The organism is Streptomyces gelaticus, from assembly GCF_014649535.1.
Taxonomy (GTDB): domain Bacteria; phylum Actinomycetota; class Actinomycetes; order Streptomycetales; family Streptomycetaceae; genus Streptomyces; species Streptomyces gelaticus.
Genome location: NZ_BMTF01000008.1, coordinates 1 through 110703 on the forward strand (window position 1 = coordinate 1; position 110703 = coordinate 110703).

122 protein-coding genes, 3 tRNA genes and 1 pseudogene (1 of these 126 only partly in view) are annotated in these 110703 nt (G+C 69.9%); 95 read left to right on the forward strand and 31 right to left on the reverse strand.

Annotated elements, in window-relative coordinates; all coding sequences use genetic code 11:
- Positions 1-737 (reverse strand): sensor histidine kinase (locus IE107_RS13935; protein WP_189544079.1); only part of this gene is annotated, 737 nt, incomplete at its 3' end.
- Positions 738-906: 169 nt separating this feature from the next.
- Between IE107_RS13935 and IE107_RS13940 the strand changes: the two genes are divergently transcribed.
- From IE107_RS13940 to htpX, 12 genes are all read left to right on the forward strand, one after another.
- Entirely contained in the window at positions 907-1308 is a 402-nt protein-coding gene (locus IE107_RS13940) for an NADH-quinone oxidoreductase subunit A (RefSeq protein ID WP_189544080.1), read from the forward strand.
- Positions 1299-1940, forward strand: coding sequence for an NADH-quinone oxidoreductase subunit B (locus tag IE107_RS13945; RefSeq protein ID WP_189544081.1), 642 nt, complete (start codon positions 1299-1301; stop codon positions 1938-1940). The genes IE107_RS13940 and IE107_RS13945 overlap by 10 nt, the downstream gene beginning before the upstream one ends.
- Entirely contained in the window at positions 1937-3064 is a 1128-nt protein-coding gene (locus tag IE107_RS13950) for an NADH-quinone oxidoreductase subunit C (protein ID WP_189544082.1), read from the forward strand. The genes IE107_RS13945 and IE107_RS13950 overlap by 4 nt, the downstream gene beginning before the upstream one ends.
- Positions 3061-4029, forward strand: coding sequence for a complex I subunit 1/NuoH family protein (locus IE107_RS13955; RefSeq protein WP_189544083.1), 969 nt, complete (start codon positions 3061-3063; stop codon positions 4027-4029). Before IE107_RS13950 ends, IE107_RS13955 begins: the two co-directional genes overlap by 4 nt.
- Entirely contained in the window at positions 4029-4625 is a 597-nt protein-coding gene (locus tag IE107_RS13960; RefSeq protein ID WP_189544084.1) for a NuoI/complex I 23 kDa subunit family protein, read from the forward strand. Before IE107_RS13955 ends, IE107_RS13960 begins: the two co-directional genes overlap by 1 nt.
- Entirely contained in the window at positions 4622-5176 is a 555-nt protein-coding gene (locus tag IE107_RS13965; RefSeq protein ID WP_189544085.1) for an NADH-quinone oxidoreductase subunit J family protein, read from the forward strand. Before IE107_RS13960 ends, IE107_RS13965 begins: the two co-directional genes overlap by 4 nt.
- Positions 5176-5577, forward strand: coding sequence for an NADH-quinone oxidoreductase subunit NuoK (nuoK, locus tag IE107_RS13970; protein ID WP_189544086.1), 402 nt, complete (start codon positions 5176-5178; stop codon positions 5575-5577). The genes IE107_RS13965 and nuoK overlap by 1 nt, the downstream gene beginning before the upstream one ends.
- Complete coding sequence (locus IE107_RS13975) at positions 5574-7619, forward strand: NADH-quinone oxidoreductase subunit 5 family protein (RefSeq protein ID WP_189544087.1); 2046 nt, start codon at positions 5574-5576, stop codon at positions 7617-7619. Before nuoK ends, IE107_RS13975 begins: the two co-directional genes overlap by 4 nt.
- A 27-nt stretch (positions 7620-7646) precedes the next feature.
- Positions 7647-9194: a complex I subunit 4 family protein gene (locus IE107_RS13980; protein ID WP_189544088.1), complete on the forward strand. Its 1548-nt coding sequence runs from the start codon at positions 7647-7649 to the stop codon at positions 9192-9194.
- On the forward strand, positions 9191-10816 hold the full coding sequence (locus IE107_RS13985; protein WP_373302446.1) for an NADH-quinone oxidoreductase subunit N: 1626 nt from the start codon (positions 9191-9193) through the stop codon (positions 10814-10816). Before IE107_RS13980 ends, IE107_RS13985 begins: the two co-directional genes overlap by 4 nt.
- Before the next feature lie 94 nt (positions 10817-10910).
- Positions 10911-11366: an MscL family protein gene (locus tag IE107_RS13990; RefSeq protein WP_189544089.1), complete on the forward strand. Its 456-nt coding sequence runs from the start codon at positions 10911-10913 to the stop codon at positions 11364-11366.
- A 215-nt stretch (positions 11367-11581) separates the two neighbouring features.
- Positions 11582-12445 (forward strand): zinc metalloprotease HtpX, encoded by an 864-nt coding sequence (gene htpX, locus IE107_RS13995; protein ID WP_189544090.1) that lies wholly within the window; start codon positions 11582-11584, stop codon positions 12443-12445.
- Positions 12446-12509: 64 nt separating this feature from the next.
- Here htpX and IE107_RS14000 read toward each other — a convergent pair whose 3' ends face one another.
- Positions 12510-12911 carry a YccF domain-containing protein gene (locus IE107_RS14000; RefSeq protein ID WP_072485811.1) on the reverse strand — a complete coding sequence of 134 codons (402 nt, stop codon included), beginning with the start codon at positions 12909-12911 and terminating at the stop codon, positions 12510-12512.
- 320 nt (positions 12912-13231) lie between these two features.
- Between IE107_RS14000 and IE107_RS14005 the strand changes: the two genes are divergently transcribed.
- The gene (locus IE107_RS14005; protein ID WP_189544091.1) at positions 13232-13504 is read left to right on the forward strand and encodes a GlsB/YeaQ/YmgE family stress response membrane protein; all 273 of its coding nucleotides are present in this window, start codon (positions 13232-13234) and stop codon (positions 13502-13504) included.
- Here the strand turns inward: IE107_RS14005 and IE107_RS14010 are convergent.
- From IE107_RS14010 to IE107_RS14020, 3 genes are all read right to left on the reverse strand, one after another.
- Positions 13465-14175, reverse strand: a complete 711-nt coding sequence (locus tag IE107_RS14010; RefSeq protein WP_189544092.1) for an alpha-ketoglutarate-dependent dioxygenase AlkB family protein — start codon at positions 14173-14175, stop codon at positions 13465-13467. The two genes, IE107_RS14005 and IE107_RS14010, sit on opposite strands and share 40 nt — an antisense overlap.
- The gene (locus tag IE107_RS14015) at positions 14156-14677 is read right to left on the reverse strand and encodes a methylated-DNA--[protein]-cysteine S-methyltransferase (protein WP_189544093.1); all 522 of its coding nucleotides are present in this window, start codon (positions 14675-14677) and stop codon (positions 14156-14158) included. The genes IE107_RS14010 and IE107_RS14015 overlap by 20 nt, the downstream gene beginning before the upstream one ends.
- A 158-nt stretch (positions 14678-14835) precedes the next feature.
- A complete protein-coding gene (locus IE107_RS14020; protein ID WP_189544094.1) occupies positions 14836-15324 on the reverse strand; it encodes a YajQ family cyclic di-GMP-binding protein in 489 nt (162 codons plus the stop codon).
- Positions 15325-15832: 508 nt separating this feature from the next.
- Here IE107_RS14020 and IE107_RS14025 point away from each other — a divergent pair.
- A complete protein-coding gene (locus IE107_RS14025; protein WP_189544095.1) occupies positions 15833-16282 on the forward strand; it encodes a 2-thiouracil desulfurase family protein in 450 nt (149 codons plus the stop codon).
- Between the two features lie 17 nt (positions 16283-16299).
- Here IE107_RS14025 and IE107_RS14030 read toward each other — a convergent pair whose 3' ends face one another.
- Both IE107_RS14030 and IE107_RS14035 read right to left on the reverse strand, forming a co-directional pair.
- Positions 16300-16956 (reverse strand): SDR family oxidoreductase, encoded by a 657-nt coding sequence (locus tag IE107_RS14030; RefSeq protein ID WP_189544096.1) that lies wholly within the window; start codon positions 16954-16956, stop codon positions 16300-16302.
- Between the two features lie 34 nt (positions 16957-16990).
- A complete protein-coding gene (locus IE107_RS14035; RefSeq protein WP_189544097.1) occupies positions 16991-18292 on the reverse strand; it encodes an amidohydrolase family protein in 1302 nt (433 codons plus the stop codon).
- 300 nt (positions 18293-18592) lie between these two features.
- Between IE107_RS14035 and IE107_RS14040 the strand changes: the two genes are divergently transcribed.
- The 8 genes from IE107_RS14040 (at position 18593) to IE107_RS14075 (ending at position 23311) form a co-directional block, all read left to right on the forward strand.
- Positions 18593-18665: transfer RNA gene (locus IE107_RS14040), tRNA-Thr, on the forward strand.
- A 46-nt stretch (positions 18666-18711) separates the two neighbouring features.
- Positions 18712-18784, forward strand: a tRNA-Met gene (locus IE107_RS14045).
- An 89-nt stretch (positions 18785-18873) separates the two neighbouring features.
- On the forward strand, positions 18874-19038 hold the full coding sequence (gene rpmG, locus IE107_RS14050) for a 50S ribosomal protein L33 (protein ID WP_003956487.1): 165 nt from the start codon (positions 18874-18876) through the stop codon (positions 19036-19038).
- 103 nt (positions 19039-19141) lie between these two features.
- Complete coding sequence (locus tag IE107_RS14055; RefSeq protein WP_189544098.1) at positions 19142-19594, forward strand: MaoC family dehydratase N-terminal domain-containing protein; 453 nt, start codon at positions 19142-19144, stop codon at positions 19592-19594.
- A complete protein-coding gene (locus tag IE107_RS14060) occupies positions 19594-20022 on the forward strand; it encodes a MaoC family dehydratase (RefSeq protein ID WP_189544099.1) in 429 nt (142 codons plus the stop codon). The genes IE107_RS14055 and IE107_RS14060 overlap by 1 nt, the downstream gene beginning before the upstream one ends.
- A 110-nt stretch (positions 20023-20132) precedes the next feature.
- A complete protein-coding gene (locus tag IE107_RS14065; RefSeq protein ID WP_189544326.1) occupies positions 20133-20681 on the forward strand; it encodes a TetR/AcrR family transcriptional regulator in 549 nt (182 codons plus the stop codon).
- A 75-nt stretch (positions 20682-20756) separates the two neighbouring features.
- The gene (locus IE107_RS14070; protein WP_189544100.1) at positions 20757-22187 is read left to right on the forward strand and encodes a DHA2 family efflux MFS transporter permease subunit; all 1431 of its coding nucleotides are present in this window, start codon (positions 20757-20759) and stop codon (positions 22185-22187) included.
- 68 nt (positions 22188-22255) lie between these two features.
- Positions 22256-23311 carry a UDP-N-acetylmuramate dehydrogenase gene (locus tag IE107_RS14075; RefSeq protein ID WP_189544101.1) on the forward strand — a complete coding sequence of 352 codons (1056 nt, stop codon included), beginning with the start codon at positions 22256-22258 and terminating at the stop codon, positions 23309-23311.
- Positions 23312-23329: 18 nt separating this feature from the next.
- On the opposite strand, the gene IE107_RS14080 is transcribed toward IE107_RS14075, so the two are convergent.
- Positions 23330-23965 carry an NAD(P)-dependent oxidoreductase gene (locus IE107_RS14080; protein WP_189544102.1) on the reverse strand — a complete coding sequence of 212 codons (636 nt, stop codon included), beginning with the start codon at positions 23963-23965 and terminating at the stop codon, positions 23330-23332.
- Positions 23966-24052: 87 nt separating this feature from the next.
- On the opposite strand from IE107_RS14080, the gene IE107_RS14085 reads away from it, so the two are divergent.
- The gene (locus IE107_RS14085) at positions 24053-24658 is read left to right on the forward strand and encodes a TetR/AcrR family transcriptional regulator (protein ID WP_189544103.1); all 606 of its coding nucleotides are present in this window, start codon (positions 24053-24055) and stop codon (positions 24656-24658) included.
- A gap of 12 nt (positions 24659-24670) precedes the next feature.
- On the opposite strand, the gene IE107_RS14090 is transcribed toward IE107_RS14085, so the two are convergent.
- Both IE107_RS14090 and IE107_RS14095 read right to left on the reverse strand, forming a co-directional pair.
- Complete coding sequence (locus IE107_RS14090; protein ID WP_189544104.1) at positions 24671-25690, reverse strand: adenosine deaminase; 1020 nt, start codon at positions 25688-25690, stop codon at positions 24671-24673.
- A gap of 121 nt (positions 25691-25811) precedes the next feature.
- Complete coding sequence (locus IE107_RS14095) at positions 25812-27038, reverse strand: pyridoxal phosphate-dependent aminotransferase (RefSeq protein ID WP_189544105.1); 1227 nt, start codon at positions 27036-27038, stop codon at positions 25812-25814.
- A gap of 225 nt (positions 27039-27263) precedes the next feature.
- Between IE107_RS14095 and IE107_RS14100 the strand changes: the two genes are divergently transcribed.
- From IE107_RS14100 to IE107_RS14145, 10 genes are all read left to right on the forward strand, one after another.
- Positions 27264-27336, forward strand: a tRNA-Trp gene (locus IE107_RS14100).
- Between the two features lie 106 nt (positions 27337-27442).
- On the forward strand, positions 27443-27730 hold the full coding sequence (gene secE, locus IE107_RS14105; protein ID WP_072485564.1) for a preprotein translocase subunit SecE: 288 nt from the start codon (positions 27443-27445) through the stop codon (positions 27728-27730).
- A 74-nt stretch (positions 27731-27804) separates the two neighbouring features.
- Entirely contained in the window at positions 27805-28644 is an 840-nt protein-coding gene (gene nusG, locus IE107_RS14110) for a transcription termination/antitermination protein NusG (protein ID WP_189544106.1), read from the forward strand.
- Between the two features lie 175 nt (positions 28645-28819).
- A complete protein-coding gene (gene rplK, locus IE107_RS14115) occupies positions 28820-29254 on the forward strand; it encodes a 50S ribosomal protein L11 (RefSeq protein WP_006126872.1) in 435 nt (144 codons plus the stop codon).
- 81 nt (positions 29255-29335) lie between these two features.
- Positions 29336-30058, forward strand: coding sequence for a 50S ribosomal protein L1 (gene rplA / locus IE107_RS14120; protein ID WP_189544107.1), 723 nt, complete (start codon positions 29336-29338; stop codon positions 30056-30058).
- A gap of 162 nt (positions 30059-30220) precedes the next feature.
- The gene (locus tag IE107_RS14125) at positions 30221-31120 is read left to right on the forward strand and encodes an SCO4651 family lipoprotein (RefSeq protein WP_189544108.1); all 900 of its coding nucleotides are present in this window, start codon (positions 30221-30223) and stop codon (positions 31118-31120) included.
- A 275-nt stretch (positions 31121-31395) separates the two neighbouring features.
- Positions 31396-31926, forward strand: coding sequence for a 50S ribosomal protein L10 (gene rplJ, locus IE107_RS14130; RefSeq protein ID WP_189544109.1), 531 nt, complete (start codon positions 31396-31398; stop codon positions 31924-31926).
- A 111-nt stretch (positions 31927-32037) separates the two neighbouring features.
- Positions 32038-32424 carry a 50S ribosomal protein L7/L12 gene (gene rplL, locus IE107_RS14135; protein ID WP_189544110.1) on the forward strand — a complete coding sequence of 129 codons (387 nt, stop codon included), beginning with the start codon at positions 32038-32040 and terminating at the stop codon, positions 32422-32424.
- Positions 32425-33043: 619 nt separating this feature from the next.
- Positions 33044-36529, forward strand: a complete 3486-nt coding sequence (rpoB, locus tag IE107_RS14140) for a DNA-directed RNA polymerase subunit beta (RefSeq protein WP_189544111.1) — start codon at positions 33044-33046, stop codon at positions 36527-36529.
- 129 nt (positions 36530-36658) lie between these two features.
- Positions 36659-40558 (forward strand): DNA-directed RNA polymerase subunit beta', encoded by a 3900-nt coding sequence (locus IE107_RS14145; RefSeq protein WP_189544112.1) that lies wholly within the window; start codon positions 36659-36661, stop codon positions 40556-40558.
- Between the two features lie 94 nt (positions 40559-40652).
- Here the strand turns inward: IE107_RS14145 and IE107_RS14150 are convergent, their stop codons facing one another.
- From IE107_RS14150 to IE107_RS14175, 6 genes are all read right to left on the reverse strand, one after another.
- Complete coding sequence (locus IE107_RS14150) at positions 40653-41654, reverse strand: M48 family metalloprotease (RefSeq protein WP_189544113.1); 1002 nt, start codon at positions 41652-41654, stop codon at positions 40653-40655.
- A gap of 27 nt (positions 41655-41681) precedes the next feature.
- Positions 41682-42191 (reverse strand): Pycsar system effector family protein, encoded by a 510-nt coding sequence (locus tag IE107_RS14155; protein WP_189544114.1) that lies wholly within the window; start codon positions 42189-42191, stop codon positions 41682-41684.
- Positions 42188-43504, reverse strand: a complete 1317-nt coding sequence (locus IE107_RS14160; RefSeq protein WP_189544115.1) for a hypothetical protein — start codon at positions 43502-43504, stop codon at positions 42188-42190. Before IE107_RS14160 ends, IE107_RS14155 begins: the two co-directional genes overlap by 4 nt.
- A gap of 35 nt (positions 43505-43539) precedes the next feature.
- The gene (locus IE107_RS14165) at positions 43540-45714 is read right to left on the reverse strand and encodes a hypothetical protein (protein WP_189544116.1); all 2175 of its coding nucleotides are present in this window, start codon (positions 45712-45714) and stop codon (positions 43540-43542) included.
- Positions 45711-46475: a hypothetical protein gene (locus IE107_RS14170; protein WP_189544117.1), complete on the reverse strand. Its 765-nt coding sequence runs from the start codon at positions 46473-46475 to the stop codon at positions 45711-45713. The genes IE107_RS14165 and IE107_RS14170 overlap by 4 nt, the downstream gene beginning before the upstream one ends.
- A 152-nt stretch (positions 46476-46627) precedes the next feature.
- Complete coding sequence (locus IE107_RS14175; protein ID WP_229866918.1) at positions 46628-47398, reverse strand: Crp/Fnr family transcriptional regulator; 771 nt, start codon at positions 47396-47398, stop codon at positions 46628-46630.
- A gap of 360 nt (positions 47399-47758) precedes the next feature.
- Between IE107_RS14175 and rpsL the strand changes: the two genes are divergently transcribed.
- From rpsL to tuf, 4 genes are all read left to right on the forward strand, one after another.
- Positions 47759-48130, forward strand: a complete 372-nt coding sequence (gene rpsL / locus IE107_RS14180; protein ID WP_003948652.1) for a 30S ribosomal protein S12 — start codon at positions 47759-47761, stop codon at positions 48128-48130.
- A 2-nt stretch (positions 48131-48132) separates the two neighbouring features.
- A complete protein-coding gene (gene rpsG / locus IE107_RS14185; RefSeq protein WP_072485550.1) occupies positions 48133-48603 on the forward strand; it encodes a 30S ribosomal protein S7 in 471 nt (156 codons plus the stop codon).
- A 38-nt stretch (positions 48604-48641) separates the two neighbouring features.
- Positions 48642-50768 carry an elongation factor G gene (gene fusA / locus IE107_RS14190; RefSeq protein ID WP_189544118.1) on the forward strand — a complete coding sequence of 709 codons (2127 nt, stop codon included), beginning with the start codon at positions 48642-48644 and terminating at the stop codon, positions 50766-50768.
- A gap of 161 nt (positions 50769-50929) precedes the next feature.
- Positions 50930-52123 (forward strand): elongation factor Tu, encoded by a 1194-nt coding sequence (gene tuf / locus IE107_RS14195; RefSeq protein WP_148838697.1) that lies wholly within the window; start codon positions 50930-50932, stop codon positions 52121-52123.
- A gap of 140 nt (positions 52124-52263) precedes the next feature.
- Here tuf and IE107_RS14200 read toward each other — a convergent pair whose 3' ends face one another.
- Positions 52264-54330, reverse strand: a complete 2067-nt coding sequence (locus IE107_RS14200) for a PIG-L family deacetylase (protein WP_189544328.1) — start codon at positions 54328-54330, stop codon at positions 52264-52266.
- A 226-nt stretch (positions 54331-54556) separates the two neighbouring features.
- Here IE107_RS14200 and IE107_RS14205 point away from each other — a divergent pair, with 226 nt between their 5' ends.
- The 3 genes from IE107_RS14205 to IE107_RS14215 all read left to right on the forward strand — a co-directional run bounded on the left by IE107_RS14205 (position 54557) and on the right by IE107_RS14215 (position 55970).
- Positions 54557-54895 carry a hypothetical protein gene (locus IE107_RS14205; RefSeq protein WP_189544119.1) on the forward strand — a complete coding sequence of 113 codons (339 nt, stop codon included), beginning with the start codon at positions 54557-54559 and terminating at the stop codon, positions 54893-54895.
- Between the two features lie 143 nt (positions 54896-55038).
- A complete protein-coding gene (locus IE107_RS14210; RefSeq protein WP_189544120.1) occupies positions 55039-55500 on the forward strand; it encodes a Panacea domain-containing protein in 462 nt (153 codons plus the stop codon).
- On the forward strand, positions 55500-55970 hold the full coding sequence (locus tag IE107_RS14215) for a hypothetical protein (protein ID WP_189544121.1): 471 nt from the start codon (positions 55500-55502) through the stop codon (positions 55968-55970). Before IE107_RS14210 ends, IE107_RS14215 begins: the two co-directional genes overlap by 1 nt.
- 733 nt (positions 55971-56703) lie before the next feature.
- Here IE107_RS14215 and IE107_RS14220 read toward each other — a convergent pair.
- The 3 genes and pseudogenes from IE107_RS14220 to IE107_RS14230 all read right to left on the reverse strand — a co-directional run bounded on the left by IE107_RS14220 (position 56704) and on the right by IE107_RS14230 (position 59200).
- Positions 56704-57141: a nuclear transport factor 2 family protein gene (locus IE107_RS14220; RefSeq protein WP_189544122.1), complete on the reverse strand. Its 438-nt coding sequence runs from the start codon at positions 57139-57141 to the stop codon at positions 56704-56706.
- Between the two features lie 163 nt (positions 57142-57304).
- Positions 57305-58176: pseudogene (locus tag IE107_RS14225) on the reverse strand (hypothetical protein).
- A gap of 31 nt (positions 58177-58207) precedes the next feature.
- Complete coding sequence (locus IE107_RS14230; RefSeq protein WP_189544123.1) at positions 58208-59200, reverse strand: helix-turn-helix domain-containing protein; 993 nt, start codon at positions 59198-59200, stop codon at positions 58208-58210.
- Between the two features lie 547 nt (positions 59201-59747).
- Between IE107_RS14230 and IE107_RS14235 the strand changes: the two genes are divergently transcribed.
- Entirely contained in the window at positions 59748-60569 is an 822-nt protein-coding gene (locus tag IE107_RS14235) for a helix-turn-helix domain-containing protein (RefSeq protein ID WP_189544124.1), read from the forward strand.
- A 53-nt stretch (positions 60570-60622) separates the two neighbouring features.
- Positions 60623-60832 carry a DUF397 domain-containing protein gene (locus IE107_RS14240; RefSeq protein WP_189544125.1) on the forward strand — a complete coding sequence of 70 codons (210 nt, stop codon included), beginning with the start codon at positions 60623-60625 and terminating at the stop codon, positions 60830-60832.
- A 60-nt stretch (positions 60833-60892) separates the two neighbouring features.
- Here IE107_RS14240 and IE107_RS14245 read toward each other — a convergent pair whose 3' ends face one another.
- From IE107_RS14245 to IE107_RS14255, 3 genes are all read right to left on the reverse strand, one after another.
- Positions 60893-61219: a hypothetical protein gene (locus tag IE107_RS14245; protein WP_189544126.1), complete on the reverse strand. Its 327-nt coding sequence runs from the start codon at positions 61217-61219 to the stop codon at positions 60893-60895.
- 117 nt (positions 61220-61336) lie between these two features.
- On the reverse strand, positions 61337-63628 hold the full coding sequence (locus IE107_RS14250; protein WP_189544127.1) for an RNA repair domain-containing protein: 2292 nt from the start codon (positions 63626-63628) through the stop codon (positions 61337-61339).
- Positions 63629-65299: an RNA ligase family protein gene (locus IE107_RS14255; protein WP_189544128.1), complete on the reverse strand. Its 1671-nt coding sequence runs from the start codon at positions 65297-65299 to the stop codon at positions 63629-63631. It abuts the gene before it with no gap.
- Positions 65300-65806: 507 nt separating this feature from the next.
- Between IE107_RS14255 and rpsJ the strand changes: the two genes are divergently transcribed.
- The 31 genes from rpsJ (at position 65807) to truA (ending at position 83131) form a co-directional block, all read left to right on the forward strand.
- Positions 65807-66115 (forward strand): 30S ribosomal protein S10, encoded by a 309-nt coding sequence (gene rpsJ / locus IE107_RS14260; protein WP_003948644.1) that lies wholly within the window; start codon positions 65807-65809, stop codon positions 66113-66115.
- Positions 66116-66128: 13 nt separating this feature from the next.
- Complete coding sequence (gene rplC, locus IE107_RS14265; protein ID WP_072485542.1) at positions 66129-66773, forward strand: 50S ribosomal protein L3; 645 nt, start codon at positions 66129-66131, stop codon at positions 66771-66773.
- Between the two features lie 7 nt (positions 66774-66780).
- Positions 66781-67431, forward strand: a complete 651-nt coding sequence (rplD, locus tag IE107_RS14270; RefSeq protein WP_189544129.1) for a 50S ribosomal protein L4 — start codon at positions 66781-66783, stop codon at positions 67429-67431.
- Positions 67431-67754: a 50S ribosomal protein L23 gene (rplW, locus tag IE107_RS14275; protein ID WP_189544130.1), complete on the forward strand. Its 324-nt coding sequence runs from the start codon at positions 67431-67433 to the stop codon at positions 67752-67754. The genes rplD and rplW overlap by 1 nt, the downstream gene beginning before the upstream one ends.
- Before the next feature lie 40 nt (positions 67755-67794).
- A complete protein-coding gene (gene rplB / locus IE107_RS14280; RefSeq protein WP_189544131.1) occupies positions 67795-68631 on the forward strand; it encodes a 50S ribosomal protein L2 in 837 nt (278 codons plus the stop codon).
- 12 nt (positions 68632-68643) lie between these two features.
- The gene (rpsS, locus tag IE107_RS14285) at positions 68644-68925 is read left to right on the forward strand and encodes a 30S ribosomal protein S19 (RefSeq protein WP_189544132.1); all 282 of its coding nucleotides are present in this window, start codon (positions 68644-68646) and stop codon (positions 68923-68925) included.
- A 42-nt stretch (positions 68926-68967) separates the two neighbouring features.
- Positions 68968-69315 carry a 50S ribosomal protein L22 gene (gene rplV / locus IE107_RS14290; protein ID WP_009997296.1) on the forward strand — a complete coding sequence of 116 codons (348 nt, stop codon included), beginning with the start codon at positions 68968-68970 and terminating at the stop codon, positions 69313-69315.
- Positions 69315-70154 carry a 30S ribosomal protein S3 gene (gene rpsC / locus IE107_RS14295; RefSeq protein WP_189544133.1) on the forward strand — a complete coding sequence of 280 codons (840 nt, stop codon included), beginning with the start codon at positions 69315-69317 and terminating at the stop codon, positions 70152-70154. The genes rplV and rpsC overlap by 1 nt, the downstream gene beginning before the upstream one ends.
- 5 nt (positions 70155-70159) lie before the next feature.
- The gene (gene rplP, locus IE107_RS14300; protein WP_072485538.1) at positions 70160-70579 is read left to right on the forward strand and encodes a 50S ribosomal protein L16; all 420 of its coding nucleotides are present in this window, start codon (positions 70160-70162) and stop codon (positions 70577-70579) included.
- On the forward strand, positions 70579-70803 hold the full coding sequence (gene rpmC, locus IE107_RS14305; protein ID WP_014047786.1) for a 50S ribosomal protein L29: 225 nt from the start codon (positions 70579-70581) through the stop codon (positions 70801-70803). Before rplP ends, rpmC begins: the two co-directional genes overlap by 1 nt.
- Positions 70803-71087, forward strand: coding sequence for a 30S ribosomal protein S17 (rpsQ, locus tag IE107_RS14310; RefSeq protein ID WP_030977953.1), 285 nt, complete (start codon positions 70803-70805; stop codon positions 71085-71087). Before rpmC ends, rpsQ begins: the two co-directional genes overlap by 1 nt.
- Before the next feature lie 106 nt (positions 71088-71193).
- Complete coding sequence (rplN, locus tag IE107_RS14315) at positions 71194-71562, forward strand: 50S ribosomal protein L14 (protein ID WP_003966950.1); 369 nt, start codon at positions 71194-71196, stop codon at positions 71560-71562.
- Positions 71563-71564: 2 nt separating this feature from the next.
- Complete coding sequence (rplX, locus tag IE107_RS14320) at positions 71565-71888, forward strand: 50S ribosomal protein L24 (protein ID WP_073786786.1); 324 nt, start codon at positions 71565-71567, stop codon at positions 71886-71888.
- Positions 71888-72445, forward strand: coding sequence for a 50S ribosomal protein L5 (gene rplE, locus IE107_RS14325; RefSeq protein WP_189544134.1), 558 nt, complete (start codon positions 71888-71890; stop codon positions 72443-72445). Before rplX ends, rplE begins: the two co-directional genes overlap by 1 nt.
- Before the next feature lie 2 nt (positions 72446-72447).
- Entirely contained in the window at positions 72448-72633 is a 186-nt protein-coding gene (locus tag IE107_RS14330) for a type Z 30S ribosomal protein S14 (protein WP_003956452.1), read from the forward strand.
- Positions 72634-72857: 224 nt separating this feature from the next.
- Positions 72858-73256 carry a 30S ribosomal protein S8 gene (gene rpsH / locus IE107_RS14335; protein WP_037688013.1) on the forward strand — a complete coding sequence of 133 codons (399 nt, stop codon included), beginning with the start codon at positions 72858-72860 and terminating at the stop codon, positions 73254-73256.
- A gap of 21 nt (positions 73257-73277) precedes the next feature.
- Entirely contained in the window at positions 73278-73817 is a 540-nt protein-coding gene (gene rplF / locus IE107_RS14340) for a 50S ribosomal protein L6 (RefSeq protein WP_189544135.1), read from the forward strand.
- Positions 73818-73819: 2 nt separating this feature from the next.
- Positions 73820-74203 (forward strand): 50S ribosomal protein L18, encoded by a 384-nt coding sequence (rplR, locus tag IE107_RS14345; RefSeq protein WP_072485534.1) that lies wholly within the window; start codon positions 73820-73822, stop codon positions 74201-74203.
- A 46-nt stretch (positions 74204-74249) separates the two neighbouring features.
- Positions 74250-74855: a 30S ribosomal protein S5 gene (gene rpsE / locus IE107_RS14350; protein WP_072485533.1), complete on the forward strand. Its 606-nt coding sequence runs from the start codon at positions 74250-74252 to the stop codon at positions 74853-74855.
- Positions 74855-75037, forward strand: a complete 183-nt coding sequence (gene rpmD, locus IE107_RS14355; protein ID WP_030914154.1) for a 50S ribosomal protein L30 — start codon at positions 74855-74857, stop codon at positions 75035-75037. The genes rpsE and rpmD overlap by 1 nt, the downstream gene beginning before the upstream one ends.
- 1 nt (position 75038) lies before the next feature.
- A complete protein-coding gene (rplO, locus tag IE107_RS14360; RefSeq protein ID WP_018550610.1) occupies positions 75039-75494 on the forward strand; it encodes a 50S ribosomal protein L15 in 456 nt (151 codons plus the stop codon).
- 215 nt (positions 75495-75709) lie between these two features.
- The gene (gene secY / locus IE107_RS14365) at positions 75710-77029 is read left to right on the forward strand and encodes a preprotein translocase subunit SecY (protein WP_189544136.1); all 1320 of its coding nucleotides are present in this window, start codon (positions 75710-75712) and stop codon (positions 77027-77029) included.
- Entirely contained in the window at positions 77029-77685 is a 657-nt protein-coding gene (locus IE107_RS14370) for an adenylate kinase (protein ID WP_189544137.1), read from the forward strand. The genes secY and IE107_RS14370 overlap by 1 nt, the downstream gene beginning before the upstream one ends.
- 137 nt (positions 77686-77822) lie before the next feature.
- The gene (map, locus tag IE107_RS14375) at positions 77823-78659 is read left to right on the forward strand and encodes a type I methionyl aminopeptidase (protein WP_072485530.1); all 837 of its coding nucleotides are present in this window, start codon (positions 77823-77825) and stop codon (positions 78657-78659) included.
- 177 nt (positions 78660-78836) lie between these two features.
- On the forward strand, positions 78837-79058 hold the full coding sequence (infA, locus tag IE107_RS14380) for a translation initiation factor IF-1 (protein WP_003956442.1): 222 nt from the start codon (positions 78837-78839) through the stop codon (positions 79056-79058).
- A gap of 60 nt (positions 79059-79118) precedes the next feature.
- Complete coding sequence (rpmJ, locus tag IE107_RS14385) at positions 79119-79232, forward strand: 50S ribosomal protein L36 (RefSeq protein ID WP_003956441.1); 114 nt, start codon at positions 79119-79121, stop codon at positions 79230-79232.
- A 193-nt stretch (positions 79233-79425) separates the two neighbouring features.
- Complete coding sequence (rpsM, locus tag IE107_RS14390) at positions 79426-79806, forward strand: 30S ribosomal protein S13 (protein ID WP_018519286.1); 381 nt, start codon at positions 79426-79428, stop codon at positions 79804-79806.
- A gap of 105 nt (positions 79807-79911) precedes the next feature.
- Positions 79912-80316, forward strand: a complete 405-nt coding sequence (gene rpsK / locus IE107_RS14395) for a 30S ribosomal protein S11 (protein WP_003956432.1) — start codon at positions 79912-79914, stop codon at positions 80314-80316.
- Positions 80317-80450: 134 nt separating this feature from the next.
- Positions 80451-81473 carry a DNA-directed RNA polymerase subunit alpha gene (locus IE107_RS14400; RefSeq protein ID WP_024755423.1) on the forward strand — a complete coding sequence of 341 codons (1023 nt, stop codon included), beginning with the start codon at positions 80451-80453 and terminating at the stop codon, positions 81471-81473.
- A 205-nt stretch (positions 81474-81678) separates the two neighbouring features.
- Positions 81679-82179 (forward strand): 50S ribosomal protein L17, encoded by a 501-nt coding sequence (rplQ, locus tag IE107_RS14405; protein WP_072486706.1) that lies wholly within the window; start codon positions 81679-81681, stop codon positions 82177-82179.
- 97 nt (positions 82180-82276) lie between these two features.
- Entirely contained in the window at positions 82277-83131 is an 855-nt protein-coding gene (gene truA / locus IE107_RS14410; protein WP_189544138.1) for a tRNA pseudouridine(38-40) synthase TruA, read from the forward strand.
- Between the two features lie 4 nt (positions 83132-83135).
- On the opposite strand, the gene IE107_RS14415 is transcribed toward truA, so the two are convergent.
- Both IE107_RS14415 and IE107_RS14420 read right to left on the reverse strand, forming a co-directional pair.
- Entirely contained in the window at positions 83136-85028 is a 1893-nt protein-coding gene (locus tag IE107_RS14415) for a tetratricopeptide repeat protein (protein WP_189544139.1), read from the reverse strand.
- A gap of 16 nt (positions 85029-85044) precedes the next feature.
- Entirely contained in the window at positions 85045-85890 is an 846-nt protein-coding gene (locus IE107_RS14420; RefSeq protein WP_189544140.1) for a hypothetical protein, read from the reverse strand.
- A gap of 58 nt (positions 85891-85948) precedes the next feature.
- Between IE107_RS14420 and IE107_RS14425 the strand changes: the two genes are divergently transcribed.
- From IE107_RS14425 to glmM, 5 genes are all read left to right on the forward strand, one after another.
- On the forward strand, positions 85949-87577 hold the full coding sequence (locus IE107_RS14425; protein WP_189544329.1) for an ABC-F family ATP-binding cassette domain-containing protein: 1629 nt from the start codon (positions 85949-85951) through the stop codon (positions 87575-87577).
- Between the two features lie 112 nt (positions 87578-87689).
- Positions 87690-88592 carry a hypothetical protein gene (locus IE107_RS14430; protein ID WP_189544141.1) on the forward strand — a complete coding sequence of 301 codons (903 nt, stop codon included), beginning with the start codon at positions 87690-87692 and terminating at the stop codon, positions 88590-88592.
- A 255-nt stretch (positions 88593-88847) separates the two neighbouring features.
- Positions 88848-89291 (forward strand): 50S ribosomal protein L13, encoded by a 444-nt coding sequence (rplM, locus tag IE107_RS14435; protein ID WP_189544142.1) that lies wholly within the window; start codon positions 88848-88850, stop codon positions 89289-89291.
- A 44-nt stretch (positions 89292-89335) separates the two neighbouring features.
- Complete coding sequence (rpsI, locus tag IE107_RS14440) at positions 89336-89863, forward strand: 30S ribosomal protein S9 (protein WP_072486701.1); 528 nt, start codon at positions 89336-89338, stop codon at positions 89861-89863.
- Positions 89864-90033: 170 nt separating this feature from the next.
- Complete coding sequence (gene glmM / locus IE107_RS14445) at positions 90034-91392, forward strand: phosphoglucosamine mutase (RefSeq protein WP_189544143.1); 1359 nt, start codon at positions 90034-90036, stop codon at positions 91390-91392.
- 25 nt (positions 91393-91417) lie between these two features.
- Here the strand turns inward: glmM and IE107_RS14450 are convergent, their stop codons facing one another.
- The 4 genes from IE107_RS14450 to IE107_RS14465 all read right to left on the reverse strand — a co-directional run bounded on the left by IE107_RS14450 (position 91418) and on the right by IE107_RS14465 (position 95193).
- Positions 91418-92374, reverse strand: coding sequence for a DUF389 domain-containing protein (locus IE107_RS14450; RefSeq protein WP_189544144.1), 957 nt, complete (start codon positions 92372-92374; stop codon positions 91418-91420).
- A gap of 27 nt (positions 92375-92401) precedes the next feature.
- Positions 92402-93397: a type I pantothenate kinase gene (gene coaA / locus IE107_RS14455; protein ID WP_189544145.1), complete on the reverse strand. Its 996-nt coding sequence runs from the start codon at positions 93395-93397 to the stop codon at positions 92402-92404.
- Positions 93398-93619: 222 nt separating this feature from the next.
- Positions 93620-94606, reverse strand: a complete 987-nt coding sequence (locus tag IE107_RS14460) for a CU044_5270 family protein (protein ID WP_189544146.1) — start codon at positions 94604-94606, stop codon at positions 93620-93622.
- Positions 94594-95193 carry an RNA polymerase sigma factor gene (locus IE107_RS14465; RefSeq protein WP_189544147.1) on the reverse strand — a complete coding sequence of 200 codons (600 nt, stop codon included), beginning with the start codon at positions 95191-95193 and terminating at the stop codon, positions 94594-94596. Before IE107_RS14465 ends, IE107_RS14460 begins: the two co-directional genes overlap by 13 nt.
- Before the next feature lie 208 nt (positions 95194-95401).
- Here IE107_RS14465 and glmS point away from each other — a divergent pair, with 208 nt between their 5' ends.
- The 8 genes from glmS to IE107_RS14505 all read left to right on the forward strand — a co-directional run bounded on the left by glmS (position 95402) and on the right by IE107_RS14505 (position 102923).
- Entirely contained in the window at positions 95402-97249 is a 1848-nt protein-coding gene (gene glmS, locus IE107_RS14470) for a glutamine--fructose-6-phosphate transaminase (isomerizing) (RefSeq protein WP_189544148.1), read from the forward strand.
- A gap of 20 nt (positions 97250-97269) precedes the next feature.
- A complete protein-coding gene (locus tag IE107_RS14475; RefSeq protein ID WP_189544149.1) occupies positions 97270-97638 on the forward strand; it encodes a holo-ACP synthase in 369 nt (122 codons plus the stop codon).
- Between the two features lie 4 nt (positions 97639-97642).
- Complete coding sequence (locus IE107_RS14480; RefSeq protein ID WP_189544150.1) at positions 97643-99094, forward strand: NAD(P)H-hydrate dehydratase; 1452 nt, start codon at positions 97643-97645, stop codon at positions 99092-99094.
- Between the two features lie 47 nt (positions 99095-99141).
- The gene (locus tag IE107_RS14485; protein ID WP_189544330.1) at positions 99142-99528 is read left to right on the forward strand and encodes a DUF488 domain-containing protein; all 387 of its coding nucleotides are present in this window, start codon (positions 99142-99144) and stop codon (positions 99526-99528) included.
- A 75-nt stretch (positions 99529-99603) separates the two neighbouring features.
- Positions 99604-100758 carry an alanine racemase gene (alr, locus tag IE107_RS14490; RefSeq protein ID WP_189544151.1) on the forward strand — a complete coding sequence of 385 codons (1155 nt, stop codon included), beginning with the start codon at positions 99604-99606 and terminating at the stop codon, positions 100756-100758.
- 93 nt (positions 100759-100851) lie between these two features.
- Complete coding sequence (locus IE107_RS14495; protein ID WP_189544152.1) at positions 100852-102105, forward strand: alpha/beta fold hydrolase; 1254 nt, start codon at positions 100852-100854, stop codon at positions 102103-102105.
- Positions 102074-102604 (forward strand): tRNA (adenosine(37)-N6)-threonylcarbamoyltransferase complex ATPase subunit type 1 TsaE, encoded by a 531-nt coding sequence (gene tsaE / locus IE107_RS14500; RefSeq protein WP_189544153.1) that lies wholly within the window; start codon positions 102074-102076, stop codon positions 102602-102604. Before IE107_RS14495 ends, tsaE begins: the two co-directional genes overlap by 32 nt.
- A 130-nt stretch (positions 102605-102734) precedes the next feature.
- Positions 102735-102923 carry a hypothetical protein gene (locus tag IE107_RS14505; protein WP_189544154.1) on the forward strand — a complete coding sequence of 63 codons (189 nt, stop codon included), beginning with the start codon at positions 102735-102737 and terminating at the stop codon, positions 102921-102923.
- A 14-nt stretch (positions 102924-102937) separates the two neighbouring features.
- On the opposite strand, the gene IE107_RS14510 is transcribed toward IE107_RS14505, so the two are convergent.
- The gene (locus IE107_RS14510; protein ID WP_189544155.1) at positions 102938-103498 is read right to left on the reverse strand and encodes a L,D-transpeptidase; all 561 of its coding nucleotides are present in this window, start codon (positions 103496-103498) and stop codon (positions 102938-102940) included.
- A gap of 153 nt (positions 103499-103651) precedes the next feature.
- On the opposite strand from IE107_RS14510, the gene tsaB reads away from it, so the two are divergent.
- Genes tsaB through IE107_RS14530 form a run of 4 tightly spaced genes read left to right on the forward strand, consistent with a single transcriptional unit; the run spans position 103652 to position 106207 of the window.
- Entirely contained in the window at positions 103652-104314 is a 663-nt protein-coding gene (gene tsaB, locus IE107_RS14515) for a tRNA (adenosine(37)-N6)-threonylcarbamoyltransferase complex dimerization subunit type 1 TsaB (RefSeq protein WP_229866920.1), read from the forward strand.
- Positions 104311-104838 (forward strand): ribosomal protein S18-alanine N-acetyltransferase, encoded by a 528-nt coding sequence (rimI, locus tag IE107_RS14520; RefSeq protein ID WP_189544156.1) that lies wholly within the window; start codon positions 104311-104313, stop codon positions 104836-104838. Before tsaB ends, rimI begins: the two co-directional genes overlap by 4 nt.
- Positions 104838-105932 carry a tRNA (adenosine(37)-N6)-threonylcarbamoyltransferase complex transferase subunit TsaD gene (gene tsaD / locus IE107_RS14525; RefSeq protein ID WP_189544157.1) on the forward strand — a complete coding sequence of 365 codons (1095 nt, stop codon included), beginning with the start codon at positions 104838-104840 and terminating at the stop codon, positions 105930-105932. Before rimI ends, tsaD begins: the two co-directional genes overlap by 1 nt.
- On the forward strand, positions 105929-106207 hold the full coding sequence (locus IE107_RS14530) for a hypothetical protein (RefSeq protein ID WP_189544158.1): 279 nt from the start codon (positions 105929-105931) through the stop codon (positions 106205-106207). Before tsaD ends, IE107_RS14530 begins: the two co-directional genes overlap by 4 nt.
- Before the next feature lie 8 nt (positions 106208-106215).
- Here the strand turns inward: IE107_RS14530 and IE107_RS14535 are convergent, their stop codons facing one another.
- Positions 106216-106953, reverse strand: coding sequence for a TetR/AcrR family transcriptional regulator (locus tag IE107_RS14535; protein ID WP_373302447.1), 738 nt, complete (start codon positions 106951-106953; stop codon positions 106216-106218).
- Positions 106954-107044: 91 nt separating this feature from the next.
- Here IE107_RS14535 and IE107_RS14540 point away from each other — a divergent pair, with 91 nt between their 5' ends.
- The 5 genes in view from IE107_RS14540 to IE107_RS14560 are tightly spaced (at most 44 nt apart) and all read left to right on the forward strand, a layout consistent with a single transcriptional unit that may run on beyond the window.
- Positions 107045-108673 (forward strand): MFS transporter, encoded by a 1629-nt coding sequence (locus IE107_RS14540; RefSeq protein ID WP_189544159.1) that lies wholly within the window; start codon positions 107045-107047, stop codon positions 108671-108673.
- 42 nt (positions 108674-108715) lie between these two features.
- Positions 108716-109081, forward strand: coding sequence for a YciI family protein (locus IE107_RS14545; RefSeq protein WP_189544160.1), 366 nt, complete (start codon positions 108716-108718; stop codon positions 109079-109081).
- A gap of 44 nt (positions 109082-109125) precedes the next feature.
- Positions 109126-110391 (forward strand): RNA polymerase sigma factor, encoded by a 1266-nt coding sequence (locus IE107_RS14550; protein ID WP_189544161.1) that lies wholly within the window; start codon positions 109126-109128, stop codon positions 110389-110391.
- On the forward strand, positions 110388-110576 hold the full coding sequence (locus IE107_RS14555; protein WP_189544162.1) for a hypothetical protein: 189 nt from the start codon (positions 110388-110390) through the stop codon (positions 110574-110576). The genes IE107_RS14550 and IE107_RS14555 overlap by 4 nt, the downstream gene beginning before the upstream one ends.
- 30 nt (positions 110577-110606) lie before the next feature.
- A protein-coding gene (locus IE107_RS14560; protein ID WP_189544163.1) for a hypothetical protein crosses the window boundary here: on the forward strand, positions 110607-110703 show its 5' end (the start). Its footprint extends 569 nt past the window's final position; the window shows 97 of its 666 coding nt (coding positions 1-97); the start codon lies at positions 110607-110609; the stop codon falls past the right edge of the window.

A 110703-nucleotide genomic window follows, 5' to 3' on the forward strand; every position in this document is an offset into this window, starting at 1 on the left:
TTGACCTCGCCGTGGGCCTCGTCGACCATGCGGGCGGCGGCGTCGGGGTCGTCGGTCAGCTTCTCCTTCGCCAGGCCGAGGCCCATGGCGAGGGCGACGAGGCGGGCCTGGGCGCCGTCGTGCAGATCGCGTTCGATGCGGCGCAGGTCGGCGGCGGCCGTGTCGACGACCACCCCCCGGTCCGCCTCCAGCTCGGCGATCCGGCGCTCCAGCTCGTCGGAGGGCGAGAGCAGCCCGCGCACCATCGACCGGTCCACGTTGCTGAGGAGCCGCGCGGTGTGGGGGAGCACCGGCCACAGCACGACGAGGCTCACGAGCGTCACCGCGAAGGTGAGCACGCCCCAGGGCAGCCGGATGAAGGAGTACAGCATGGCCCGCCAGCCCACCGGGTCCTTGAGGCTCGACCACAGCCAGGGGAAGAACCCCTTGTTCCGGCGGGACAGATCCATCGGACTCGGCTCGTCGATCCGCACCCCGAGCATCGCCCGCGCCCGTCCCCGCTCGGCCTTGCCGAGCAGCCGCGCCCCGTGCAGCCCGAGGGCGAGCAGGGGCAGACCGATCACCGTGACCGCGAGTGCCACGCCGACGGCGATCATGAGCACCGTGTAAACAAACCCGATGATGACCATGGGGAGGTTGGCCAGGAGATGACCGATCTCCTTCCGGGTCCAACGGTCGGGGATGATGCGGGCGGGCGGTGGCCGGTCGTTGTCCGGCACCTGGGGGCTCATGGTCATGGGCCCAGCCTGCCGGGCCGGACCCGCGCACGCCATGGGGCTCATGGGTGAGGTGAAGTAGGGATAACCCCACCCCCTGTCCGATGCGGCTGTTTAGCCTCTCTTTAACAGGGCCTAGACTCCCGTGCGTACAGATCACCGGACGGATACGAAGGAGCGAGGGGCGGACGTGGCGGACCTGCCGGAATCGACCGTTCTCGCGTCGGACTATTTCCACGGCTATTCAGTGGTCGGGCTGCTCGCCGTGATCGGCGTGCTGTTCGTCGCCGTCGCCTTCGGGGCCGGCCGGCTGCTGCGCCCCGTGGTCCCGACGCCGGAGAAGCTCCTGACGTACGAGTGCGGCGTGGACCCGGTGGGTGAAGGATGGGCACATACACAGGTCCGTTATTACGTCTATGCCTTCCTGTACGTGATCTTCGCCGTCGACTCGATCTTCCTGTTCCCGTGGGCGACCGTATTCGCCGCGCCCGGATACGGGGCGACGACGCTGGTCGAAATGTTCATCTTTCTCGGTTTCCTGGCCGTAGGACTGCTCTACGCATGGAAGAAGGGCGTCCTCGAATGGACGTGACCAGCCCGCGAACCGGCGAGGGATCCGAACCGCAGCCGGTGCCGACCTTCCTGCCGGAACCCAAGCGGCTCGGCGTCCTGTCGCGCCTGGCGCCCGAGCCGATGAAGGTGGTCCTGAACTGGGGCCGCCGCTACAGCCTCTGGGTCTTCAACTTCGGCCTCGCCTGCTGCGCGATCGAGTTCATCGCCGCCTCCATGGCCCGGCACGACTTCATCCGGCTCGGCGTGATCCCGTTCGCGCCCGGACCGCGCCAGGCCGACCTCATGATCGTTTCCGGCACGGTGACCGACAAGATGGCCCCGGCGGTGAAGCGGCTGTACGAGCAGATGCCGGAGCCCAAGTACGTCATCTCCTTCGGCGCCTGCTCCAACTGCGGCGGCCCGTACTGGGACTCGTACTCCGTGACCAAGGGCGTCGACCAGATCATCCCGGTCGACGTCTACGTCCCCGGCTGCCCGCCCCGGCCGGAGGCGCTCCTCCAGGGCATCCTCAAGCTCCAGGAGAAGATCGCCCGGGAGTCGCTGGGCGAGCGGTACGCGACAGGCGGGGGCAGTCGTCCCTCCACCGCCGCACTGCGCAGCGGCCTGGTCGCACCCCCGCAGGCCCCGGACCGGGGGGAGGAGCGCGGATGAGCACCCACCCCGCCGACGCCTACGACCGGCTGCCGGACGCCGCCGCCGAGCTCTTCGGCGAGGACGCGACGGCCCAGTACGCGTACGACCTGCTGACCGTCGATGTACCGGCGGCCTCCTGGATCACGGCCCTCGAAACGGCCCGTGACCGGCTGGGCTGCACGTATTTCGACTGGCTGAGCGCGGTCGACGAACCGGGCACCGGCTTCCAGGTCTGCGCCCATGTCGCGGCCCTGGCCGCGGGCAGGGTGCGCCGGCTCATGATCCGTACGACCGTCCCGCACGAGGCGGCGGTCCTGCCCACCGCCATCGACGTCTACGCGGGCGCCGCCTGGCACGAGCGCGAGACGCACGAGATGTTCGGCATCGGCTTCGAGGGCCACCCGCACTTGGTGCCGCTGCTGCTGCCCGAGGGCTTCGAGGGGCATCCGCTGCGCAAGGACTTCGTGCTCGCGGCGCGCGTCGCGAAGGCATGGCCCGGCGCCAAGGAGCCCGGCGAGTCGGAGCACGGCGGCCCGAAGCGGCGCACGATGCTGCCGCCCGGCGTCCCCGACCCGAACGACTGGGGCCCGCTGAAGGGCCAGCTCCCGCCCGCCCCGTCCCGTCCGGCCCGCACGCCGCGCGCGGCAGGCGACCGCCCGGTGCGCCGCACCCGCAGCGCGAGCGAGGGCTCGGCCGCCCAGCGGGCGGCGGCAGCGGCAGTCCCCGACGCGGGCGCGGAGCCGGCGCCCCGGACCGCGGTCCCGCGCCGTGCCCGCAGTGCCTCCGAGGGTTCGGCGAGCCAGCAGCCGAGGACGTCCCAGCTGGCGCCCCGGACCGCGGTCCCGCGCCGTGCCCGCAGTGCCTCCGAGGGCTCGGTGAGCCAGCAGCCGAGGACGTCCCAGCCGGAGCCGGGCTCGGCCCCCGAAGCGGCGGAGCCGGCTCCCGGAGCGGCGAAGCCGGGCGCCGGGACCAGTGACGCCCCGTGGCACCACGCCCGCCCGGCCTTCGACGCGGACGCCGGTACTCCCCGGACCGGCGAAGAGGCCCCGCGCAGCGCCACCCCCGACGCGGACACCGACGCCACTCCCGACCCCGGGACCACTCCCGGCCCCGACCACCCCGCCGGAGGCGATACCGCGTGAACGACGTACTGGACGTCGCCCTCCGCCTCGTCATCGTCTTCGCCGTGTTCATGGTCCTCCCGCTCGTCGTCGGGCAGACCGAGCACAAGGTGATGGCTCATATGCAGGGCCGCCTCGGCCCCATGTACGCCGGCGGTTTCCACGGCTGGGCCCAGCTCGTCGCGGACGGCGTGAAATTCGCGCAGAAGGAAGACGTCGTCCCGGCCGGGGCCGACCGCCGGATCTTCCAGCTCGCGCCGGCCGTGGCGCTGCTCCCGTACCTCCTCGTACTCGTCGCCGTCCCGATCGGCCCCGGTGAGGGTGCCGTCGGCCAGGTCGTCGACGCGGGCATCTTCTTCGTGCTCGCCGTCATGGGCGTGGGAGTGCTCGGCTCACTGATGGCCGGCTGGGCGTCGGCGAACAAGTTCTCCCTCCTCGGGGGCCTGCGCACCGCCGCCCAGCTGCTCGCGTACGAGCTGCCGATGCTGCTCGCCGCCGCCTCCGTCGCGATGGCGGCCGGCACCGTCTCCCTCCCGGGCATCCTCGATGCCTTCGAGTGGTGGTGGCTGCCCTGGCAGATCGTCGGCGCGCTGGTCTTCTTCGTGGCCGGACTCGCCGAGCTGCAACGCCCGCCGTTCGACATGCCGGTCGCCGACTCGGAGATCATCTTCGGCGCGTACACCGAGTACACCGGCCTGCGCTTCGCCCTGTTCCTGCTCGCCGAGTACGCGGGCATCGTCGTGCTGTGCGGGCTGACCACCGTGCTCTTCCTCGGCGGCTGGCACGGCCCGTTCGGCGCCGACGGACTCGGCTGGGTCTGGACGCTCCTCAAGACCGCGGTCCTCGCCTTCGTCGTCATCTGGCTGCGGGTGACCTACCCCCGGCTCCGCGAGGACCAGCTGCAGAAGCTCGCCTGGACCACGCTCATCCCGCTCGCACTCGCGCAGATCGCGCTCACCGGCATCGTGAAGGTGGCGATCAGTTGATGCCCGCGTCGCCCCCGCCCTCACGCCCTCGCATTCCCGGTTCCGGCCTGGCCAAGGGCCTGGCCGTCACGCTGCGGACGATGACGAGGAAGACGGTCACCGCGCAGTACCCGGACGTCCAGCCCGAGCTCCCGCCCCGCTCCCGGGGCGTCATCGCGCTGTTCGAGGAGAACTGCACGGTCTGCATGCTCTGCGCCCGCGAGTGCCCCGACTGGTGCATCTACATCGACTCCCACAAGGAGACGGTGCCCGCCACCACCCCGGGCGGCCGCGAGCGCAGCCGCAACGTCCTCGACCGCTTCGCCATCGACTTCTCGCTCTGCATGTACTGCGGTATCTGCATCGAGGTGTGTCCTTTCGACGCGCTGTTCTGGTCACCGGAGTTCGAGTACGCGGAGACGGACATCCTCGAACTCACCCATGAGCGCGACAAGCTCCGCGAATGGATGTGGACGGTGCCGGAACCGCCCGCGCTCGACCCGGGAGCCGAGGAGCCGAAGGAGATCGCCGCCGCCCGCAAGACGGCGGAGAAACTCGAAGCCCAGCGCGCCCAGGAAGCCCAGCAGAACCAGAAGGAAGCAGAGGGGGAGGAGTGACACTCGCAGCCACCGCGGCCCACTCCGGCTTCCTCTCCCCGACCGGCGTCGAGATCGCCTTCGTCCTCGTCGGCATCGCCACCCTCGGCGCGGCTCTCGTCACCGTCACGACCAAGCAGCTGGTGCACGCCGCCCTCTGGCTGGTCGTGGCGCTCGGCGGGCTCGCCGTCGAGTACCTCCTGCTCACCGCGGAGTTCATCGCCTGGGTGCAGGTACTGATCTACGTCGGTTCCGTGGTCGTCCTCCTGCTCTTCGGGCTGATGCTCACCAAGGCCCCCATCGGCCGCTCCCCGGACGCCGACTCGGGCAACCGCTGGGCGGCCCTCGCCGTGGCGGCCGCCTCCGCCGGCGCGCTCGTCTGGGTCGTCGTCGACGCCTTCCGCACCACCTGGATCGACCTCGACGGACCCGCCCGGGGCTCGACCGAGGCGACCGGCTCCTTCCTCTTCCGGCACTGGGTGCTGCCGTTCGAAGCACTCTCCGTCCTGCTGCTCGCCGCCCTCGTCGGCGCGATCGTCCTGTCCCGCAAGCGCGGTAAGGAGCAGAGCTGATGCACCTCGCCTATCCCGCCGTGCTCGCCGCCCTCCTCTTCTGCACCGGGCTGTACGGAGTGCTCGCCCGGCGCAACGCGATCCTGGTCCTGATGTCCGTCGAGCTGATGCTCAACGCCGTCAACCTCAACCTGGTCGCCTTCGACGTCTGGCTCCGCGACACCCTGCACGCCGGCCAGGCCCTCGCCCTCTTCACCATCGCCATCGCGGCGGCGGAGATCGGCATCGGCCTGGCGATCGTCCTCGCCGTGTACCGCAACCGCGGCAGCTCGGACGTCGACCGCCTTCGCGACACCGCCGAGACCGACGCGGCCGAGGCCCTCCCGGACGACGAGTACGGCACCGAAGACCAGGCCACTGCTGCGGCAGGGAAGGCAAAGAAGGCAGAGGCCACCGCGTGACCACCACGACCCTCGCCGTCCTCGTCCCCCTCCTTCCGTTCCTGGGCGCCGCGGCCGGTCTCCTGCTCGGCCCGCCCGTCGCCCGCCACCGCCCCGAGACGGGGCTTCGCGCGCTTCTTTTTGCCCCCGGCTTCGTACGTCCCCTCGCCGTACTGCCCACGCTCGGCGCCGCCGTCCTCGCGGCCGTCGTCGCCGCGCGCCAGGGCGGCGGCCGGCCCATCGACGCCGCGACCCAGCTCACCCCCACCGGCTCGGTCCCGATCGACCTCGCCCTGCACCTCGACGGCTTCGCGGTCCTCGTCGCCGTCCTGGTCGGGCTCGTCGCGAGCTGCGTGCAGATCTACTCGACCGCCTATCTGCGCGACGACCCCCGCTACCCCTCGTACGCCGCCCTCGTCTCCCTCTTCACCTCCGCGATGCTGCTCGTCGTCTACTCGGGCGACCTGATGGTGCTGCTGGTCGGCTGGGAGATCATGGGCATCTGCTCGTACTTCCTTGTCGGCCACTACTGGGAGACGCCCGAGGCCCGCGCCGCCTCCCTCAAGGCCTTCCTGGTCACCAAGCTCGGCGACGTCCCCTTCCTGATCGGTCTGTTCGCGCTCGCCGCCGACACCGGCACCTTCCGCATCACCGGCATCCTGGGCGCCGTCGCCAACGGCGGCCTGGACCACCCCACCCTCATCGCCCTGCTGCTCCTCGCGGGCGTCGCCGGGAAGTCCGCGCAGTTCCCCCTGCACACCTGGCTGCCCGACGCGATGGCCGGCCCCACCCCCGTCTCCGCGCTCATCCACGCCGCGACGATGGTCGCCGCCGGCATCTACTTCGTGGCCCGGCTCCTCCCCGTGTTCGCCGAGTCCGGCGCGGCCCTCGTCGTCCTCGCCGTCATGGCGGCGATCACGATGATCGGCTCGGGACTCGCCGCCCTCGCCCAGGACGACATCAAGCGGGTCCTCGCCTACTCGACGATCGGCCAGCTCGGCTACATGGCCGGTGCCCTGGCCGTCGGCGACCGTGGGGCTGCCGTCTTCCACCTCCTCTCCCACGGCGCGTTCAAGGCCGTCCTCTTCCTCGCGGCCGGCGTCGTCATCCACGCCGCCGGGACCAACTCACTGGCCGCCATGTCCCGCATGGGCGGCCTGACGAAGCGCATCCCGGACGCCTACTGGACGATGACCGTCGCCCTGCTCGCGCTCGCCGCCATCCCTCCGTTCGCCGGCTTCTTCTCCAAGGAAGCCGTCCTCGTCGCCGCCGAGCACACCGCGCTCGGAGAGCGGCACATCGCCCCGTCCGCCGCCGGCTGGACCGTACTCGTCGCCGGACTGCTCGCCGCCGTCCTCACCGCCGCGTACGCCACCCGCCTCTGGCTCCTCGCCTTCCGGGGCCGCGGCGCCGAGGCCCCCGACCACGGCAGGCAGCCCGTCGCGATGACCGCCGTCCTCTGGATCCTCGCCGTCCCCACCATCGCCTTCGGCCTGACCGTCGGCGCGATCACCGACTGGTTCGACGGCCACGCCCTCACCCCGACCGTCACCACCGCCGTCCTCTCCACGGGCGTCGGCCTGGTCGGCGGCCTCGTCACCTACGGCGCCTGGCGCCACACCTCGGCACTCGCCGCCCGCACCTCCGTCGGCACCGTCGTCGCCCACCCCGACGCCGAACCCGCTCTCATCGAGGCCCAGGCGATGACGGCACACACCGCCGCCTACGGAGCCGACGGGGACGCCCCCGACCCGGCCGACCCGGGCCGCCTGCTGCTCGGCCCGCTCCACCACCACGCCGCCGCCGGCTTCCACCTCGACGCCCTGTACACGGCGCTGTTCGTCCGCCCCGTCCGGGCCGCGGCGAGCCTCGTCCGCTTCCTCGACCGCGAGGTCGTCGACACCTACGTACGTGGCTCCGGAGCCGTCGCACGCGGGCTCGGCGCCGCCGTCCGCCGCGCGCAGACCGGGAACGTGCAGACCTACCTCAGCGCACTGCTCGCCGGGTCGCTGGTCCTGGCGATCGCCGCCGTCGTCTTCGCCAATGTCAACGCCGGGTCGTGAGCCGTGATCGATATCAGTGAATCCGTGATGCAGTTCCTTCTCGCGTTCATCGTCGTCATCCCGCTCGTCGGCGCCGTGGCCGCCCTGCTGCCGGCCCCGCCGGGACTGAAGGGCACCGGCCCCGACCAGGCCGTGCTCCGCCACGGTGTGACCGTGACCGGTGCCGTCCTCGTCGCCGCGATCGTCCTCGCCGCGGGCTTCGACCACGACCACCCGTCGAAGATGCAGGCCACCACCGACATCAGCTGGATCCCGGCGCTCGACGTCCGCATCCATCTCGGCATCGACGGCATCTCGCTCCCCCTTCTCGTACTGACCGCGCTGCTGACCTTCCTCTGCGCGCTCTACAGCTACTTCAAGCCGCCTGCGGGCCCCTCCCCCAAGGCCTTCGTCGCTCTTCTGCTCGTCCTGGAGTCCGGCACCCTCGCCACCTTCGCCGTCCTCGACCTGCTGCTGTTCTTCCTGGCGTTCGAGATGGTGCTCATCCCGATGTACTTCCTCATCGCCCGCTGGGGCGGTGCGCAGAGGCAGGCCGCCGCCTGGAAATTCATCCTCTACACACTGCTCGGCTCGGTCGTCATGCTGCTGGGCCTGCTCCTCGTCGGGCTGAAGAGCGGCACCTTCGACATGGTGGCACTCGCCACTGACAACGGCCGTGGGCTCACCTCGTCCGTACAGGTCATCGCCGTTCTGGCGATCGGCATCGGGCTCGCCGTGAAGACCCCGATGTGGCCGCTGCACAGCTGGCTGCCGGACGCCCACACCGCGGCCCCGACCGTCGGCTCGGTGCTGCTCGCGGGCGTCCTGCTGAAGATGGGTACGTACGGATTCGTCCGCATCCTGCTCCCCATCACGCCCGACGGAATGCACACCTTCGCGCCCTACCTCGCCGCCTTCGCGGTCGTCGGCATCATCTACGGATCGCTGGCCTGCCTGGCGCTGGTACGCCCCGGCTCCAAGGGCGACCTCAAGCGCCTGATCGCGTACTCCTCCGTCGGGCACATGGGCTTCGTGCTCCTCGGCATCGCGAGCATGACGCCCACCGGGGTCAACGGCGCGCTCTTCGCCAACATCGCCCACGGCCTCATCACCGGCCTGCTGTTCTTCCTGGTCGGAGCCGTCAAGGACCGTTACGGCACCGCCGACCTCGACACCCTCTCCGGGGCCACCGGAGCCGCGCTCTACGGCCGGGCACCCCGCCTCGGCGGCCTCCTCGCCTTCGCCGCCGTCGCCTCCCTGGGCCTGCCGGGCCTCGCCGGATTCTGGGGCGAGATGCTCGCCCTGTTCGGCTCCTTCGACCCCGCCGACGGTCTCAGCCGGCCCGCCTTCCTGACCTTCATGTCGATCGCCGCGTTCGGCACCCTGCTCACCGCCGCGTACATGCTCATGGTCGTACGCCGGGTCTGCATGGGCGAGAAGCGCGAGGCGCCGCAGCTCGCCGACGTCCAGACGTACGAGTTCGCCGCCTGGACCCCGCTCGTCGCGCTCACCGTCCTCGCCGGCCTGTGGCCCGCCGTCCTCCTCGGCCTCACCGACCCGGCCGTGCAGAAGCTCCTCGCAGGAGGCAAGTCGTGACCCCAGCCGTCGTCACCCCGGGCGCCGTCACCCCGGACCTCGTCACCACCGCGGCCGAGAACACCACCAGCCTCATCCAGTCCGTCGACTGGCTCGCGATCGCACCCCCGGTCGTCGTCGCGGCCATGGCCCTGATCGTCCTGGTCACCGACCTCTTCCTGCCCGAGCGGCGCAAGCCGCTCCTCGGCGCGCTGACCGTCGCCGGGCTCGTCGCCGCCCTGGCCCTCCTCGTCCCGCTGCGCGACGGCGACCGCTCCACCTTCTGCCTCAACGAGGCGGCCACCGGACCCGGCTCCGCCGGCGCCTGCAGCTACACCGCCGACCACTTCGCCCTGGTCATCCAGGCCCTCGTACTCGGCGGCGCCCTGCTCACCGCCCTGCTCTCGCTCGGCGACACCCGTAAGCTCCCCGCCGGCGAGTTCTGGTTCCTGCTGCTCTCCTCCGCCTCCGGCGCCGCACTGCTGCCCGCCGCCCGCGACCTCGCCACCCTCGTCGTCGCCCTCGAAGTCGCCTCGCTGCCCGCCTTCGCGCTCGTCGGCATCAAGCGCGGCGACCGGCGGTCCTCCGAAGCCGCCCTGAAGTTCTTCCTCTCCTCCGTCGTCGCGACCGCCGTCATGCTGCTCGGCGTCAGCTTCGTGTACGCGGCCACCGGCACCCTGCACCTCACCGAGATCGCCGCCCGGCTCGACGACGTACCCGGCCGGCTCGACACCCTCGCCCAGGCGGGTGTCGTCCTCACCCTGGTCGGCTTCGCCTTCAAGACGGCCGCCGCGCCCTTCCATTTCTGGGTCCCCGACACCTACGTCGGCGCACCCCTGCCGGTGGCCGCCTACCTCTCGGTCGTCGGCAAGGCGGTCGGCTTCTCCGGCCTCATCCTCGTCACAGTGATCGCGTTTCCGGCGTACGCCGACGTCTGGGGACCGGCCCTCGCCGTTCTCGCCGCGCTCACCATGACGATCGGCAATGTCGCCGCCCTGCGCCAGAACGCCGGCCGGGCCCGCAGCGCGGTGCGCCTGCTCGCCTGGTCGTCCGTCGCCCAGGCCGGCTACCTCCTGGTGCCCGTCGCCTCCGCCGCGTACTCCAGCGACGCGCACATCGGCTCCACCGTCGCGTACGCCCTCATGTACGCCGTCGTGAACCTCGGGGCCTTCGCGGTCGCCGCCCTGGTCGCCCGCACCAGTCCCGGCAACCGGATCACCGACTACCGCGGCCTGTACGCCACCCGCCCGCTCGCCGCCCTGGCGATGGCCTTCTTCCTGCTCTGCCTGGCCGGCCTGCCGCCCGGCATCATCGGTCTCTTCGCCAAGGTCACGGTCTTCTCCGCGGCCGTCGACGCCGGACTCGGCTGGCTCGCCGTCGTCATGGCCGTCAACGTCGTGATCGCGCTCTACTACTACCTCCAGTGGACCGCGACGCTCTTCCGCGCCCCGGAGGCGGCCTCGGAGCAAGCCCCGGCGGCGGCCCGCGAAGAGACCCCGGCGGAGGCTGCCGTATCTGCCCCCACCAGGCACACAGCCCCCGCCTCCCTCACCGCCGCTATCGCGCTCACCGCTGTGACCGGCGTGGTGCTCTCGGGCGCTCCGCAGACGGTCCTCAGGTTCGCCGCCGTCAATCTCTTCTGACATACCGAAGATCGGTTTGCCCGGAACGGCACATACAGGGCATGGTCTTGCCCGCACACCCCCCACACGTACGCATTCCAGAGGAGCAAGAGCGGTGCTGAACGGGTTCAAGGACTTCATCCTGCGCGGAAACATCATCTCCATGGCCATCGGGCTGGCCGTCGGAGCGGCGTTCACCGCAGTCGTCACCGGATTCAGCACGGCCTTCATCACCCCGCTGATCGGCCTCGCCACCGGATCGGTCGGCGACTTCAGCTCGGCGCAGTTCTCGGTCGAGGGCGCCATCTTCCCGTACGGGAAGTTCCTCGCCGCCGCCATCGCGTTCCTGATCACCGCCGCCGTCCTCTACTTCGGCGTAGTGGTTCCCATGGCGAAGGTCCAGAGCCGTTTCGCCAAGGCGGAGAAGGTCGACATCAAGGCCGCCGTGCGCGACTGCCCCCGCTGCTACACCGAGATCCCGGCCATCGCCTCCCGCTGCGCCCACTGCACCAGCGAGATCAAGCCGGACTCCGAGGCCCTCGCGGCGGCCGGCCTCCCCGCCCAGCGCTGAGCCGCCGGGCACCCGACCGGCACGCGCACAGCCACTGACCCGTACGGCCCAGAGCCTGATCCGGCCCCCGAGCGCCGGACGGGCCGGCCCCGCGGCGGCGCGCACAAGGGAACTAGCTCCTCCCGCCTGGCGTTGACCCGTACGGGAGGCTCCACTGGGGAAGTGGAGACCACCGAGCCAAGGGTCCCCCTGCCGCACCATTTGGAGGGCGTACCGTGCACCGCCGGCACAACGGGCTGAGAACCGCCGTACTCCTCGGGGGCCTGTCCGCACTCATCATCGTCATCGGAAGCTTCTTCGGGCGTACGGGCCTGATCGTCGCGCTCCTCGTAGCCGTCGGCACCAACGCCTACGCGTACTGGAACAGCGACAAGCTGGCGCTCAGGGCCATGCGGGCCCGCCCCGTCAGCGAGTTCGAGGCACCACAGCTCTACCGCATGGTCCGCGAGCTCTCCACCGCCGCCCGCCAGCCCATGCCCCGGCTCTACATCTCCCCGACGCAGGCACCCAACGCCTTCGCCACCGGCCGCAACCCACGCAACGCGGCGGTCTGCTGCACCGAAGGGATCCTGCAGATCCTGGACGAACGGGAGCTGCGCGGCGTGCTGGGACACGAGCTGAGCCATGTCTACAACCGCGACATCCTGATCTCGTCGGTCGCCGGAGCGCTCGCCTCCGTCGTCATGTTCCTGGTCAATTTCGCCTGGCTGATCCCGGTGGGCCGGTCCAACGACGACGAGGGCCCCGGGTTCCTCGGGATGCTGCTGATCATGATTCTCGGCCCGGTCGCGGCCTCGGTCATCCAGCTGGCGGTCAGCCGCTCCCGGGAGTACGAGGCGGACGCCTCCGGCGCCCAGCTGACCGGCGACCCGCTGGCCCTGGCCGGCGCCCTGCGCAAGCTCGACGCGGGAACGAAGCAGCTCCCGCTGCCCCCGGAGCCGAGGATCGAGACCGCGAGCCACATGATGATCGCGAACCCGTTCCGCCCCGGCCAGGGCATGTCCAAACTGTTCTCGACGCACCCCCCCATGGCGGAGCGCATCGCCCGGCTGGAGCAGATGGCGGGCCCCCGCCCCTGACCCCCCTCGCCGAGACTCGTACGAGCAGCCCCGGACCAGGAGGTCCGGGGCTGCTCGCGTCGTATCAGCGGGCGCCGAAGGCCTCGTCGCTCGGGACCACCTCTCGGCCCAGCGGCATCAGCGAGATGGGGATCATCTTCAGGTTCGCCCAGCCGAAGGGGATGCCGATGATCGACACGAACAGCGGGATGCTGGTGATCAGGTGCCCCAGTGCCAGCCACCACCCGGCGAAGACGAGCCAGATCACATTCCCGACGCAGGACGGCGCACCCGCGTCGGGCCGCTCCACGGTGGTCCGCCCGAACGGCCACAGCACGTAACCGGCGATCCTCAGGGACGCGATGCCGAACGGGATGGTCACGATCAGCACGAAGCAGATGATCGCGGCCACGAGGTAGCCGAGCGCCATCCAGAACCCGCAGAACACCACCCACAGGATGTTCAGGATCAGCTGTATGAGCTTCATGGTCACTCGCCTTCCGGGGTGTTGCCCGTCGTCGTCGCCCTGCATGGTCAGTATCGGCCCAGGTCACGGACGGGAGTAACCGGAGCGGGCCCGTGGAGTGACCGCCCCACGCCCCGGGGCCCGGCCGTCAGTGCCGTCATTCACCATGAACGCATGAAGGGCACCGAGCAGTTGCTCGCAGCTGCGGAGCAGGCCGGCCGGACGGCCCCGTACAGGGAGGACCCCCCGCCCGGCGCCCGGCCCTCGGACGTCACGCGCAACCACGTCACAGGCAGGAACGTCTTGGATTCCAGGAACGAGTGACGGGTAGGTTCGCACGCATGAGCATTGTCGGATGGATCATCCTCGGACTGGTGGCCGGAGTCATCGCCAAGGTCCTGCTCCCGGGCCGCGACCCGGGCGGCCTCGTCGGCACCACCCTCATAGGCATCGTCGGCGCCTTTCTCGGCGGCTGGATATCGTCGCGCTTCCTCGACCGCCCCATTTCCAACGAATTCTTCGACACAGCCACTTGGGTCGCCGCCATCGGCGGTTCGCTGGTCCTGCTGATCGCCTACCGGCTGCTGTTCGGGAACTCCCGCGAACGCCGCTGACGCCCGTCGCCGAAGGTGCCCAGCCCGGTCTCGCGCAAGGTCACATTGAGGCGACCGCGGCTCATCCCCGATGCGGGATCGGCGGTCCCGGGGCAGACCTTCGGCACGCCGTGGAACGCGAAGCGTGACGGCCCGCCGAAGACGAACAGATCGCCGGAGGCCAACTCCACGTCCGTGTAGGGCTTGTGGCGGTTCTCCGTGTTCCCGAAACGGAAGACGCAGGTGTCGCCGATGCTGAGCGACACCACCGGAGCGCCGGACAGCTCCTCCTTGTCCTGGTGCATGCCCATCCGCGCCGCCCCGTCGTAGAAGTTGATGAGCGCGGTGTCCGGCGCGTACCTCCGTACCGGGCTCTCGTCCCCGTACGCCGCCGTCAGCGCCTCGCGTCCCAACTCGGCCAGCCAGTCGGGGAATCCGGCCACCCGCGCACCGTTCACATCGTCGGCCGTACGCGAGTAGCGGTACGGCTGCCAGTGCCACCCCACGCAGACCGTCTGCACGGACATCACCCCGCCGCCCGGCAGGACCGTGTGCCGCAGCGGCACGGGCCCGCGTGCCCATTTCCGGCAGGCCGCGACCAGCTCCCGTTGGCGCTCCGGCGGCAGCCACTCGGGCACATGTACCGCCCCCGGCGCGACGACGGCGCGCGGCCTAGGGAAGAGCCCGGACATCTGAGCGCACCGCCAGGGCGCCTTCCAGCCCCAGGAGCCGCTCCTTGCGCTCCAGCCCGCCCGCGTAACCCCGCAGCGCCCCGTCCGCGCCGACCACCCGGTGGCACGGCCGCACGATCAGCAGCGGATTGCGCCCGATCGCCGTCCCCACGGCCCGTACCCCCGCGGCCGAGGTGCCGACGCGGCCGGCGATCTCTCCGTACGACACGGTCTCCCCGTACGGGACGGTGTCCAGGGCGGCCCACACCCGGCGCTGGAAATCGGTGCCCACGCCGTCCGCGTACGCGATGTCGAAGCGGGTCAGCCGGCCCGCGAAGTACTCCCGCAGCTGGGCGGCGATCCCCGCGAAGGCCTCCGGCGCGCGGACCCACCCGTCCTGGACGACCGCGGCGCCCTTCTGGCCGGGCAGCGAGAGCGAGGCGAGCGCCACCCCGTCGCCGGTCTCCTCGCCGACCAGCAGCAGTTCACCCAGCGGGCTGTCGACCGTTGCGTACATGGTCATGACTCGTCCCTTTCCTGCACGTCGCGCCGGATTCGACCGGCTCGTCGCCCGGCATGGACAAGTCTGCTTTCCCCGCTCCCGCGTGACCGGCGGTTTTCGGACATCGCACCCCGGGTGCGGAGCGGTGGCTCCCGCTCCGCACACCGAAAGGGCGGGACCTACCGGTAGTTCACGAACTGCAGGGCGAAATCGAAGTCCTTGCCCTTCAGCAGCGCCTGCACGGCCTGCAGGTTGTCCCGGCTCTTCGAGCTGACCCGCAGTTCATCGCCCTGGACCTGCGCCTTGACGCCCTTGGGGCCCTCGTCGCGAATGATCTTCGCCACCTTCTTGGCGTTCTCCTGGGAGATGCCCTCCTCGATCGTGGCGAAGATCTTGTACTCCTTGCCGGAAAGCTGCGGCTCGCCCGCGTCCAGCGACTTCAGCGAGATGCCGCGCTTGACCAGCTTGGACTGGAAGACGTCGAGGATCGCCTTGACCCGCTCCTCGCCGTTCGCCTCCATCAGGATCTTCTCGCCGGACCAGGCGATCGAGGCGTTGGTGCCCTTGAAGTCGTAACGCTGCGAGATTTCCTTGGCGGCCTGGTTGAGGGCGTTGTCGACCTCCTGCCGCTCGACCTTCGAGACGATGTCGAAACTGGAGTCGGCCATGACGTGTGGCTCCTTGTATCGGGGATGCGGAAACGGGGGATGCATACGGACGGCGGCGGGCCTGCCGGCCCCGCGACGCCGATCAAAGCCTAAGGGCTGTCCCGTAGTCCCTGGCGGGCGCGCGGCGACAGCCACGGCACCTCGCCGTGTTGTCGGAACGCCCGAATACATCCGGTACTTCGTGCGTCCCTCCGCCTTGCGATGCACCGCATCCGACGCCGCACGCCGATCCACCAGGGACTACGGGACAACCCTTGGCCACCCACGCCCGATAGGGCCGCTGATCAAACCGGTGGCGGAGCACCCCTGGGCATCGGGTATCGTTTACGTCGTTGCCAGGGAGCACCGCCGAAAAGCGGGTCTCACGGCAGCAATCCCCGGCGGTGTGGCTCAGCCTACCCAGGTTCGAACCCTGGCGCCGCCACAAGGCAAGGCCCCTGTCTCAGACAGGGGCCTTCTTTGTTTTCCGCCACGTTTTCTGCCGTGCGACTGCGAAAGGGCCGCGAACATGGAATCCGTACTGGTCAGCGCCTGTCTGCGAGGCGTGCCCTGCCGCTTCGACGGCCGCGGCAAGGCCTCCGCCGAGGTGATCGACGCCATCGGCGACCGCCGCCCCGTGGCCTTCTGCCCCGAGGTCTCCGCCGGACTGCCCACCCCGCGCCGCCCCGCCGAGATCACCGGTGGTGACGGCCACGACGTGCTGGACGGCCGCGCCCGCGTCGTCGACGACACCGGGCAGGACGTGACGGAGGAGTTCGTGGACGGTGCGCAGCAGGCCCTGGAGGCCGCGCGCCGGGCCGGGTGCACCGAGGCGCTGCTGATGGCGCGCAGCCCTTCCTGTGGGCGCGGCACGGTCTACGACGGTACGTTCACGGGCGCGCTCCGCACGGGCGACGGCGTCACCGCCGCGCTGCTGGAACGTCATGGCATCACCGTCCGCCCGGCACCGGGCGCCTGAGCCCGAAGGCCGCCCGGTCAGTTCCCCGCGATGTCCTTCACCGCGACCGACACCGGCACGTTCCCCGAGATCAGCTCCAGCGTCAGCCCCGCCGTCGCCGGGGTCTCCAGCAGCTCCGCCAGCGCCGCCGCCACGTCGTCGCGCGGCACCGGCCCGCGACCGGTCGACGCGGTCAGCAGGACCGACCCGGTACCCGCGTCGTTCGTCAGCATGCCGGGGCGCAGGATCGTCCAGTCGAGCGCGGACCTGGAGCGCACGTACGCGTCCGCGGCGCCCTTGGCCCGCAGATACGCGTCGAAGACTTCGTCGCCCGGACGGTCGGGGTCGGCGCCCATCGACGAGACCACGATGTAGCGCCGTACGCCCGCCCGCTCCGCCGCGTCCGCGAACAGCACCGCCGCCCCGCGATCCACCGTCTCCTTGCGTGCCGAGCCGCTGCCCGGGCCCGCACCGGCAGCGAAGACCGCCGCGTCGGCGCCGTGCAGCACCTGCGCCACCTCCTCCACGGAGGCGGATTCGAGATCCAGGACCACCGGCTCGGCACCCGCCGCCCGGAGGTCCCCGCCCTGGTCCGGATTGCGGATGACACCCACGGCTTCGTCCCCGCGCGCGGCGAGCAGCCGCTCCAGCCGCAGTGCGATCTGACCATGTCCACCTGCGATGACAATGCGCATGCTCACGACCGTACGCCGCGAGGGCCCACCGTGCTCAGGGCCCGCCGCAAGGACCGGAATCCGGTCTTCCCTGGTGCGGCAGACCGAGGGCCACGACGGTCTCGGAGTCGCAGTACTCGCGCACCGCGCTCGTCCGCGCCACCACCCGGCCGCGATGCACCACGACCCGGCTGTACGCGAGCGAGAGCACGCCCGGCAGCTGCCCCCCGCGTACGGCCAGCAGCTCGGCGGGGAAGCCCGCCTCGACCCTGAGCCCGGGCAGCCCCATCGCCGCCCTGGCGACCGAGGCCACCGCCTCGTACGCCTCCGTGGCGGGCAGTCCGTGCTGCGAGGCGAGCAGGTAGGCGGCCTCCAGCGGGTCGCCGCGGCCCACGGGGTTCGCGACGTCCCGCAGCGCCCCGCTGCCCGCCGCGACCCGCACCCCGGCCGACCGCAGCAGCCGTACGGGCGCCGTGCCCCGGTCCTCCGTGCCGCAGCAGCCGCCCTGCGGGAGGCAGACGACCGTCACCCCGGCCGCGGCCAGCTGGTCGGCCGCGCGGCACGCGGCCTGCGGGGGAAGCCGGGAGAGGCCGGCGCACGGGCCGAGGGAGACGCCGGGGCGCAGCCCTCCGGCCATGGCGGCCAGCCGGCCGAGCCGGACCGGATCGGCGCCGTCCGTGTGCAGATCGACCGCGCAGCCCTGCTCGGCGGCCACCTTCAGGACGGCCTCCGCGTACCCCGCCGGGTCCGGATCGAGGTCCGGGCAGCCGCCGACCGCGCCGGCGCCCATCTTCACCGCCTCGCGCAGCATGGCCAGGTTGTCGGCTCCCGCCAGGCCGGTGAGGAGCCGGGGCACGGCGACCGGGGTCAGATCGGCCAGACCGCGCAGCGAGCGGCGCGCCCGGAGCACGGCTTCGAGCGGGGCGAGGCCTTGGACGTCCCCGATCCGTACGTGCGAGCGCAGCGCCGTGGCGCCGTGGCCGAGCTGGAGCAGAGCGGCCTCGACGGTGCGGCGGTGGATGTCCTCGGGGCGGTACGACACCGGTCCGGGGGTGCCGGGGCCGGTGCCGTCGGCGGTGAGCGCGGTGTCGCTGTGGGCGTGGGGTTCGGCGGGGGCGGGGAGCAGGAGATAGCCGCGCAGGTCCAGCCGTGGACCGGGAGCGCTCAGGCTGCCCGTGGTGCCGACGGCCTCGATGCGGTCGCCGCCGAGCCGTACGTCCACGGTGCGGCCGTCGGTGAGACGGGCGCCGCAGAGCACCAGGCCGGTCCCGGCCGGGGCGGCGGTGTCGGGGCTGCCGGTCGGCCCGGCCGCGTCGGCGGCGTGGTCGTCCGGCTGCCACGGCTGGCTGTCGGGCATCGCGCTCCAGGGAAAGGGGACAAGATCACGCAGAGTGAGTCGAGCCTAGGGGCGTGTTCGGTCGGGTTCGAGGAGGAGCGAAATAGTCGTACCGGTGTGGCCCTGGGGTGCGTGGGGCGAGGGCGTACGGCTGCGGCGCCGGTGCCCCGGGGGAAGGCCGAGACGCGGCTCAGGCGGCCTTCCGGCGGTCCCGGGGCCCGTTGGCCGCGGGTTCGGCGGGGTGCCGGTCAGGGCCGGTGGAGGGGGCTCCGAAACGGATTTGGGCGATCGGCGACAGACCGTGTAATGTCTTCATCGCTCGCCCCAATAGCTCAGTCGGTAGAGCGTCTCCATGGTAAGGAGAAGGTCTGCGGTTCGATTCCGCATTGGGGCTCTGGTGATCGGGAAACCCCGCTTCGGCGGGGGGACTCATTCATCAAAGCGGTGTAGCTCAGTCGGTAGAGCAAGCGGCTCATAATCGCTGTGTCACCGGTTCAAGTCCGGTCACCGCTACTTACGGTAGCCGATTGTGGGGTCGGTCCTTCGATCGGCTACTCTTTTTTGCGTTCATCCGTCCATCCGTCCGTCCAAGGAGCACTCACGTGGCTGCCACCGACGTCCGCCCGAAGATCACGCTGGCCTGCGTGGAGTGCAAGGAGCGGAACTACATCACCAAGAAGAACCGGCGTAACAACCCGGACCGTCTTGAGATGAAGAAGCACTGCCCGCGCTGCAACTCGCACACCGCGCACCGCGAAACGCGCTGAATCAGGCTCGTACACGAGGCCGTCCCCATTGGGGGCGGCCTCGTGTCGTTGTATGAAGGCTGTTCTTCGGCCTGTTCATCTTTCATCAGGAGGTAGCGAGCCCATGGCGCTCGACCAGTCCTTCGTCGGGCGGACCTATCCGCCCACCCCGCCGTACGAGGTGGGCCGGGAGAAGATCCGCGAGTTCGCCGAGGCGGTGGGCGACCCGAATCCGGTGTACGTCGACCCGGAGGCGGCCAAGGCGTTCGGCCACAGCGATGTGATCGCGCCGCCGACATTCGTCTTCTCCATCACGTTCAAGGCCGCCGGTCAGGTGATCCATGACCCGCAGCTGGGCCTGGACTACAGCAGGGTGGTGCACGGCGACCAGAAGTTCGTTTATGTCCGCCCCGTCCGGGCGGGGGACCGGCTGACGGTCACCTCGACGATCGAGGGCATCAAGTCCCTGGCGGGCAACGACATCGTGGACGTCCGCGGCGAGGTCCACGACGAGTCCGGTGAGCACGTCGTGACCGCGTGGACGAAGCTGGTGGCGCGCGCCGCCGAGGAGGCGTGATGACGGCGAAGGTCGCATACGAGTCGGTCGAGGTCGGTACGGAGCTGCCGGCCCGGTCCTTCCCGGTGACCCGGGCGACGCTGGTGCAGTACGCGGGCGCCTCCGGTGATTTCAACCCGATCCACTGGAACGAGAAGTTCGCCCGCGAGGTCGGGCTGCCGGATGTGATCGCGCACGGCATGTTCACCATGGCCGAGGCGATCCGGGTGGTCACGGACTGGGCCGGGGACCCGGGTGCGGTCGTCGAGTACGGGGTGCGGTTCACCAAACCGGTCGTCGTGCCGAACGACGACGAGGGCGCCCTGATCGAGGTCAGCGCCAAGGTCGCCGCCCTGCTGGACGACAAGCAGGTGCGGGTGGACCTGACGGCCATGAGCGAGGGCAAGAAGGTGCTGGGCATGTCCCGCGCCGTGGTGCGGCTCGCCTGAGGCCGTAGCGCGTGACAGGGGCGCGGCCCGCGGGGCCGCGCCCCTCGCCCGTGCCGGTGGGCCGGTTGACCAAGTTAGTGATTGAGTACTAACTTTTTCCCATGGCAAGGATGAGTGCGGAAGAGCGGCGAGAGAGTGTCATCCGGGCGGCGATCACGGAGTTCGCCCGCGGCGGGTACAGCGGCACCTCCACCGAGGCGATCGCCAAGCGCGTCGGTGTCTCGCAGCCGTACCTCTTCCGCCTCTTCCCCAACAAGCAGGCCATGTTCCTCGCGGCCGTCGAGCGGTGCCTCGCGGACACCCGCAAGGTCTTCGCCGAGGCCGCGGAGGGGCTTGAGGGCGACGAGGCGGTGAAGGCGATGGCCGTGGCGTACCAGCGGCTCATCGTCGACGACCCCGACAAGCTCCAGATGCAGATGCAGACCTACGCGGCTGTCGCGAGCGCCGAGGCGTCCGGGGATCACGAGCTCGGCGACGCGGCGCGCGCCGCCTGGCTGAAGATGTGGGACGACGTCCATCTCGCCCTGGGTGCCGACGTCAAGGAGACGACGACGTTCCTCGCGTACGGAATGCTCGTCAACACGCTGGCCGCGCTCGGCTTCCCGGCCGGTCACCGGGTCTGGTCGGGGTTCTACGACGAGGCCAGGCCGACCGCCTGAACAGTGCGACCCGGGTTCCGCCCGGTTTTCTGCCCAGAGAAGTTAGTCATTGATAACTAACCCCCAGGGGGAGCAGTGAACCAGCACACCGCAGGCCGCTCAGGAGCGGTCTGGGCCCTCGTCATCACCAGCGTCGCCGGATTCATGGCGGCTCTCGACAACCTCGTCGTCACCACCGCCCTGCCCTCCATCCGCCAGAGCCTCGGCGGCGGGCTGGCCGAGCTGGAATGGACGGTGAACGCCTACACGCTCACCTTCGCCGTCCTGCTGATGCTCGGGGCGGCCCTCGGCGACAGATTCGGCCGCCGCCGACTCTTCCTCACCGGGCTCGCCGTCTTCACCGGCGCCTCCGCCGCGGCCGCCCTCTCGCCCGGGATCAACGAACTCATCGCCTTCCGGGCGGTCCAGGGCGTGGGCGCCGCGATCATGATGCCGTTGACGCTCACCCTGCTCACGGCCGCCGTGCCGCCCGCCCGCCGTGGCGCCGCGCTCGGCATCTTCAGCGCCGTCACCGGACTGGCCGTGGCCAGCGGGCCCCTGATCGGCGGCAGCCTCACCGAGCACCTGTCCTGGCAGTGGATCTTCTGGCTGAACGTCCCGGTCGGCGTGGCCCTGCTGCCGCTGGCCAGGCTGCGCCTGACGGAGTCGTACGCGCCGGACGCACGGCTCGACGTCCCCGGCACCCTCCTGGTCAGCGGCGGTCTGTTCGGCATCGTCTACGGCCTGGTGACCGCCAACTCCGACGGCTGGACCAGCCCCACCGTGCTCGGCGCGCTGATCGCGGGCGCGGCGCTCATGGCCGGCTTCGTCCGCCACGGCTTCCGCGCGAAGCGCCCCATGCTGCCCATGCGGCTCTTCCGCGACCGCGCGTTCTTCGGGATCAACATGGCGAGCATGCTGATGTTCCTGGGCATGTTCGGGTCGATCTTCCTGCTCAGCCAGTACTTCCAGGGCGTGCTGGGCTACTCGCCCACCGAGGCCGGCCTGCGGATGCTGCCCTGGACCGGAATGCCGATGCTGGTCGCGCCCGTCGCGGGGATGCTCTCCGACCGGTTCGGCGGCCGCCCGGTGGTCGTGGCCGGACTCGCCCTCCAGGCCGTCGGCCTCGCGTTCTTCGCGCTGGTCGTCGCGCCCGATGCCTCGTACGCCTCGCAGCTGCCCGGCCTGATCGTCGGCGGGGTCGGCATGGCCCTGTACTTCGCGCCCGCCGCCGGCCTCGTGATGTCCAGCGTCCGCCCCGCGGAGCAGGGCATCGCCTCCGGCGCCAACAACGCCCTGCGCGAGGTCGGCGGGGCCCTCGGGGTCGCCGTGCTCGCCACGGTCTTCTCCGCGCAGGGCGGTTACGACTCCGCGCGGTCCTTCACGGACGGGACCGTTCCGGCGGTCTGGATCGGTGCCTCGGCGGTGGCCCTGGCCACCGTCGCAGCCCTGCTGATCCCGCGCCGCCGCAGCAAGCCTGCCCCGGAGCCCGTGGCGGCCCGGAAGCGCGCCCCGGTCGCCGCCTGAGCCGCGGCTTCACGTACGGTCCGTGCCCCGCCCGAGCGGTGGGGGCGCGGGACCGTACTCTTGTCCCCGTGCAGGAACTCCATGACGCCCCCCTCGCCCCCCTGACCACCTTCCGGCTGGGCGGCCCCGCCACCCGCCTCCTCACGGCGACCACCGACGCCGAGGTGATCGAAGCCGTGCGCGAGGCCGACGGGAGCGGCACCCCGCTCCTCGTCATCGGCGGCGGCAGCAACCTGGTCATCGGCGACAAGGGTTTCGACGGCACCGCCCTGCGCATCGCGACCAAGGGCTTCGCGCTGAACGGTACGACGCTGGAGCTCGCCGCCGGCGAGATCTGGACGGACGCCGTGGCGCGCACCGTCGAAGCCGGCCTCGCGGGCATCGAGTGCCTGGCCGGAATCCCGGGCTCCGCGGGTGCGACACCGATCCAGAACGTCGGCGCGTACGGCCAGGAGGTCTCCTCCACCATCACGGAGGTCGTCGCCTACGACCGGCGCTCCGAGGAAACGGTCACCATCCCGAACGAGGACTGCGGGTTCTCGTACCGGCACAGTCGTTTCAAGGCCGAACCCGACCGTTTCGTGGTGTTGCGTGTCCGTTTCGAGCTGGAGGACGCGGGCGGTCTCTCCGCGCCGCTGCGGTACGCCGAGACGGCCCGCACCATGGGGGTCGAGCAGGGCGAGCGCGTGCCCGCGGCGGCCGCCCGTGAAACGGTGCTCGCGCTCCGCGCCGGCAAGGGCATGGTGCTGGACCCGGAGGACCACGACTCCTGGTCGGCGGGCTCCTTCTTCACCAACCCGATCCTGGAAGAGGCGGAGTACGAGGCGTTCCTCGCCCGCGCCGAGGACCGGCTCGGCCCCGGGACGACGCCCCCCGCCTTCCCTGCGGACGGGGGACGCGTCAAGACCTCGGCGGCCTGGCTCATCGACAAGGCCGGTTTCACCAAGGGATACGGCACCGGACCGGCCCGTATCTCCACCAAGCACACCCTCGCCCTCACCAACCGCGGCGAGGCGACCACCGAGGACCTCCTCGCGCTCGCCCGCGAGGTCGTCGCCGGAGTCCGCGAGGCCTTCGGCGTCACGCTCGTCAACGAACCGGTGACGGTCGGCGTGAGCCTTTAGGGCCCGCCGGTACGTACCTCAGTAGGCCACGCCCACGCCCTGCTTCACCGACGCCGGATCGTCGGTCAGCGCCAGCATCGCGTGGGCCACGTCGGCGCGTGAGATGGTCCGGCCGCTGCGCGGCGTGCTGCCGACGGCCGTACGGTACTTCCCGGTCAGCGGCCCGTTCGTGAGCTTCGGCGGCCGTACGGATGTCCAGTCCGCCGCGCTCCGGGCCAGCGCGGCCTCCATCCGAGTCAGGTCCGCGTAGACCTCCTTGAGGACCGCCCCGATCAGCCTGCGGGCCAGCCGGTCCGGCAGCGGGTCGTCGGCAGGCCGGGGGCCGACCGGGGCCGCGCTGACCACCAGCAGCCGCCGTACCCCCTCGGCCTCCATCGCCGCCAGCACCGAGCCGGTGAGCCGCTCGGCGACCCCGTCGGCCTTCCGGCCGCGCGAGCCGAGCGCGGAGAGCACCGCGTCCCGGCCCGCGACCGCCTCGCGCAGCGCCTCCGGATCGTCCACGCGCGTGACCGTGTGGATCTGTACGCCGGAGAGCGGGACGGGCAGCCGGGCCGGGTCGCGGACCACCGCCGTCACCTCGTGACCCGCCGCCACCGCCTGGCGGACGATCTCCTGACCGACGCCGCCCGTCGCACCGAGCACCGTGATCCTCATTGCGCACTCTCCCAGGGTGGGTAAGTATTCACTCACCCATACAGTGAGTGGATACTCACCACCTCGTCAAGCTTCGCCGGAGTGCACATGGAGCAGAAGCCGGCCCGCGTCCGCATCATCGACGCCGCCCACCAGCTGATGCTCACCATCGGCCTGGCCCGCGCCACCACCAAGGAGATCGCCAGAGCCGCGGGCTGCTCGGAGGCCGCGCTCTACAAGCACTTCGCGAGCAAGGAAGAGCTGTTCGTGGTCGTGCTCAAGGAACGCCTGCCCCGGCTCAACCCGCTGCTGAAACGGCTCGTCGCGTCCCCCGGGGCGGGGGAGCGCACGGTCGAGCAGAACCTCACCGAGATCGCCCGCCAGGCCGCACTCTTCTACGAGCAGAGCTTCCCGATCGCCGCCTCGCTGTACGCCGAGCCCCGGCTCAAGGAACGCCACAACGAGGCGATGAGGGAGCTCGGCACCGGCCCGCACATGCCCATCAGCGGCCTGGATGCCTATCTGCGCTCCGAGCAGGCGGCCGGCCGGGTACGGGCCGACGCGGACACCTACGCGGCCGCGTCGCTGCTGCTGGGAGCCTGCGCGCAGCGGGCGTTCGCCTACGAGGCCACGGCGGACGGGTCGCCGCCACAGCCCCTCGACGAGTTCGCCGCCGCCCTGGCGAGGACGCTGATGCGGGGCGTGGCCGCGTAACCGGGCACGCCCTCAGGCGGGCTTCGCCAGCCAGGCGTCGACATCCGCCAGCAGCTCCGCCCGGACCGCGGCAGGTGCGGCGGAGCCCCGTACCGACTGGCGGGCCAGCTCCGCGAGCTCCTCGTCGGTGAACGCGTGATGGCGCCGCACGAGGTCGTACTGCGCGGCCAGCCGGGAGCCGAAGAGCAGCGGATCGTCCGCGCCCAGCGCCATCGGCACCCCGGCCTCGAACAGCTCGCGCAGCGGGACGTCGGCGGGCTTCTCGTAGACGCCCAGGGCCACGTTGGACGACGGGCAGACCTCGCAGGTCACCCGGCGCTCCGCCAGCCTGCGCAGCAGCCGCGGGTCCTCGGCGGCCCGCACGCCGTGCCCGATCCGGGCCGCGTCCAGATCGTCCAGGCAGTCCCGCACACTGGCGGGGCCGGACAGCTCGCCGCCGTGCGGCGCCGCCAGCAGCCCGCCCTCGCGGGCGATGGCGAAGGCCCGGTCGAAGTCCCGGGCCATCCCGCGGCGCTCGTCGTTGGAGAGCCCGAATCCGACCACGCCCCGGTCCGCGTACCGCACCGCGAGCCGGGCGAGCGTCCGGGCGTCCAGCGGATGCTTCATCCGGTTCGCCGCGATCACCACCCGGATCGGCAGACCCGTCTCGCGCGAGGCACTGTCCACCGCGTCCAGGATGATCTCGATCGCCGGGATCAGCCCGCCGAGCAGCGGGGCGTACGAGGTGGGGTCGACCTGGATCTCCAGCCAGCGGGAGCCGTCCGCGACGTCCTCCTGGGCCGTCTCGCGGACCAGCCGCTGAATGTCCTCGGGGGCCCTGAGGCAGGACCGGGCGATGTCGTAGAGCCGCTGGAAACGGAACCAGCCGCGCTCGTCGGTGGCCCGCAGCTTGGGCGGCTCGCCGCCGGTCAGGGCGTCCGGCAGATGCACGCCGTACTTGTCGGCGAGTTCGAGCAGGGTCGTCGGCCGCATCGACCCGGTGAAATGCAGGTGCAGGTGGGCCTTGGGCAACAGCCGTACATCGCGCTCCATCCCAGGATCCTGCCGCACACGTGGGGTCGAGCGGTAGCCGCTTTCCCCATCGAGTTGACCTTCGAACGCGAAAGCGACCCCCGGCCGCAGCCGGAGGTCGCTTCCGCAGGTGCGGGACGCGCTACGCCTTGGCCTCGCCCAGCAGCTTCTGGATCCGCGAGACGCCCTCGACGAGGTCCTCGTCGCCCAGTGCGTACGAGAGGCGGAGATAGCCCGGCGTGCCGAAGGCCTCGCCCGGCACGACCGCGACCTCGGCCTCGTCCAGGATCAGCGCCGCCAGCTCGACGGAGGTGGCCGGGCGCCTGCCCCGGATCTCCTTGCCGAGCAGCTCCTTCACCGAGGGGTACGCATAGAACGCGCCCTCGGGCTCCGGGCACAGCACCCCGTCGATCTCGTTGAGCATCCGGACGATGGTCCGCCGGCGCCGGTCGAAGGCGGTGCGCATCTCGGCGACCGCGTCCAGGTTCCCGGAAACGGCGGCCAGCGCGGCGACCTGGGCCACGTTGGAGACGTTGGACGTGGCGTGCGACTGGAGGTTGGTCGCGGCCTTGACGACGTCCTTCGGGCCGATGACCCAGCCCACCCGCCAGCCGGTCATCGCGTACGTCTTGGCGACACCGTTGACCACGATGCACTTGTCGCGCAGCTCGGGCACGAGCGCGGGCAGCGAGGTGAACTTCGCGTCGCCGTAGACCAGGTGCTCGTAGATCTCGTCGGTCAGCACCCACAGGCCGTGCTCGACGGCCCAGCGGCCGATCGCCTCGGCGTCGGCCTCGCTGTACACGGCACCGGTGGGGTTCGACGGCGAGACGAACAGGACGACCTTCGTGCGCTCGGTGCGCGCCGCCTCCAGCTGCTCCACGGAGACCCGGTAGCCGGTGGTCTCGTCGGCCACGACCTCCACCGGGACACCGCCGGCCAGCCGGATCGACTCGGGGTAGGTGGTCCAGTACGGGGCGGGGACGATGACCTCGTCGCCCGGGTCGAGGATCGCGGCGAACGCCTCGTAGATGGCCTGCTTGCCGCCGTTGGTCACCAGGATCTGCGAGGTGTCGACCTCGTAGCCGGAGTCGCGCAGCGTCTTCTCCGCGATGGCGGCCTTGAGCTCCGGAAGCCCTCCTGCCGGGGTGTAGCGGTGGTACTTCGGGTTGCGGCAGGCCTCGACCGCGGCCTCGACGATGTAACCGGGGGTCGGGAAGTCGGGCTCGCCGGCACCGAAGCCGATCACCGGACGGCCGGCGGCCTTGAGGGCCTTGGCCTTGGCGTCGACGGCGAGGGTGGCGGATTCGGAGATCGCACCGATGCGGGCGGAGACCCGGCGCTCGGAGGGGGAAGTTGCAGCGCTCATGGCGCCCATGGTCCCAGACCGTGATCCCCGTCGGCACAGGGGTTTCAGGGAGCGGACACGACTCGGACAGCATGCGGACAACATGCGACCAGGAGCGGTCGGGAGCTATCTGTTCGACGCCGGGCCGCTGAGCACGTACACTCACCTGTCGTTGGCCTTCACCAGCCACACCGTTCCTGCACCGGAACCATCCGGGGAGATGCGGTAGGTTGGTGGAATCCACAAAGGGTCGTAGCTCAATTGGTAGAGCACTGGTCTCCAAAACCAGCGGTTGGGGGTTCAAGTCCCTCCGGCCCTGCTACACACTTCTTCGCCAGGAAGTGTGCGCATGTACGTACTTCAATGCACCGCCGTGCGGCTCCACCGGGCGCGGCACGGCCATGACCCGGAATCAGGTGAGAAGCGTGACGGACGCCGTGGGCTCCATCGACATGCCTGATGCCGAGGATGAAGTACCCGAGTCGAAGAAGAAGACCCGGAAGGGCGGCAAGCGCGGAAAGAAGGGCCCTCTGGGCCGCCTCGCGCTGTTCTACCGCCAGATCGTCGCCGAGTTGCGCAAGGTCGTCTGGCCGACCCGTAGTCAGCTGACGACGTACACCAGCGTGGTGATCGTCTTCGTCGTCGTCATGATCGGTCTGGTTACCGTGATTGACTTCGGATTCCAGCGGGTCATCAAGTACGTCTTCGGCTGATCCCGCGGAGGGCGCCTCATGGGCGCCCCTTTCGCATGTTCCACCCATTTGTAATCCAGGAAGAAGCAGCCACCGTGTCTGACCCGAACCTGAACGACGCCGACGAGCCGACGGCGGGCGCCTTCGAGTCCGCCGAGGACGAGCTCGACATCGTCGAGGCGGCAGACGCCGAGGAGCTGGACCAGGCCGAGGAGTCGGACCAGGCCGAAGCTGCCGACGCTGCCGCTGGTGAGCCCGCCGAGCAGGCCGCCGTGCACGTCGAGGACGACGAGGAAGAGGCCGCGGAGGCCGCCCCGGTCGACGCCGTCACCGCCCTGCGCGACGAGCTGCGCGGCCTTCCCGGCGAGTGGTACGTCATCCATACGTACGCCGGTTACGAGAAGCGCGTGAAGGCCAACCTGGAGCAGCGCGCCGTCTCGCTCAACGTCGAGGACTTCATCTACCAGGCCGAAGTGCCCGAGGAAGAGATCGTCCAGATCAAGAACGGCGAGCGCAAGAATGTCCGCCAGAACAAGCTCCCGGGCTATGTCCTGGTGCGCATGGACCTGACGAACGAGTCCTGGGGTGTCGTCCGCAACACCCCCGGCGTCACCGGCTTCGTGGGCAACGCCTACGACCCGTACCCGCTGACCCTGGACGAGATCGTCAAGATGCTCGCCCCGGAGGCCGAGGAGAAGGCCGCCCGCGAGGCCGCCGAGGCCGAGGGCAAGCCGGCCCCGGCCCGCAAGGTCGAGGTCCAGGTGCTCGACTTCGAGGTCGGCGATTCGGTCACCGTCACCGACGGTCCGTTCGCCACGCTGCAGGCGACGATCAACGAGATCAACGCCGACTCGAAGAAGGTCAAGGGTCTCGTCGAGATCTTCGGCCGCGAGACCCCGGTCGAGCTCAGCTTCGACCAGATCCAGAAGAACTAGCGGTTTCCGCTCGTTCCCGGACACATGCCTACCGAGCAGGTCAGACCGGCTGCAAAGCCCGTCTGACCTGCTTGGTTTTTGGTCGCGCAGCTATACCCGTTATCGTTGCGCGGTATGCCTCCATCCGGATGACCGGACGGCGGCGAAACACTCTCACTAGGACCCGGAGAGAGCAATGCCTCCCAAGAAGAAGAAGGTCACGGGGCTTATCAAGCTCCAGATCAACGCCGGTGCGGCCAACCCGGCCCCGCCGGTCGGCCCCGCGCTCGGCCAGCACGGCGTCAACATCATGGAGTTCTGCAAGGCCTACAACGCCGCGACCGAGTCGCAGCGTGGCATGGTCGTGCCGGTGGAGATCACGGTCTACGAGGACCGCTCCTTCACCTTCGTCACCAAGACGCCGCCGGCCGCCAAGCTGATCCTCAAGGCCGCGGGCGTGGAGAAGGGCTCCGGCGAGCCGCACAAGACCAAGGTCGCCAAGCTCACGGCTGCCCAGGTCCGCGAGATCGCCACGACGAAGCTCCCCGACCTGAACGCCAACGACCTCGACGCCGCGTCGAAGATCATCGCTGGCACCGCCCGTTCCATGGGCATCACGGTCGAAGGCTGAATCAGCCCCTCACGTCCTCAGTGGTAGGGCCAAGCGCTGGCCCGCACCACGACTCCACACTCTGAAACCACAGGAGTAGCAGTGAAGCGCAGCAAGAACCTCCGGGCTGCGGACGCCAAGGTCGACCGGGAGCGCCTCTACGCCCCGCTCGAGGCCGTCCGCCTCGCCAAGGAGACCGCGACCACGAAGTTCGACGGCACTGTCGAGGTCGCCTTCCGTCTGGGTGTCGACCCCCGCAAGGCCGACCAGATGGTCCGTGGCACCGTGAACCTCCCGCACGGCACCGGCAAGACCGCCCGGGTCCTGGTCTTCGCGACCGGTGACCGTGCTGCGGCCGCGGAAGCCGCGGGCGCCGACATCGTCGGCGCCGACGAGCTCATCGACGAGGTGGCGAAGGGCCGTCTGGACTTCGACGCCGTCGTCGCCACCCCGGACCTCATGGGCAAGGTCGGCCGCCTCGGCCGGGTGCTCGGTCCGCGTGGTCTGATGCCGAACCCGAAGACCGGCACCGTCACCCCCGATGTCGCCAAGGCTGTCAACGACATCAAGGGCGGCAAGATCGAGTTCCGCGTCGACAAGCACTCGAACCTGCACTTCATCATCGGCAAGGTCTCGTTCGACGACACCAAGCTGGTGGAGAACTACGCAGCGGCGCTGGAAGAGGTCCTCCGTCTGAAGCCGTCCGCCGCCAAGGGCCGCTACATCAAGAAGGCCGCTCTGGCCACCACGATGGGCCCCGGCATCCCGCTGGACGCCAACCGCACCCGTAACCTCCTCGTCGAGGAGGACCCGGCCGCCGTCTGAGCCCTCGCGCTCGGCAGCAAGCCGCGTCACGTGTGACATCGACGGGCCCCGCAACCTTTCCAGGTGCGGGGCCCGTCCTTGTATCCGTACTGCCGGGGGCCGTGTCGGAGCTGTGCGTTAGCGTGAAGCCCCGACAGAGCCGAACGAGGGGTGGAAGCTGACATGAGGACCAGTACCGTGCGACGCGTGTGTCTGTCGGTCGCGGCGGCAGCGGCGCTGACATCGATCGCGGCCTGCAGCGGGTCGGACAGCGGCAAGAGCGACAAGGGCAGCGGCGTCGTGAAGGCCGACCCGATCGCCGCGCTGCTCGACGTGCAGAAGAAGACCGGTGGGGAGAGCTCGGCGAAGGTCGAGGGCACCACCCAGATGGGCACCACCATGTCCATGAAGCAGACCGGCACCATCGACTGGACCGACGGTCTCACCGGCGCCATGGAGATCACGTACACCGGCGGCAGCATGGCGGACGTCATGAAGCAGAGCGGCGGCACCGGCACGATGCAGGCCCGCTACTTCAAGGACGGTTACGCCGTCAACATGGGCGACGGCTTCTCGAAGCAGACCGGTGGCAAGCACTGGATCAGCTACGGCTACGCCGACCTCGCCAAGATGGCGGGCGCCTCCGGCGAGGCGATGAAGCAGCAGATGCAGAACACCACCCCCGACCAGGGAGTGAAGTCGCTGCTGGCCTCCGGCGACGTGAAGAAGGTCGGCAAGGAGGACGTCCGCGGCGTCTCCACCACGCACTACTCCGGCACCGTCGACGTCGCCGCCCTGACCGCGAAGAACTCCGAGCTCGACGCCGACCAGCTGGAGCAGCTGAAGAAGCAGCTGAGCGACGCCGGCATCACCACCGAGACGGTCGACATCTGGGTCGACGACAACGATCTGCTGGTCAAGAAGACCGAGCGCGGCCAGATGAAGACCGGCGAGCTCAATTCCACGGTGTACTACAGCGACTACGGCACGAAGGTCTCGGTCGAGCAGCCCCCGGCCTCCGACACGGTCGACTTCGCCGAGCTCCTGAAGCAGCAGCAGAAAGCGGGTTCGGGCGCGTCCTGACCCTCCCGGGCCGCCCTGAGAGGGACGGATTTGCTCGGCGCGACCACGGTCGCGTACTCTCCTACAGAAGCCAAAGACCGCTGGTCGTTGCTGTGCTCTCGCAAGAGGGAACGGCGACCGAAGGATCCGTTGAGTACGGGCGACCTGCGCAGGTGACTGTGGAAAGCTCCCGGATCTGATTCGGTCGAGCTACGCCCTGGCGCCCGCGCCGGGGCGTTTCGTCTTTCCCGGCCCCTTCTGAGCGGTCCTCATCACCCGGAAGGAGGCCGACGCTCATGGCAAGGCCCGACAAGGCTGCCGCGGTAGCCGAGCTCGCGGACCAGTTCCGCAGCTCGAACGCCGCCGTGCTGACCGAGTACCGGGGTCTCACCGTTGCGCAGCTCAAGACGCTGCGTCGTTCGCTCGGTGAGAACGCCCAGTACGCCGTGGTGAAGAACACGCTGACCAAGATTGCGGCCAACGAGGCCGGGATCACTTCGCTGGACGACCAGTTCACTGGTCCGACGGCGGTTGCCTTCATCACCGGTGACCCGGTGGAGTCGGCGAAGGGTCTTCGTGACTTCGCCAAGGAGAACCCGAACCTGATCATCAAGGGCGGTGTCCTTGATGGCAAGGCGCTGTCCGCCGATGAGATCAAGAAGCTTGCGGACCTTGAGTCCCGCGAGGTTCTGCTCAGCAAGCTGGCCGGTGCCTTCAAGGGCAAGCAGTCCCAGGCTGCTCAGCTCTTCCAGGCGCTGCCGTCGAAGTTCGTCCGCACCGCGGACGCGCTTCGCGTCAAGCTCGCCGAGCAGGGCGGTGCCGAGTAATTCGGCTCGCGCAATGATCGTCGCCCACCAGGGCGACGGTCGCAGCGGGCCGAACGTACGCCCGCCTACATGTACATCCGGCACCAGCCGAATTAGTGGAAGGACGCCATCATGGCGAAGCTGTCCCAGGACGACCTGCTCGCGCAGTTCGAAGAGATGACCCTCATCGAGCTCTCCGAGTTCGTGAAGGCCTTCGAGGAGAAGTTCGACGTCACCGCCGCCGCGGCCGTCGCCGTTGCCGCCGGTCCGGCCCAGGGTGGCGGCGAGGGCGCTGCCGCTGAGGAGCAGGACGAGTTCGACGTCATCCTCACCGGCGCCGGCGAGAAGAAGATCCAGGTCATCAAGGTCGTGCGTGAGCTGACCTCGCTGGGTCTGAAGGAGGCCAAGGACCTCGTCGACGGCACCCCGAAGCCGGTCCTCGAGAAGGTCGCCAAGGAGGCCGCCGAGAAGGCTGCCGAGTCCCTCAAGGCCGCCGGCGCTTCCGTCGAGGTCAAGTGACTCAGGGAGTCCGCTGACTCCTTCTGACGCCCCGTGCCGCACGGCACAGGTGTCATCACACGAAGGGCGATCACCCATCCGGGTGGTCGCCCTTCGGCGTCCCCGAGGCGGCTGCCTTGCTCTTCCTGCGGCGACGAGTATGGTGATCTTCGCCGTTGCCTCTCAGGGGCGGTCGACCGGCGCCTGGCGGCGGTCGGGTGAAGGACCTCGGGGCGTCGTCCCCGCAGGGGGGCCTTGACGAACCGCACACGGCGCGCAATTCTCAGGACGCGTCGTCACATCGATCCGAATTCGAGGCATGGATCGTGGGAGAAGCGGGCAGTAAAGAAGAGCGCACCACGCGCAACGTCTAGCAGTAGGTGTTGAGAACAGCTGTTGAGAGCAACGTGGGTCTCTGAGAACCCCGACTGGACATCAGTGTGCCGTTTGGCTACACTGACCCTTTGCGCTGCCTGTTAGCTGCCCCCTGCCCGTCACCAGGGGCATGCCCTCGCTTGAGCACCGATGACTGACCATCTCTGACCTGGCCTTTTCGGTCGAATCAGGAATCGACTGTCACCGTGTCCAACTTGGGACCGGTACGCGCGTAGTGAGTCCGAGCCCTCGGAAGGACCCCCTCTTGGCCGCCTCGCGCAACGCCTCGACCGCGAATACGAACAACGGTGCCAGCACCGCCCCGCTGCGCATCTCCTTTGCAAAAATCAAGGAGCCCCTCGAGGTTCCGAACCTCCTCGCGCTGCAGACCGAGAGCTTTGACTGGCTCCTCGGCAATGCCGCATGGAAGGCTCGCGTCGAGGCTGCTCTGGACAGCGGACAGAACGTCCCGACCAAGTCCGGCCTGGAAGAGATCTTCGAGGAGATCTCGCCGATCGAGGACTTCTCCGGGTCGATGTCGCTGACTTTCCGCGACCACCGCTTCGAGCCCCCGAAGAACTCGATCGACGAGTGCAAGGAGCGCGACTTCACGTACGCCGCCCCGCTCTTCGTCACCGCTGAGTTCACCAACAACGAGACCGGCGAGATCAAGTCCCAGACGGTCTTCATGGGCGACTTCCCGCTCATGACCAACAAGGGCACCTTCGTCATCAACGGCACCGAGCGTGTCGTCGTGTCGCAGCTGGTCCGCTCGCCGGGTGTCTACTTCGACTCCTCCATCGACAAGACGTCCGACAAGGACATCTTCTCCGCCAAGATCATCCCGTCCCGGGGTGCCTGGCTGGAGATGGAGATCGACAAGCGCGACATGGTCGGTGTGCGCATCGACCGCAAGCGCAAGCAGTCCGTCACCGTTCTCCTGAAGGCTCTCGGCTGGACGACCGAGCAGATCCTGGAAGAGTTCGGCGAGTACGAGTCGATGCGCGCCACCCTGGAGAAGGACCACACCCAGGGCCAGGACGACGCACTGCTCGACATCTACCGCAAGCTGCGTCCGGGCGAGCCGCCCACCCGTGAGGCCGCTCAGACGCTGCTCGAGAACCTCTACTTCAACCCGAAGCGCTACGACCTCGCGAAGGTCGGCCGCTACAAGGTGAACAAGAAGCTCGGCGCCGACGAGCCGCTGGACGCCGGTGTGCTCACCAGCGACGACGTCATCGCGACGATCAAGTACCTGGTCAAGCTGCACGCCGGTGAGACCGAGACGGTCGGCGAGTCCGGCCGCTCGATCATGGTCGAGACCGATGACATCGACCACTTCGGCAACCGTCGTATCCGCAACGTCGGCGAGCTGATCCAGAACCAGGTCCGTACGGGTCTCGCCCGTATGGAGCGCGTCGTGCGCGAGCGCATGACCACCCAGGACGTCGAGGCGATCACGCCGCAGACCCTGATCAACATCCGGCCGGTCGTCGCCTCCATCAAGGAGTTCTTCGGCACCAGCCAGCTGTCCCAGTTCATGGACCAGAACAACCCGCTGTCGGGCCTGACGCACAAGCGTCGTCTCAACGCCCTCGGCCCGGGTGGTCTCTCCCGTGAGCGGGCCGGCTTCGAGGTCCGTGACGTGCACCCCTCGCACTACGGCCGCATGTGCCCGATCGAGACGCCGGAAGGCCCGAACATCGGTCTGATCGGCTCGCTGGCCTCCTACGGCCGGATCAACGCGTTCGGTTTCATCGAGACGCCGTACCGCAAGGTCGTCGACGGCCAGGTCACCGACGAGGTCGACTACCTGACCGCCGACGAGGAGGACCGCTTCGTCATCGCGCAGGCCAACGCGCCGCTCAGCGACGAGCTGCGGTTCGCCGAGTCCCGCGTGCTGGTCCGCCGCCGTGGCGGCGAGGTCGACTACGTGCCCGGCGCGGACGTCGACTACATGGACGTCTCGCCGCGCCAGATGGTGTCCGTCGCGACCGCGATGATCCCCTTCCTGGAGCACGACGACGCCAACCGTGCCCTCATGGGCGCGAACATGATGCGTCAGGCGGTGCCGCTGATTAAGTCGGAGGCCCCGCTCGTCGGCACCGGCATGGAGTACCGCTGCGCCACCGACGCCGGCGACGTGCTCAAGGCCGAGAAGGACGGTGTGGTCCAGGAGGTCTCCGCGGACTACATCACCGTCACCAACGACGACGGCACGTACACCACGTACCGCATCGCCAAGTTCATGCGCTCCAACCAGGGCACCTCGGTCAACCAGAAGGTTGTCGTCTCCGAGGGCGACCGGGTCGTCGCCGACCAGGTGCTCGCCGACGGTCCGGCCACCGAGAACGGTGAGATGGCCCTCGGCAAGAACCTGCTCGTGGCGTTCATGCCGTGGGAGGGTCACAACTACGAGGACGCGATCATCCTGTCGCAGCGCCTCGTGCAGGACGACGTCCTCTCCTCGATCCACATCGAGGAGCACGAGGTCGACGCCCGTGACACCAAGCTCGGCCCGGAGGAGATCACCCGGGACATCCCGAACGTCTCCGAAGAGGTCCTCGCCGACCTCGACGAGCGCGGCATCATCCGTATCGGTGCCGAGGTCGTCGCCGGTGACATCCTCGTCGGCAAGGTCACGCCCAAGGGTGAGACCGAGCTGACCCCCGAGGAGCGCCTGCTCCGCGCGATCTTCGGTGAGAAGGCGCGCGAGGTGCGCGACACCTCGCTGAAGGTGCCGCACGGTGAGATCGGCAAGGTCATCGGCGTCCGCGTCTTCGACCGCGAAGAGGGCGACGAGCTGCCGCCGGGCGTGAACCAGCTGGTCCGCGTCTACGTCGCGCAGAAGCGCAAGATCACCGACGGTGACAAGCTCGCCGGCCGTCACGGCAACAAGGGCGTCATCTCGAAGATCCTGCCGATCGAGGACATGCCGTTCCTGGAGGACGGCACCCCGGTCGACATCATCCTCAACCCGCTGGGTGTCCCGTCCCGAATGAACCCGGGACAGGTCCTGGAGATCCACCTCGGCTGGCTCGCCAGCCGCGGCTGGGACGTCTCCGGCCTCGGTGACGAGTGGGCCAAGCGCCTGCAGGCCATCGGCGCCGACCAGGTCGCCCCCGGCACCAACGTCGCCACCCCCGTCTTCGACGGTGCGCGCGAGGACGAGATCTCCGGTCTCTTCGAGGCCACGATCCCGAACCGCGACGGCGACCGCCTGGTACAGCCCTCCGGCAAGGCCAAGCTGTTCGACGGCCGCTCCGGCGAGCCGTTCCCGGACCCGGTCTCGGTCGGCTACATGTACATCCTCAAGCTGCACCACCTCGTCGACGACAAGCTGCACGCTCGTTCGACGGGCCCGTACTCCATGATCACCCAGCAGCCGCTGGGTGGTAAGGCGCAGTTCGGTGGTCAGCGATTCGGTGAGATGGAGGTGTGGGCCCTTGAGGCTTACGGCGCCGCGTACGCCCTCCAGGAGCTCCTGACGATCAAGTCCGACGACGTGACCGGCCGCGTGAAGGTCTACGAGGCCATCGTCAAGGGCGAGAACATCCCCGAGCCGGGCATCCCTGAGTCCTTCAAGGTGCTCATCAAGGAAATGCAGTCGCTCTGCCTCAATGTGGAGGTGCTGTCCTCGGACGGCATGTCCATCGAGATGCGCGACACGGACGAGGACGTCTTCCGCGCGGCGGAGGAGCTCGGTATCGACCTGTCCCGGCGCGAGCCGAGCAGCGTCGAAGAGGTCTGACGGGTTGGCCGGCCGGATCCCCGTGATCCGGCCGGCTCTCCCCGGACCCGTTCAGACCATTGCTGAAGTGCCCCGATTTCTCGCCTGACGCGAGGGGGCTCGAACCCCCGAAAGAGGGATTGACGACAAGTGCTCGACGTCAACTTCTTCGACGAGCTGCGGATCGGCCTCGCCACCGCGGACGACATCCGGACCTGGTCCCACGGCGAAGTGAAGAAGCCGGAGACCATCAACTACCGCACGCTCAAGCCCGAAAAGGACGGACTCTTCTGCGAGAAGATCTTCGGTCCGACCCGGGACTGGGAGTGCTACTGCGGCAAGTACAAGCGTGTCCGCTTCAAGGGCATCATCTGTGAGCGCTGTGGCGTCGAGGTCACGCGCGCCAAGGTGCGCCGTGAGCGCATGGGCCACATCGAGCTTGCCGCTCCCGTCACCCACATCTGGTACTTCAAGGGCGTCCCGTCGCGCCTGGGCTACCTTCTCGACCTCGCGCCGAAGGACCTGGAAAAGGTCATCTACTTCGCCGCGTACATGATCACGTTCGTGGACGAGGAGCGCCGTACGCGCGACCTGCCGTCCCTGGAGGCGCACGTCTCCGTCGAGCGTCAGCAGATCGAGAACCGCCGCGACGCCGACCTCGAGGCCCGCGCCAAGAAGCTCGAGACCGACCTGGCCGAGCTGGAGGCCGAGGGTGCCAAGGCCGACGTGCGCCGCAAGGTGCGCGAAGGCGCCGAGCGCGAGATGAAGCAGCTGCGCGACCGTGCGCAGCGCGAGATCGACCGCCTCGATGAGGTGTGGAGCCGCTTCAAGAACCTCAAGGTCCAGGACCTGGAGGGCGACGAGCTGCTCTACCGCGAACTGCGTGACCGCTTCGGCACGTACTTCGACGGCTGCATGGGCGCCGCCGCGCTGCAGAAGCGCCTGGAGTCCTTCGACCTCGACGAGGAGGCCGAGCGCCTCCGCGAGATCATCCGTACCGGCAAGGGCCAGAAGAAGACCCGTGCGCTCAAGCGCCTCAAGGTCGTCTCCGCGTTCCTGCAGACCAGCAACAAGCCCAAGGGCATGGTGCTCGACTGCGTGCCGGTCATCCCGCCGGACCTGCGTCCGATGGTGCAGCTGGACGGTGGCCGCTTCGCGACCTCCGACCTGAACGACCTGTACCGCCGTGTGATCAACCGCAACAACCGCCTCAAGCGTCTCCTCGACCTCGGTGCCCCCGAGATCATCGTGAACAACGAGAAGCGGATGCTGCAGGAGGCCGTCGACGCGCTGTTCGACAACGGCCGCCGCGGTCGCCCGGTCACCGGTCCCGGCAACCGCCCGCTCAAGTCCCTCAGCGACATGCTGAAGGGCAAGCAGGGTCGATTCCGTCAGAACCTTCTCGGTAAGCGTGTGGACTACTCCGCGCGTTCCGTGATCGTCGTCGGCCCGCAGCTCAAGCTGCACCAGTGCGGTCTGCCGAAGGCCATGGCGCTGGAGCTCTTCAAGCCGTTCGTGATGAAGCGCCTGGTCGACCTGAACCACGCGCAGAACATCAAGTCGGCCAAGCGCATGGTCGAGCGCGGCCGCACCGTGGTGTACGACGTCCTCGAAGAGGTCATCGCCGAGCACCCGGTGCTGCTGAACCGTGCACCCACCCTGCACCGCCTCGGCATCCAGGCCTTCGAGCCGCAGCTGGTCGAGGGCAAGGCCATCCAGATCCACCCGCTCGTCTGCACCGCGTTCAACGCGGACTTCGACGGTGACCAGATGGCCGTCCACCTGCCGCTCTCCGCGGAGGCGCAGGCCGAGGCCCGCATCCTGATGCTGTCCTCGAACAACATCCTGAAGCCGGCCGACGGTCGCCCCGTCACCATGCCGACTCAGGACATGGTGCTGGGCCTGTTCTTCCTCACCACGGACGAGGAGGAGCGCAAGGTCGTCGGCCAGGGCCGTTCCTTCGGCTCCACGGCCGAGGCGATCATGGCCTTCGACGCCCGCGAGCTGTCGCTCCAGGCGAAGGTCGACATCCGCTTCCCGGTGGGCACCATCCCGCCGCGCGGCTGGGTGCCCCCGGTCGCCGAGGAGGGCGAGCAGGAGTACCAGCAGGGCGACACGTTCCGGCTGCGTACGTCCCTGGGCCGCGCGCTCTTCAACGAGCTGCTGCCCGAGGACTACCCGTTCGTCGACTACTCGGTCGGCAAGAAGCAGCTCTCCGAGATCGTCAACGACCTCGCCGAGCGCTACCCCAAGGTCATCGTGGCGGCGACGCTCGACAACCTGAAGGCGGCGGGCTTCTACTGGGCGACCCGTTCCGGTGTCACCGTGGCCATCTCCGACGTCGTGGTCCCCGAGGCCAAGAAGGCGATCGTCGCGGGCTACGAGGCGCAGGACGAGAAGGTCCAGAAGCAGTACGAGCGCGGTCTGATCACCAAGGACGAGCGCACGCAGGAACTCATCGCGATCTGGACCAAGGCGACCAACGAGGTTGCCGAGGCGATGAACGCGAACTTCCCCAAGACGAACCCCATCTTCATGATGGTTGACTCGGGTGCCCGAGGAAACATGATGCAGATGCGTCAGATCGCCGGTATGCGTGGTCTGGTGTCCAACGCCAAGAACGAGACGATCCCGCGTCCCATCAAGGCGTCCTTCCGTGAGGGCCTCACCGTTCTGGAGTACTTCATCTCCACGCACGGCGCCCGTAAGGGTCTGGCGGACACCGCCCTGCGTACCGCCGACTCGGGTTACCTGACCCGTCGTCTGGTGGACGTCTCGCAGGACGTGATCATTCGCGAGGAGGACTGCGGCACCGACCGCGGCCTCAAGCTGAAGATCGCGGAGAAGGGCCCCGACGGCATCCTCCGCAAGACGGAGGACGTCGAGACCAGCGTCTACGCCCGCATGCTCGCCGAGGACGTCGTCGTCGACGGCAAGGTCATCGCGCCTGCCAACGTCGACCTCGGTGACGTGCTCATCGACCAGCTGGTCATGCACGGCGTCGAGGAGGTCAAGACCCGCTCGGTCCTGACCTGTGAGTCCGCGGTCGGCACCTGTGCCTTCTGCTACGGACGCTCGCTCGCCACCGGCAAGCTGGTCGACATCGGTGAGGCGGTCGGCATCATCGCCGCCCAGTCCATCGGTGAGCCCGGTACCCAGCTGACGATGCGTACCTTCCACACCGGTGGTGTGGCCGGTGACGACATCACCCAGGGTCTGCCCCGAGTCGTCGAGCTCTTCGAAGCCCGTACGCCCAAGGGTGTCGCCCCGATCTCGGAGTCCGCGGGCCGGGTCCGGATCGAGGAGACCGAGAAGACCAAGAAGATCGTGGTCACGCCGGACGACGGCAGCGACGAGATCCCCTTCCCGATCTCGAAGCGCGCCCGTCTGCTCGTCGGCGAGGGCGACCACGTCGAGGTGGGCCAGAAGCTCACCGTGGGTGCCACCAACCCGCACGACGTGCTGCGCATCCTCGGTCAGCGCGCGGTCCAGGTCCACCTGGTCGGCGAGGTCCAGAAGGTCTACAACTCGCAGGGCGTGTCGATCCACGACAAGCACATCGAGATCATCATCCGGCAGATGCTGCGCCGTGTGACGATCATCGAGTCCGGCGACGCGGAGCTGCTGCCGGGCGAGCTCGTCGAGCGCTCGAAGTTCGAGACCGAGAACCGTCGTGTGGTCACCGAGGGCGGTCACCCCGCCTCCGGCCGTCCGCAGCTGATGGGTATCACCAAGGCCTCGCTGGCGACGGAGTCCTGGCTGTCGGCCGCCTCCTTCCAGGAGACGACCCGAGTCCTGACGGATGCGGCGATCAACGCCAAGTCCGACAGCCTCATCGGCCTCAAGGAGAACGTCATCATCGGTAAGCTCATCCCGGCCGGTACGGGTCTGTCCCGCTACCGCAACATCCGGGTCGAGCCGACCGAGGAGGCCAAGGCCGCGATGTACTCGGCCGTCGGCTACGACGACATCGACTACTCGCCGTTCGGCACGGGCTCCGGCCAGGCCGTTCCGCTGGAGGACTACGACTACGGTCCGTACAACCAGTAAGCGAGTCGCTTGACCGACCGGAGGGCGGTCACCCCGTTTCGTACGGGGTGACCGCCCTCCGGCTTTACCGGCTCTTCCTGTGGGGCGGCCGGGCCTACAGGTAGCGCCGAAGATGGTGCAGCCGGGTCGGGACGTCGGGGTGGGTGGAGAGCAACCGGGCGGGCACCGACTCGTGCCCGGACAGGCCGCCCGCGTGCAGCATCTCCAGCACCTCGGCGAGTTCCGGGGCGAACCCGAGTACCGCGGCATGCCGGTCGGCACGGAGCTCGGCGCGGCGTCCCACGGCCGCCGACAGGTAGGGGAGCACGAGCAGCAGCGGCAGCCCGTAGAGAATCCGGGCGGCGGTGGAGTCGAGCCCGCCCATCGCGAGGAGCAGAAGGCCCACGGCCAGGTAGACGGCACACCGGGCGGGCGTGACCACGGACCGCGCCGTCGCGAGGAGCACACGCCGGACCAGCCGCCCGGGCAGCCCGTACCAGTGGCAGATCAGCAACGACCACGCGTGACCTCCGGTGTGATGCCCCAGCTCATGGGCGAGTACGGCGGCCAGTCGGCTGCTCGACAGCTGTTCCAGCGCGTACCGGGTGACCCCCACGATGTGTCCCGCGGCGGCGTACGCGTTGAGGTCGTCGCTCTCCTCGACCCAGAGCCGGTACCGGGTCCCGTCGACTCCGGCGACGGCCGCCACCTCCCACCAGACCGGCTCCAGCCGCGCGGCCTCCTGGGGCATCGGGCGCCGCAGCCCGAACAGGTAGCGGGCGAGCAGATCCTCCGTGGGCCGGTGGAAGACCAGCGCACCGGAGGCGGCCCAGAGGGCGACCGGTATCCAGCACGGCACCCCGAGCCCGGCGTCCAGGAGCACGCCCGCGAGCAGGACCACCAGTGCACTCGTCAGGAAGGCGGGCAGGGCCAGCGCCAGCTGCCCCAGCGCGGTGAGGTCCATCCGCCGCTGACGCGCCGCGTAGTAGACGCGCCGACCGGGGCCGTGCTCATAAACCAGGTCGTCGGGCAACGGTGGCGCGGTGGCGGCCGGATCGGGTTCCCGAAGCGGTACAGGGTCGTCGCCCGGGTCCCGGGGCCGAGAGGTCGGTGGCATCGTGATCATCCTTAGGCGGTCGGGGCGTCAGTTGAGCAGCAGCGAGGCGGGGAGCAGGACAGTGCCCACGGAGTAGGCGAGCAGCCCGGCCCGTATCCACCGGTGCTTGCACAGGGCGATCCGGCTGGTCTCGGCCAGGGCCGTGACGAGTGCGGCGGCCCGGGAGCTTTCGGTGGCGTCGAGCGCCTCCGGCAACCGGCCCCGCCGGGCGGCGTGCCGGATGTCCGCGAAGTAGGTGAGTGGCTCCCCGGGGGTCCAGGTGCTGCGGCGGTAGCGCGGGAGCACGGCCATCAGCATGGAGAACAGCGCGGTCGCCAGACCGCCGGTGCCCGTCCACCACAGGGCGGCCCCGGGGCCGGAGAGCGTGCCCGGCCGCCACGCGCTGCCCGCCAGCCAGCCGCTGATCACGCCCGCGGTCATGCCGAGCGCGGCGACCAGTACGGATGCCTTGCTGTCGGCCCGGGAGATCTCGGCCCGCAGTTCGAGGAGCAGCCGCTCCCCGGCAGTGGTGGGCCGGCCCGGTGAGCTGTCGGTCATGTGCCCGCCTCCTCCCGGCCCGGCGCTCCCGCCGCGTCCTCGGTACCGGCCGGCTCCAGGGGGGTGCTGCCGTAGCCCGGCGGGGGCCGCCAGTCCGGGAACGGCACGGAGGGGGCGGCTGCCGTCAGGCCGGTGGTGCCGGGGCCGGACATGCCCGGTGCAGCTGTGCCCGGTACCGTCTCGGGGGCGTCCTGCGGCATCGACACGGTCAGCCGCCCCCCGGTCCCGCCGTGCGCGGTGACGCCGGGAAGGTGCTGGTCCAGTACGTCGATCAGGGCCTGGAGAGCCTTCTTCTTCGGTTCCTCCAGCTCGTGGTTCTCCGCGCTGTCGCCCTTCAGCAGCTCTCCGGCCAGCTCCAACCGCGCCTTGATCATGTGGAGCTGGTCCTGGCGCAGGCTCGCCACCACGAGCTCGGTGTCCTCGGGGTGGTCCACGAGGTGGAGCGCCCATGCGCGGACCCCGCCCTGCTCCAGGTGCTTCTCGTAGAACGCGATCTTCTCCTCGTTCACCTGCTGCAGCTCCATCCGGGCCCGCGCCCGGTCGACCGCCTCGGTGTGCTGCCACTGCTGCTGGCGCAGCCTCAGCCGGTGCTGCTGCTCCTCGAACTCGGTCGCGCGCCCCCACTGCAGCGCGTCCTGTTCCCTGACGCGCCGGTCGATCGCGGAGTCGTGCTCCCTGCCGCGGAGTTCGGCGCGGATCTGCTCGGTGGCCGTGTGGTCGATGGAGCGCATGCGCCGGACATGCTCGATAACCCCCTGGTCTCCGCGCAGCCGGACCGTCCAGTCGGCCGCGAGCCCCGCCCGGGCGCCGAGCGTGCCGTGCCCGCGGACCTCCCGCAGCAGCGCCTCCTCGGCCGCCGCGCTCCGGGAGACGGCGTAGCGGCGGGTGACGGCACGGGCCGACTGCTCCAGCTCGCCGACCAGCAGCCGCGGCACGTCACGGTGCCTGCTCGCCACGAACCGCGCGGGATCGACGACCTGCCACGACAGCTCGACGACCACCGCGAACTCGAAGGCGTCGTCGTCGCTCGGCAGCGCGATCTCCTCGCGCACCGGATGGACCCCCATGTCGACCTCGTACACCGCGGTGTAGCGCTTCGCGGCGGCTCCGGCACGAGTAGGGCGGACGGGCGGGAGATAGGTGTCGTACGAGCCGTCCGGGGCCGAGAAGACCAGCGCGTGGTCGATCCGGGTGAGCGGACGGCGGGCGAAGCCGAAACGGGACAGCTGCCGGACCGTGACCACCGGATCGGTCAACCGCGTACCGCGGTCGGCCCGTTGGTCCCAGTCGGGGGTTCGGCGGAATTCGGGCATGGGCACTCTCCTGTCACTGTGGAAGGGGGAGCGGGTCAGGAACGCGGCAGGACGGCCAGCAGCCGGCCCGTCACGGGCGGGGGATCGGCGCCGTCCTCGCCGGGCATCGTCCGCAGGAGGTGGCTGATCCGCTGGTACTCCGGCGGCGTGGTGACGAGCGAGGGCAGCAGGGCGGCGAGCGCCCACTCGGTGCCGGGAGCGTGGTCCGCCGACAGCACCCAGCGGCGGAGCACGTCGAGGGCGTCCCGGGTGTGGCCCCGGTCGCCCAGGGCGGTGCGCCACAGCTCGGCGATGCCCTGGGCGTCGGGGGTACGCGCCGCCGACGCCCGCGCGTACCAGGACAGGACGCGTGGCTGCCCGTCGCGTTCGTCCTGCTCGGTCCGGCGGCAGGCGCCGAGGAAGCCGCCGAGCGCGAGGTCGGCCGCCGGCCGGTCGTCGTGCACCGTCCTGACCAGCTCCGCGACCACGTCCTCGCCCGCCGGTGACAGCAGCAGCAGCTCCACGGACTCGGCGAGCTGACCCGTCAGATCCGGGTCCGGATTCGGCTGCCCCGCCTCGTGCCGGGCCGCCGCGCGCAGTGCGGCCAGGGTCTTTGCGGGGCGTTCCGGCCCGATCAGCCCGTGGGCCCGGATGGCCACCCAGCGCAGCGACGACTCCTCGCTCTCGCACCAGGCGTCGAGGATGCGCGGCACGTTGGGAGTGCCCAGCACATGGGCGAGGGTGAGCGCGCCGACGGCGACGAGACGGTGCCGGTAGAGCCGGGAGGAGGCCCACGGCTCGATGATCAGCGCCATGGCGGACGGCAGATCGGTGTGGGCGAGGACGGCGACGGTGGAGGCGGCGCGTGTGCGTACGAAGGGCCGCCCGTCCCCGGCCAGCTGCTGCAGCCAGTGCACGAGCGCGGGCCGCGCCGAGGGATGCCCGGTCCAGATCTCGCGCAGCAGCACCAGCGGGGCCCGCTCGTCGAGATAGGCGGCCTTCACCTGGCGGACCGGGCCCCACTCGGTGGGCTCCTCGGCCTCGAACCGGCGCGCCCGCGCCAGCTGGAGCCGTTTGCCGATGTGCGTACCGAAGACCGGGACGGCGGCGCGCCGCACCCCGCTCTCGGTCTCCTGGAGGAAGGCGTAGAGCAGATCGCCCAGCTCCGCCGTCAGGGCGTACGGCCCGTCGTCGAAGGCGGCCAGCGCGACGAGGAATGCTTTTTCGCGCAGGTGCAGCACGGTCCCGTCGTCCTCGAACCACTCCTGGACCTGGTTCTCCAGCGCGACCAGGGAGTAACCGTCGAGGTGTGCGGCGTCGGCCTCCCCGGAGGCGTAGCGGGCCAGCAGCCGGGCGAACTGGGCGACCTCGCGCGGCTGATGGCTGCGTTCGAGGAACGCGGCCGCGGCGGGCAGGGACAGCAGCTCCGGCACGCGGTCCTCGCCGTCCAGCAGCACCTTCAGGTGTGCGGCGAGGACATCGCCGGGTGGGGGCGCCTGCCAGTCCACCGCCGGTACGTCCTCCAGCAGGGCGGCCGGCCCGACGGTGATCACCAGATACGCGTCCTCGCCCAGCTCCTTGCGGGCGGCCAGCAGGTCCGCCTCCCGCAGCGGCCGACCCGGCGCGGTGACCAGGTCGCACAGGATGTGCCCGGTCCGGCCGCCGGGCGACTCACCGCCGCCGAGACCGTTCGTGAGCTGTCCGGGGGTGGTGTCCCGGTCGATCGCCCGGACCGGATCCGCGCGGAGCCGGTGCAGCAGCATGAGCGCGGCAGTCCGCCGGCCGGCGAAGTACGGGCCCGAGAGGACCAGCACGTGCTCGTCGCGGAGCCGGTCGGCCAGCGCCTCGAAGTCGTCGCACCCGGGGACGAAGCAGGCCGCCAGCTCCTCCAGGGCGGACTGTGCGATCTCGCCGGAGGTGTGGAGCGCGGAGGCCGCGCCGAACCGGTAGCTGATCTCGGTCCGTTCCAGCAGGATGTTCCCGTAGAACGTGCCGCCCGAGATGCCGTGGTTGGTCCCGCCGAAGACGCCCCCGCCGACCTGGGAGCCGTCCCCGAACCCCATGGTCCGCGGGGTGTGGTTCTCCAGGTCCCGCCGGGCCGCCCAGGCAGGCTGAGGCTGGTCGGTCTCCTCCGCGGTCTCCTCTTCGGCCGGGTGGCCCTCGGGGGCCTCGGGGGCCGGGTCGTCCCCTGCTGGGGGCCGGGCTCCCTGCGCCTGTTCCTCGGCGCTCACCGGCGATCGCCCCGGCCGCCGTCGCCGAGACGGACCTCCCCGTGGAAGACGCCGCCGCCGATGCCGTGGTTGGTCCCGCCGAAGACGCCGCCGTTGACCGGGGCGCCACCGGGACCCGGGGCCGGCACCGGCGACCGCAGGGCGGCCGGGACCACGTCCGGGACCACGTCCGGGGCCTGCGGGCACTCCTCTGGGAGCGGACCGTGCAGCCACGCGTCGAGCGGGCCGTTCTTGCTCTCCACCGTGACGGAGCGGAACTCCTCCGCCGGGACGCCCGTGTGACTGTGCCGTACGACCCCCTGGTAGACCGCGTCGGACACGCAGAGCGCGAAGTCGTCCGGGCGGGCCCGCAGCGCCGACCTCAGCGCGTCCGCGTCCAGCAGCCTGCACGCATGGTTGAGGTCGCTGCCCACCCAGCCGTCGAGCGGGTCCACGGCGACGTACCCCGAAGCGACCACTCCCCGCAGCCGCATCCGTGCCGTGGCGGAGGCGCGCCGGTTCTGGCTGCGCAACCGGGCCGGTACCTCGGTCAACAGCGCCCGCAGCAGGGCGATCACCGAGCAGTTGGCGTCGATCAGCTCCATCACGGAGTCACCGCGGTCCGCCCGCCGCCGCCGGGTCTCGTCGATCCCGGCGGCCAGCAGCGCCCGGTCGGTCAGGTCGTAGAGCATGCGGCGCAGGTACGCCTGCTCCACGTCGTCCCGCTCGCTGTACTTCTCGATGTCGAGCAGCAGGATCGTGCTGTTCACCGGATCGTTCATGGGGTGCCTCTCGCTCGTGTCTCCGTGGGCCGAGGACATGAGCGTGGGGCTGGAGGGGCCGCGGTGGTGAGGAAGGATGACGCACTCGGTGTGTGACCGTGTGCACAGAGGCGGCGGGTGCCGTGCCGCCGTGGCGGGGTGCGGCGCCCGTGCTACGGAGCCTGCGGGGCCTCCTGGCGGACGGCCGGGTGGGCGGATTCCCCGGCCCGGGCGATCCGGCGGAGCGCGTCCGGTCGCACGATCACCAGCGCCCGCCGTCCGGTCCGTACGATGCCGCGTTCGCGCAGGTCCTTCAGCAGCCGCTGGACCATTTCTCTGGAGGCGCTGACCGCCCCGGCCAGCTCCTGCTTGCTGAGCGGTATGTCGAGCTCGATGCCTTCGCCGGTACGGGCACCGTGGGTGTGCGCCAGGTCCAGCAGCAGGACGGCGAAACGCTCGCGCACCGTCATCGCCGCGAACTCCAGGCTGCGCCGGTCCGCGGCCCGCGTCCGGTCGGAGGTCAGCGCCAGGAGTGTGAGCGACACCTCGGGGGAGCCGGCCACGAAAGCGCGGAACTTCTCGTGCGTCACGACCACGGCCCGTACGGGGGAGAGCGCGGTCACCGTCGCCGAGCGCGGCCGCCCGGTCAGCGCGGCCGATTCGCCGACGATGTCGCCGGGGCCGCGCAGCGCGTGCAACGCCTCGTAACCGTTGGGCGCGCAGGTGGTGACCTTCGTCCAGCCGGTGAGGATCAACAGAACGTACGCGGACGGCTCGTCCTGCCGGAGCAGGGCGGTCCGGGAGTCGAAGCTCAGCTCGCGCCCCAGCGCGAGCAGCGCCACCCGGTCCTCGCGCTCCAGACGGGCGAGGAAGGGTACCCGGTCGTCGAGTCCGTCACCTTCGGGTACGTACGCCGCGGCCATCCCGTCCCCCCGGTCGTTCATCAGCGGTTCAATGTACTGAGAATGCCCGTGACCGGACCGGCAAGGTCGTTTTCCTGCCGCCCGCCCGTCGTCGGCTGTCTCGATTCAGTCCGCGACGAGCCGCGGAACTCCGGCGTGCCGGTGTGAGACGGATTTGTTTTGACCGGAGTCGACGCGGTAGGTACGCTCAGACCTTGTGCCTGGGGTGTGCCTGGGCTCGTGTGCGTGTCCTCAACCGCACGGCGAGTCCGTCACTGGCCACCGCAATCTGCGCTCGTTCTGTCTTGCGGCAGAAGCCTGCAGTATTCGACACACCCGACCGCGTGGGTCGGTGACGTTCCAGGTTAGTTTCACGAACGGCACACAGAAACCGGAGAAGTAGTGCCTACGATCCAGCAGCTGGTCCGGAAGGGCCGGCAGGACAAGGTCGAGAAGAACAAGACGCCCGCACTCGAGGGTTCGCCCCAGCGCCGCGGCGTCTGCACGCGTGTGTTCACGACCACCCCGAAGAAGCCGAACTCGGCACTCCGTAAGGTCGCGCGTGTGCGTCTGACCTCCGGTATCGAGGTCACGGCCTACATCCCGGGTGAGGGACACAACCTGCAGGAGCACTCCATCGTGCTCGTGCGTGGTGGCCGTGTGAAGGACCTGCCGGGTGTTCGTTACAAGATCATCCGCGGCTCGCTCGACACCCAGGGTGTCAAGAACCGCAAGCAGGCCCGCAGCCGCTACGGCGCCAAGAAGGAGAAGTAAGAATGCCTCGTAAGGGCCCCGCCCCGAAGCGCCCGGTCATCATCGACCCGGTCTACAACTCTCCTCTTGTCACGTCGCTGATCAACAAGATCCTGCTGGACGGCAAGCGTTCCACCGCCGAGCGGATCGTGTACGGCGCCATGGAGGGCCTCCGCGAGAAGACCGGCAACGACCCGGTCATCACGCTGAAGCGCGCGCTTGAGAACGTCAAGCCCTCGCTCGAGGTCAAGTCCCGCCGTGTCGGTGGCGCCACCTACCAGGTGCCGATCGAGGTCAAGCCCGGTCGCGCCTCCACCCTCGCGCTGCGCTGGCTCGTGGGTTACTCCCGCGCCCGCCGCGAGAAGACCATGACCGAGCGCCTCATGAACGAGCTGCTCGACGCCTCCAACGGTCTTGGCGCTGCCGTCAAGAAGCGTGAGGACACCCACAAGATGGCCGAGTCCAACAAGGCCTTCGCGCACTACCGCTGGTAGTCGCTACCCACATCGAGACCGAGAGAAGACTGAGCCTTATGGCCACCACTTCGCTTGACCTGGCCAAGGTCCGCAACATCGGGATCATGGCCCACATCGACGCGGGCAAGACGACCACCACTGAGCGGATCCTGTTCTACACCGGCGTTTCGTACAAGATCGGTGAAGTCCACGACGGCGCTGCCACGATGGACTGGATGGAGCAGGAGCAGGAGCGCGGCATCACGATCACGTCCGCCGCGACGACCTGCCACTGGCCGCTCAATGATGTTGACCACACCATCAACATCATCGACACCCCGGGTCACGTCGACTTCACCGTCGAGGTGGAGCGTTCGCTCCGTGTCCTCGACGGTGCCGTCACCGTGTTCGACGGTGTCGCCGGCGTCGAGCCGCAGTCCGAGACCGTCTGGCGTCAGGCGGACCGCTACGGCGTGCCGCGTATCTGCTTCGTCAACAAGCTCGACCGCACCGGTGCCGACTTCTTCCGCTGCGTCCAGATGATCACGGACCGCCTCGGCGCGACCCCGATCGTCATGCAGCTCCCGATCGGTGCCGAGGCCGACTTCACGGGTGTCGTCGACCTCGTGACGATGAAGGCGTTCGTCTACCCCGCGGAAGCGACCAAGGGCGAGGCGTACGACATCGTCGACATCCCCGCGGAGCTCGCGGAGAAGGCCGAGGAGTACCGCGGCAAGCTCCTCGAGGCCGCCGCGGAGAACGACGAGGCGCTCATGGAGCTCTACCTGGAGGGCGAGGAGCCTTCCGCGGAGCAGCTCTACGAGGGCATCCGTCGCATCACCATCAACTCCGGCAAGGACGACGCGGTCACCGTCACTCCGGTGTTCTGCGGTACCGCGTTCAAGAACAAGGGCGTCCAGCCCCTGCTCGACGCCGTTGTGCGCTACCTGCCCTCGCCCCTGGACGTCGAGGCCATCGAGGGCCAGGACGTCAAGGACCCCGAGGTCGTCGTCAAGCGCAAGCCGTCCGACGACGAGCCGCTCGCGGCGCTGGCGTTCAAGATCATGAGCGACCCGCACCTCGGCAAGCTCACCTTCGTCCGGGTCTACTCGGGCCGCCTGGAGTCCGGCACGCAGGTGCTGAACTCCGTCAAGGGCAAGAAGGAGCGCATCGGCAAGATCTACCGCATGCACGCGAACAAGCGTGAGGAGATCGAGTCGGTGGGCGCCGGCGACATCATCGCCGTCATGGGCCTGAAGCAGACCACCACTGGTGAGACGCTCTGTGACGACAAGGCGCCGGTGATCCTGGAGTCCATGGACTTCCCGGCACCGGTCATCCAGGTCGCCATCGAGCCCAAGTCCAAGGGCGACCAGGAGAAGCTGGGTGTCGCCATCCAGCGCCTCTCCGAAGAGGACCCGTCCTTCCAGGTGCACTCCGACGAGGAGACCGGCCAGACCATCATCGGTGGTATGGGCGAGCTGCACCTCGAAGTGCTCGTCGACCGCATGAAGCGCGAGTTCCGCGTCGAGGCGAACGTCGGCAAGCCGCAGGTCGCGTACCGCGAGACGATCCGCAAGGCCGTCGAGCGTGTCGACTACACCCACAAGAAGCAGACCGGTGGTACCGGTCAGTTCGCCAAGGTGCAGATCGCGATCGAGCCCATCGAGGGCGGCGAGGCCTCGTACGAGTTCGTCAACAAGGTCACCGGTGGCCGCATCCCCAAGGAGTACATCCCCTCGGTGGACGCGGGTGCTCAGGAAGCCATGCAGTTCGGCATCCTGGCCGGCTACGAGATGACGGGCGTCCGCGTCATTCTTCTCGACGGTGGCTACCACGAGGTCGACTCCTCCGAGCTGGCCTTCAAGATCGCCGGTTCGCAGGCCTTCAAGGAGGCCGCGCGGAAGGCGTCCCCGGTTCTCCTCGAGCCGATGATGGCCGTCGAGGTCACCACGCCCGAGGACTACATGGGCGATGTCATCGGCGACATCAACTCCCGCCGTGGCCAGATCCAGGCCATGGAGGAGCGCAGCGGCGCTCGCGTCGTGAAGGGCCTCGTGCCCCTTTCGGAGATGTTCGGCTACGTCGGAGACCTCCGTAGCAAGACCTCGGGTCGCGCAAGCTACTCGATGCAGTTCGACTCCTACGCCGAGGTTCCGCGGAACGTCGCCGAGGAGATCATCGCGAAGGCCAAGGGCGAGTAACTCTCCCGAGCTCACGCTTTAGGCTTGTCACCGGAGCCTGGTGGGGCATTCCTCGCAGAGCGGAAGCAATGCGTTGAATGCCCCCGGCCCCGGCATCCCAGCAAAGATCACCCTGGCGCCGATGAAGCAAGGCGTACAGAACCACTCCACAGGAGGACCCAGTGGCGAAGGCGAAGTTCGAGCGGACTAAGCCGCACGTCAACATCGGCACCATCGGTCACATTGACCACGGTAAGACGACCCTCACGGCCGCCATTACCAAGGTGCTGCACGACGCGTACCCGGACCTGAACGAGGCCTCGGCCTTCGACCAGATCGACAAGGCTCCCGAGGAGCGCCAGCGCGGTATCACGATCTCGATCGCGCACGTCGAGTACCAGACGGAGTCGCGTCACTACGCGCACGTCGACTGCCCGGGTCACGCGGACTACATCAAGAACATGATCACGGGTGCCGCGCAGATGGACGGCGCCATCCTCGTGGTCGCCGCCACCGACGGCCCGATGCCGCAGACCAAGGAGCACGTGCTCCTGGCCCGCCAGGTCGGCGTTCCGTACATCGTCGTCGCCCTGAACAAGGCCGACATGGTGGACGACGAGGAGATCCTGGAGCTCGTCGAGCTCGAGGTCCGTGAGCTCCTCTCCGAGTACGAGTTCCCGGGCGACGACGTTCCGGTCGTCAAGGTCTCGGCGCTCAAGGCCCTTGAGGGCGACAAGGAGTGGGGCCAGTCCGTCCTCGACCTGATGAAGGCCGTCGACGAGGCGATCCCGCAGCCCGAGCGTGACGTCGACAAGCCGTTCCTGATGCCGATCGAGGACGTCTTCACGATCACCGGTCGTGGCACCGTCGTCACCGGTCGTATCGAGCGTGGTGTCCTCAAGGTCAACGAGACCGTCGACATCGTCGGTATCAAGAACGAGAAGACCACCACCACGGTCACCGGCATCGAGATGTTCCGCAAGCTGCTCGACGAGGGCCAGGCCGGTGAGAACGTCGGTCTGCTCCTCCGTGGCATCAAGCGCGAGGACGTCGAGCGCGGCCAGGTCATCATCAAGCCCGGTTCGGTCACGCCGCACACCGAGTTCGAGGCCCAGGCCTACATCCTGTCGAAGGACGAGGGTGGTCGTCACACCCCGTTCTTCAACAACTACCGCCCGCAGTTCTACTTCCGTACCACGGACGTGACCGGCGTCGTGACCCTCCCCGAGGGCACCGAGATGGTCATGCCGGGCGACAACACCGTCATGTCGGTCCAGCTGATCCAGCCGGTCGCCATGGAGGAGGGCCTGAAGTTCGCCATCCGTGAGGGTGGCCGGACCGTGGGCGCCGGCCAGGTCACCAAGATCGTCAAGTAATTACCTGACTGTCTGACCTGGTTGCTCCGCAACGAGCACCGAGAAGGGCCCCGGCCCGCCGCGCGAGCGGTGGACCGGGGCCCTTCTTCATGTCCGGGCGGTCCGGGCGGTCCCGGCGGAACGTCCGGCCGGGTGCCGGTTCAGGGGCGCCAGATCCAGGGCAGGGCGTCGGGCCCCAGGGCCACCACCGCCGGCCGCCCGTCCCGGCCGATGTGCAGGGCCGGCCCGTCCAGCGCCACCGGACCGCGCCGCCGCACGGAGAGCCGTGCGGGCGTACGGACCTGGACGAGGCCATCGGCGGTGCGGCCGAGCAGCACCGGGGCGCCCGGCGACCCGGCGGCCGCCACCGGCCCGTACCCGTCGAAGCCCGCCCGGTCCGGGATCCGGCGGCCGAAGCCGTCGATGCCGGTCTCGTCCGCCGTCTCGCAGGTCCGTACGGTCGTCAGCGCGGCCTTCGCCGCCGCACGGTAGTACAGCTCGATGCTGCCGTCCGCCCCCGGCAGTGCGGCCGGACCGTCCCCGGGCACCGGCACCCCGGTGATCTGGGTGCGCGCGGTCACCGCCTCGCCGGGCGCGTCCTGCGTCCAGTGGTGCACCGCGAAACGGCCCGCCGCGAAGACATGGACACAGCCCTCGGCGTCCACCACGGCACTCAGCCCGTCCTGGATCTCGCCGCCGCCCATGTCCTGCCACTCGCCCCACCGGCCGTCCGTGTCCCGTACCCGGGTACTGACGCCCTTCTCCGCGTTCCGTACGAAGAGGTGCACCCGCCCGTCGGGCGCGGCGACCGCGACCGGGACGCCGATCCGGCGTCCGCCGTCGTGATCGCGCACCGGGTTGCCCAGCCCCTGCCAGGCGCGGAAGGCGCCGCCGGGGGAGCGCTGCTCCAGCGCGACGATCTCGCGCTGGTTGTCCGCGCCGTGCCCGCCGATTGTTGAGAACCGCAGCCCGAAGAGCAGATGGCGTCCGTCCGGCAGTGTCGCGCTGCCCAGGACCGGGGCGAGCGGGCCGCCGCCGAGGTCGTCCGGCGCGTCCCACACCCCGCTGCCCGGCGCGCTCTCGCGTCGGCGCACCGCCCGCAGCCCCAGCACGCCGTAGGCGACGAGCCGCCCGTCCGGGTCGGTGGCGACGACGGGCCGGGGGCCCGGGTGGCGGTAGTGGGTGGACCGCACCCAGCCCTTGCGATTGGTCAGCGGCCGGTCGCCGCCCACGTTGTAGTCCCCGCAGCCTGCGGGGTTGCCGCACCGCCAGTCGGCCGATCCGCCGTACGGCACCAGGTGCGAGGCCTTCTCGGCGAGCACCGCGGGCGGCAGGTTCTTCGGCCAGTGCCGGTTGTAGTAGGCCCGGAACGACGTGGTGGTGAAGGCCGGTATCCCGGCGCCGTTCCGGGTGGCCCGTGCCACCCACCGGATCAGCGCGGCCCAGGTGAACAGGGCGGCCGCGGTGTGGTCGGGGTGGTCGGAGTAGCCCTTCTGCTCGCTGTCCCGGCGGCGGACGGCTTCGCTGCTGTGCTGGATGTCCGGGTCAGGGTCCAGGGTGTGCAGGATGCTCGGCCGATACCGCTCGAACAGCCCGACCAGGACATCGATCAGCCCGTCGTAGGTGTACGAACCCGCCTTCTTCAGCGGGGAGCCGTCGGCGACGACGGTCGGCAGCACCAGGCGCCGGTCCTGCCAGAGGCTGGGCAGACCGAGACGTCCGTACGAGGTGTGCATGGCGGTGTTGATGAAGATCAGCTCGATCCTGCGGCCGCGGTGGCCGAGGGTGTTGATCTCGGCGCGGTGGCCGCCGTGCAGCTCGATGACGGACTTGTGCCAGGGGGTGAACCGGCCGAGGCCGAGCAGGGTCGCGTACGCCTGACGGAGCCCCTGGTGACGCGCGGAGGAGTAGGCGGCCTTGTCGGGCGCGGGCAGCGGGCGGCCCGGGATGCGGTTTATGCCGGTGGCCTCGCCGCCGGTCAGATAGACGCAGACCAGCGGTGTCCCGGCGTCGAGGGCCTGCTGGGTGTCCGGGTTCATGAAGTACAGGTCGTCGTCCGGGTGGGCGAGGATCTGCATCATCAGGGCCGCGTGCGAGGTGCTTATCGGCAGTCCGGGCATCGGGTCCGCCGCGGGGTCGCGGCGGCGGGGCGGCGAGGGCGCCGTGCAGGCGGTGAAGGCCGCCAGACCGGTCGCGCCGGCCCCGGCCAGCAAGGTGCGCCGCGGCATTCCCGGGCGGGATGCGCGCAGGGCGGGTCGATCCGTCACACCGTGCTCCGTCCACTTCCCCCGCGGCAGCGGGCGGCCGTGCGGCCCTGTGCCGCGCGCCGAATCCGTGCAGGCCGCGGTGGGGGAGAGCCGCTGCTGCGGGGGGATAGACGGGGATTCCCGGGGGCGGGTTGCCTGGATATCCGCAGGTGTGACCCGGACAGCTCAACTCACGGGTGTACGCACCATGAACACATCGACCGGATGGGGCGCTGACGCCGGAGCCAAGGACCTGCGGGCCCGGCTGGGGCAGAGGGACATGACACTGCTGGGGTCGGTGGTCCGCCTGCACCGTGAGCTTCCGTACGGGCCCGGCGCGGTCACCATCGCCGGATACTTCGACGAACGGGACGGCCGCAGGGCGCGCAGGGTCAGGATGTCCCTGGACGAGCACGACTACGGCAAGGCGGCCGAGGCCCACCGCCGGGGTGACGAGGTCATAGTGCGGGGTGACGTCACGGCCCAGAGCGGGGGCGCCGGGATGGAGAACATCGTTTCGTTCACAGTGCACCATGTGTCCGAGTGAGAAGGCAGGCTCGTTCCGTTCCTGTTGTCCGACCTCGCCCGTACGCTGGACCGACAGGGGGATTCTCCCCGCCCGGGAGCTTCGAGGATGTCGATGGGGGCGTGCGGCTCTAGGGTGGCGGCGAGGACCAGAGGGGACCGACCATGGCAACCGTGCACGACGTAGCCGCGTACATCCTGCTGAAGGCCGCACCGATGTCGGCCATGAAGCTGCAGAAGCTTTGCTATTTCTCCTACGGCTATCACCTGGCCTGGGAGGACCGCCCGCTGTTTGCCGAGCGTTTCGAGGCGTGGGCCAACGGGCCGGTCGCGCCGGAGCTGTACAGCAGGCACCGCGGCCGCTTCGAGCTGAAGCGCGGGGACATCGAGGGTGATCCGGCCGAGTTGGACGACCAGGAGAAAGAATCGGTCGACATCGTGCTGGAGAACATGCGCGTGTACTCCGCGCATGAGCTGTCCGAGATGACCCATCGGACCGGCCCGTGGGTCGAGGCCCGCGGCCGGGCCCAGGTGCCGGATCTGGAGCGGAGCAACGAGCCGTTGCTCGACGAGGACATTGCCGACTTCTTCGGTGCGCTGGCCGAGCACGAGGAGCACAACGACTGATGCCCAAGGGGGGACGGGCCAAGAAGAAATTGGCGCTCCCGCCCAGCGGGGCGGTGCGAGAGAAGCGGATCGGTGATGTCCGGTTACTTCTGTCGGGCGCGGCCACTTCGGACGACCGGGTGTGCTGGCGGTTCAGCCACGTCGACCACGGCGGTCCGTGGGGATTCGACCAGATGGATTCGGCCACGTTGTGTGAGGTGCTGACCAAGCTTCGGGACTGCGAGACGATGACTCTCAACGAGTTACGCAGGACCGGTGACTTCTTCAAGGAGTACGAACTGCCCGGCGGCCTGTGCAAGGAGGCCGTGGCGCGGCTGGCTGCCATCGGCTTCGATGACGCGTCGAAGATCCAGCGTCTGCGGTTCACCGGCACCCAGCGGTTGTACGGATTTCTGACCGGCAACATCTTCCACGTGTTGTGGTGGGATCCGCTCCACGAGGTGTATCCGTCGAACCTCAAGCACACCTGACCGTTCCGTCCGTCCACGAAGGAGCCGCAGGTGACCGAACCCGAGCCGAAGCCGGTTCCATCGGCCGCAGCCGTGCGCAAGCTGCTGCACGCCCTGGCTCAAGGAGTGCGGCACGACGCAGGTCTGGCGCTGGTGTTGATCGGTGAGCCCTGGTCCCTGGGCACGGTGCTCGACCGTGCCGCCGAGCTCGAACTGATCCGGCGGCGCCATCTGACGGACGCGGGCCGGCTGCTGCTCGGAGGCGCTGGGGGTGGGCCGGTCAGGGCGCAGCGTGTTGCCGCCAACCCGCCGCCCAACGACCGGTGTTGCTGTGGCTCATGTGCGGCCACCGGACGTACGACAGTGATGCCCCCTATTACCCTGTGTCGCTCAGGGAGGGGCGCTGAGATCTAGCTAGTACCGCCGGTTCCGTCGGGACCGGCCGACCGGGTCTCCTTCACAAGAGCCCGGGGGCAAGGCGGCACCGTGGGTGCCGTCCGTGAATCAACTTCCGCGTGACCGCGACGGTCGGGCCGGGAGGAAAGAAAAGGTAGAGGGTCAGCGCCTCCCCTCACCTCTATCTACGCTCCGTTCCGGAATCGCGCTCTGCGCGCACGGCCGAGCGTGCTGTCCGCCAGTCCGCCGACGCGCGAGCGCGCGGCCTGCCTCCCATTGTCACGTTGGGACACCTGGCGCACGTGACCGGAATCCCGTACCGGAGTCTGCGCCACGTGGTCGAGCGCCGTGGCGCCCGCTACTCCGTCGACGATGTCGACTTGCCGGACGGAGCCGGCCCGTCAGTGAAGACGGTCAGGTGCCATGTGCCGTCCACTCTCACCACGCTGAAGGAGTCCTGCGTTGTCCTGCCGGACTTCTCCTTCGCTGTCAGCTTTGCCGACCCGGCATCCGGCCCCATGTCGAGGTCGATCTGAACTTCCGTGATCGAAAGTCCTCGACCGCCCTTGTCGGCGAGGATCCGACCGGCTTCCCGGCGGGCCCGGGAGTCGTCAGGAACGCCACCTACTTCGATCAGGTGATCCGCATCGCGAGAATTCAAAGCATCCACGTAGGACTCGACCGCGTTGCGGGCGCCCTTCTTGGCCTCTTCGACGCTGTCCGAACCGTTGCTGGAGCCACACGCGGACAGAAGCAGTGCTGCCGATATCGCGGTGACGAGCTGCCGTCGCTGCATTGTTCCTTCCTGGAATCGGAAGTTCGGCTGTGCCGGACAGTGCATCCTTGCCGTCTTCGTCCTCGTCCGGTGTGCTGTTGCCAGAGGGGCACGGGGAGTTCGAAGGTGACGTCGCTTCGCGTGAGGGGTCCCCCATTGTGCGGGGGTTGCCGCCCTGATGTGGCTAATCCTCGGTGAGGATCTCCTCGGCAGAGCCGACAGTGACCGCTCTCACGAGCCACTGGCGCAGAGTCTCGGGGTCGCCGCAGTCGGTGATCCGCTCGCGCATCCTGTCGGGAATGGTGAGGCCGCGCTGTTCCAGTACGAGCAGGATGTCCTCGGCACGGCCTTGTGCCCGGCCTTCGTCCCGGATTTCTTCCGACATGAAGGACTTGTAGAAAGACGTGTCCACGGCCACCAGGTTCCTCCACTGTTGTGCGGCCGGGCGGTTGCCCAGGCCCTGTGCGGTGAGTTCGACGATGGGGTCGGCATTGCTTCCGGTGTGTCCCGCAGTGCGGCGGACAGCGTTTTCAGTATGACACCGACGTCCGGATTGTCGGCGTGTGTGATGGCGGCCAGGGTGGCGAGCGCGAGGTCCTTGCGGGCCTCGGCCACGTCGGTGATGACGGGCATGTTGTGCGGACCCACGACGAGGGGGCTCAGGACGAACGTCTGCCATTGGAGGAGGCCGATGGAGATCGGGCGTGCGGCCCATTGGGCCGTGGCGTGGTCCTGGCAGACGACCAGGAGCAGGACGGGCAGCCGGTATCTGTTGTGGAGATAGGTGACGTAGTACGGCCAGTTGACGGTCTTGTCAGGGTCCTTCTTGCCCTGAGCCTCGATGGCGAGGAGGAAGGGGCCGCCGACCTCGGTTTCGATCCGCAACAGGGTGTCCACGCGGCGTTCGACCGGCCGGGCCTCGGTGAGGTCGGTGGGCAAAGCGGTGGCCGAGGTGGGTGGCGGGATGTCGACTCCGAGCACGTCGGAGACTCGGGAGAAGAGACCGGTGTACTCCTGGAAGATGCGGTGCATTGCCTCGTGGGGCGAGCTGACCATGGAGGTCCGTTCGGGATGAGTGACGTTTCGGTCAGGCGGCTGTGTGGAGGTCTGTCCGGCAGTCGCGGCAGTGTCCGGGGGCGGCGGCGCGGAAGGCGCGGTCGCAGGTGTCGCAGTTCTGGAGCGGGATGACGACGACCTTGCGGCGGGGCGGGGTGAGGTCCGCGATGCCGGGGAGCGGGGGTGGCAGGAGTGTGGTGATCCGGTGGCGGAGGAGCTTGGCCGGGTGTTTGAGGGGGGTGGGGAGGTCGGTGGTGAGGGTGTGGCGGATGGTGTCGGGGTGGGCGTCGCGTTCGAGCCAGGTGGCGACGCCGGGGGTGAGGGCGGCGACGTCGCCTTCGGAGAGGGTGAGCCCTGGTGCGTGGCGGCGGAGGTCGGCGAGGAGTGCGGCGGCCGTCCGGCGCAGCTCCTCGGTGGGCGCGTACGGCTGAGGTAGGGGTGCGGGCGGTGTCCTGGGTGCCGTGGGCGGCGGTACGGAGACGTACGCGGACGGTGGTGCGGATTCCGGTGCCGGGGTGGGGGGTCGCTGCGGGGCGGGTGGCTGCGGGGCCTTGGTGGGCGTCGGGAGCGGGGTGGCTGCGGCGTGTGGTGGGGCGGGGAGCGGGGCTGCCGGTTTGCTGTGCCTGGGCCGGGGCGTTGGGGCGATGGGCGCGGCAGTGCCGGGCTGGTTGTACGAGACGGTGCGGGTGATGATGCGGCCGTCGGCGAGGCGTACGCGGCTGCGGTGGAGGTAGCCGTGGGCTTCGAGCTCGCGCAGGGCGGCGGCGATGCGGGTCTCGCTCTCGGGAAAGCGTTCGGCGAGGCGCTTGATGCCGATCCTGGCTCCGGCGGGGAGCGACTGGATGTGGGTGGCGAGCCCGATCGCGGCGAGGGAGAGTCCGCGGTGCTGGGCGAGGTGGTTGCCGATGACGGTGAAGCCTGCGGCATGCCGGAAGTTGATGTGGATGACACCGGATGACGGTGTGGTGTCTCCGGGTACGGGGGACGGGGCGCATAAGGGCGCGGTAACCTGCGGGGTATCCATCAGGAAGGGCCTAACTTCCTCGGTGGTCAGGCCCCCGGTTGAGACTGTGAATCTCGTCGGGGGCCGTCGCGTGTCTGGAGTTGTCGCGGCGAGCATATGCCAGCCAACCAGCCGCGAATCCAGCCCAGTTGCCCCATGTCACCCGAGTGAGTGACGGGGCGGGTTTGGGTGGGGAGGGTAATTTCCCCAGGTTCTTAAAAGCTTTATGCGTCGTGGGACGCGGGGACGTGGTGCACCGGGGCGTGGGTTTCCGCGACCCGGTGGAACGGGCTTGGAACCAGGTCGAGTTCGGCCCGAATCGCGTCGCGCGGGGCGATTTTCGGGGTAACGGAGGCGATGCCGGGCGGGAGTGGAATGTCCGGTTCGGGTGATGTGTTGGATGGTGCCGTTCAGCGTGGCCGTAGCTGCGTACCGTGAAGAGCGATGAGCCCTGTGTGTACAGGTGTTGTCCAGGGCTTGTCCGGCGTTGTCCCGGTTGTCCGGGTGACGTGTTGGGGACGCCAGGGGTTGGGTCGAGAACGGTAAGCGCGTCGGAAGTGGGGCACGGATGAGCGTGGATGAGGCCGGTACGGAGCACGGTGACGCCGGGGCGGATGAGCCGGGCTGGGACATCGATCCCGATGACGAGTCGGGGACGGCCGTGGTCGCGGCGGTGGGGCGCCAGATCAAGGCGTGGCGGGAGGCGGCGGGGCTGCGGGCCGGCGAGTTCGGGGCCGCGATCGGGTACAGGGAGGATCAGGTCTACAAGGTGGAGGGCGGCCGTCGCATTCCCCGGCCGGAGCTCCTGGACAGGGCGGACGAGGTGCTCGGGGCGGGCGGGAAGATCGCCGCGATGAAGCAGGACGTGGCGGAGGTCCGGTACCCGAAGAAGATCCGGGATCTGACGAAGCTGGAGGCGAAGGCGGTCGAGCTTGCAGCCTACGTGGCGCACGGCCTGCATGGACTGTTGCAGACGCCGGGCCACGCGCGGGCGCTGTTCGAGGCCCGGCAGCCCTCGTACTCACAGGACGAAGTCGAACGTATGGTGGCCGCGCGCATGGCTCGCCAGTCGATCTTCGAGCGGTCGCCCGGACTCGCTCTCAGTTTCGTTCAGGAGGAGTCGGCGCTCAGGCGCCCCATCGGAGGCACAATGGAGTGGCGGCGGCAGCTCGAACGGCTGCTGGAGATCGGGCAGTTGCGCAATGTCACGCTCCAGGTGATGCCTACGCATCGCGAGGCGCACCCCGGAATGGACGGTGACATCGACGTGCTGAAGTTCAAGGACGGTACGGCGGTGGGACGTTCGCACGGGGCGTTCAACGGTTGCCGGGTGACCGACGCGAAGCAACTTCGCATCCTCGAACTGCGGTATGGCATCATCCGGGCCTAGGCTCTCACGCCCCGGAAGACTTTGGCTTTTATCGAGCAAGTGCTGGGAGAGACATGATCCACAGGACTTCCGCGCAAGACGTTTCTGAGCTGGTCTGGTTCAAGAGCAGTTACAGCAGCAACGGCAACGAAGGCGACTGCGTCGAGGTCGCGGCGGCCCCCGACTTGGTGCGCGTGCGTGACTCCAAGAACGTGCAGGGGGCGCGGCTCGCCTTCGTGCCAGGCGCTTGGGCGGACTTCGTCCCGTACGCTGCTGGGCACTGACTCCTTCGTGCACTCGCGCCCCAGCTCTCGGCCGGTACCGAGGGCTGGGGCGCGTTGCTGTCAGAAGATCCCGTCCTGGATGCCGTCCTCCGGTTTGGGCTCTGTCTTCGGCTTCGGCGCCCGTTTCGGGGCGGCCTTCTTCTTCGCGTCTGGCACGTGAAACCCAGCCTCCTGCTCCTTCTTGTAGCGAGCGTGGTTCAGTTCCAGGAGCAGGTGCGGAGCGGACGCTGCCGCCGTGCGAGCGGGCTCCTCGGAGGAGACCGCGGAGCGGGTGACTTCGGTGACCACCCAGGGGCGATTTCGTACAGTGACGAGTTGGCCGTGAGCCGGAGCGGCACCGTCCGTATCGATCCCGGTCCGGTCTGTCCCCACGGCCGTGCCCGCCATCGATTGCACTCCCGCTCGCATCCCCTTGATTCTTGACCCTGCAAGAAGCTTAAACGGGGAAAAGTGGCATACAGGGGGGCGAAGGGATCGGTACGGGAAGGGACGTCGTCCAGTCCGTCAGAGGGCGAACGCCGGGTCTCCGGTCGACCGGAGAGCGGACAGTTCCACCCGGGCCAGCGAGGCGTCCGGGATGCCGCGCAGAATCTCCGCCCCGATCTCCGCCAGCCGGTGCCCGTCGGGCGGCGTAGCGCCCAGGCCGATCGCGTATCCCGCCAGACCGTCGGCGGTGAGCGGGCGCGGCCAGATACGGGAGTCCGGGGCGCCCGCCCCGGCGAGGGCGGCGGCCACGGCGAGGAGACGGCCGCGCAGCCGCCCCTCGTCGGGGCCGGGTCGTACGGAGGCGAGGGCCCAGAGGGTGTGCTGCGCGTGCAGCGGCGGCGGGGTGCGGAGCAGGGCGTGCGGTACGGGGCCGGAGTCGTCGGCGGACTCAAGGATCTCCCAGGCGCGGAAGAGCTCCTCGGCGAGGAGGTCACGGCCGGCGGGGGAGACCTGCGAGGCGCAGGAGCGGACGGGGTCGGTCGGGGTCAGCACGGTGAGGGGGAGTTCGAAGGTCTCGCCCGCCCCGCCGGAGCCGCCGGTCCCGCCCGCCCCGCCGGAGCCGACCACGCGGTTCCAGTCCCACGCCGCCCAGGTCGCGAAGAAGTGCCTGAGCAGGGGGAGTGGCGGCAGGTCGCCTGCCTCGTGGGCGGTACGGGCCGCGAGTACGGACCAGGCGAGGCCGGGCAGCCCGCCGCACGGGGCGGAGTCCAGGCCGCGCGCCCGCGCCCAGGCCTTCACCTCGCGGGCGAGCCGGGTGAACGCCGCCCGGTGCGGGTCCGCCGCCGCGAGCACGGCGTCCGCGTCGCTCACCGCGCTGAGCGCCGTGGCCGCCGCCCCGCCCAGCTCGGCGCGCCGGGCCACCGCCTCGGCCGGAGGGAGCGCGCCCGTCGCCACGGTCACCAGGTCCACCCCGCGCCCGCCGAGCGAGAGGCGCAGCCCCGGTACGCGGGCACCGGTCACCTCGCGCAGCCGCTCGGCATCCGGCAGGGCCGCGGCCAGCCGCTCCCGTATCCCCGGCAGATCCACGGCACCGGGCAGCGCCGCGACCAGGTCCACGTCCGCGCCGGGCAGCGCACAGCCCATCCGCCGGGAGCCGGCCAGGTGGACGGAGCCTTCGGGCAGGGCGGCGGCCACCCGGCGCAGCGCATCGGCCGCGCACGCCTCCTCCGTCGCGTCCGTGTCCGCCTGCGCCCGCTCCGCCGCATCGGCGGTCAGCTCGACCCGTACCCCGAAGTGGTCCGAGACATACAGCCCGTCCGTCGTCGGCACGGTGCCCAGCAGCACCGCCGAGACGGGCCGCAGCCGCTCCGAGCGGACCAGGACCCTGTCCAGCCGGGACGCCCGCCCGGACAGGGAGGAGACCGCCGCCAGCGGGTTGACCGACGGGTCGAAGGTGGGCGTCCGGTCGTCCGGGCCGTGCACCCGGCTCCAGGCGTCCGCCATCGCCAGCCGGTCCTGCGGGGTGTCCCCGCCGTCGTTGAAGTCGCCGAGCAGTGTCACATCGCCCTCGACGGCCGCCAACCCCGTTGCCAGATCGGCCAGTTCGGCATCGCGCCGGCCGACGCCGTCGGCCGAGTGGTCGCTGCTGAGGTGAGTCACCGCGACCGTGACCGGCCCGTCCGGCCCGTCCACAACCACCGCCGCGACCGCCTTGTGCGGGCCCAGGACATGCAGTCCCGCCTCACGCACCGGCACCCTGCTGAGCAGCAGCAGCCCGCAGTCGGCGACGTCCCGGTCGGCCGGATCGGCCCACAGCGTGTAGCCGTCGCGGACCCAGGACGCCGCCAACAGCAGGGCGAGCAGGGCCGGTTCGGCTTCCTGGAGGGCGATGACGTCGGCGTCCGCACCGCGCAGGGCGTCGAGCAGGAGCGGCCGGCGCCGGGCGGTGTCGATGCGGTCGCTGTCGTAGCGGTCCCAGAGGGTGTTCCAGGTCAGCAGCGTCAGCGGACCGGGGGCCGGTGCGGGCGCCGGTACGTCCTCGGGCACCGGCGCCCAGGCGGCCTGCGACGCGGAGTACACGTGCGGTGTGCGGGAGACGAAGTACGGGGACGGCAGTCGGCGCGGGGTGCGCACCCGCCCGGCGTCCGTCGCGTCGATCCGGTCGACGCCCGAGGACCGGTCCCACACCACCTCGCCGTCCGCCTCGAAGAACAGCACCCGGTGCCAGGGGATCTCCCCGCCGGGCGTGAAGCGGGGCAGCGGCACCCGCTTGGGGACCGTCCCGCGCTGCGCCACGCCCAGCACGAAACGCGCCGGATCGAACCGGGAGTCCCAGCGGACCCGGTGGTAGATCTCCTCACTGGTACGCATCTACGCCCTGTCCTCCACGGTTCCGCTCGCGCCGACGTACCAGGTGCGGTGCGCCTGGCCGGGGTACGGGGGCACGAATCTGCGCAGCTGTGCGGTCAGCACCCCGGGCGGCACCGGATGGCTGCGGCGTTCGTTGCGGCGGATCAGCTCCGCCTCGTCGACCAGCGCCACGGCGTGGGTGAGCAGCGCGTCCCTGCGCCGGGCGACCGCATGCACCAGGGAGCGCTGGTGCGCGTTGAGCGAGGTGGCGTCCCAGACGATGGTGGAGTTCGTGGCGAGTGCGGCGTCCAGCCGGTCGAGTCCCTCGCGCAGCACCTCCCCGTTGGCCTTCTGGTCGGCGCGCGAGCCCCGGGCAAGGCGCAGGTCGTCGAGCGAGAGATACGTGTCGACGCCGGGCAGCGCGCGGGCGAAGGTGCTCTTGCCGCTGCCGGACGGGCCGACCAGCTGGACCAGGCGCGGGAAGTCCCCGGACCGCCAGCGCCAGGTCGCGGCGACGGCCTCCTCGGCGGTGGTGACCCGCCCCAGCGCGTACGCCTCACGGGCCTGCGCCAGGCAGCGGTCGGCGGCGTCCGGCTCCAGGTCCTCGAACGCCTCCCGAAGTCCGGCCGGTTCGCCCACCTCCTCCGCGTGCAGCGCCGACCACTCCACCTGCTCGCGCGCCCCGGCGGTGTCCGCCACCGCGGCGGCCAGCGCGTGCAGCAGCGGCAGATCGGCGGCGAACGACATCCGGACCAGCCCGGAGCGGCGCTCCTCGTCCGGGTACGGGCGGTGCAGCCCGGGGTACAGCCCGACGAGGTCCGCGACGCGGCGGGCGAGCGGCATCCCGAGCGTCGGGGCCAGCGCGGGCGCGAGTGCGGCGCGGCGGGAGCGGTGCAGCAGCGCGGCCAGCACCCCGGTCAGCCGGTCTTCTCCGGTCCGGCCCAGTGCGTCGAGGGCGTCGGCCATCGCGTGGGCGGCTCGGGGGTCCCCCGCGTCCGTGCCCGCGGCGGCGGCCAGCGCCGCCGCGTCGAGGGGCGCTCCGGACCGTACGGCCCACAGGGCGGCGGCCGGGCCGAGTCCGTTCTCTACGACGGCGGTGTGCATCCAGTGCGTACCGGTCTGTACGTGACCGGGCCGCACCCACTTGGCCACCAGCCGCCCGAAGTCCGCCGCCCCGAAGCCGTCCACGGGCCGTACGACGTACCCCTCCTGCCGTCCGGTGTCAGGCTTCAGCGCCCGCAGCGCCCTTTCGGCGCGGGCGTCGAACACTCCGCGCCACAGCACGGGCGGCACCGGTATCCCCAGCCCCCGCAGGAACACCACGGTCCGGTCCCAGTCCAGGCAGCGCTCCCCGTCCCAGACGGAGAAGCCGTAGAAGAAGCTCTCCAGGCCGTCGTACGGGATCGAGTGGCGCGCGAACATGTTCTCGCCGCAGACCCGCCACCCGTCGGGGATGCGTGCCCCGACCCGGCCCTGGAGCGCCTTCACCCAGCCTCGCGAGGGGTGGTGGGCGGAGTCGAGGGAGCGGGCGTGGAGCCCGTCGGCGTAGAGCGTGGTGTTCTCGCCGTCCAGCTTCTCGGTGACGACGACCTCGCGGCCGGTCAGTGCGGCGAGACCGGCGATCCGTACGTCGTCCGAGGTGGCTCCGGGGGACCAGGGCAGGTGGGCGGTGCGCGGATAGTGCGTACGCATGATCGATGCCTCTGGTGACGACGGTGTGCCCGGCCGGCCACTGTAGGCACGGCGGCACACACCGCTCGACCCGATTACATCGGGGCGCCCGGCATGACTCCGACTGCGCGCCCGCGTTTGACCGGGCGACCACGGGAGGTAAGATCCCCGCCCGATTGGCCAGGCTCGCGCGCCGTATGGCACACTGACCAGGTTGCTCGGTTGAGTGTCAATGCTGCGCGCCTCCCGCCGGGAGGACCGGAAGCGAGTCCCACAGTACTCGTCGACCCCTTGCGGGTCGGACGTACGGGAATCTTCCGGGAAGCGTCAGTGGGGCACCGGCCAGGCACCCGGTGGGTGTTCCGCCCCCGGTCCTGCGGTCCTCGGGCCCGCACCCCCTTGGTTGGGAAATCCTTCGGGAGATCTGCGTAGAGGGGATGCGACACGCCCGACCGCGTGGGTCGGAGGTGGAGTCGTCAGAGCTCCCGGGTTCCAGAGCGTTTACGAGAGACAGGACTACTAGTAGCCATGGCGGGACAGAAGATCCGCATCCGGCTCAAGGCCTACGACCACGAGGTCATCGACTCCTCGGCGAAGAAGATCGTCGAGACGGTGACCCGCACTGGTGCGTCGGTCGCGGGCCCGGTGCCGCTGCCCACTGAGAAGAACGTGTACTGCGTCATCAAGTCGCCGCACAAGTACAAGGACTCGCGCGAGCACTTCGAGATGCGCACGCACAAGCGCCTCATCGACATCCTCGACCCCACGCCGAAGACGGTTGACTCGCTGATGCGTCTCGACCTGCCGGCGGGCGTCGACATCGAGATCAAGCTCTGAGGTGACGCGCGAGATGGCTAAGAACATTAAGGGCGTCCTGGGCGAGAAGCTCGGCATGACCCAGGTCTGGGACGAGAACAACCGGGTCGTCCCGGTGACCGTCGTCAAGGCCGGGCCCTGCGTCGTCACCCAGGTCCGCACCAACGACAACGACGGCTACGAGGCAGTCCAGATCGCCTTCGGCGAGATCGACCCCCGCAAGGTGAACAAGCCCCTCAAGGGCCACTTCGCCAAGGCCGACGTGACCCCGCGCCGCCACCTGGTGGAGCTCCGCACCCCTGACGCCAGCGAGTACACGCTGGGCCAGGAAGTCACTGCCGAGGTGTTCGAGTCCGGCGTCAAGGTCGACGTCACGGGCAAGAGCAAGGGCAAGGGCTTCGCCGGTGTGATGAAGCGTCACAACTTCAAGGGTGGCAAGGCGTCCCACGGTGCCCACCGTGTGCACCGTATGCCCGGCTCCATCGGTGGCTGTGCCACCCCCGGCCGTGTCTTCAAGGGCATGCGCATGGCGGGTCGTATGGGCAACGAGCGGGTCACCACCCAGAACCTGACCATCCACGCGGTTGACGCGGAGAAGGGTCTGCTCCTCATCAAGGGCGCAGTCCCTGGTCCGAACGGCGGCCTCGTCCTGGTCCGCACCGCGGCCAAGGGGGCTTGAGGAACCGATGAGCACCATTGACATCCTTTCGCCGGCAGGCGACAAGGCCGGGACCGTCGAGCTCCCCGCGGAGATCTTCGACGCCAAGACCAGCGTTCCGCTGATCCACCAGGTCGTTGTCGCGCAGCTGGCAGCTGCCCGTCAGGGCACGCACAAGACCAAGACCCGCGGCGAGGTCCGTGGTGGTGGGCGCAAGCCGTACCGCCAGAAGGGCACCGGCCGCGCGCGCCAGGGTTCGACCCGTGCGCCGCAGTTCGCCGGCGGTGGCGTCGTCCACGGTCCGCAGCCGCGTGACTACTCGCAGCGGACCCCGAAGAAGATGAAGGCCGCCGCCCTGCGCGGTGCCCTCTCGGACCGGGCCCGTCACTCGCGCATCCACGTCGTCACCGGCGTGGTCGAGGGTGCCGTCTCCACCAAGGCCGCCAAGACGCTGTTCGGCAAGATCTCGGAGCGCAAGAACCTGCTCCTGGTCGCCGACCGCTCCGACGAGGCCGCGTGGCTGTCCGCCCGCAACCTGCCCCAGGTGCACATCCTGGAGCCGGGCCAGCTGAACACGTACGACGTGATCGTCTCTGACGACGTGGTCTTCACCCAGGCCGCCCTCGAGTCCTTCGTGTCTGGCCCCCAGACCGCTGAGACCGAAGGGAGCGACGCCTGATGAGCGAGGCGACCGTTACCAGCAAGACCTACTCGGACCCGCGCGACGTTCTCGTCAAGCCGGTTGTTTCCGAGAAGAGCTACGCGCTGCTCGACGAGAACAAGTACACGTTCATCGTCGCGCCCGGCTCCAACAAGACCCAGATCAAGCAGGCCGTGGAAGCGGTCTTCTCGGTCAAGGTCACCGGGGTCAACACGATCAACCGGCAGGGCAAGCGCAAGCGCACCCGCACCGGTTTCGGCAAGCGCGCCGACACGAAGCGCGCCATCGTGACCCTCGCCGAGGGCGACCGTATCGACATCTTCGGCGGTCCGACCGCCTAAGGGCGGTCTGGATCGTCCGAAATCGGACGAGGACTGAGAAATGGGTATCCGCAAGTACAAGCCGACGACCCCGGGCCGTCGTGGCTCCAGCGTCGCCGACTTTGTCGAGATCACGCGGTCCACGCCGGAGAAGTCGCTGGTCCGCCCCCTGCACAACAAGGGCGGCCGTAACAACGCCGGTCGTGTGACCGTTCGCCACCAGGGTGGTGGCCACAAGCGCGCCTACCGCGTGATCGACTTCCGTCGTCACGACAAGGACGGCGTGCCGGCCAAGGTCGCGCACATCGAGTACGACCCCAACCGCACCGCGCGCATCGCGCTCCTGCACTACGCGGACGGCGAGAAGCGCTACATCATCGCGCCGCGTGGCCTGTCGCAGGGCGACCGTGTCGAGAACGGCCCGGCCGCCGACATCAAGCCCGGCAACAACCTGGCGCTGCGCAACATCCCGGTCGGTACGACCATCCACGCCATCGAGCTGCGGCCCGGCGGCGGCGCGAAGTTCGCCCGTTCCGCGGGTGCCTCCGTGCAGCTGCTGGCGAAGGAGGGCACCATGGCCCACCTTCGTATGCCGTCGGGTGAGATCCGCCTGGTCGACGCCCGCTGCCGCGCCACCATCGGCGAGGTCGGCAACGCCGAGCAGTCGAACATCAACTGGGGCAAGGCCGGCCGCATGCGCTGGAAGGGCGTTCGCCCGACCGTCCGCGGTGTCGCGATGAACCCGGTTGACCACCCGCACGGTGGTGGTGAGGGCAAGACCTCCGGTGGTCGCCACCCGGTCTCCCCGTGGGGTCAGAAGGAGGGTCGTACTCGTTCGCCGAAGAAGGCCTCGAACAAGTACATCGTCCGCCGCCGCAAGACGAACAAGAAGCGCTAGGAGCGGGTTTAGATGCCGCGCAGTCTCAAGAAGGGACCCTTCGTTGACGGCCACCTCCTGAAGAAGGTGGACGCTCAGAACGAAGCCGGTACCAAGAACGTCATCAAGACCTGGTCCCGTCGCTCGATGATCATCCCGGCCATGCTGGGTCACACCATCGCGGTGCACAACGGCAAGATCCACGTCCCGGTGTTCGTCACCGAGTCGATGGTCGGCCACAAGCTCGGCGAGTTCTCGCCGACTCGCACCTTCCGCGGCCACGTCAAGGACGACCGGAAGTCGAAGCGCCGCTAACCGCGGAGTGGAACGACTATGACTTACACCGAAGGGACAACCATGGAAGCCAGGGCCCAGGCGCGGTACATCCGCGTCACGCCCATGAAGGCCCGCCGCGTGGTGGACCTCATCCGTGGCATGGATGCCACGGAGGCTCAGGCGGTCCTGCGTTTCGCCCCGCAGGCCGCGAGCGTGCCGGTTGGCAAGGTGCTGGACAGCGCCATCGCCAACGCAGCACACAACTACGACCACACCGACGCCTCCACGCTGGTCATCAGCGAGGCGTACGTGGACGAGGGCCCGACCCTGAAGCGGTTCCGTCCGCGTGCCCAGGGCCGTGCCTACCGGATCCGTAAGCGGACCAGCCACATCACCGTGGTCGTCAGCAGCAAGGAAGGAACCCGGTAATGGGCCAGAAGGTAAACCCGCACGGGTTCCGGCTCGGCATTACCACGGACTTCAAGTCCCGTTGGTACGCCGACAAGCTGTACAAGGACTACGTCAAGGAAGACGTCGCCATTCGTCGCATGATGACGAAGGGCATGGAGCGGGCCGGCATCTCGAAGGTCGAGATCGAGCGCACCCGCGACCGCGTCCGCGTTGACATCCACACCGCCCGCCCGGGCATCGTCATCGGTCGCCGTGGCGCCGAGGCCGACCGCATCCGTGGCGAGCTGGAGAAGCTGACCGGCAAGCAGGTCCAGCTGAACATCCTCGAGGTCAAGAACCCCGAGGTGGACGCTCAGCTGGTGGCCCAGGCCGTCGCCGAGCAGCTCTCCTCCCGCGTCTCCTTCCGTCGTGCCATGCGCAAGAGCATGCAGAGCTCGATGAAGGCCGGCGCCAAGGGCATCAAGATCCAGTGCGGTGGCCGCCTCGGCGGCGCCGAGATGTCCCGTTCGGAGTTCTACCGCGAGGGCCGTGTGCCCCTGCACACGCTCCGCGCGAACGTCGACTACGGCTTCTTCGAGGCCAAGACGACCTTCGGCCGCATCGGCGTGAAGGTCTGGATCTACAAGGGCGACGTCAAGAACATCGCCGAGGTCCGCGCCGAGAACGCCGCTGCCCGCGCCGGCAACCGCCCGGCCCGTGGCGGCGCTGACCGCCCGGCCGGCCGCGGTGGCCGCGGTGGCGAGCGTGGCGGTCGCGGTCGCAAGCCGCAGCAGCAGTCGGCTCAGGCCGAGGCCCCCAAGGCCGAGGCTCCCGCCGCTGCCGCTCCGGCTGCCGAGAGCACCGGAACGGAGGCCTGACCGAAATGCTGATCCCCCGTAGGGTCAAGCACCGCAAGCAGCACCACCCGAAGCGCAGCGGTATGTCCAAGGGTGGTACGCAGGTTGCGTTCGGCGAGTACGGCATCCAGGCGCTGACCCCGGCGTACGTGACGAACCGTCAGATCGAGGCAGCTCGTATCGCGATGACCCGTCACATCAAGCGTGGCGGCAAGGTCTGGATCAACATCTACCCGGACCGTCCCCTGACGAAGAAGCCGGCCGAGACCCGCATGGGTTCCGGTAAGGGTTCTCCCGAGTGGTGGATCGCGAACGTCAAGCCGGGTCGCGTGATGTTCGAGCTGTCCTACCCGAACGAGAAGATTGCTCGTGAGGCGCTCACCCGCGCTGCTCACAAGCTTCCGATGAAGTGCCGCATCGTTCGGCGCGAGGCAGGTGAGGCGTGATGTCGGCCGGAACCAAGGCGTCCGAGCTGCGCGAGCTGGGCAACGAGGAGCTGCTCAACAAGCTCCGCGAGGCCAAGGAAGAGCTGTTCAACCTCCGCTTCCAGGCGGCGACCGGGCAGCTCGAGAACCACGGTCGGCTCAAGTCCGTCCGTAAGGACATCGCCCGGATCTACACCCTGATGCGCGAGCGCGAGCTGGGCATCGAGACGGTGGAGAGCGTCTGATGAGCGAGAAGACTGTGACTGAGACCAACACCGACCGCGGTTTCCGCAAGACCCGTGAGGGTCTGGTCGTCAGCGACAAGATGGACAAGACCGTCGTCGTCGCTGTCGAGGACCGTGTCAAGCACGCGCTGTACGGCAAGGTCATCCGCCGTACGAACAAGCTCAAGGCGCACGACGAGCAGAACGCCGCCGGCGTCGGCGACCGCGTCCTCCTGATGGAGACCCGGCCGCTGTCCGCCACGAAGCGGTGGCGCGTCGTCGAGATCCTCGAGAAGGCCAAGTAATTCCTGAGGGGCATTCCCCTCAGGCAAGTTCCGCCAGGCTCGGCGGGGGTCCGCTCCGTGACGGAGTGGCCCCCGCCGGGAACCGGCAGACGATCAGGAGATAGACGTGATCCAGCAGGAGTCGCGACTTCGCGTCGCCGACAACACGGGTGCGAAGGAAATCCTCACCATCCGTGTTCTCGGTGGTTCGGGTCGCCGCTACGCGGGCATCGGTGACGTCATCGTCGCCACCGTCAAGGACGCGATCCCCGGTGGCAACGTGAAGAAGGGTGACGTCGTCAAGGCCGTCATCGTTCGCACCGTCAAGGAGCGTCGCCGTCAGGATGGCTCGTACATCCGCTTCGACGAGAACGCCGCCGTCATTCTGAAGAACGACGGTGACCCCCGCGGCACCCGCATCTTCGGCCCGGTGGGCCGGGAACTGCGCGAGAAGAAGTTCATGAAGATCATCTCGCTCGCGCCGGAGGTGCTGTAAGCATGAAGATCAAGAAGGGCGACCTGGTTCAGGTCATCACCGGTAAGGACAAGGGCAAGCAGGGCAAGGTCATCGTGGCCTACCCCGCTCAGGACCGCGTCCTCGTCGAGGGTGTCAACCGGGTCAAGAAGCACACCAAGGCCGGTCAGACCGCTCGCGGTTCGCAGACCGGTGGCATCGTCACGACCGAGGCCCCCATCCACGTGAGCAACGTTCAGCTCGTTGTGGAGAAGGACGGCAAGAAGGTCGTCACGCGCGTCGGTTACCGCTTCGACGACGAAGGCAACAAGATCCGCGTTGCCAAGCGGACGGGTGAGGACATCTGATGGCTACCACCACCACTCCGCGTCTGAAGACGAAGTACCGCGAGGAAATCGCCGGCAAGCTGCGTGAGGAGTTCTCGTACGAGAACGTCATGCAGATCCCCGGTCTGGTCAAGATCGTGGTCAACATGGGTGTGGGCGACGCCGCCCGCGACTCCAAGCTGATCGACGGCGCCGTGCGCGACCTCACCACGATCACCGGTCAGAAGCCGGCCGTGACCAAGGCCCGCAAGTCCATCGCGCAGTTCAAGCTGCGCGAGGGTCAGCCGATCGGCTGCCACGTCACCCTCCGCGGTGACCGCATGTGGGAGTTCCTGGACCGTACGCTGTCGCTCGCGCTGCCGCGTATCCGTGACTTCCGTGGTCTGTCGCCGAAGCAGTTCGACGGCCGTGGCAACTACACCTTCGGTCTCACGGAGCAGGTCATGTTCCACGAGATCGACCAGGACAAGATCGACCGGGTCCGGGGCATGGACATCACCGTGGTCACCACGGCGACCAACGACGACGAGGGTCGTGCCCTCCTTCGTCACCTCGGCTTCCCGTTCAAGGAGAACTGACCGTGGCGAAGAAGGCTCTGATCGCTAAGGCCGCCCGTAAGCCGAAGTTCGGCGTTCGCGCGTACACCCGCTGCCAGCGCTGCGGCCGGCCCCACTCCGTCTACCGCAAGTTCGGCCTGTGCCGCGTGTGCCTTCGTGAGATGGCTCACCGCGGCGAGCTGCCGGGCGTGACCAAGAGCTCCTGGTAATTCTCCTTCGCCCTCCGGGCGTTGGGAATTGACGGAAGCTCTCGGTAAGCATCTGGTCGGCAGGAGCCCGCCCTCACATGCCGTAGGCTTGTGGGGTTGGGCGCCTGCCGCCCAAGACCGACTTACTACGCCGTAGGTCCCCGCACCGCACCCGTCCTGCCTCTGAGTGGGGAGAGGGATGGCGCATACAGGAAACCCCGGCGAGAGAGGCCGAAGGCCAATTCATGACCATGACTGATCCCATCGCAGACATGCTCACGCGTCTGCGCAACGCGAACTCGGCGTACCACGACTCCGTCGTGATGCCGCACAGCAAGATCAAGTCGCACATCGCGGAGATCCTCCAGCAGGAGGGCTTCATCACCGGCTGGAAGGTCGAGGACGCCGAGGTCGGCAAGAACCTCGTCCTCGAGCTGAAGTTCGGCCCGAACCGCGAGCGCTCGATCGCCGGCATCAAGCGCATCTCGAAGCCGGGTCTGCGTGTATACGCAAAGTCCACCAACCTGCCGAAGGTCCTCGGCGGCCTGGGCGTGGCGATCATCTCCACGTCCCACGGTCTCCTGACCGGCCAGCAGGCCAGCAAGAAGGGCGTAGGTGGGGAAGTCCTCGCCTACGTCTGGTAGTCGGGAACGGAGGAATAGCTCATGTCGCGAATCGGCAAGCTCCCCATCCAGGTTCCCGCCGGTGTGGACGTCACCATCGATGGCCGCACGGTCGCGGTGAAGGGGCCGAAGGGCACCCTCACGCACACCGTCGCGTCGCCGATCGAGGTCACCAAGGGTGAGGACGGCTTCCTCAGCGTCACCCGCCCGAACGACGAGCGTCAGAACAAGGCCCTCCACGGCCTGTCCCGCACGCTGGTGGCGAACATGATCACCGGTGTGACCCAGGGTTACAGCAAGGCGCTCGAGATCAGCGGTGTCGGTTACCGCGTCCAGGCGAAGGGCTCCAACCTGGAGTTCGCCCTGGGCTACAGCCACCCGATCGTCGTCGAGGCGCCGGAAGGCATCACCTTCAAGGTCGAGTCCCCGACCAAGCTGTCGGTCGAGGGAATCGACAAGCAGAAGGTCGGCGAAGTGGCGGCCAACATCCGCAAGCTGCGGAAGCCCGACCCGTACAAGGCGAAGGGCGTCAAGTACGCCGGCGAGGTCATCCGCCGCAAGGTCGGAAAGGCTGGTAAGTAGCCATGGCATACGGCGTGAAGATCGCCAAGGGCGACGCCTACAAGCGTGCCGCCCTCAAGCGTCGCCACATCCGCGTCCGCAAGCACATCTCCGGTTCGCCGGAGCGTCCGCGCTTGGTCGTGACGCGGTCCAACCGCCACATGGTGGCCCAGGTCATCGACGACATCGCGGGTCACACGCTCGCGTCGGCGTCGACCCTGGACGCCTCCATCCGTGGTGGCGAGGGCGACAAGAGCACCCAGGCCAAGCAGGTCGGCGCCCTGGTCGCTGAGCGCGCCAAGGCCGCAGGCGTCGAGGCCGTCGTGTTTGACCGCGGTGGTAACCAGTACGCCGGGCGGATTGCCGCTCTGGCTGACGCCGCCCGTGAAGCCGGTCTGAAGTTCTGAGCCCGGTTCCTACGCACAGCGGACGTAACAGAGAGAGGTAATTCCAATGGCTGGACCCCAGCGCCGCGGAAGCGGTGCCGGTGGCGGCGAGCGGCGGGACCGGAAGGGCCGTGACGGCGGCGCAGCTGCCGCCGAGAAGACCGCGTACGTTGAGCGCGTTGTCGCGATCAACCGCGTCGCCAAGGTTGTGAAGGGTGGTCGTCGCTTCAGCTTCACCGCGCTGGTCGTGGTGGGCGATGGTGACGGCACCGTCGGTGTCGGCTACGGCAAGGCCAAGGAAGTTCCCGCGGCCATCGCCAAGGGCGTGGAAGAGGCCAAGAAGAACTTCTTCAAGGTCCCGCGCATCCAGGGCACCATTCCTCACCCGATCCAGGGCGAGAAGGCTGCGGGCGTCGTCCTGCTGAAGCCTGCTTCCCCCGGTACCGGTGTTATCGCCGGTGGCCCGGTGCGCGCCGTTCTGGAGTGCGCCGGCGTTCACGACATCCTGTCGAAGTCGCTCGGCTCCGACAACGCGATCAACATCGTGCACGCGACCGTGGAGGCCCTCAAGGGCCTGCAGCGTCCCGAGGAGATCGCGGCCCGCCGCGGTCTGCCGCTCGAGGACGTCGCCCCCGCGGCCCTGCTTCGTGCGCGTGCGGGAGCGGGTGCGTAATGGCTCGCCTCAAGATCACGCAGACGAAGTCGTACATCGGCAGCAAGCAGAACCACCGCGACACCCTTCGTTCGCTCGGGCTCAAGCGCCTGAACGACGTGGTTGTCAAGGAGGACCGTCCCGAGTTCCGCGGCATGGCTCACACCGTCCGCCACCTCGTGACGGTTGAGGAGGTCGACTGACATGGCGGAGAACAAGCCGCTGAAGGCCCATGACCTCCGGCCCGCCCCGGGCGCCAAGACCGCCAAGACCCGTGTGGGTCGTGGTGAGGCGTCCAAGGGTAAGACCGCCGGTCGTGGCACCAAGGGCACCAAGGCCCGCTACCAGGTTCCGGAGCGCTTCGAGGGTGGGCAGATGCCCCTCCACATGCGTCTCCCGAAGCTCAAGGGCTTCAAGAACCCGTTCCGCACCGAGTACCAGGTCGTGAACCTGGACAAGCTCGCGACGCTCTACCCCGAGGGTGGAGAGGTCACCGTGGCCGACCTGGTCGCCAAGGGTGCGGTGCGCAACAACCACCTCGTCAAGGTCCTCGGACAGGGCGAGATCTCCGTGGCGCTGCAGGTTTCGGTTGACGCCGTCTCCGGCTCCGCCAAGGAGAAGATTGCCGCCGCCGGCGGCACCGTCACCGAGCTCGTCTGAGACAACTCGATGGCTTGAACATCCGACCGGGGATGCCTCTCATATGGGGCATCCCCGGTCGGTCGTTCCTAGGGAGGCATGGTCGCCGGTAAGGTGGCGTGCGTTGTTGTGTGGTAACCCCTCGGGCAGCCGCCCGGGGACTTTTGACTGTTACGTATCCGTCGATCCTCAAGACCGTCACCTCTACGCTCTGCGCGGGGGTCGCAGGAGGCACCGTGCTCACCGCGTTCGCCCGGGCGTTCAAGACGCCCGACCTGCGCAAGAAGCTGCTCTTCACGCTCGGCATCATCGTGATCTACCGGCTCGGGGCCCACGTCCCGGTACCGGGAGTGAGCTACGAGAACGTCCAGATGTGTGTTGATCAGGCCAGTAAGGGCAACAACAGCCTCTTCGGCCTGGTGAACATGTTCAGCGGTGGTGCACTGCTGCAGATCACGATCTTCGCGCTCGGCATCATGCCGTACATCACGGCCAGCATCATTCTCCAGCTGCTGACCGTGGTCATTCCCCGACTCGAGGCGCTCAAGAAGGAGGGGCAGTCCGGCCAGGCGAAGATCACGCAGTACACGCGTTATCTGACCGTCGCCCTCGCCATCCTCCAGGGCACCGGCCTGGTGGCCACCGCCACCAGCGGCGCGCTCTTCAGCGGCTGCCCGGTCGCCGACCAGATCGTGCCGAACCAGTCGATCTTCACGACCATCGTGATGGTCATCACGATGACCGCGGGCACCGCGGCCGTCATGTGGCTCGGTGAGCTCATCACCGACCGCGGCATCGGCAACGGCATGTCGATCCTGATGTTCATCTCGATCGCCGCCAGCTTCCCCGGCGCCCTGTGGGCCATCAAGACCAGCGGCAAGCTGGCCGACGGCTGGATCGAGTTCGGCACCGTCATCCTGATCGGCTTCGTGATGGTGGGCCTCGTCGTCTTCGTCGAGCAGGCCCAGCGCCGTATCCCGGTGCAGTACGCGAAGCGCATGATCGGCCGCAGGTCGTACGGCGGTACGTCGACGTACATCCCGCTGAAGGTCAACCAGGCGGGTGTGATTCCCGTCATCTTCGCTTCTTCGCTGCTCTACATCCCCGCCCTGATCGTCCAGTTCTCCAACTCCACTGCGGGCTGGGCGACATGGATCAAGGACAACTTCGTCAAGGGCGACCACCCGTACTACATCACGGCGTACTTCCTGTTGATCGTCTTCTTCGCCTTCTTCTATGTGGCGATTTCGTTCAACCCCGAGGAAGTCGCCGACAACATGAAGAAGTATGGTGGCTTCATCCCGGGTATCCGGGCTGGTCGACCTACTGCCGAGTACCTGAGCTACGTGCTCAACAGGATCACTTGGCCGGGATCGCTGTACCTGGGTCTGATCGCTCTTGTGCCGACGATGGCGTTGGCAGGCTTCGGTGGCGCCAACCAGAACTTCCCGTTCGGCGGGACGAGCATCCTCATCATCGTGGGTGTGGGTCTGGAGACCGTGAAGCAGATCGAGAGTCAGCTCCAGCAGCGCAATTACGAAGGGTTCCTCCGCTGATGCGAATCGTCCTCGTCGGGCCGCCCGGTGCCGGCAAGGGAACGCAGGCTGCGTACCTTGCCAAGAACCTGTCGATTCCGCAGATCTCCACGGGCGATCTCTTCCGCGCCAACATCAGCCAGGGCACCGACCTTGGCAAGCAGGCCCGCGCCTTCATGGACGCCGGCCGGTTGGTGCCGGACGAGGTCACCATCGGGATGGCCAAGGACCGCATGTCTCAGCCGGACGCCGAGAACGGCTTCCTGCTGGACGGCTTCCCGCGCAACGTGGGTCAGGCCGAGGCTCTTGACGCCATGCTCAAGGACGAGGGCACCAAGCTCGACGCGGTCCTGGACCTCGAAGTCCCCGAGGACGAGGTGGTCAAGCGCATCGCCGGCCGCCGCATCTGCCGGAACGAGGGCTCGCACGTCTTCCACGTGACGTACAACCCGCCGAAGGCCGAGGGTGTCTGCGACATCTGCGGCGGCGAGCTGTACCAGCGCGACGACGACACCGAGGACACGGTCCGCACCCGGCTGGAGGTCTACCACTCGCAGACCGAGCCGATCATCGACTACTACCGGGCCCAGAACCTGGTGGTCACCATCTCCGCGCTCGGCAAGGTCAATGATGTGACCGAGCGGGCGATGGAAGCTCTCAAGTCCGACCAGGGCTGAGCGAAACACCCGCAGTACCAGTGCAGTCGGCCGCGGCGTCCATGGACGCCGCGGCCGACTGTTTGCGCCGTATCGTTGTGTGAGTACGGCGCAGCCATCACCGTTCGACGCAGTCCGATGCAGAGAGGCGCCACGCAATGGTGCAGATCAAGACCCCCGAGCAGATCGCGAAGATGCGTGAGGCGGGGCTGGTGGTCGCTGCCATTCACGCGGCCACCCGCGAGGCGGCGGTGCCCGGCGCCACCACGCTCGACCTGGACCAGGTCGCCCGCAAGGTGATCGCCGATCACGGTGCGAAGTCGAACTTCCTCGGGTACGGCGGTTTCCCCGCGACCATCTGCACCTCGGTCAACGAGGTCGTCGTCCACGGCATCCCGGACGACAAGACCGTCCTCAAGGACGGCGACATCATCTCCATCGACGCCGGCGCGATCGTCGACGGCTGGCACGGCGACGCCGCCTACACGGCCTTCGTGGGCACCGGTCACGCTCCGGAGCTGGTCGAGCTCTCGCGGGTGACCGAGGAGTCCATGTGGGCCGGTATCGCCGCGATGAAGGTGAACAACCGCCTGGTCGACATCTCGAAGGCGATCGAGTCCTACATCCGCCGCCAGCCCCGCCCCGCCACCGGTAAGTACGGCATCATCGAGGACTACGGCGGCCACGGCATCGGCACCGAGATGCACATGGACCCGCACCTGCTGAACTACGTCGCCCGCAAGCGCGGCAAGGGCATCAAGCTCGTTCCCGGCGTCTGCCTGGCCATCGAGCCGATGGTGTCGCTCGGTACGGCGCGGACCGAGGTGCTCCAGGACGACTGGACCGTCATCACGACCGACGGCACCTGGTCCTCCCACTGGGAGCACTCGATCGCCCTCACCGAGCAGGGCCCCCTGGTCCTGACCGCCCCCGACTGCGGCAGGGCGAAGCTCGCGCAGTACGGGATCGAGGCGGCGCCCGACCCGCTGGGATGACGAGAGTCGGGGATTTGACCTGCTTGTGGAGGTCTAAGGATCTCCTCGGCTGGGCAAACTTGACGGATTCGTCTTTTGAGGTCCGCTGACGTAGACTGACTCGTCGGCTGTCGTGCATCAGTGTGTCCACATACTGTGCCGAGAGTCGATCAAGGTAGCCGATTCGAAAGGCGAAGCGTGGCCAAGAAGCAAGGTGCCATCGAAATTGAGGGCACCGTGATCGAGTCCCTCCCGAACGCCATGTTCAAGGTGGAGCTCCAGAACGGTCACAAGGTCCTCGCGCACATCAGCGGCAAGATGCGGATGCACTACATCCGAATCCTTCCGGATGACCGGGTTGTCGTGGAGCTCTCCCCGTACGACCTGACGCGTGGCCGGATCGTCTACCGCTACAAGTAGATCTTGCCTCCACCCCGCTTCCGCGCGGTGACGGCACTGACCCGGAGAACCTGACATCCCATGAAGGTCAAGCCGAGCGTCAAGAAGATCTGCGACAAGTGCAAGGTGATCCGCCGTCACGGTCGGGTCATGGTCATCTGCGACAACCTGCGCCACAAGCAGCGCCAGGGCTGACGCACGACCCCCTGCATCTCGCAGCACTTCGCGCGACGCACGTAATACGTACATACGCAGAGTCCGTCCAAGCTTCGGCTGACGACACCTCCGGTGGGGGCCGGGGACCCGGGCGTACCACCTCTCCTCGCGAGGGGTCGGCGATCGGGAGCGGCACTGCGGAAGACCCCCGAATGAACACTGGAGCCATTGAATGGCACGCGTTTCAGGTGTTGACATCCCGCGCGAAAAGCGCGTGGAGGTTGCCCTCACCTACGTCTTCGGCATCGGGCGCACCCGGTCCAAGGAGATTCTCGCCACCACCGGCGTGAACCCCAACACCCGCGTTCGCGACCTGGCCGAAGAGGACCTGGTCAAGATCCGCGAGTACGTGGACGCCAACCTCCGCACCGAGGGTGACCTCCGCCGCGAGATTCAGGCCGACATCCGCCGCAAGGTCGAGATCGGCTGCTACCAGGGTCTGCGTCACCGCCGCGGCCTGCCGGTCCACGGCCAGCGCACCAGCACGAACGCTCGTACCCGCAAGGGCCCGCGTCGCGCGATCGCCGGCAAGAAGAAGCCGGGCAAGAAGTAGTCCTCAGCGGACGCACTGCGGGCGTCCGGGCCACCGGTCATCCGCAGCAACCAGCGGTCTTCGCTGTAGGACCGATCACCTCCCCTCTCCATCTGGAGTCAAGACATGCCCCCCAAGGGTCGTCAGGGCGCAGCCAAGAAGGTGCGTCGCAAGGAAAAGAAGAACGTCGCTCACGGCCACGCGCACATCAAGAGCACGTTCAACAACACCATCGTCTCGATCACGGACCCCTCGGGCAACGTGATCTCCTGGGCCTCCGCCGGCCACGTCGGCTTCAAGGGCTCGCGCAAGTCCACCCCCTTCGCCGCGCAGATGGCCGCCGAGTCGGCCGCCCGCCGCGCGCAGGAGCACGGCATGCGCAAGGTCGACGTCTTCGTCAAGGGTCCGGGCTCCGGCCGCGAGACCGCGATCCGTTCGCTCCAGGCCACCGGCCTGGAGGTCGGTTCGATCCAGGACGTCACCCCCACCCCGCACAACGGATGCCGCCCGCCCAAGCGTCGCCGCGTCTGATTTCGTGCTCTGCTCCGAGCAGTAGCTCGTGAGCGGGTACGGGCGGTACGGCCCCTTCGGGGTCGTGCCGCCCGTACCCTTGTCAGTACCTGGGGGCGTCAAATAGTGGGCGCCCACGACTGAAGGAACGCAACATGCTTATCGCTCAGCGTCCGTCGCTGACCGAAGAGGTCGTTGACGAGTTCCGCTCCCGGTTCGTCATCGAGCCGCTGGAGCCGGGCTTCGGTTACACCCTCGGTAACTCCCTCCGCCGTACGCTCCTCTCCTCGATCCCCGGTGCCGCTGTCACCAGCATCCGGATCGACGGTGTCCTGCACGAGTTCACCACCGTGCCGGGCGTCAAGGAGGACGTCACCGACCTCATCCTCAACATCAAGCAGCTGGTCGTCTCCTCGGAGCACGACGAGCCGGTCGTGATGTACCTGCGCAAGCAGGGCCCCGGCCTGGTCACCGCTGCTGACATCGCCCCGCCGGCCGGTGTCGAGGTCCACAACCCGGACCTGGTCCTGGCCACGCTCAACGGCAAGGGCAAGCTGGAGATGGAGCTGACCGTCGAGCGCGGTCGCGGCTACGTCTCCGCCGTCCAGAACAAGCAGGCGGGCCAGGAGATCGGCCGTATCCCGGTCGACTCCATCTACTCGCCGGTGCTCAAGGTCACCTACAAGGTCGAGGCGACCCGTGTCGAGCAGCGCACCGACTTCGACAAGCTGATCGTCGACGTCGAGACCAAGCAGGCCATGCGTCCGCGTGACGCCATGGCTTCGGCGGGCAAGACCCTGGTCGAGCTGTTCGGCCTGGCGCGCGAGCTCAACATCGACGCCGAGGGCATCGACATGGGCCCGTCCCCGACGGACGCCGCGCTCGCCGCCGATCTGGCGCTGCCGATCGAGGAGCTGGAGCTCACGGTCCGTTCGTACAACTGCCTCAAGCGCGAGGGCATCCACTCCGTGGGTGAGCTCGTGGCCCGTTCCGAGGCAGACCTGCTCGACATCCGCAACTTCGGTGCGAAGTCGATCGACGAGGTCAAGGCGAAGCTGGCCGGTATGGGCCTCGCGCTGAAGGACTCGCCTCCCGGCTTCGACCCGACCGCCGCCGCGGACGCCTTCGGCGCCGACGACGATGCGGACGCCGGTTTCGTGGAGACCGAGCAGTACTGATCCGCCTCCGGCTGGGGTGCCCGGGTTTTCCGGGTGCCCCGGACCGGGGTGAGGCTCTGTCCTCAATCGCCGGACGGGCTTGATTTTCGGGCTGGGGCTCGATGTCGGGTGCGTGCGGAGCACGAAGACTTCCGTGCGGCGTCCGCCGCGCGGGAACTGACACCGGTACCTGACACGGCCGGTGCAGCACACAAGGAGAAAAACCATGCCGAAGCCCGCCAAGGGTGCCCGTCTGGGCGGCAGCGCCGCGCACGAGAAGCTGCTTCTCAACAACCTCGCGAAGTCGCTGTTCGAGCACGGCCGCATCACCACGACCGAAGCCAAGGCCCGCCGTCTGCGTCCGGTCGCCGAGCGTTTCATCACCAAGGCGAAGAAGGGCGACATCCACAACCGTCGCCTGGTGCTGCAGTCGATCACGGACAAGGGCGTCGTGCACACGCTCTTCACCGAGATCGCCCCGCGGTACGAGAACCGCCCCGGTGGTTACACCCGCATCACCAAGATCGGCAACCGTCGCGGCGACAACGCCCCGATGGCGGTCATCGAGCTGGTCGAGGCGCTGACCGTGGCCCAGCAGGCCACCGGTGAGGCCGAGGCCGCCACGAAGCGTGCGGTCAAGGAAGACGCCCTCAAGAAGGACGAGGCTCCGGCCGAGGCCGTCGAGGACGCCAAGCCGGCCGACGACGCCGAGTCCAAGGACGCCTGAGCGTTCTGAGACCACTGGACGGGCCCGCACCACCCTTCGGGGCGGTGCGGGCCCGTTCCGTATGTACCTGTGAGTAGCTGCGGGAAAGGACCCTGGGGTGAGTGACGAGGTGGAGCCCGGCTTCGTACGGGTGCGGCTGGACCTGGCGTATGACGGCAAGGACTTCTCGGGCTGGGCGAAGCAGACCGCCAGGCGGACCGTCCAGGGGGAGATCGAGGAAGCGCTGCGGACCGTGACGCGGTCCTCGCGGACGTACGACCTGACCGTTGCCGGGCGGACCGATGCCGGGGTGCACGCCCGGGGGCAGGTCGCGCATGTCGATCTGCCGGACGAGGTGTGGGCCGAGCACGGCGACAAGCTGCTGCGGCGGATGGCCGGGCGGATGGCGCCCGATGTGCGGATCTGGCGGATCGCGCCGGCGGCCGAGGGTTTCAACGCGCGGTTCTCGGCGCTGTGGCGGCGGTACGCGTACCGCGTCTGTGACCGTCCCGGCGGCGTGGATCCGCTGTTGCGGGGTCATGTGCTGTGGCACGACCGGACGTTGGACATGGACGCCATGAACGAGGCGGCTGCCCGCATGGTCGGGGAGCACGACTTCGCCGCGTACTGCAGGAAGCGCGAGGGCGCGACGACCATCCGTACGCTGCAGAAGCTGAGTTGGGTACGGGACGGGGCGACCGGGATCCTGACGGCGACCGTGCAGGCGGACGCGTTCTGCCACAACATGGTCCGGGCGCTGATCGGTGCGGCGCTCTTCGTCGGGGACGGGCGCCGGCCGGCCGAGTGGCCGGCCCGGGTGCTCGCGGCCCGGGTGCGCGACCCCGGGGTGCACGTGGTGCGTCCGCACGGGCTGACGCTGGAGGAAGTCGCCTATCCGGCCGACGAGTTGCTGGCCGCCCGCGCCGTGGAGGCGCGCAATATGCGCACGCTCCCCGGGGGCGGCTGCTGCTGACGCGCTACTCCGGGGCCGCTGCGGCGTGGGCCCGCCGTCGGCGCCAGGCGCGCGTCAGCCCGGTGGCCAGGTACAGGGCCGCGAGCGTGTACACCGTCGCGTGGAACGGGGCGATGCCGGGCGCCGCCCAGCTCTGCACCGCGGCCGCCGTGAACAGCAGCAGGCCCAGCACGCGCAGCAGCCACCAGCGCGGCCGGCGGGGGCGGTACGCGCCCGGGGGCGGCGGGTGTTCGCCGTCCCGGGTGGTCATCGCGGAGCGCATGCCGGCCAGCAGGCCCCGGCGGGCGAGCACCCGGGCGCCCGGCAGGGCGTCCAGGACGTCCGGACGCTCGCCGAAGCCCGGGGGGAGCGGGGGCAGGGAGAGCGCCGCCAGGAGGTCCGCCTGGTGGCGGGGCGGGTTGCCGGTGGAGCGCAGCACGTGCGTCAGCGGGCGGGGGTCCTGGAGGGCGAAGGCACGGGCCAGGGCCTCGGCCGTGGCGGTGACCGCGGCGTGGTCGGGGGCCGGGGACGTGGCGTCCCACTCGTGGGCGGCCAGCGGTCTGCCCTTGAGGAACAGCGTGAGCCCACAGCGCTCGGGGGTGCGGCGCAGGACCAGCGTGGGCCACTTCTCGCCGGTGGTGAAGTTGTCGGCCGCCGTGGTCAGTGGGTCCTCGGTGGACAGGATCGAGCGCTTCGCGGGGCGGGCGTCGGCGACGGCCTCGACATAGGTGTGCGTGTCGGTCGCGGGAGCGGTACGGAGCGAGACGCCGCACATCAGCGCTGCCTGTGCCACGTCCGCCGGGCGGGCCGCCGCTATCGCGACCGCGCAGGGGGCGCCCGGCGCCCGGCCGGGGGCGGGGGCCGGTGCGGTCCGGGGCTGCGGGGGACGGCCGAAGAAGGGCGTCCGGGAAGCCAGTTGGATACGGACGCCGGAACGGGTGTCGAGGAACGCCTGGCGCGGGTCGTCGCCGAAGTACGCCCAGGGGTACCTGGTGGCGCGGGTGCCGATGCTGCGGAAGGCGTCGAGCGCCTCGTCCCAGCGCTCCGTGCGCAGCAGCATCAGGACCAGGCAGTTGCGGAAGCCGGCCGCCTCCCGGCTGTCCGGTGCGTACGCCGCGGAGAGGTCCAGGGCGCGGTCGACCGCGGCCGCGACGCGGGGCGCGTACGGGTCGGGGCCGGTCGGTGCGGCGGGGGACAGCACCGTGTACTCCAGCGCCGCGAACAGGGGCAGCGCGTGCAGCTTCGAACCGGGCGGGGCCGTGTCGGCCGCTCGCTCGGCGAAGTCGAGCATCTCCGCGTGCGAGCCGTGCCACTTCGCGCAGAGGTATGCGAGGGCGGCGCTGTGGCATCCGTAGTGGTGCGGGTCGAGGGACAGGGCCTGCGCCCAGTAGTCGTCGAACACCTCGCGGGGGGCCTGGCTGCCCAGCGCGTGGGTCAGGGCGATGCGCCAGGGCACCGGGTCGTCGGGGTTGAGCTCGGCCGCCCTGCCGATCACCGGCGCGGCGTCCTCCAGCAGTGCGAAGAAGGCCCGGAACTGGTCGGGCGGTACCTGCCCGGCACTCTCCCCGGTGCGTACCTCCCACGCCTGGTGGATGCGGAGGTCCGCCCCGACCAGGGCCGCGTCCGGGTCCTCGGGGTCCTCGGCCTGCCAGGCGTCCAGCCAGCCGGGGTTGTGCAGGGCGGCTTCGGCGAGCCGTGACACACAGTCGTCCCTCAGCTCCCACTGCCGGTGCTCGCGGGTCTGGGCGAGCAGTTCCCGGGCGGGGCCGTGGTCGCCGTCGGCGGCCGAGGCCAGGGCGGCCCGGAGCGCGGGGTCCGGAGCGTCGAGGGAGACCGCCTCGTCGGGTGGCAGATCGGCGCCGACGGACGCGCTGTGGCGCAGTACGCGGGGAAGGGTGAGCAGGAACGGAAGGCGCACGGGACCCCGTTGCCCGTCAGCCGGTCTGCGCGGTGGCCGCGGCCGAGGCCTGGAGCTCGCCGCGGCGGTGGATCTGACGGAACGTGAAGTTCGTCAGGTCGTCGCCGGTGGCGTAGACGTTCTTGTCGGCCGTGGTGACGCTCTTGCCGCTGGTGAACCCGCTGATCGCGAAGTAGGCGTACCGGCCGTAGGAGTTGGCGGTGCGGCGGCAGACCGAGCCCGGCGGGCAGAAGGCCGGCACGCCCGCGCCGCTCAGCGTGGCGATGCTGCCGCTGGACTGCTGGGCCGCCTTCTTGGCCTGTGCCTCCGTGGGGAAGACCGCGAGTCCGACGGTGACGGCGACGCCGTCCTTGCTGTACGTGGCCCGCAAGACCTGGTCGCAGCCGTTGTTCACCAGGATCGAGCCGAGCGCGCCCTTCGTGGTCGCGGCGCAGTTCTTCGTCTGCTGCGTCGCGCCCTTGACGTAGACGCGGTCGCCCATCGTCAGCTTCTTGCCGGGGAAGAACGCGTCGACGGTGATCGGCGCCCGGTCCTTCTTGGCATTGGAGATGTAGTCCTTCGGGTTCGGCGGGGGCGGCGGGGCCACCGAGGAGAAGGACGGCTCGGGCTCGGCGGTCTCGTTCGGCAGGTCGGTCGGCGCGGGCAGCTCGCTCGCGTGCTTGCCGGAGCTGTTGTTCTTGTTGGTCGAGATGACCGCCGTGGCCACGATCGCGCCGATCGCCGCGGTGGCGAGCACGCCGCCGCCGATCAGCAGCCACCTCTTGCGCCGTTTGCGCGCGGCGGACTCGTCGGCCAGCGCTGCCCAGTCCGGAGTCTGTGTGCCCCCGGGCCCCCAGGAGGGCCCCCCTTGCCCAAAGCTCATGCGGCGAATCCTAGAGGAGAGGTAAACCAGTTGGGCCAGGGCTTCGCGGGCCGTGACAATGCTGTGCATGGGACATCTTGAAGCGGGCCACCTGGAGTACTACCTACCGGACGGGCGGGTGCTGCTCGGCGACGCTTCGTTCCGGGTGGCGGACGGGGCCGTGGTCGCCCTCGTGGGGGCCAACGGGGCCGGCAAGACGACGCTGCTCAGGCTGCTCGCCGGGGAGCTCCAGCCGCACGGCGGTTCCGTCTCGGTGAGCGGCGGGCTCGGGGTGATGCAGCAGTTCGTGGGCTCGGTGCGGGACGAGCGCACGGTCCGGGACCTGCTCGTCTCGGTGTCCCAGCCGCGCATCCGGGAGGCGGCCCTGGCGGTCGACAGGGCGGAGGCGCTGATCCTCACCGTCGACGACGAGGCCGCGCAGATGAAGTACGCGCAGGCCCTGAGCGACTGGGCGGAGGCCCGGGGGTACGAGGCCGAGACCGTCTGGGACATGTGCACCACGGCCGCGCTCGGCGTCCCGTACGAGAAGGCGCAGTGGCGCGAGGTGCGCACGCTCTCCGGCGGTGAGCAGAAGCGGCTGGTCCTGGAGGCGCTGCTGCGCGGTCCCGACGAGGTGCTGCTGCTCGACGAGCCGGACAACTATCTCGACGTGCCCGGCAAGCGATGGCTGGAGGACAGGCTCAAGGAGACCCGCAAGACGGTCCTGTTCGTCTCCCACGACCGCGAGCTGCTGTCCAGGGCCGCCGAGAAGATCGTCAGCGTGGAGCCGAGCCCGGCCGGCAGCGATGTGTGGGTGCACGGCGCCGGCTTCGACACGTACCACCAGGCCCGCAAGGACCGGTTCGCCCGGTTCGAGGAGCTGCTGCGGCGCTGGGAGGAGGAGCACGCCCGGCTGAAGGCGCTGGTCCACCGGCTGCGGCAGCAGGCGGCGATCAGCCCGGACATGGCGTCCCGCTACCGGGCGATGCAGACCCGCTTCAAGAAGTTCGAGGACGCGGGCCCGCCGCCGGAGCCGCCGCGCGAGCAGGACATCAAGATGCGGCTGCGCGGCGGCCGGACCGGCGTACGGGCCCTGACCTGCAAGAACCTTGAGCTGACCGGGCTGATGAAGCCGTTCGACCTGGAGATCTTCTACGGGGAGCGGGTTGCCGTGCTCGGCTCGAACGGATCGGGGAAGTCGCACTTCCTGCGGCTCCTCGCGGGCGAGCAGGTCGCGCACACGGGGGAGTGGAAGCTCGGGGCCCGGGTCGTGCCGGGGCACTTCGCGCAGACCCACGCCCATCCGGAGCTGCTGGGGCACACGCTCGTCGAGATCCTGTGGACGGAGCACGCCAAGGACCGCGGCGGGGCGATGTCCGTGCTGCGCCGCTACGAGCTGGAGCGGCAGGGCGACCAGCCCTTCGAGAAGCTGTCCGGCGGGCAGCAGGCGCGGTTCCAGATCCTGCTCCTGGAGCTGGCCGGAACGACCGCGCTGCTGCTGGACGAGCCGACGGACAACCTGGACCTGGAGTCGGCGGAGGCGTTGCAGGACGGCCTTGAGGCGTACGAGGGAACGGTGCTGGCCGTCACGCACGACCGGTGGTTCGCGAAGTCCTTCGACCGCTATCTGGTGTTCGGCTCGGACGGCGTCGTACGCGAGACGGCGGAGCCGGTGTGGGACGAGCGGAGGGTCGAGCGGGCGCGGTAGGTGCCGCCGGGGCCCTCGGCGGGGACCGGTGATCCGGTCTCCGCCTCACCCGTCCGGGTGGAGGCGCGACGAAGCGCAGGTGTGGCCGGTGCCGCCCTTCTAGCTTGGCCGCATGGTCAGCTCATCACACGAGGCGATGCACCGGATCTTCCAGGAGGATCCGGGAGTCTTCGCGCGGACCTTCCGCACGCTGGGGCTTCCCTTCCCGGAACCTGTCGCCGTGTCCCTCATGCCCACCGACCTCACGGAGACCAAGCCGCTCGAAAGACGGGTGGACACGCTCTTGCGGATCGACGCGGGCAGAAACGGCAGCTATCTGCTGGCTGTGGAGGCGCAGGGCAAGAAGGACCGGGACAAGCCCGGCAACTGGGCCTACTACGTGGCTCATCTCTACGCGAAGTACCGGCTGCCGCCGGTCCTCCTGGTGACGTGCCAGGACAAGAACACGGCGGAGTGGGCGGCCGAGACCGTGGCCATCGGACCTGCGGCGTGGCCGACGTTGTCGCTCCGTCCCCTGGTGCTCGGACCGCACAACATGCCCGTCATCACCGATCCGGAGGCTGCCGCCAGGGACATTCCCCTCGCCACGCTCTCGGCGGTCACGCATGGTAAGGATCCGAATGCCGGTGTCATACTGAAGGCGTTGGCAGCCGCGCTGCAGACCGTTGACGACGACACGGCGATGATCTTCGCCGAACTCACCGAACTGGGCCTGGGCTCCGCTCCGGCCGCAAAGATCTGGAGGGATCTGATGTCCGTCGACCTCTCTTTCTTTCGCTCGGAGACGTCACAGCGGCTGCGTTCCGAGGCGCGCGCCATAGGGCGTGCCGAAGGGCGGGCCGAAGGGCGGGCCGAGGACATTCTGCGGATCCTGGCCAAGCGCGGGATCGCGGTCCCGGAGCAGGTGCGGGAGCGGATCGCTTCCTGCGCCGATCTGGATGTGCTGGGCGAGTGGTTCGACCGGTCGTTGACCGTCGAGGCGGCCGAGGAGCTGTTCGCGGCGGCCGAGGGCTGACTTCCGGCCCCGGAACCCCGGCGGTGCCGGGGTTCCGGGGCTGTTTTGACCCGTGCGGGGGAGCGGCGGTATTCTCCTGGTTCGTTATGCGTATTGGCTTGGTCGTTCTCACGCGAGGGGCCCTTACGCCGGTCCACCGGGCCGATGACCAGCGGCAGGCACTCGGGTTGCGTCCCCGCAGCGCCGCCAAGGCTGGTGTGATCGTCCGGGTGGCCTTGTCAGGACCCACTCACTGAAGAAGCGAAGGCTACGACCGTGCGTACGTACAGCCCCAAGCCCGGCGATGTGACGCGCCAGTGGCACATCATTGACGCGCAGGACGTCGTCCTGGGCCGTCTGGCCACCACGGCTGCGAACCTCCTCCGCGGCAAGCACAAGGCGATCTACGCCCCCCACATGGACATGGGCGACTTCGTCATCATCATCAACGCCGAGAAGGTTCACCTCTCCGGCAACAAGAAGACCCAGAAGATGGCGTACCGCCACTCCGGGTTCCCGGGTGGTCTGCGTTCCGTCCGTTACGACGAGCTGCTCGACAAGAACCCCGAGAAGGCCGTCGAGAAGGCCATCAAGGGCATGATCCCCAAGAACAGCCTGGGCCGTCAGATGCTCTCGAAGCTCAAGGTCTACGCGGGCGACCAGCACCCGCACGCTGCTCAGCAGCCGGTCCCGTTCGAGATCACCCAGGTCGCGCAGTAGTTCCGGCCTCCCCCTAAGACCAAAAGAAAGATCTGAGGAGAATCGTGGCCGAGACCACTGTTGAGAACCCCGTCGAGGGCACCGAGGGCGAAGAGGTCTTCGCCGAGGTGACCACCTTCGAGTCCGAGGTTCCCGTCGAGGGCGAGTACACCAGCGAGTCGCTGGCCTCCCGCTTCGGCGACCCGCAGCCCGCCGCCGGCCTGGGCCGTCGGAAGAACGCCATCGCCCGCGTCCGGATCGTTCCGGGCACCGGCAAGTGGAAGATCAACGGTCGCACCCTTGAGGACTACTTCCCCAACAAGGTGCACCAGCAGGAAGTCAACGAGCCCTTCAAGGTGCTCGAGCTCGACAACCGCTACGACGTCATCGCCCGCATCTCGGGCGGCGGCGTCTCGGGTCAGGCCGGCGCCCTGCGTCTCGGCGTGGCCCGTGCGCTGAACGAGGCCGACGTGGACAACAACCGTCCCACGCTGAAGAAGGCCGGCTTCCTCTCCCGTGACGACCGTGCGGTCGAGCGCAAGAAGGCCGGTCTCAAGAAGGCCCGCAAGGCCCCGCAGTACAGCAAGCGCTGATCCGCCTGCTCATCTGCTGTACACGTTCGCCCCGGCGGCACACCTCGTGCTGTCGGGGCGTTCGTTTATCGGCACCCTCAGGCGTATAACGGCATAAGACGTTCATAGGCTTGTTGCGTTGCTTTGGTTGATTTGGTTGTGCGGTTTCGGAGCATCTTCGGAGGACACCAGTGGGACGACTCTTCGGCACGGACGGTGTGCGCGGTGTCGCCAATGCGGATCTGACGGCCGAGCTGGCGCTCGGTCTCTCGGTCGCTGCGGCGCACGTTCTCGCCGAGGGGAGCACCCCCGACGGGACCAGGCCGACAGCCGTGGTGGGCCGTGACCCACGCGCGTCCGGAGAGTTCCTGGAGGCCGCCGTGGTGGCCGGCCTCGCCAGCGCAGGCGTGGACGTCCTGCGGGTCGGCGTGCTGCCCACCCCGGCGGTGGCGTACCTCACCGGCGCGCTCGGTGCCGACCTCGGCGTGATGCTCTCCGCGAGCCACAACTCCATGCCGGACAACGGTGTCAAGTTCATCGCCCGCGGCGGTCACAAGCTCTCCGACGAGCTGGAGGACCGGATCGAGACGATCTACCGGCAGCACCGCACCGGTGAGCCGTGGGAGCGCCCGACCGGTGCCGGTGTGGGACGCGTCACCGAGTACGCGGAGGGCTTCGACCGTTACGTGGCGCACCTCGTCGCGGTCCTGCCGAACCGGCTCGACGGGCTGAAGGTCGTGCTCGACGAGGCGCACGGCGCGGCCGCCCGGGTTTCGCCCGAGGCCTTCGCGCGGGCCGGCGCCGAGGTGATCACGATCGGTGCGGACCCGAACGGCCTGAACATCAACGACGGCTGCGGCTCCACCCACCTGGAGCCGCTGAAGGCCGCCGTCGTCGAGCACGGTGCCGACTTCGGCATCGCGCACGACGGCGACGCCGATCGCTGCCTGGCCGTGGACGCCGCGGGCGAGGAGGTCGACGGCGACCAGATCCTGGCCGTCCTCGCCCTTGCCATGCGCGAGGCCGGACAGCTGCGCAAGGACACCGTGGTCGGCACCGTCATGTCCAACCTCGGCTTCAAGATCGCGATGGAGCGGGAGGGCATCCAGCTCGTCCAGACCGCTGTCGGCGACCGCTACGTACTGGAGTCGATGAAGGCCGAGGGCTACGCGCTGGGCGGCGAGCAGTCCGGCCATGTCATCGTCCTGGACCACGCCACGACCGGCGACGGCACCCTGACCGGCCTGCTGCTGGCGGCCCGGGTCGCCGCCACCGGCCGCACCCTCGCCGACCTGGCCGGGGTCATGCAGCGGCTGCCGCAGCTGCTGATCAACGTCCGCGACGTCGACAAGTCCCGGGTCGGGACATCGCCCGAGATCGCCGCGGCCGTGGCCGAGGCCGAGCGCGAGCTGGGCTCCACCGGCCGCGTGCTGCTGCGCCAGTCGGGCACGGAGCCGCTGGTGCGGGTCATGGTCGAGGCGGCCGACATCGAGCAGGCGCGGGCGGTCGCCGAGCGGCTTGCCGATGTGGTGAAGTCCGCGCTGGGGTAGTGCCCGGCGGCCGGAAGGGCCGGCCCTATTCGCCGGACGGGTTCGCGACGAGGCCCGTCCGGCGCAGGTGCGTCTTCCACAGGGCCTTCTGGACCAGCAGGGTCAGCGTCCCCGCGACCACGATCCCGCCGAGGTTCGCCAGCAGCTGGGTCGCGGAGCCCGCCATCTGGTGGTAGTCGCTGTAGCTGAACGCCACCGCCGCGTTGGACGCGGCAGGCACGGTCGTCACCGAGATGGCGACCCCGATCAGCGCCCCGGACTTCGCCGAGGTCAGCGAGAGCGTGCCGGCGACCCCGGCCAGGAAGGCCACCACGAACGACATCGCGTCGGGCTTCCAGATGAACGCCGTGTTGGGACGGTCGGCCTCGATCATCGAGCGGGTGAACAGCCCGAGGGCGTCCATCAGCCAGGCGAAGCCGACCGTCAGCACCATTGCCAGGGCGAAGCCGACGATCAGCGCGTACGAGGAACGCAGCGCCAGCCGTGGAGCGCGCTGCACCAGGGCCGTCGATATCCCGGCCAGCGGCCCGAACTCCGGGCCGACCGCCATCGCGCCCACGATCAGGATCGCGTTGTCGAGCATCACACCGCAGGCGGCGAGCATCACCGCGACGGTGAGGAACGCCACGTACGTGACGCTGAACGTCGACTCCTCGTGGGTCGCCTCCGTCAGCTCCTCCCACAGCACCGCGTCCGCGCCCTCGCCCGGCGCGTCCTCCTCGGCCTGGTCGGCGTGGGCGGAGAGCGTCAGGTCCATGTTCTCGACGGTGATCGAGCCGGACTTGTCGATACCGAGGCGGCGCAGCGCGGAGATCAGCTCGTCACCCGCCTCCCGGGCCACGTCGCACAGCACCAGGTCACCCGCCGGGTCGCGGGCGGCTCCGGCCATCACGACGAGATGCGTGGTGCCGAGGGTGCTGTCCAGCAGGTGCAGCACCGCTTCCGTGCGGTCGGCGGGGACGATCAGGCGCAGATGCAGCACGTGGCCACTCCCAGAAGGCTCGCGGACTCAGAGTTTGCGCAGCGACAGCCGCTGGACCTTGTGGTCCGGGCCCTTGCGCAGCACCAGCGTGGCACGGCCCCGGGTGGGCGCGACGTTCTCCACCAGATTGGGCTTGTTGATGGTCCGCCACATCGTCGCCGCGTACTCCATGGCCTCCTCCTCGGAGACCTGGGTGTACTGGCGGAAGTACGAGAAGGGGTTCTGGAAGGCGGTCGCGCGCAGCTTCCGGAAGCGGTTGAGATACCAGCTCTCGATGTCCTCGGTGCGCGCGTCCACGTACACGCTGAAGTCGAAGTAGTCGGCGAGACCGACCCTGGTCCGGCCGTCCTTGCCGGGCATCGCGGGCTGGAGCACGTTCAGCCCCTCGACGATCAGGATGTCGGGACGGCGTACGGTGAGCAGCTCGTCCGGCACGATGTCGTAGATCAGATGCGAGTAGACGGGCGCCGTCACCTCGTCCTTGCCGGCCTTGATGTCGGCGACGAACCGGGTCAGGGCCCGCCGGTCGTACGACTCGGGGAACCCCTTGCGCGACATCAGGCCGCGGGCCCGGAGCTCCTTCATCGGCAGCAGGAACCCGTCCGTGGTCACCAGCTCCACGCGCGGGTGCTCGGGCCAGCGGGCCAACAGCGCCTGGAGGATGCGCGCGGTGGTGGACTTGCCGACCGCGACGCTGCCCGCGACGCCTATGACGAACGGGGTGCCGCGCTGCTCGCCGTGACCGCCCCCCGCATCCCCGAGGAAGGTGTTCAGGGCGCCGCGCAGGCCGGAGGTGGCCTGGACGTAGAGGTTGAGGAGCCGGGAGAGCGGCAGGTAGACGTCCCGTACCTCGTCGAGGTCGATGACGTCCCCGAGCCCGCGCAGCTGCTCCACCTCGTCGGCGGTCAGCGGGAGCGGTGTCTTGTCGCGCAGGGCGCTCCACTCGGCGCGGGACAGATCGACGTACGGCGTCGCCGCAGGCTCGGCGCGTCGGTGGGTGCTCCGTGGCGGCGAAGTGATCACGCGTTCATTGTTGCGGGACTTCCGACGGAGTGGAGGGTGGGCTCGATCACGTAGGGGGCGACAGGGGTTGGCGCCGCCGCCGGGGGTGAATTCGGTGGACACCTCCGTCGCACGGTCCCCGCTCCCGTTCGCACCGGAAGTACCGGTCATGCCGGCCGACGGCGGGGTCCGGTGTCCACCCCTCTGTAGTGGACACCGCACCCGGTTCACGGCACCGTGCCCTCAGGGCTTCTCGCCCTTGGCGTCGACGACGGCGGCCTCGATCCGGGCTTCGCTGTTGAGGATCTGTCCCGCCTTGAACGTGAACGTCTGGCGCTCCACCTTGCCGTCGGAGAGCGTGGACGCGTAGTCCTCGGCCACCACGAAACGCATTCCGGCGTAGCTGAAGTCGTGCGGGTCGAGCAGGATCTCCCGCTGCTCATGGCCGCCGTCCTCCTTCCGGGTGATGGCGATCGCCTCGCGGCCGGCCGCGTCCTTCACCAGGTGGTCGGTGACGCGCACGCCGGGGATGGTGGCCATGGCCCGGTAGATCCGGGCGAGGGCGGCCGGTGCGACCGGGTACGCCTCGGCCATCAGCCCGATCGCGCGGAAGCTGTGCTGCGCCTCGCCCTCGGGCGCGCTCTCGGCCGTGTCGCCGGTCGGGTAGAAGGAGCGGATCTGCGCCAGCACCCGTGCCGGGTCGTCGGGCAGCGTGTTCGCGGCCCGGTATACCTGGCGTGCCGTGCGGTAGTCGGAGTCCTTGCCGTTCCTGGCCGCGGCGGAGTTGTCGTACGGAACCCAGCTGTCGGGGTCGTACGTGACGGTGCCGCGGGGCGAGTTGTTCCGATAGGCCTGCGAGGCCGACTGCACCGTCCTGGTGTAGATCCACTGGTCGTCGCGCGGCTCCGGCCCGGCCGGCTGCTTCTCCAGCGCGTCGGCGGCCCGGTTCAGCACCTCGGCCGGGCTGTCCAGCCGCAGCGTCCCGGCGGCCGAGGCGGGCCCGGAGCGCGCGGGCCCGGCGGCGTCGCCGAGCTGGGTGCCGAGTACCGCCGCCACGGTGATCGCCGCGGCGGCGCCGGCCGCGGCGACACGCCAGTCCGCCCGCAGGCGCCGGACGCGTCGGCCCGATGCCGCGGCCTCGGTGAGCCGCTGCCGGCCCGGGGCGAGCGCTTGGCGGCCGGGAACGGGCGCGTCCGCGCGGAACTCGCGCAGCTGGGTCATTTCGTCCATGACGGGGTCAGCTCCATGGCGTCGGGCGTGAACGAGGGGTCCAGGCAGAGGGCCTCGCGGACCTTGCGGCGGGCGCGGTTGAGCCGGGACCGTACGGTCCCGAGCGGGATGCCCAGCGCCTCGGCGACCTCCTGATACCCGAGGTCGGCCCAGGCGACGAGCAGCAGTACATGGCGGTCGCCCGGCGAGAGCGCGGCGAGCGCCACCGCCAGGGGCGCCTGGGCGGCGATCCGGTCGTCGCAGCGGTCGCTCCAGGAAGCGGCCACCAGGTCCTGACCGGTACGGGCCAAGGCCCGCAGCCCGCGCTCCTCGCTGCGCCGGTGCTTGCCGATCAGGTTCGCGGCGATGCCGTACAGCCAGGGACGGGCGCTGGGGCGGGAACTGTCGAAGCGGCGCCGGGAGCGGAAGGCGATGAGGAAGGTCTCCGCCGTGATGTCGTCCGCCGCACCCTCCCCGAGGCGGCGGGCGGCATAGCGGTGGATGTCCGGTGCGTGACGGTCGTAGAGACCGGCGAATATCTCGGGCTCCTCCAGGGACTGCGCGATGACCTCGGCGTCGTCGCGGGGGCTGGCCGGTGGTCCGGTCACATCGGCTCCTGGGTCTCGGTGGGAGAGCGTGTCACCCCTTGTTCCCCGCCGCGGCCGGAAAGGTTCACAGGGTATGCGGGGCGCTCACCCCGTACGCCGCCCCGGTCCCCTCCCCGCTCGGCCGCGCGCCACGCCGTCCTCCCTGCCGCCCCGTTCGCCTTCTGCGACGATGCGAAGAAGAGGGGCGGGTGACCAGGAAGGGAACGGTATGTGCGGAATCGTCGGTTACGTCGGTGGACAGTCGGCGCAGGACGTCGTCGTCGCGGGTCTCAAGCGCCTCGAATACCGGGGCTACGACTCGGCGGGCCTCGCCGTGGTCGCGGACGGCGGCCTGGCCGCCGCCAAGAAGGCCGGCAAGCTCGTCAATCTGGAGAAGGCACTGGCCGAGGCGCCGCTGCCGGCCGGGACCACCGGGATCGGACACACCCGCTGGGCCACCCACGGCGCCCCCACCGACACCAACGCCCACCCGCACCTCGACAACGCGGGCCGCGTCGCCGTCGTGCACAACGGGATCATCGAGAACTTCGCCGCTCTGCGCGCCGAACTCGCCGAGCGCGGCCACGAGCTGGCCTCCGAGACCGACACCGAGGTCGTCGCGCATCTGCTGGCCGAGGCGTTCTCCTCCTGCGCCGACCCGGCGGAGGCGATGCGGCAGGTCTGCCGTCGGCTGGAGGGCGCCTTCACCCTCGTCGCCGTGCACGCGGACGCGCCCGGCACCGTGGTCGGGGCCCGGCGCAACTCGCCGCTCGTGGTGGGGCTGGGGGAGGACGAGTCGTTCCTGGCCTCCGACGTCGCCGCGTTCATCGCGCACACCCGCTCCGCGATCGAGCTGGGCCAGGACCAGGTGGTCGAGCTGCGCCGCGAGGGGGTCACCGTCACCGACTTCGACGGGCGGCCCGCCGAGGTCCGCACGTACCACGTGGACTGGGACGTCTCCGCCGCCGAGAAGGGCGGCCACGACTACTTCATGCTCAAGGAGATCGCCGAACAGCCCAGGGCCGTCGCCGACACGCTCCTCGGCCGGATCGACGGCTCGGGCTCGCTCCGCCTCGACGAGGTACGCATCCCGCCGCACGAACTGCGCGAGGTCGACAAGGTCGTCATCGTGGCCTGCGGCACCGCCTTCCACTCCGGGATGATCGCCAAGTACGCCATCGAGCACTGGACCCGCATCCCCTGCGAGACCGAGCTGGCCAGCGAGTTCCGCTACCGCGACCCGATCCTCGACCAGCGCACCCTGGTCGTCGCGATCTCGCAGTCCGGCGAGACGATGGACACCCTGATGGCCCTGCGGCACGCCCGCGAACAGGGCGCCAAGGTCCTCGCCATCTGCAACACGAACGGCTCCACCATCCCCCGCGAGTCCGACGCCGTGCTCTACACGCACGCCGGCCCCGAGGTCGCCGTCGCCTCCACCAAGGCCTTCCTCACCCAGCTGGTCGCCTGCTACCTCGTCGCCCTGTACCTCGGACAGATCCGCGGGACGAAGTGGGGCGACGAGATCCGCACCGTCATCCGCCAGCTCTCCGAGATCTCCGGCGCCGTCGAACGTGTCCTGGGAACCATGGAGCCGGTACGCGAACTCGCCCGCTCCCTCGCCGGTCACGACACCGTGCTCTTCCTCGGCCGCCATGTCGGCTATCCGGTGGCGCTGGAAGGCGCCCTGAAGCTCAAGGAGCTCGCGTACATGCACGCCGAGGGCTTCGCCGCCGGCGAGCTCAAGCACGGCCCGATCGCGCTCATCGAGGACGGCCTCCCGGTCGTGGTGGTGGTGCCGTCGCCGCGCGGCCGGTCGCTGCTGCACGACAAGGTCGTGTCGAACATCCAGGAGATCCGGGCCCGCGGCGCCCGTACCGTCGTCATCGCCGAGGAGGGCGACGAGGCGGTCGTCCCGTACGCCGACCACCTGATCCGGATTCCCGTTACGCCTACGCTTCTTCAGCCGCTGGTGTCGACCGTGCCGTTGCAGGTATTCGCCTGCGAACTGGCGACGGCCCGCGGCAACGACGTGGACCAGCCGCGCAATCTGGCGAAGTCCGTGACCGTGGAGTAGCGAGGGATGAGGGAACACGCGTGATCATCGGGGTCGGGATCGACGTGGCCGAGATCGAACGGTTCGACGCGGCGCTGGAGCGTACGCCGCAGATGGCCGAACGGCTCTTCGTGGAAACGGAGTTGATGCTGCCCAGCGGTGAGCGGCGCGGTATCGCCTCGCTCGCCGCCAGGTTCGCCGCGAAGGAGGCCCTCGCGAAGGCGCTCGGCGCGCCCGCCGGACTGCTCTGGACGGACGCCGAGGTGTACGTCGAGGACAGCGGGCAGCCCCGGCTGCGGGTCCGCGGCACCGTCGCCGCCCGCGCCGCCGAGCTGGGCGTGCGGCACTGGCACGTGTCGCTCAGCCACGACGCGGGGGTGGCGTCGGCCGTGGTGATCGCGGAGGGTTGAGCACATGCGCAGCGCCTACAGCGTCGAGACCGTACGGGCCGCCGAGCGGGCCCTGATGTCCAGGCTGCCCGAGGGCGCGCTGATGCAGCGCGCCGCCGCCGGCCTTGCCGCGGCCTGCGTCGACGTGCTGCGGCGGCGCGGTCGGGTGTACGGGTCCCGGGTCGTCCTCCTCGTCGGCAGCGGCGACAACGGGGGCGACGCGCTGTACGCGGGCGCCCGGCTCGCCCGCCGGGGCGCCGGTGTGCGCGCCGTGCTCACCTCGCCGGACCGCGCCCACGAGAGCGGCCTCGCGGCCCTGCTCGCGGCCGGCGGGCGGATCGCGGAGGGCGCGGACGTCTGGGGCGGCCACATCGATCTCGTGGTGGACGGGATCACCGGCATCGGCGGCCGGGGCGGGCTGCGTCCGGGCGCCGCCGAGCTGGTGCGGGCCTTCGCGGCGACCGGCGCGCCGCTCGTCGCCGTCGACCTGCCCAGCGGGGTCGAGGCCGGCACCGGCGAGGTGCTCGGGGACGCGGTGCGCGCCGATGTGACCGTCACCTTCGGCACGTACAAGCCGGGCCTGCTCGTCGATCCCGCCGCCGAACGGGCCGGTGCGCTGCACCTCGTCGACATCGGGCTCGGGCCCGAACTGCCGGACGTACCCGAGCTGGAGGCGCTCCAGTACGCGGACCTCGCAGCCCTGCTGCCCGTCCCCGGCGCCGAGAGCGACAAGTACCGTCGCGGGGTCGTCGGCGTCGTCGCCGGTTCCGCGCGCTACCCGGGCGCGGCGGTGCTGGCCGTGTCCGGGGCGCTGCGGGGCGGTGCGGGGGCGGTGCGGTACGTCGGTCCGGGCGCGGACGCGGTGATCGCCCGTCACCCCGAGACACTGGTCCACGCGGGGCCGCCGTCGAAGGCCGGGCGGGTGCAGGCCTGGGTCGTCGGGCCCGGACTCGGTGACGGTGCAAAGGCCGCGGAGGCGGTCCGGGACGTGCTGGCGGCGGACGTCGCGGTCCTGGTGGACGCGGACGGGTTGCGGCTGCTGGACGCCGCCGCCCTGCGCGCGCGCACCGCCCCGACCGTCCTCACCCCGCACGCCGGCGAGGCCGCCGCGCTGCTCGGCGTCCCGCGCGAAGAGGTCGAGGCGGGGCGGCTCGCCGCCGTACGGGAACTGGCCGTCCGCTACCGCGCCACGGTCCTGCTCAAGGGCTCGACGACCCTGGTCGCCACCGACGACCCGGCCACTCCCGTACGGGTCAATCCCACCGGCACCTCCTGGCTGGCCACGGCAGGCAGCGGCGACGTCCTCTCCGGGCTGACCGGCTCCCTGCTGGCCGCGGGCCTCGCCCCGCGCGACGCCGCGTCGGCCGGCGCCCATCTGCACGGACTCGCCGCCCGCCATGCATCCGACGGCTCGCCCGTCGCCGCGCAGGACGTCGCGGAGGCGATCCCGGTGGCGTGGCGGGACGTACGGGCCTGAGTGATCCTGGGCGCAGCGGGGATCGACCGCAGCCGACAGGAGGGCCGATCGTGGGCAGCAGCGAGGTACGCGTACGCCGGGTGTACGAGCCGAAGGAGGACGGCGACGGCACCCGCGTGCTCGTCGACCGGCTCTGGCCGCGCGGCAAATCCAAGGAGAGGGCCGCGATCGACAAGTGGCTCAAGGACATCACCCCGTCGAACGAGCTCCGCGACTGGTACCACGAGAACCGCACCGGGACCCGCTACGACGAGTTCGTCGAGCGCTACCGCACCGAACTGGCCGACCCCGTCCACACGGCGGCCGTCCGTGAACTGGTCGAACTGGTCCGCGCGGGCGGCCCGGTGACCCTGGTCACCGCCGTCAAGGACGTACCGCACAGCCATGTCCCGGTCATCGTCGACCAGCTGGAACACGAGCTGCGCCGGCACTGAGAGGTCACCCCGACAGCCTCCGGGGCGCCCTGCCGCCCGAGGACCCTGCCGTACGCCTCTGAGAGACTGGGCGCGATGAACGAGACAGCGTCCTTGAGAGCCCGAGCCGAGATCGACCTCGCCGCACTGCGTGCCAACGTGCGAACGCTGCGCGCGCGGGCGGGCAGCGCGCAACTCATGGCCGTCGTCAAATCCGACGGGTACGGGCACGGGGCGGTGCCCTGTGCCCGCGCCGCGCTGGAGGCCGGGGCGACCTGGCTGGGCACCGCCACGCCGCAGGAGGCGCTCGCTCTGCGGGAGGCCGGGCTCGGCGGCCGGGTGATGTGCTGGCTGTGGACCCCGGGCGGCCCCTGGCGCGAGGCGATCGAGGCCGACATCGATGTGTCGGTGAGCGGGATGTGGGCTCTGCGCGAGGCCGTCGCCGCGGCCACGGAGGCGGGCATCCCGGCCCGGATCCAGCTCAAGGCCGACACCGGCCTCGGGCGCAACGGCTGCCAGCCCGCCGACTGGCCGGAGCTGGTCGCCGCCGCCCGCGCCGCCGAGGACGCGGGCACCGTCCGGATCACCGGCCTGTGGTCCCACTTCGCCTGCGCCGACGAGCCCGGCCACCCCTCCATCGCAGCCCAGCTGGCCTTGTTCCAGGACATGGTGGCGCACGCGGAGAAGGAGGGCGTCGACCCCGAGGTGCGCCACATGGCCAACTCCCCGGCGGCGCTGACGATCCCCGAGGCGCACTTCGACCTGGTGCGGACCGGGATCGCGATGTACGGCATCTCGCCCAGCCCCGAGCTGGGCACCCCGGCCGACTTCGGGCTGCGCCCCGTCATGACGCTCGTCGCATCGGTCGCCCTGGTCAAGCAGGTGCCGGCCGGTCACGGGATCAGCTACGGCCACCACTACACGACCTCCGCCGAGACCACCCTGGGCCTGGTGCCGGTCGGCTACGCGGACGGCATCCCGCGCCACGCCTCCGGAAGCGCCCCGGTCCTGGTCGGCGGCGCCATCCGGCGGATCGCCGGCCGGGTGGCCATGGACCAGTTCGTCGTCGACCTCGACGGGGACGAGGTCGAGGTCGGCAGCGAGGCGGTGCTCTTCGGCCCGGGGGACCGGGGCGAGCCGAGCGCCGAGGACTGGGCGCAGGCCGCCGGCACGATCGCGTACGAGATCGTCACCCGGATCAGCACCCGCGTACCGCGCGTGCACCTGCACGCGAGCCCGGCCGAGTCCTGACCGATCGTGCATCGCTGACCAGGCACGATCTGATCAGGACCGGAACAGACCGGCCCTGACCTGACGGATACGACCGACGAGGAGCGCGGCAGGGTGAGCGAGATCAGCGCGGGGGACGCGGTGACGACGGCTGCTACGGCGGTCGGCTGGCGCCGGGCGGGTATCGCCGGAGCGGCCATAGGCGTGATCGCGGCGGGTGCGGCGGCAGGCGTCGCGGTCGAGCGGCTCACCGTCGGCCGGGGCATGCGCAGAAAGGCCATGCTGGCCCTGGACGCCACCGGGCCGTACGGCTCGCTGCGCGGACTGCCGGGCCGGGCCACCGCCGACGACGGCACCGAGCTGTACTACGAGGTCGACGAGGTCGAACCGGCCGGCGCCGCGGGGACCGCCGCGGGCGGTGGTGAGGCGGCCGGCTCCGGCACGCGCCGCCGCAGGCTCTTCGGCCGCAAGGATCCCGCGCCGGTCACCGTGGTCTTCAGCCACGGCTACTGCCTCAGCCAGGACTCCTGGCACTTCCAGCGGGCGGCGCTGCGCGGGCTGGTGCGCACCGTCCACTGGGACCAGCGCAGCCACGGCCGCTCCGAGCGGGGCCGGGCCCAGGCGGACGGGGTGGCGGTCGGCATCGACCAGCTCGGCCGAGACCTGAAGGCGGTGATCGACGCGGCGGCACCCGAGGGCAGGCTGGTGCTGGTCGGGCACTCGATGGGCGGCATGACGATGATGGCGCTCGCCGAGCAGTACCCCCAGCTCATCCGGGACCGCGTCGCCTCCGTGGCCTTCGTCGGCACATCCAGCGGGAAGCTCGGCGAGGTCAGTTTCGGGCTGCCGGTCGCGGGCGTGAACGCGGTCCGCCGGGTGCTGCCCGGGGTGCTCAGAGCGCTCGGCTCCCAGGCCGAGCTGGTGGAACGGGGCCGCCGGGCGACCGCCGACCTCTTCGCCGGGCTGATCAAGCGGTACTCGTTCGGTTCGCGGGACGTGGACCCGGCGGTCGAACGGTTCGCCGAGCGGCTCATCGAATCCACTCCGATCGATGTGGTCGCCGAGTTCTACCCGGCCTTCACCGAACACGACAAGAGTCACGCCCTGCCCGCCTTCCGTGACCTCCCGGTGCTGATCCTGGCGGGCGACAAGGACCTGGTGACGCCCAGCTCGCACAGCGAGACCATCGCGGACCAGCTCCCGGAGGCGGAGCTGGTCATCGTCCCGGACGGCGGTCATCTGGTGATGCTGGAGCACCCCGAGACGGTCACGGACCGACTGGCGGACCTGCTGGTACGCGTCGGGGCGGTGCCGGCAGCGGCTAACGTTGGCGGACATGGAAGCACCGCACAACAGCCTGGCGACTGAGGCCACCGAGGGTGCCGCGCCGGGCACCGTCACCTTGAGCCTGGCCGTCGAGTCCCCCGAAGAGATGCAGGCGCTCGGCCGCCGGATCGCCGCGATCCTGCGGCCCGGCGACCTCGTGATGCTCACCGGCGAGCTCGGCGCCGGGAAGACGACGCTGACCCGGGGCCTCGGCGAGGGCCTCGGAGTGCGCGGCGCGGTGACGTCCCCCACCTTCGTGATCGCCCGTGTCCACCCGTCGCTGACCGGCGGTCCGGCGCTGGTCCACGTCGACGCGTACCGCCTGGGCGGCGGGCTCGACGAGATGGAGGACCTGGACCTCGATGTGTCGCTGCCCGAGTCGGTGGTGGTCGTGGAGTGGGGCGACGGCAAGGTCGAGGAGCTCTCGGACGACCGGCTGCAGGTGGTGATCGACCGCGCGGTCGGCGACACGGACGAGGAGCGGCGCGAGGTGACGCTGGTCGGGATCGGCGCGCGCTGGGCGGGACTGCGCGAGGTCTGACCGCGCGGCCGGATTCCGACAGGCTGTCGGCAAATTCTTGCGCCGGGCGGTGCGGGCGTGGTCACATGGATGGCGAGAGCTGGTCAGGCGTGCCTAACCACGCCTTCCACCGGAGCCTCAGGAGGCATCCATGGCGATGTCCGCCGAACGTGAAGTGCCGCCGCCGTCGATGAAGGACCTGCTGGCAGCCTGTGCCGCGGCCACGGCGGTCTCCACGCCGCCACCGCCCGCGGAAGAGGACGAGGACGAGGGCGACGGAGATCCGGCCGCCCCCGGCTCCGGATCCGGATCCGGCCTTCCCGAGCCCAGGGCGTCCTGACCGCGGGACGGCCCTCAGGGAAGGACGACCACCTTCGTGCCCACCAGCGCGAAGTCCCACATCGCGTCCCCGTCGGCCCGGGACATCCGCACGCCACCCGTCTTCAGCGTCGGGTCCGGGCTCTCCATCGAGCCGTCCACCGCAGCGCTGAAGCCCACGGCGACGTTGTCCACCATCGCGAACCGCACCACGTGCTCGATCATCACGCCGTCCGAGCCCTTGGTGGGGGCTCCCGTGCGCGGGGTGTTCACCCGATAGGTGCCGGGGAGCGGATTCAGTGTGCTCGGCATGACCTCGAAGGTCCGGGTCGCCTTCCCGTCCGCGTCGACGAGCCACACCCGGCGGTCCTCCAGCGCGTACACGACCCGCTTCCCGGTGCCGGAGTCTACGGGGAGCGCGACCGGGCGCGACTTCTCCTTCGGCTTCGCGCGCTCGGTGGCGGTGGCGGAAGGCTTCGGCCTGGGGGCCGCGACGCTGTCGGGGGCGTTGGCCGATGCCTGGAAGGCCAGGACGCCGACGGCGACGAGCGCCGCCGCAGTGAGCCCGGCCACGATTCCCGAGCTGCCCCTAGACACCGTGCGCGCCCCTTTCGCTTCCGTATGTCGTACAAGCGTTTAGCGTTTACGTCGTACCCGCGTGTGCACGGTGACGGTAGCAGCCGGGACCGGTCGGGCCGGGACGCCGTACGGGGCGCCGTGCCCCCGTCGGCGGAGCCGTAGGCTGTTTGCGTGCTCTTGCTCGCCGTGGATACCGCCACCCCCGCCGTCACCGTCGCCCTTCACGACGGGACCTCCGTCGTCGCCGAGTCCGGACAGGTCGACGCCCGAAGGCACGGGGAGCTGCTGCTGCCCGCCGTCGACCGGGTGCTCGCCGAGGCCGGTGTGAAACTCGACGCCGTGACGGACGTGGTCGTCGGCGTCGGCCCCGGACCGTACACCGGGCTCCGGGTCGGCCTGGTCACCGCCGCGACCTTCGGCTCCGCCCTCTCCGTCCCCGTGCACGGGCTGTGCACCCTGGACGGTCTCGCGTACGCCGCGGGCCGGGCCGGGCTCCAGGGCCCGTTCGCCGTCGCGACGGACGCCCGCCGCAAGGAGGTCTACTGGGCGAGGTACGACGACCCGCGCACCCGAGTCACCGGGCCCGCCGTCGACCGGCCCGCCGACATCGCCGGACAGCTCGCCGGGCTCCCCGTCGTCGGCGCGGGCGCGGTGCTCTACCCCGAGGCGTTCCCGGACGCCCGGGAGCCCGAGCACGTCAGCGCCGGCGCCCTGGCCGCCCTCGCCGCCGAGCGGCTCGCCGCGGGCGCGGAGCTGCTGCCGCCGCAGCCGCTCTACCTCCGCAGGCCCGACGCCCAGGTGCCGAAGAACTACAAGGTGGTCACCCCGAAGTGACGAGCACGACTGCCGTTCTGCGCGAGATGCGCTGGTGGGACATCGATCCGGTGCTGGAACTCGAACACGAGCTGTTCCCGGAGGACGCCTGGTCGGCCGGCATGTTCTGGTCCGAGCTGGCGCACTCCCGCGGCCCCCGAGCCACCCGCCGCTATGTGGTCGCGGAGGACCCCGCCACCGGCCGGATCGTCGGCTACGCGGGCCTTGCCGCGGCCGGTGACCTCGCCGATGTGCAGACGATCGGGGTCACCCGCGACCACTGGGGCGGCGGTCTCGGCTCCGTGCTCCTCACCGACCTGCTGAAGCACGCCACGGCCTTCGAGTGCGCCGAGGTGCTGCTCGAAGTCCGCGTCGACAACACCCGGGCCCAGAAGCTCTACGAACGCTTCGGCTTCGAACCGATCGGCTTCCGCCGCGGCTACTACCAGCCGGGCAACATCGACGCACTCGTCATGCGCCTCCACGTACAAGAACACGTACAAGAACACGTGCAAGAACACGTACAGGAAACAGAGACTGACTGATGGCTGACGAACCGCTCGTACTCGGCATCGAGACCTCCTGCGACGAGACCGGTGTCGGCATCGTCCGGGGTACGACGCTGCTCGCCGACGCCGTCGCGTCCAGCGTCGATACGCACGCCCGCTTCGGCGGCGTCGTCCCGGAGATCGCCTCCCGCGCCCATCTGGAGGCGATGGTCCCCACCATCGAGCGCGCCCTGAAGGAGGCCGGGATCAGCGCCCGCGACCTCGACGGCATCTCCGTCACCGCGGGCCCCGGGCTCGCGGGCGCGCTGCTGGTCGGCGTATCGGCGGCGAAGGCGTACGCGTACGCGCTGAACAAGCCGCTCTACGGGGTGAACCACCTCGCCTCGCACATCTGCGTGGACCAGCTGGAGCACGGCCCGCTGCCCGAGCCGACGATGGCGCTGCTGGTCAGCGGCGGCCACTCCTCGCTGCTGCTCGCGCCGGACATCACCAACGACGTACGGCCGCTGGGCGCGACCATCGACGACGCGGCGGGCGAGGCCTTCGACAAGATCGCCCGGGTGCTGGACCTCGGTTTCCCCGGCGGCCCGGTCATCGACCGGCTGGCGAAGGAGGGCGACCCGGCCGCGATCGCGTTCCCGCGCGGGCTCACCGGCTCGCGCGATCCCGCCTACGACTTCTCCTTCTCCGGTCTGAAGACCTCGGTGGCCCGCTGGATCGAGGCCAAGCGGGCGGCGGGCGAGGAGGTGCCGGTACGGGACGTGGCGGCGTCCTTCCAGGAGGCCGTCGTGGACGTGCTCACCCGCAAGGCCGTCCGGGCCTGCAAGGACGAGGGGGTCGACCACCTGATGATCGGCGGCGGTGTGGCGGCCAACTCGCGGTTGCGGGCGCTGGCCGAGGACCGGTGCGAGCGGGCCGGCATCCGGCTGCGGGTGCCGCGCCCCGGGCTGTGCACGGACAACGGCGCGATGGTCGCGGCGCTGGGCGCGGAGATGGTGGCCCGGGGCAGGCCGGCCTCCGACCTGGAGCTGTCCGCGGACTCCTCGCTGCCGGTGACCGACACCCACGTGCCGGGCGCCCACGACCACGACCACGTCCACGAGATCAGCAAGGACAACCTCTACTCATGACCGTCGCACTCATGTGGGAGGCCCGCGCCGTGGCCGGCCGGGGCGCCGAACTCCTGGAGTGGGCGCGGGCCCGTTCGGGCGAGCTGGCCCGCGAGCCGCTCCGCCGCGAGCTGCTGCGCGCCCCGCAGGACCGGGTCCTGGTCATCACCTGGTGGGCGGGTGAGTACGGCGACGAGCTGCCCGAACTCCCCGAACCGGACGCCGAGCTGATCACCCGCCCGGTGCACCGTTGGCGCTTCGAGTCCCTGGAGGACACCGGCCCCGACGCCGACTGACCGGCCCCTCAGCCGGTGGCGGTTCCCCGGTCGATCAGGCCCCGGACGATCGCGTCGAGCTCGTCCGCCACCTCGTAGTCGGCGGCGTACGCCCGCCACTCGTCCTTGATCGCGACGAGCCGGGGCAGCGTCGCCGCGTCCTGCTCGGTCACCATCTCGGGGAACCAGCGCCTGTTCGGCGGGTTCTGTGCGCGGCGCTCGGCGGCCCGGCGGAAGACCAGGTCGCCGTAGACGTAGCTCCAGATCGTCCGGTACGCGCGTACCGCCTGGGCGGGGGAGAGGCCGCAGGCGAGCGCCGAGTCGATGATCTCCTCGACCATCCACAGCGCGTTCCGGTCGGTCAGCTCGCCCAGCGCCAGGACGTCCAGGACCCAGGGGAGCCGGGCCAGGATGCCGTGCATGTGCACGGCGACGGCGAGCAGCCGCTCGCGAGGGTCCTCGGGCAGCTCGGGGCGGGGGAAGGCGGCCGCGGTGCCGGACAGGGTGAGCATCAGCAGCTCGTCCTTGTCCTGCACGTAGTGGTAGAGCGCCATCGGGGTGGAGCCGAGCTCCTTCGCCACCCGCCGCATGCTCAGGGCGTCCACGCCCTCTTCCTCGATGATGCGCCGCGCGGTGGCGACCATCGCGTCCGGATCGAGCCTGCGTGGCCGCCCCACGGATCGTTTTGCCGGCGCCTGCTTCTTCGCAGGCGCCTTCTTTATGGGCACCTTCTTCGCCGGAGCCTGCTTCTTCTCTGTCCCTGCCACCTCGGCATTGTCCCCCCGTACCGCTGCTCCCGCTCCTTCCCCGGTCCCCTCGCATGCAATTTCTATACGCGTATAGTAATGATTCGACCGGATGACCGCGAGGGAAGGGGACGTCGTGAACGATCAGTCATGGCACACACGGTGGCTGCTGGTGGTGGCTCTCGCCGTGCAGTTCATGGTGGCGTTGGACGTGTCGGTGGTGAATGTGGCGCTGCCGGACATGCGCGGCGATCTCGGCTTCACACCCCAGGGGCTGCTGTGGGTGGTGAACGCCTACGCACTGGCCTTCGGCGGGCTGCTGATGCTCGGCGGGCGGCTCGCCGATCTGCTCGGCAGCCGCCGGATCCTGACGGCGGGCCTGGTGCTGTTCGGCGTGGCGAGCCTGGCGGGCGGGCTCGCCCGGTCCCCCGGCGGGCTGATCGCCGCGCGGGCGGTGCAGGGGATCGGCGCCGCCGCGCTCGCCCCGGTCGCCTTCGCCCTGATCGCCCTGGCCTTCCCGGCCGGGCCCGCCCGCTCCCGCGCCCTGGGGCTGTGGGGCATGGCGGGCGCGGCGGGCGGGGCGGTGGGCGTGCTGGCGGGCGGGGTGCTCACCGACGCGGCGGGCTGGCGCGCGGTGATGCTGGTGAACGTGCCGATCGTGGGGTTCGCGCTGGTGGGGGCCGTGCGCAGCGGGCTGCGGGGCGAGTCGCCCCGGACCGATGGCCGGCTCGACGTGGCGGGAGCGCTGCTGGCCACCGTGGGCACGACGCTGCTGGTCCTCGGACTCGTCCGGACGTCGACCGACGGATGGGGGTCGGCCCCGACGCTGGGCACGCTCGGCGCCGCCGTGCTGCTGCTGGCCGTCTTCGTCGTCGTGGAGCTGCGGGCCCGTACTCCGCTGCTGCGTCCCGGACTGCTGAAGGCGCGGCCGGTCCTGACCGCCAATCTCTTCTGCCTGCTGCTGAGTTCCGGGCAGTTCGCCGCGTTCTACTTCGTCTCGCTCTACATGCAGCAGGTGCTCGACTACGGGCCGACCGCCGCCGGTGTCGCGTTCCTGCCGTTCACGGCGGGCGTCCTCACCGGCTCGGTCGTCGCCACCCGTACGGTCGCCGCGCTCGGCACCGGGCGGCTGCTGGCGCTCGGCGGCTTCCTGGCCGCGCTCGGCCTGGCCGGGTTCGCGGCGACGGCGCGGGCGGACGGCGGCTTCCTGTACTCGATCCTCGGCCCGTCCCTGGTCTGCAGCCTCGGTATCGGGATGTGCTTCGTACCGCTCGGCACGGCGGCCACGACCGATGTGACGCCCGAGGAGACGGGCATGGCCTCCGGGCTGCTGAACAGTGCCCGCCAGGTGGGCGGCTCGCTGGGTCTCGCGGTCCTGGTCACCGTCGCCGCCCGGGTCACCGGCGGCGGGGACCGTCCGGCCGACCTGGCGGCCGGGTACGCTGCGGCGTTCTGGGTCTGCGCCGGGCTGCTCGCCGTCGCGGCGCTGGTGGCCCTGGTGCTGCTCCCGGGACGCGGGCGGACCGCCCCGGAGACGGCCTCGGAGACGGCCCCGGCGACCGGCCCCGGGACTGCCTATGTGACCGCTCGGGAGACCGGCCCGGAAATTGCTCAGGAGACGGCGCCGGTGGCCGCTCCGGATTCCGTTTCGGAGACCGTTCCGGTGGCCGGGCCGGAAAATTCTCAGAAGAATTCCCGGGGAGCTGTCGATCCGGCCGGATCCCGTTCGACGCAAGGGTGAGAGGCGGGGAAAGCCCCCGCCCGACCGACCGTAGGAGTCACCATGCCGCGCTTCATGTCGCTGATCCGCATCGACGAGCAGAACGCCTTCGACGCCCCGGACCCCGAGTTCGAGCAGCGCATGGGCGCACTGTTCGAGGAGATCACCAAGGCGGGCGTCATGCTGGAGACGGCCGGACTCACCCCCACCTCCCAGGGGACCAGGGTCACCTGGTCCGGCGGGAAGCTCACGTACACCGACGGGCCCTTCACCGAGACCAAGGAGGTCGTCGGCGGCTACGCCATCCTCCAGGTCAAGGACAAGGAGGAGGCCCTGGAATGGACCCGGCGCTTCCTGCGGACCCACCCGGAGAGCTGGACCGTGACCTCCGAGGTCCGCCAGATCGACGAGGCCACCCTGGGCGCCTGACCGGCGCTTGCCGCGGCCCGGCACGGCTGCTGTGATGAGTGGTCATGACGGCAGCAAGCACGACCGCGGCGGTCGAAGCGGTCTTCAGGATCGAGTCCGCGCGGATCATCGCGGGCGTCACCCGCATCGTGCGCGACGTCTCCATCGCCGAGGAGCTCGCGCAGGACGCTCTGGTGGCCGCGCTGGAGCAGTGGCCGGAGTCAGGCGTCCCGGAACGGCCGGGCGCCTGGCTCATGGCCACCGCCCGACACCGCGCGATCGATCTCGTACGCCGCAGGGAGACGTACGCGCGCAAGCTGGCCGAGGTGGGACGGGCCCTCGACGACGTGCCGCCGCCCGAGCCCGCCGGGGCGGACGACATCGACGACGACCTCCTCCGGCTGATCTTCACCGCCTGCCACCCGGTGCTCTCCACCGAGGCCCGGATCGCCCTCACCCTGCGGCTGCTCGGCGGCCTCACCACCGACGAGATCGCCCGCGCGTTCCTGGCCCCCGAACCGACCGTCGCCCAGCGCATCGTCCGGGCGAAACGGACCCTGGGCCGCGAGGGCATCCCCTTCGAGGTGCCGTACGGCCCGGAGCGCGCCGCCCGCCTCGGCTCCGTGCTCGAAGTGATCTACCTGATCTTCAACGAGGGGTACGCGGCGACCGCGGGCGAGGACTGGCTGCGCCCGGCGCTCTGCGAGGACGCGCTGCGGCTGGCCCGGGTGCTCGCCGGGCTCATGGAGCGGGAGCCCGAGGTCCACGGACTGGTCGCGCTGCTGGAACTCCAGGCGTCGCGCACCGCCGCCAGGACCGCGCCGGACGGCGCACCGGTGCTGCTCGCCGACCAGAACCGGGCCCGGTGGGACCATCTGCTGGTGCGGCGCGGGGTCGCGGCCCTGGAGCGGGCCGTGGCGGCGACCGGGGAGGGCGCCGGGCTCGGCCCGTACACCGTGCAGGCCGCGATCGCCGCCTGCCACGCGCGGGCGCCTGCGTACGCGGACACCGACTGGACCACCATCGCCGCCCTCTACGACCGCCTCGCCGCGATCGCGCCCTCCCCGGTCGTCGAACTGAACCGGGCCGTGGCGGTCTCCATGGCGCGCGGCCCGGAAGCCGGCCTGGCCCTGGCCGACGCGCTGGCGGACGACCCGGCGCTCAGGGACTACCACCTGCTGCCCAGCGTCCGTGGCGACCTGCTGGCCAGGACGGGCCGCGAGGACGAGGCGCGGGCGGAGTTCCTGCGGGCGGCCGGACTGACCCGCAACGAACGGGAACGGGCGATGCTCCTGGACCGGGCCGGACATCCGGACCGCGACGGCCGATGAGCTCCGGCCGCCGGACGGGTCCACCCTCCTGGCTCAAGGGCAAGCACGCCCTGTCCTGGCAGATCGTGCATCGCGGGCTCGACGAGGCGCTCTTCGACCCGGACCCGGCCGAGGTCGGGCCACGGGCCATGAAGGCGATGACGGGCATGCGCAGGCCGGACCCTCAGGCGCTGCGCAGCGCCTGAGCCGGCGCACCGGTCGGTAGGGTCTGCCCCATGTCTCGTCGCGCACAACTGCCGCCGCCGCCACCGCCCGTGGAGATACGTTCCTGGCCCGACCGGGAGGCCCTGCTGACCGACCGGGCCGCAGTGC

Bases quoted from the DNA above. Each gene is read 5' to 3' on its own strand.
- IE107_RS14095 (WP_189544105.1), bottom strand. From the start codon at position 27,038: ATGAGCGCTGCAACTTCCCCCTCCGAGCGCCGGGTCTCCGCCCGCATC.
- rplE (WP_189544134.1), top strand. From the start codon at position 71,888: ATGGCTACCACCACCACTCCGCGTCTGAAGACGAAGTACCGCGAGGAA.
- rplJ (WP_189544109.1), top strand. From the start codon at position 31,396: ATGGCAAGGCCCGACAAGGCTGCCGCGGTAGCCGAGCTCGCGGACCAG.
- rpsS (WP_189544132.1), top strand. From the start codon at position 68,644: ATGCCGCGCAGTCTCAAGAAGGGACCCTTCGTTGACGGCCACCTCCTG.
- IE107_RS14460 (WP_189544146.1), bottom strand. From the start codon at position 94,606: ATGGACGAAATGACCCAGCTGCGCGAGTTCCGCGCGGACGCGCCCGTT.
- map (WP_072485530.1), top strand. From the start codon at position 77,823: ATGGTGCAGATCAAGACCCCCGAGCAGATCGCGAAGATGCGTGAGGCG.
- IE107_RS14065 (WP_189544326.1), top strand. From the start codon at position 20,133: ATGAGTGCGGAAGAGCGGCGAGAGAGTGTCATCCGGGCGGCGATCACG.
- rplK (WP_006126872.1), top strand. From the start codon at position 28,820: ATGCCTCCCAAGAAGAAGAAGGTCACGGGGCTTATCAAGCTCCAGATC.
- rplP (WP_072485538.1), top strand. From the start codon at position 70,160: ATGCTGATCCCCCGTAGGGTCAAGCACCGCAAGCAGCACCACCCGAAG.
- rpsK (WP_003956432.1), top strand. From the start codon at position 79,912: ATGCCCCCCAAGGGTCGTCAGGGCGCAGCCAAGAAGGTGCGTCGCAAG.
- rplV (WP_009997296.1), top strand. From the start codon at position 68,968: ATGGAAGCCAGGGCCCAGGCGCGGTACATCCGCGTCACGCCCATGAAG.
- IE107_RS14545 (WP_189544160.1), top strand. From the start codon at position 108,716: ATGCCGCGCTTCATGTCGCTGATCCGCATCGACGAGCAGAACGCCTTC.
- rplB (WP_189544131.1), top strand. From the start codon at position 67,795: ATGGGTATCCGCAAGTACAAGCCGACGACCCCGGGCCGTCGTGGCTCC.
- IE107_RS14400 (WP_024755423.1), top strand. From the start codon at position 80,451: ATGCTTATCGCTCAGCGTCCGTCGCTGACCGAAGAGGTCGTTGACGAG.
- rplD (WP_189544129.1), top strand. From the start codon at position 66,781: ATGAGCACCATTGACATCCTTTCGCCGGCAGGCGACAAGGCCGGGACC.
- rplF (WP_189544135.1), top strand. From the start codon at position 73,278: ATGTCGCGAATCGGCAAGCTCCCCATCCAGGTTCCCGCCGGTGTGGAC.
- IE107_RS14235 (WP_189544124.1), top strand. From the start codon at position 59,748: ATGAGCGTGGATGAGGCCGGTACGGAGCACGGTGACGCCGGGGCGGAT.
- IE107_RS14125 (WP_189544108.1), top strand. From the start codon at position 30,221: ATGAGGACCAGTACCGTGCGACGCGTGTGTCTGTCGGTCGCGGCGGCA.
- IE107_RS14215 (WP_189544121.1), top strand. From the start codon at position 55,500: ATGCCCAAGGGGGGACGGGCCAAGAAGAAATTGGCGCTCCCGCCCAGC.
- IE107_RS13945 (WP_189544081.1), top strand. From the start codon at position 1,299: ATGGACGTGACCAGCCCGCGAACCGGCGAGGGATCCGAACCGCAGCCG.
- nuoK (WP_189544086.1), top strand. From the start codon at position 5,176: ATGCACCTCGCCTATCCCGCCGTGCTCGCCGCCCTCCTCTTCTGCACC.
- rplO (WP_018550610.1), top strand. From the start codon at position 75,039: ATGGCGGAGAACAAGCCGCTGAAGGCCCATGACCTCCGGCCCGCCCCG.
- IE107_RS13980 (WP_189544088.1), top strand. From the start codon at position 7,647: ATGCAGTTCCTTCTCGCGTTCATCGTCGTCATCCCGCTCGTCGGCGCC.
- rpsQ (WP_030977953.1), top strand. From the start codon at position 70,803: ATGAGCGAGAAGACTGTGACTGAGACCAACACCGACCGCGGTTTCCGC.
- IE107_RS14160 (WP_189544115.1), bottom strand. From the start codon at position 43,504: ATGCCCGAATTCCGCCGAACCCCCGACTGGGACCAACGGGCCGACCGC.
- IE107_RS14060 (WP_189544099.1), top strand. From the start codon at position 19,594: ATGACGGCGAAGGTCGCATACGAGTCGGTCGAGGTCGGTACGGAGCTG.
- rpmJ (WP_003956441.1), top strand. From the start codon at position 79,119: ATGAAGGTCAAGCCGAGCGTCAAGAAGATCTGCGACAAGTGCAAGGTG.
- IE107_RS14010 (WP_189544092.1), bottom strand. From the start codon at position 14,175: ATGTCCGGGCTCTTCCCTAGGCCGCGCGCCGTCGTCGCGCCGGGGGCG.
- IE107_RS14230 (WP_189544123.1), bottom strand. From the start codon at position 59,200: ATGGATACCCCGCAGGTTACCGCGCCCTTATGCGCCCCGTCCCCCGTA.
- IE107_RS14205 (WP_189544119.1), top strand. From the start codon at position 54,557: ATGAACACATCGACCGGATGGGGCGCTGACGCCGGAGCCAAGGACCTG.
- glmS (WP_189544148.1), top strand. From the start codon at position 95,402: ATGTGCGGAATCGTCGGTTACGTCGGTGGACAGTCGGCGCAGGACGTC.
- IE107_RS14200 (WP_189544328.1), bottom strand. From the start codon at position 54,330: ATGCCGCGGCGCACCTTGCTGGCCGGGGCCGGCGCGACCGGTCTGGCG.
- rplC (WP_072485542.1), top strand. From the start codon at position 66,129: ATGGCTAAGAACATTAAGGGCGTCCTGGGCGAGAAGCTCGGCATGACC.
- IE107_RS14245 (WP_189544126.1), bottom strand. From the start codon at position 61,219: ATGGCGGGCACGGCCGTGGGGACAGACCGGACCGGGATCGATACGGAC.
- IE107_RS13960 (WP_189544084.1), top strand. From the start codon at position 4,029: ATGCCCGCGTCGCCCCCGCCCTCACGCCCTCGCATTCCCGGTTCCGGC.
- IE107_RS14015 (WP_189544093.1), bottom strand. From the start codon at position 14,677: ATGACCATGTACGCAACGGTCGACAGCCCGCTGGGTGAACTGCTGCTG.
- rpmD (WP_030914154.1), top strand. From the start codon at position 74,855: ATGGCTCGCCTCAAGATCACGCAGACGAAGTCGTACATCGGCAGCAAG.
- rplW (WP_189544130.1), top strand. From the start codon at position 67,431: ATGAGCGAGGCGACCGTTACCAGCAAGACCTACTCGGACCCGCGCGAC.
- IE107_RS14055 (WP_189544098.1), top strand. From the start codon at position 19,142: ATGGCGCTCGACCAGTCCTTCGTCGGGCGGACCTATCCGCCCACCCCG.
- IE107_RS13950 (WP_189544082.1), top strand. From the start codon at position 1,937: ATGAGCACCCACCCCGCCGACGCCTACGACCGGCTGCCGGACGCCGCC.
- rplX (WP_073786786.1), top strand. From the start codon at position 71,565: ATGAAGATCAAGAAGGGCGACCTGGTTCAGGTCATCACCGGTAAGGAC.
- rpmC (WP_014047786.1), top strand. From the start codon at position 70,579: ATGTCGGCCGGAACCAAGGCGTCCGAGCTGCGCGAGCTGGGCAACGAG.
- IE107_RS14250 (WP_189544127.1), bottom strand. From the start codon at position 63,628: ATGCGTACCAGTGAGGAGATCTACCACCGGGTCCGCTGGGACTCCCGG.
- IE107_RS14155 (WP_189544114.1), bottom strand. From the start codon at position 42,191: ATGACCGACAGCTCACCGGGCCGGCCCACCACTGCCGGGGAGCGGCTG.
- rpsE (WP_072485533.1), top strand. From the start codon at position 74,250: ATGGCTGGACCCCAGCGCCGCGGAAGCGGTGCCGGTGGCGGCGAGCGG.
- IE107_RS14550 (WP_189544161.1), top strand. From the start codon at position 109,126: ATGACGGCAGCAAGCACGACCGCGGCGGTCGAAGCGGTCTTCAGGATC.
- IE107_RS14210 (WP_189544120.1), top strand. From the start codon at position 55,039: ATGGCAACCGTGCACGACGTAGCCGCGTACATCCTGCTGAAGGCCGCA.
- IE107_RS14080 (WP_189544102.1), bottom strand. From the start codon at position 23,965: ATGAGGATCACGGTGCTCGGTGCGACGGGCGGCGTCGGTCAGGAGATC.
- IE107_RS14255 (WP_189544128.1), bottom strand. From the start codon at position 65,299: ATGCGTACGCACTATCCGCGCACCGCCCACCTGCCCTGGTCCCCCGGA.
- IE107_RS14555 (WP_189544162.1), top strand. From the start codon at position 110,388: ATGAGCTCCGGCCGCCGGACGGGTCCACCCTCCTGGCTCAAGGGCAAG.
- IE107_RS14175 (WP_229866918.1), bottom strand. From the start codon at position 47,398: ATGAACGACCGGGGGGACGGGATGGCCGCGGCGTACGTACCCGAAGGT.
- IE107_RS14170 (WP_189544117.1), bottom strand. From the start codon at position 46,475: ATGAACGATCCGGTGAACAGCACGATCCTGCTGCTCGACATCGAGAAG.
- IE107_RS14425 (WP_189544329.1), top strand. From the start codon at position 85,949: ATGCTGTGCATGGGACATCTTGAAGCGGGCCACCTGGAGTACTACCTA.
- rpsM (WP_018519286.1), top strand. From the start codon at position 79,426: ATGGCACGCGTTTCAGGTGTTGACATCCCGCGCGAAAAGCGCGTGGAG.
- IE107_RS14085 (WP_189544103.1), top strand. From the start codon at position 24,053: ATGGAGCAGAAGCCGGCCCGCGTCCGCATCATCGACGCCGCCCACCAG.
- IE107_RS14020 (WP_189544094.1), bottom strand. From the start codon at position 15,324: ATGGCCGACTCCAGTTTCGACATCGTCTCGAAGGTCGAGCGGCAGGAG.
- rplL (WP_189544110.1), top strand. From the start codon at position 32,038: ATGGCGAAGCTGTCCCAGGACGACCTGCTCGCGCAGTTCGAAGAGATG.
- IE107_RS14540 (WP_189544159.1), top strand. From the start codon at position 107,045: ATGACCGCGAGGGAAGGGGACGTCGTGAACGATCAGTCATGGCACACA.
- IE107_RS14505 (WP_189544154.1), top strand. From the start codon at position 102,735: ATGGCGATGTCCGCCGAACGTGAAGTGCCGCCGCCGTCGATGAAGGAC.
- alr (WP_189544151.1), top strand. From the start codon at position 99,604: ATGAACGAGACAGCGTCCTTGAGAGCCCGAGCCGAGATCGACCTCGCC.
- rplQ (WP_072486706.1), top strand. From the start codon at position 81,679: ATGCCGAAGCCCGCCAAGGGTGCCCGTCTGGGCGGCAGCGCCGCGCAC.
- rpsG (WP_072485550.1), top strand. From the start codon at position 48,133: ATGCCTCGTAAGGGCCCCGCCCCGAAGCGCCCGGTCATCATCGACCCG.
- IE107_RS14240 (WP_189544125.1), top strand. From the start codon at position 60,623: ATGATCCACAGGACTTCCGCGCAAGACGTTTCTGAGCTGGTCTGGTTC.
- rpsH (WP_037688013.1), top strand. From the start codon at position 72,858: ATGACCATGACTGATCCCATCGCAGACATGCTCACGCGTCTGCGCAAC.
- IE107_RS14030 (WP_189544096.1), bottom strand. From the start codon at position 16,956: ATGCGCATTGTCATCGCAGGTGGACATGGTCAGATCGCACTGCGGCTG.
- IE107_RS14035 (WP_189544097.1), bottom strand. From the start codon at position 18,292: ATGCCCGACAGCCAGCCGTGGCAGCCGGACGACCACGCCGCCGACGCG.
- tsaD (WP_189544157.1), top strand. From the start codon at position 104,838: ATGGCTGACGAACCGCTCGTACTCGGCATCGAGACCTCCTGCGACGAG.
- fusA (WP_189544118.1), top strand. From the start codon at position 48,642: ATGGCCACCACTTCGCTTGACCTGGCCAAGGTCCGCAACATCGGGATC.
- IE107_RS14220 (WP_189544122.1), bottom strand. From the start codon at position 57,141: ATGCAGCGACGGCAGCTCGTCACCGCGATATCGGCAGCACTGCTTCTG.
- IE107_RS14000 (WP_072485811.1), bottom strand. From the start codon at position 12,911: ATGAAGCTCATACAGCTGATCCTGAACATCCTGTGGGTGGTGTTCTGC.
- IE107_RS14150 (WP_189544113.1), bottom strand. From the start codon at position 41,654: ATGCCACCGACCTCTCGGCCCCGGGACCCGGGCGACGACCCTGTACCG.
- rpsC (WP_189544133.1), top strand. From the start codon at position 69,315: ATGGGCCAGAAGGTAAACCCGCACGGGTTCCGGCTCGGCATTACCACG.
- IE107_RS14420 (WP_189544140.1), bottom strand. From the start codon at position 85,890: ATGAGCTTTGGGCAAGGGGGGCCCTCCTGGGGGCCCGGGGGCACACAG.
- IE107_RS14090 (WP_189544104.1), bottom strand. From the start codon at position 25,690: ATGGAGCGCGATGTACGGCTGTTGCCCAAGGCCCACCTGCACCTGCAT.
- IE107_RS14530 (WP_189544158.1), top strand. From the start codon at position 105,929: ATGACCGTCGCACTCATGTGGGAGGCCCGCGCCGTGGCCGGCCGGGGC.
- tsaE (WP_189544153.1), top strand. From the start codon at position 102,074: ATGGAAGCACCGCACAACAGCCTGGCGACTGAGGCCACCGAGGGTGCC.
- IE107_RS14430 (WP_189544141.1), top strand. From the start codon at position 87,690: ATGGTCAGCTCATCACACGAGGCGATGCACCGGATCTTCCAGGAGGAT.
- IE107_RS14025 (WP_189544095.1), top strand. From the start codon at position 15,833: ATGGAATCCGTACTGGTCAGCGCCTGTCTGCGAGGCGTGCCCTGCCGC.
- rplR (WP_072485534.1), top strand. From the start codon at position 73,820: ATGGCATACGGCGTGAAGATCGCCAAGGGCGACGCCTACAAGCGTGCC.
- IE107_RS14005 (WP_189544091.1), top strand. From the start codon at position 13,232: ATGAGCATTGTCGGATGGATCATCCTCGGACTGGTGGCCGGAGTCATC.
- IE107_RS14480 (WP_189544150.1), top strand. From the start codon at position 97,643: ATGCGCAGCGCCTACAGCGTCGAGACCGTACGGGCCGCCGAGCGGGCC.
- IE107_RS14370 (WP_189544137.1), top strand. From the start codon at position 77,029: ATGCGAATCGTCCTCGTCGGGCCGCCCGGTGCCGGCAAGGGAACGCAG.
- rpsJ (WP_003948644.1), top strand. From the start codon at position 65,807: ATGGCGGGACAGAAGATCCGCATCCGGCTCAAGGCCTACGACCACGAG.